At 58.7% G+C, this 109,967-nt stretch carries 125 protein-coding genes (1 of these 125 running past the window's edge); 53 read left to right on the top strand and 72 right to left on the bottom strand.

Going from position 1 to position 109,967, the window contains the following annotated elements:
• A protein-coding gene (locus K1X75_13700) for an MBL fold metallo-hydrolase (GenBank protein ID MBX7059116.1) crosses the window boundary here: on the bottom strand, nt 1-506 show its 5' portion. It extends 262 nt beyond the left edge of the window; 506 of the gene's 768 nt are visible here — the first part of the coding sequence; the start codon lies at nt 504-506; its stop codon lies off the left edge, out of view.
• A 173-nt stretch (nt 507-679) separates the two neighbouring features.
• On the opposite strand from K1X75_13700, the gene K1X75_13695 reads away from it, so the two are divergent.
• Entirely contained in the window at nt 680-1,879 is a 1,200-nt protein-coding gene (locus K1X75_13695) for an ATP-binding protein (protein ID MBX7059115.1), read from the top strand.
• 3 nt (nt 1,880-1,882) lie between these two features.
• On the opposite strand, the gene K1X75_13690 is transcribed toward K1X75_13695, so the two are convergent.
• On the bottom strand, nt 1,883-2,188 hold the full coding sequence (locus K1X75_13690) for a helix-turn-helix transcriptional regulator (GenBank protein ID MBX7059114.1): 306 nt from the start codon (nt 2,186-2,188) through the stop codon (nt 1,883-1,885).
• A gap of 53 nt (nt 2,189-2,241) precedes the next feature.
• On the opposite strand from K1X75_13690, the gene K1X75_13685 reads away from it, so the two are divergent.
• On the top strand, nt 2,242-2,664 hold the full coding sequence (locus tag K1X75_13685) for a nuclear transport factor 2 family protein (GenBank protein ID MBX7059113.1): 423 nt from the start codon (nt 2,242-2,244) through the stop codon (nt 2,662-2,664).
• Here K1X75_13685 and K1X75_13680 read toward each other — a convergent pair.
• Entirely contained in the window at nt 2,642-3,301 is a 660-nt protein-coding gene (locus K1X75_13680) for a hypothetical protein (GenBank protein ID MBX7059112.1), read from the bottom strand. The genes K1X75_13685 and K1X75_13680 overlap by 23 nt on opposite strands.
• 328 nt (nt 3,302-3,629) lie before the next feature.
• Here K1X75_13680 and K1X75_13675 point away from each other — a divergent pair, with 328 nt between their 5' ends.
• Nucleotides 3,630-4,385, top strand: coding sequence for a CPBP family intramembrane metalloprotease (locus K1X75_13675; GenBank protein ID MBX7059111.1), 756 nt, complete (start codon nt 3,630-3,632; stop codon nt 4,383-4,385).
• Between the two features lie 138 nt (nt 4,386-4,523).
• Here K1X75_13675 and K1X75_13670 read toward each other — a convergent pair whose 3' ends face one another.
• A complete protein-coding gene (locus K1X75_13670) occupies nt 4,524-5,891 on the bottom strand; it encodes a HAMP domain-containing protein (protein ID MBX7059110.1) in 1,368 nt (455 codons plus the stop codon).
• Entirely contained in the window at nt 5,891-6,631 is a 741-nt protein-coding gene (locus tag K1X75_13665) for a response regulator transcription factor (GenBank protein ID MBX7059109.1), read from the bottom strand. Before K1X75_13665 ends, K1X75_13670 begins: the two co-directional genes overlap by 1 nt.
• Nucleotides 6,632-6,824: 193 nt before the next feature.
• Between K1X75_13665 and K1X75_13660 the strand changes: the two genes are divergently transcribed.
• Nucleotides 6,825-7,283, top strand: a complete 459-nt coding sequence (locus K1X75_13660) for a Spy/CpxP family protein refolding chaperone (protein MBX7059108.1) — start codon at nt 6,825-6,827, stop codon at nt 7,281-7,283.
• A gap of 9 nt (nt 7,284-7,292) precedes the next feature.
• Here the strand turns inward: K1X75_13660 and K1X75_13655 are convergent, their stop codons facing one another.
• Nucleotides 7,293-8,327, bottom strand: coding sequence for a hypothetical protein (locus tag K1X75_13655; protein MBX7059107.1), 1,035 nt, complete (start codon nt 8,325-8,327; stop codon nt 7,293-7,295).
• Nucleotides 8,328-8,444: 117 nt separating this feature from the next.
• On the opposite strand from K1X75_13655, the gene K1X75_13650 reads away from it, so the two are divergent.
• On the top strand, nt 8,445-9,566 hold the full coding sequence (locus K1X75_13650; GenBank protein ID MBX7059106.1) for a hypothetical protein: 1,122 nt from the start codon (nt 8,445-8,447) through the stop codon (nt 9,564-9,566).
• A gap of 37 nt (nt 9,567-9,603) precedes the next feature.
• On the top strand, nt 9,604-10,356 hold the full coding sequence (locus K1X75_13645) for a M15 family metallopeptidase (GenBank protein MBX7059105.1): 753 nt from the start codon (nt 9,604-9,606) through the stop codon (nt 10,354-10,356).
• Here K1X75_13645 and K1X75_13640 read toward each other — a convergent pair.
• Both K1X75_13640 and K1X75_13635 read right to left on the bottom strand, forming a co-directional pair.
• The gene (locus tag K1X75_13640; GenBank protein ID MBX7059104.1) at nt 10,353-10,865 is read right to left on the bottom strand and encodes a hypothetical protein; all 513 of its coding nucleotides are present in this window, start codon (nt 10,863-10,865) and stop codon (nt 10,353-10,355) included. The genes K1X75_13645 and K1X75_13640 overlap by 4 nt on opposite strands.
• Nucleotides 10,862-12,760: an OmpA family protein gene (locus K1X75_13635; GenBank protein ID MBX7059103.1), complete on the bottom strand. Its 1,899-nt coding sequence runs from the start codon at nt 12,758-12,760 to the stop codon at nt 10,862-10,864. Before K1X75_13635 ends, K1X75_13640 begins: the two co-directional genes overlap by 4 nt.
• Nucleotides 12,761-12,945: 185 nt before the next feature.
• On the opposite strand from K1X75_13635, the gene K1X75_13630 reads away from it, so the two are divergent.
• The 4 genes from K1X75_13630 to K1X75_13615 all read left to right on the top strand — a co-directional run bounded on the left by K1X75_13630 (nt 12,946) and on the right by K1X75_13615 (nt 18,202).
• Complete coding sequence (locus K1X75_13630; protein ID MBX7059102.1) at nt 12,946-14,628, top strand: hypothetical protein; 1,683 nt, start codon at nt 12,946-12,948, stop codon at nt 14,626-14,628.
• Between the two features lie 59 nt (nt 14,629-14,687).
• Nucleotides 14,688-15,590 carry an Hsp33 family molecular chaperone HslO gene (locus tag K1X75_13625; GenBank protein MBX7059101.1) on the top strand — a complete coding sequence of 301 codons (903 nt, stop codon included), beginning with the start codon at nt 14,688-14,690 and terminating at the stop codon, nt 15,588-15,590.
• Between the two features lie 160 nt (nt 15,591-15,750).
• A complete protein-coding gene (locus tag K1X75_13620; GenBank protein ID MBX7059100.1) occupies nt 15,751-16,608 on the top strand; it encodes a hypothetical protein in 858 nt (285 codons plus the stop codon).
• A 76-nt stretch (nt 16,609-16,684) separates the two neighbouring features.
• Nucleotides 16,685-18,202: a glycosyltransferase family 39 protein gene (locus tag K1X75_13615; GenBank protein ID MBX7059099.1), complete on the top strand. Its 1,518-nt coding sequence runs from the start codon at nt 16,685-16,687 to the stop codon at nt 18,200-18,202.
• Here the strand turns inward: K1X75_13615 and K1X75_13610 are convergent.
• The gene (locus K1X75_13610; GenBank protein MBX7059098.1) at nt 18,199-18,843 is read right to left on the bottom strand and encodes a hypothetical protein; all 645 of its coding nucleotides are present in this window, start codon (nt 18,841-18,843) and stop codon (nt 18,199-18,201) included. The two genes, K1X75_13615 and K1X75_13610, sit on opposite strands and share 4 nt — an antisense overlap.
• Nucleotides 18,840-19,730, bottom strand: a complete 891-nt coding sequence (locus tag K1X75_13605) for an SRPBCC domain-containing protein (protein MBX7059097.1) — start codon at nt 19,728-19,730, stop codon at nt 18,840-18,842. The genes K1X75_13610 and K1X75_13605 overlap by 4 nt, the downstream gene beginning before the upstream one ends.
• Before the next feature lie 54 nt (nt 19,731-19,784).
• Between K1X75_13605 and K1X75_13600 the strand changes: the two genes are divergently transcribed.
• On the top strand, nt 19,785-20,753 hold the full coding sequence (locus K1X75_13600) for a hypothetical protein (GenBank protein ID MBX7059096.1): 969 nt from the start codon (nt 19,785-19,787) through the stop codon (nt 20,751-20,753).
• A 17-nt stretch (nt 20,754-20,770) separates the two neighbouring features.
• A complete protein-coding gene (locus K1X75_13595; GenBank protein MBX7059095.1) occupies nt 20,771-21,382 on the top strand; it encodes a riboflavin synthase in 612 nt (203 codons plus the stop codon).
• A gap of 255 nt (nt 21,383-21,637) precedes the next feature.
• On the opposite strand, the gene K1X75_13590 is transcribed toward K1X75_13595, so the two are convergent.
• From K1X75_13590 to K1X75_13570, 5 genes are all read right to left on the bottom strand, one after another.
• Entirely contained in the window at nt 21,638-21,832 is a 195-nt protein-coding gene (locus K1X75_13590) for a hypothetical protein (GenBank protein MBX7059094.1), read from the bottom strand.
• Between the two features lie 68 nt (nt 21,833-21,900).
• The gene (locus tag K1X75_13585) at nt 21,901-23,049 is read right to left on the bottom strand and encodes a hypothetical protein (protein ID MBX7059093.1); all 1,149 of its coding nucleotides are present in this window, start codon (nt 23,047-23,049) and stop codon (nt 21,901-21,903) included.
• A gap of 251 nt (nt 23,050-23,300) precedes the next feature.
• Nucleotides 23,301-24,470 carry a hypothetical protein gene (locus tag K1X75_13580; GenBank protein ID MBX7059092.1) on the bottom strand — a complete coding sequence of 390 codons (1,170 nt, stop codon included), beginning with the start codon at nt 24,468-24,470 and terminating at the stop codon, nt 23,301-23,303.
• Complete coding sequence (locus tag K1X75_13575; GenBank protein ID MBX7059091.1) at nt 24,467-26,974, bottom strand: ABC transporter permease; 2,508 nt, start codon at nt 26,972-26,974, stop codon at nt 24,467-24,469. The genes K1X75_13580 and K1X75_13575 overlap by 4 nt, the downstream gene beginning before the upstream one ends.
• Entirely contained in the window at nt 26,971-27,636 is a 666-nt protein-coding gene (locus K1X75_13570) for an ABC transporter ATP-binding protein (GenBank protein MBX7059090.1), read from the bottom strand. Before K1X75_13570 ends, K1X75_13575 begins: the two co-directional genes overlap by 4 nt.
• Nucleotides 27,637-27,726: 90 nt before the next feature.
• On the opposite strand from K1X75_13570, the gene K1X75_13565 reads away from it, so the two are divergent.
• From K1X75_13565 to K1X75_13545, 5 genes are all read left to right on the top strand, one after another.
• The gene (locus K1X75_13565) at nt 27,727-28,635 is read left to right on the top strand and encodes a metallophosphoesterase (protein ID MBX7059089.1); all 909 of its coding nucleotides are present in this window, start codon (nt 27,727-27,729) and stop codon (nt 28,633-28,635) included.
• Nucleotides 28,636-28,763: 128 nt separating this feature from the next.
• Nucleotides 28,764-29,027: a hypothetical protein gene (locus tag K1X75_13560; protein MBX7059088.1), complete on the top strand. Its 264-nt coding sequence runs from the start codon at nt 28,764-28,766 to the stop codon at nt 29,025-29,027.
• A gap of 128 nt (nt 29,028-29,155) precedes the next feature.
• Nucleotides 29,156-30,694 (top strand): DUF853 domain-containing protein, encoded by a 1,539-nt coding sequence (locus K1X75_13555; protein MBX7059087.1) that lies wholly within the window; start codon nt 29,156-29,158, stop codon nt 30,692-30,694.
• 9 nt (nt 30,695-30,703) lie between these two features.
• Entirely contained in the window at nt 30,704-31,531 is an 828-nt protein-coding gene (locus K1X75_13550; GenBank protein ID MBX7059086.1) for a hypothetical protein, read from the top strand.
• Nucleotides 31,532-31,649: 118 nt separating this feature from the next.
• Nucleotides 31,650-33,830, top strand: a complete 2,181-nt coding sequence (locus K1X75_13545; GenBank protein ID MBX7059085.1) for a hypothetical protein — start codon at nt 31,650-31,652, stop codon at nt 33,828-33,830.
• Nucleotides 33,831-33,860: 30 nt separating this feature from the next.
• Here the strand turns inward: K1X75_13545 and K1X75_13540 are convergent, their stop codons facing one another.
• The gene (locus K1X75_13540) at nt 33,861-34,481 is read right to left on the bottom strand and encodes a class I SAM-dependent methyltransferase (GenBank protein ID MBX7059084.1); all 621 of its coding nucleotides are present in this window, start codon (nt 34,479-34,481) and stop codon (nt 33,861-33,863) included.
• Between the two features lie 85 nt (nt 34,482-34,566).
• Here K1X75_13540 and K1X75_13535 point away from each other — a divergent pair, with 85 nt between their 5' ends.
• Nucleotides 34,567-35,028 carry a MarR family transcriptional regulator gene (locus tag K1X75_13535; protein MBX7059083.1) on the top strand — a complete coding sequence of 154 codons (462 nt, stop codon included), beginning with the start codon at nt 34,567-34,569 and terminating at the stop codon, nt 35,026-35,028.
• Here K1X75_13535 and K1X75_13530 read toward each other — a convergent pair.
• The 5 genes from K1X75_13530 to K1X75_13510 all read right to left on the bottom strand — a co-directional run bounded on the left by K1X75_13530 (nt 34,998) and on the right by K1X75_13510 (nt 40,732).
• The gene (locus K1X75_13530) at nt 34,998-37,403 is read right to left on the bottom strand and encodes a DNA polymerase (protein MBX7059082.1); all 2,406 of its coding nucleotides are present in this window, start codon (nt 37,401-37,403) and stop codon (nt 34,998-35,000) included. The genes K1X75_13535 and K1X75_13530 overlap by 31 nt on opposite strands.
• Complete coding sequence (locus K1X75_13525) at nt 37,390-37,671, bottom strand: hypothetical protein (protein MBX7059081.1); 282 nt, start codon at nt 37,669-37,671, stop codon at nt 37,390-37,392. Before K1X75_13525 ends, K1X75_13530 begins: the two co-directional genes overlap by 14 nt.
• Nucleotides 37,634-38,386 carry a hypothetical protein gene (locus K1X75_13520; protein ID MBX7059080.1) on the bottom strand — a complete coding sequence of 251 codons (753 nt, stop codon included), beginning with the start codon at nt 38,384-38,386 and terminating at the stop codon, nt 37,634-37,636. Before K1X75_13520 ends, K1X75_13525 begins: the two co-directional genes overlap by 38 nt.
• A 140-nt stretch (nt 38,387-38,526) precedes the next feature.
• On the bottom strand, nt 38,527-39,717 hold the full coding sequence (locus tag K1X75_13515) for an MFS transporter (GenBank protein ID MBX7059079.1): 1,191 nt from the start codon (nt 39,715-39,717) through the stop codon (nt 38,527-38,529).
• A 22-nt stretch (nt 39,718-39,739) separates the two neighbouring features.
• Entirely contained in the window at nt 39,740-40,732 is a 993-nt protein-coding gene (locus K1X75_13510) for an aldo/keto reductase (protein ID MBX7059078.1), read from the bottom strand.
• 62 nt (nt 40,733-40,794) lie between these two features.
• Between K1X75_13510 and K1X75_13505 the strand changes: the two genes are divergently transcribed.
• From K1X75_13505 to K1X75_13495, 3 genes are all read left to right on the top strand, one after another.
• The gene (locus K1X75_13505) at nt 40,795-42,138 is read left to right on the top strand and encodes an MATE family efflux transporter (protein ID MBX7059077.1); all 1,344 of its coding nucleotides are present in this window, start codon (nt 40,795-40,797) and stop codon (nt 42,136-42,138) included.
• Between the two features lie 65 nt (nt 42,139-42,203).
• Nucleotides 42,204-43,109, top strand: coding sequence for an alpha/beta fold hydrolase (locus K1X75_13500; protein ID MBX7059076.1), 906 nt, complete (start codon nt 42,204-42,206; stop codon nt 43,107-43,109).
• Nucleotides 43,106-43,717: a TetR/AcrR family transcriptional regulator gene (locus K1X75_13495; GenBank protein ID MBX7059075.1), complete on the top strand. Its 612-nt coding sequence runs from the start codon at nt 43,106-43,108 to the stop codon at nt 43,715-43,717. Before K1X75_13500 ends, K1X75_13495 begins: the two co-directional genes overlap by 4 nt.
• Here the strand turns inward: K1X75_13495 and K1X75_13490 are convergent.
• From K1X75_13490 to K1X75_13465, 6 genes are all read right to left on the bottom strand, one after another.
• Nucleotides 43,708-45,012 carry a hypothetical protein gene (locus tag K1X75_13490; protein MBX7059074.1) on the bottom strand — a complete coding sequence of 435 codons (1,305 nt, stop codon included), beginning with the start codon at nt 45,010-45,012 and terminating at the stop codon, nt 43,708-43,710. The two genes, K1X75_13495 and K1X75_13490, sit on opposite strands and share 10 nt — an antisense overlap.
• A gap of 72 nt (nt 45,013-45,084) precedes the next feature.
• Nucleotides 45,085-46,173 (bottom strand): AmmeMemoRadiSam system radical SAM enzyme, encoded by a 1,089-nt coding sequence (gene amrS / locus K1X75_13485; protein ID MBX7059073.1) that lies wholly within the window; start codon nt 46,171-46,173, stop codon nt 45,085-45,087.
• Nucleotides 46,170-46,709, bottom strand: a complete 540-nt coding sequence (amrA, locus tag K1X75_13480; protein MBX7059072.1) for an AmmeMemoRadiSam system protein A — start codon at nt 46,707-46,709, stop codon at nt 46,170-46,172. Before amrA ends, amrS begins: the two co-directional genes overlap by 4 nt.
• Nucleotides 46,706-47,524 (bottom strand): hypothetical protein, encoded by an 819-nt coding sequence (locus K1X75_13475; GenBank protein ID MBX7059071.1) that lies wholly within the window; start codon nt 47,522-47,524, stop codon nt 46,706-46,708. Before K1X75_13475 ends, amrA begins: the two co-directional genes overlap by 4 nt.
• A gap of 89 nt (nt 47,525-47,613) precedes the next feature.
• Nucleotides 47,614-48,711 carry a hypothetical protein gene (locus K1X75_13470; protein ID MBX7059070.1) on the bottom strand — a complete coding sequence of 366 codons (1,098 nt, stop codon included), beginning with the start codon at nt 48,709-48,711 and terminating at the stop codon, nt 47,614-47,616.
• Between the two features lies 1 nt (nt 48,712).
• Nucleotides 48,713-50,221 carry a right-handed parallel beta-helix repeat-containing protein gene (locus K1X75_13465; GenBank protein ID MBX7059069.1) on the bottom strand — a complete coding sequence of 503 codons (1,509 nt, stop codon included), beginning with the start codon at nt 50,219-50,221 and terminating at the stop codon, nt 48,713-48,715.
• Between the two features lie 162 nt (nt 50,222-50,383).
• On the opposite strand from K1X75_13465, the gene K1X75_13460 reads away from it, so the two are divergent.
• The 3 genes from K1X75_13460 (at nt 50,384) to K1X75_13450 (ending at nt 52,378) form a co-directional block, all read left to right on the top strand.
• Entirely contained in the window at nt 50,384-51,010 is a 627-nt protein-coding gene (locus K1X75_13460; GenBank protein ID MBX7059068.1) for a hypothetical protein, read from the top strand.
• A gap of 61 nt (nt 51,011-51,071) precedes the next feature.
• Nucleotides 51,072-51,938 (top strand): AraC family transcriptional regulator, encoded by an 867-nt coding sequence (locus K1X75_13455; protein ID MBX7059067.1) that lies wholly within the window; start codon nt 51,072-51,074, stop codon nt 51,936-51,938.
• Between the two features lie 83 nt (nt 51,939-52,021).
• Nucleotides 52,022-52,378 (top strand): hypothetical protein, encoded by a 357-nt coding sequence (locus K1X75_13450; GenBank protein MBX7059066.1) that lies wholly within the window; start codon nt 52,022-52,024, stop codon nt 52,376-52,378.
• Nucleotides 52,379-52,385: 7 nt separating this feature from the next.
• On the opposite strand, the gene K1X75_13445 is transcribed toward K1X75_13450, so the two are convergent.
• Nucleotides 52,386-53,264, bottom strand: a complete 879-nt coding sequence (locus K1X75_13445) for a CPBP family intramembrane metalloprotease (GenBank protein ID MBX7059065.1) — start codon at nt 53,262-53,264, stop codon at nt 52,386-52,388.
• Between the two features lie 176 nt (nt 53,265-53,440).
• On the opposite strand from K1X75_13445, the gene K1X75_13440 reads away from it, so the two are divergent.
• Nucleotides 53,441-53,821: a hypothetical protein gene (locus tag K1X75_13440; GenBank protein MBX7059064.1), complete on the top strand. Its 381-nt coding sequence runs from the start codon at nt 53,441-53,443 to the stop codon at nt 53,819-53,821.
• Between the two features lie 12 nt (nt 53,822-53,833).
• On the opposite strand, the gene K1X75_13435 is transcribed toward K1X75_13440, so the two are convergent.
• Both K1X75_13435 and K1X75_13430 read right to left on the bottom strand, forming a co-directional pair.
• Nucleotides 53,834-54,373, bottom strand: coding sequence for an NAD(P)H-dependent oxidoreductase (locus K1X75_13435; protein ID MBX7059063.1), 540 nt, complete (start codon nt 54,371-54,373; stop codon nt 53,834-53,836).
• A 68-nt stretch (nt 54,374-54,441) separates the two neighbouring features.
• A complete protein-coding gene (locus tag K1X75_13430) occupies nt 54,442-54,861 on the bottom strand; it encodes a DUF3995 domain-containing protein (GenBank protein MBX7059062.1) in 420 nt (139 codons plus the stop codon).
• Nucleotides 54,862-54,958: 97 nt separating this feature from the next.
• Here K1X75_13430 and K1X75_13425 point away from each other — a divergent pair, with 97 nt between their 5' ends.
• Genes K1X75_13425 through K1X75_13415 form a run of 3 tightly spaced genes read left to right on the top strand, consistent with a single transcriptional unit; the run spans nt 54,959 to nt 57,239 of the window.
• Nucleotides 54,959-55,714: a hypothetical protein gene (locus tag K1X75_13425; protein ID MBX7059061.1), complete on the top strand. Its 756-nt coding sequence runs from the start codon at nt 54,959-54,961 to the stop codon at nt 55,712-55,714.
• Nucleotides 55,711-56,265, top strand: coding sequence for a hypothetical protein (locus tag K1X75_13420; protein ID MBX7059060.1), 555 nt, complete (start codon nt 55,711-55,713; stop codon nt 56,263-56,265). Before K1X75_13425 ends, K1X75_13420 begins: the two co-directional genes overlap by 4 nt.
• Complete coding sequence (locus tag K1X75_13415) at nt 56,262-57,239, top strand: hypothetical protein (GenBank protein ID MBX7059059.1); 978 nt, start codon at nt 56,262-56,264, stop codon at nt 57,237-57,239. Before K1X75_13420 ends, K1X75_13415 begins: the two co-directional genes overlap by 4 nt.
• Here the strand turns inward: K1X75_13415 and K1X75_13410 are convergent.
• Nucleotides 57,212-58,099, bottom strand: coding sequence for a DMT family transporter (locus K1X75_13410; protein ID MBX7059058.1), 888 nt, complete (start codon nt 58,097-58,099; stop codon nt 57,212-57,214). The two genes, K1X75_13415 and K1X75_13410, sit on opposite strands and share 28 nt — an antisense overlap.
• A 99-nt stretch (nt 58,100-58,198) precedes the next feature.
• Between K1X75_13410 and K1X75_13405 the strand changes: the two genes are divergently transcribed.
• The 6 genes from K1X75_13405 to K1X75_13380 are packed head-to-tail and all read left to right on the top strand — an operon-like array spanning nt 58,199 to nt 65,560.
• Entirely contained in the window at nt 58,199-59,500 is a 1,302-nt protein-coding gene (locus K1X75_13405; GenBank protein MBX7059057.1) for a hypothetical protein, read from the top strand.
• Nucleotides 59,497-61,278, top strand: coding sequence for a hydroxymethylbilane synthase (gene hemC / locus K1X75_13400; protein ID MBX7059056.1), 1,782 nt, complete (start codon nt 59,497-59,499; stop codon nt 61,276-61,278). The genes K1X75_13405 and hemC overlap by 4 nt, the downstream gene beginning before the upstream one ends.
• 12 nt (nt 61,279-61,290) lie before the next feature.
• Entirely contained in the window at nt 61,291-62,601 is a 1,311-nt protein-coding gene (locus K1X75_13395; GenBank protein ID MBX7059055.1) for a glutamate-1-semialdehyde 2,1-aminomutase, read from the top strand.
• Nucleotides 62,602-62,615: 14 nt separating this feature from the next.
• Nucleotides 62,616-63,701: a HAMP domain-containing histidine kinase gene (locus K1X75_13390; GenBank protein ID MBX7059054.1), complete on the top strand. Its 1,086-nt coding sequence runs from the start codon at nt 62,616-62,618 to the stop codon at nt 63,699-63,701.
• Nucleotides 63,701-64,426, top strand: a complete 726-nt coding sequence (locus K1X75_13385) for a response regulator transcription factor (protein ID MBX7059053.1) — start codon at nt 63,701-63,703, stop codon at nt 64,424-64,426. Before K1X75_13390 ends, K1X75_13385 begins: the two co-directional genes overlap by 1 nt.
• A gap of 3 nt (nt 64,427-64,429) precedes the next feature.
• Nucleotides 64,430-65,560, top strand: a complete 1,131-nt coding sequence (locus tag K1X75_13380; protein ID MBX7059052.1) for a uroporphyrinogen decarboxylase — start codon at nt 64,430-64,432, stop codon at nt 65,558-65,560.
• Nucleotides 65,561-65,589: 29 nt separating this feature from the next.
• Here the strand turns inward: K1X75_13380 and K1X75_13375 are convergent, their stop codons facing one another.
• The 5 genes from K1X75_13375 to K1X75_13355 form a co-directional block, all read right to left on the bottom strand.
• A complete protein-coding gene (locus K1X75_13375; GenBank protein MBX7059051.1) occupies nt 65,590-65,814 on the bottom strand; it encodes a helix-turn-helix transcriptional regulator in 225 nt (74 codons plus the stop codon).
• A gap of 109 nt (nt 65,815-65,923) precedes the next feature.
• Nucleotides 65,924-66,592 carry an N-acetylmuramoyl-L-alanine amidase gene (locus K1X75_13370; GenBank protein ID MBX7059050.1) on the bottom strand — a complete coding sequence of 223 codons (669 nt, stop codon included), beginning with the start codon at nt 66,590-66,592 and terminating at the stop codon, nt 65,924-65,926.
• The gene (locus K1X75_13365) at nt 66,589-66,903 is read right to left on the bottom strand and encodes a hypothetical protein (GenBank protein ID MBX7059049.1); all 315 of its coding nucleotides are present in this window, start codon (nt 66,901-66,903) and stop codon (nt 66,589-66,591) included. The genes K1X75_13370 and K1X75_13365 overlap by 4 nt, the downstream gene beginning before the upstream one ends.
• Nucleotides 66,904-66,923: 20 nt before the next feature.
• Entirely contained in the window at nt 66,924-68,108 is a 1,185-nt protein-coding gene (locus K1X75_13360; GenBank protein MBX7059048.1) for a beta-lactamase family protein, read from the bottom strand.
• A gap of 115 nt (nt 68,109-68,223) precedes the next feature.
• A complete protein-coding gene (locus K1X75_13355; GenBank protein ID MBX7059047.1) occupies nt 68,224-69,186 on the bottom strand; it encodes a hypothetical protein in 963 nt (320 codons plus the stop codon).
• 187 nt (nt 69,187-69,373) lie between these two features.
• Here K1X75_13355 and K1X75_13350 point away from each other — a divergent pair, with 187 nt between their 5' ends.
• Nucleotides 69,374-72,199, top strand: coding sequence for a DEAD/DEAH box helicase family protein (locus tag K1X75_13350; protein ID MBX7059046.1), 2,826 nt, complete (start codon nt 69,374-69,376; stop codon nt 72,197-72,199).
• Between the two features lie 12 nt (nt 72,200-72,211).
• On the opposite strand, the gene K1X75_13345 is transcribed toward K1X75_13350, so the two are convergent.
• The 4 genes from K1X75_13345 to K1X75_13330 form a co-directional block, all read right to left on the bottom strand.
• Nucleotides 72,212-73,102 (bottom strand): bile acid:sodium symporter family protein, encoded by an 891-nt coding sequence (locus tag K1X75_13345; GenBank protein ID MBX7059045.1) that lies wholly within the window; start codon nt 73,100-73,102, stop codon nt 72,212-72,214.
• Between the two features lie 87 nt (nt 73,103-73,189).
• A complete protein-coding gene (locus tag K1X75_13340; GenBank protein MBX7059044.1) occupies nt 73,190-74,002 on the bottom strand; it encodes an SAM-dependent chlorinase/fluorinase in 813 nt (270 codons plus the stop codon).
• A 10-nt stretch (nt 74,003-74,012) separates the two neighbouring features.
• A complete protein-coding gene (locus K1X75_13335) occupies nt 74,013-74,678 on the bottom strand; it encodes a TetR/AcrR family transcriptional regulator (GenBank protein ID MBX7059043.1) in 666 nt (221 codons plus the stop codon).
• Nucleotides 74,679-74,710: 32 nt separating this feature from the next.
• Complete coding sequence (locus K1X75_13330) at nt 74,711-75,472, bottom strand: acyl-CoA desaturase (GenBank protein ID MBX7059042.1); 762 nt, start codon at nt 75,470-75,472, stop codon at nt 74,711-74,713.
• A gap of 206 nt (nt 75,473-75,678) precedes the next feature.
• Between K1X75_13330 and K1X75_13325 the strand changes: the two genes are divergently transcribed.
• Both K1X75_13325 and K1X75_13320 read left to right on the top strand, forming a co-directional pair.
• A complete protein-coding gene (locus K1X75_13325; protein ID MBX7059041.1) occupies nt 75,679-76,566 on the top strand; it encodes an alpha/beta hydrolase in 888 nt (295 codons plus the stop codon).
• Between the two features lie 40 nt (nt 76,567-76,606).
• A complete protein-coding gene (locus tag K1X75_13320; protein MBX7059040.1) occupies nt 76,607-77,770 on the top strand; it encodes an FAD-dependent monooxygenase in 1,164 nt (387 codons plus the stop codon).
• Nucleotides 77,771-77,783: 13 nt separating this feature from the next.
• On the opposite strand, the gene K1X75_13315 is transcribed toward K1X75_13320, so the two are convergent.
• On the bottom strand, nt 77,784-78,344 hold the full coding sequence (locus tag K1X75_13315; protein ID MBX7059039.1) for a hypothetical protein: 561 nt from the start codon (nt 78,342-78,344) through the stop codon (nt 77,784-77,786).
• Between the two features lie 115 nt (nt 78,345-78,459).
• On the opposite strand from K1X75_13315, the gene K1X75_13310 reads away from it, so the two are divergent.
• From K1X75_13310 to K1X75_13300, 3 genes are read left to right on the top strand one after another with little or no spacing between them, the layout of a single operon-like run.
• Entirely contained in the window at nt 78,460-78,774 is a 315-nt protein-coding gene (locus K1X75_13310) for a multidrug efflux SMR transporter (protein MBX7059038.1), read from the top strand.
• Nucleotides 78,775-78,783: 9 nt separating this feature from the next.
• Nucleotides 78,784-79,200: a hypothetical protein gene (locus K1X75_13305; protein ID MBX7059037.1), complete on the top strand. Its 417-nt coding sequence runs from the start codon at nt 78,784-78,786 to the stop codon at nt 79,198-79,200.
• The gene (locus K1X75_13300; GenBank protein MBX7059036.1) at nt 79,172-79,711 is read left to right on the top strand and encodes a TetR/AcrR family transcriptional regulator; all 540 of its coding nucleotides are present in this window, start codon (nt 79,172-79,174) and stop codon (nt 79,709-79,711) included. The genes K1X75_13305 and K1X75_13300 overlap by 29 nt, the downstream gene beginning before the upstream one ends.
• Nucleotides 79,712-79,716: 5 nt before the next feature.
• Here K1X75_13300 and K1X75_13295 read toward each other — a convergent pair whose 3' ends face one another.
• Nucleotides 79,717-79,983 carry a DUF1905 domain-containing protein gene (locus K1X75_13295; protein MBX7059035.1) on the bottom strand — a complete coding sequence of 89 codons (267 nt, stop codon included), beginning with the start codon at nt 79,981-79,983 and terminating at the stop codon, nt 79,717-79,719.
• A gap of 447 nt (nt 79,984-80,430) precedes the next feature.
• Here K1X75_13295 and K1X75_13290 point away from each other — a divergent pair, with 447 nt between their 5' ends.
• Entirely contained in the window at nt 80,431-80,742 is a 312-nt protein-coding gene (locus K1X75_13290; GenBank protein ID MBX7059034.1) for a hypothetical protein, read from the top strand.
• A gap of 59 nt (nt 80,743-80,801) precedes the next feature.
• On the opposite strand, the gene K1X75_13285 is transcribed toward K1X75_13290, so the two are convergent.
• From K1X75_13285 to K1X75_13250, 8 genes are all read right to left on the bottom strand, one after another.
• Nucleotides 80,802-81,146 carry a hypothetical protein gene (locus K1X75_13285; protein MBX7059033.1) on the bottom strand — a complete coding sequence of 115 codons (345 nt, stop codon included), beginning with the start codon at nt 81,144-81,146 and terminating at the stop codon, nt 80,802-80,804.
• A gap of 197 nt (nt 81,147-81,343) precedes the next feature.
• Nucleotides 81,344-81,556: a hypothetical protein gene (locus K1X75_13280; protein MBX7059032.1), complete on the bottom strand. Its 213-nt coding sequence runs from the start codon at nt 81,554-81,556 to the stop codon at nt 81,344-81,346.
• A 4-nt stretch (nt 81,557-81,560) separates the two neighbouring features.
• Nucleotides 81,561-82,238, bottom strand: a complete 678-nt coding sequence (locus K1X75_13275) for an HAD family hydrolase (protein MBX7059031.1) — start codon at nt 82,236-82,238, stop codon at nt 81,561-81,563.
• Nucleotides 82,239-82,263: 25 nt separating this feature from the next.
• Nucleotides 82,264-82,686 carry a hypothetical protein gene (locus tag K1X75_13270; protein MBX7059030.1) on the bottom strand — a complete coding sequence of 141 codons (423 nt, stop codon included), beginning with the start codon at nt 82,684-82,686 and terminating at the stop codon, nt 82,264-82,266.
• 275 nt (nt 82,687-82,961) lie between these two features.
• A complete protein-coding gene (locus K1X75_13265) occupies nt 82,962-83,333 on the bottom strand; it encodes an STAS/SEC14 domain-containing protein (protein MBX7059029.1) in 372 nt (123 codons plus the stop codon).
• Nucleotides 83,334-83,582: 249 nt separating this feature from the next.
• A complete protein-coding gene (locus tag K1X75_13260) occupies nt 83,583-83,834 on the bottom strand; it encodes a hypothetical protein (GenBank protein MBX7059028.1) in 252 nt (83 codons plus the stop codon).
• A gap of 26 nt (nt 83,835-83,860) precedes the next feature.
• A complete protein-coding gene (locus tag K1X75_13255; GenBank protein MBX7059027.1) occupies nt 83,861-84,748 on the bottom strand; it encodes a M23 family metallopeptidase in 888 nt (295 codons plus the stop codon).
• 137 nt (nt 84,749-84,885) lie between these two features.
• Nucleotides 84,886-85,296, bottom strand: a complete 411-nt coding sequence (locus K1X75_13250; protein ID MBX7059026.1) for a hypothetical protein — start codon at nt 85,294-85,296, stop codon at nt 84,886-84,888.
• A gap of 486 nt (nt 85,297-85,782) precedes the next feature.
• Between K1X75_13250 and K1X75_13245 the strand changes: the two genes are divergently transcribed.
• Nucleotides 85,783-86,391, top strand: a complete 609-nt coding sequence (locus tag K1X75_13245) for a glutathione S-transferase (GenBank protein ID MBX7059025.1) — start codon at nt 85,783-85,785, stop codon at nt 86,389-86,391.
• A gap of 33 nt (nt 86,392-86,424) precedes the next feature.
• Here K1X75_13245 and K1X75_13240 read toward each other — a convergent pair whose 3' ends face one another.
• From K1X75_13240 to K1X75_13230, 3 genes are all read right to left on the bottom strand, one after another.
• Nucleotides 86,425-86,919 carry an SRPBCC family protein gene (locus K1X75_13240; GenBank protein ID MBX7059024.1) on the bottom strand — a complete coding sequence of 165 codons (495 nt, stop codon included), beginning with the start codon at nt 86,917-86,919 and terminating at the stop codon, nt 86,425-86,427.
• Between the two features lie 267 nt (nt 86,920-87,186).
• Nucleotides 87,187-88,323 carry a lactonase family protein gene (locus K1X75_13235; protein ID MBX7059023.1) on the bottom strand — a complete coding sequence of 379 codons (1,137 nt, stop codon included), beginning with the start codon at nt 88,321-88,323 and terminating at the stop codon, nt 87,187-87,189.
• Between the two features lie 123 nt (nt 88,324-88,446).
• The gene (locus K1X75_13230) at nt 88,447-88,965 is read right to left on the bottom strand and encodes a DinB family protein (protein ID MBX7059022.1); all 519 of its coding nucleotides are present in this window, start codon (nt 88,963-88,965) and stop codon (nt 88,447-88,449) included.
• A 195-nt stretch (nt 88,966-89,160) separates the two neighbouring features.
• Here K1X75_13230 and K1X75_13225 point away from each other — a divergent pair, with 195 nt between their 5' ends.
• From K1X75_13225 to K1X75_13215, 3 genes are read left to right on the top strand one after another with little or no spacing between them, the layout of a single operon-like run.
• The gene (locus K1X75_13225) at nt 89,161-89,631 is read left to right on the top strand and encodes an MAPEG family protein (protein ID MBX7059021.1); all 471 of its coding nucleotides are present in this window, start codon (nt 89,161-89,163) and stop codon (nt 89,629-89,631) included.
• A 25-nt stretch (nt 89,632-89,656) separates the two neighbouring features.
• Entirely contained in the window at nt 89,657-90,244 is a 588-nt protein-coding gene (locus K1X75_13220; protein ID MBX7059020.1) for a hypothetical protein, read from the top strand.
• Nucleotides 90,234-90,560 (top strand): hypothetical protein, encoded by a 327-nt coding sequence (locus tag K1X75_13215; protein ID MBX7059019.1) that lies wholly within the window; start codon nt 90,234-90,236, stop codon nt 90,558-90,560. Before K1X75_13220 ends, K1X75_13215 begins: the two co-directional genes overlap by 11 nt.
• Nucleotides 90,561-90,652: 92 nt before the next feature.
• Here K1X75_13215 and K1X75_13210 read toward each other — a convergent pair whose 3' ends face one another.
• On the bottom strand, nt 90,653-91,303 hold the full coding sequence (locus K1X75_13210) for a dihydrofolate reductase family protein (GenBank protein MBX7059018.1): 651 nt from the start codon (nt 91,301-91,303) through the stop codon (nt 90,653-90,655).
• Nucleotides 91,304-91,481: 178 nt separating this feature from the next.
• Between K1X75_13210 and K1X75_13205 the strand changes: the two genes are divergently transcribed.
• Entirely contained in the window at nt 91,482-91,820 is a 339-nt protein-coding gene (locus K1X75_13205) for a hypothetical protein (protein MBX7059017.1), read from the top strand.
• Between the two features lie 122 nt (nt 91,821-91,942).
• On the opposite strand, the gene K1X75_13200 is transcribed toward K1X75_13205, so the two are convergent.
• The 5 genes from K1X75_13200 to K1X75_13180 form a co-directional block, all read right to left on the bottom strand.
• Nucleotides 91,943-92,575, bottom strand: a complete 633-nt coding sequence (locus K1X75_13200) for a hypothetical protein (GenBank protein ID MBX7059016.1) — start codon at nt 92,573-92,575, stop codon at nt 91,943-91,945.
• Between the two features lie 188 nt (nt 92,576-92,763).
• Nucleotides 92,764-92,943 (bottom strand): hypothetical protein, encoded by a 180-nt coding sequence (locus K1X75_13195; GenBank protein ID MBX7059015.1) that lies wholly within the window; start codon nt 92,941-92,943, stop codon nt 92,764-92,766.
• Between the two features lie 503 nt (nt 92,944-93,446).
• Nucleotides 93,447-94,208: an SDR family NAD(P)-dependent oxidoreductase gene (locus tag K1X75_13190; GenBank protein MBX7059014.1), complete on the bottom strand. Its 762-nt coding sequence runs from the start codon at nt 94,206-94,208 to the stop codon at nt 93,447-93,449.
• Nucleotides 94,209-94,230: 22 nt separating this feature from the next.
• Nucleotides 94,231-94,410 (bottom strand): hypothetical protein, encoded by a 180-nt coding sequence (locus K1X75_13185; GenBank protein ID MBX7059013.1) that lies wholly within the window; start codon nt 94,408-94,410, stop codon nt 94,231-94,233.
• Entirely contained in the window at nt 94,407-94,844 is a 438-nt protein-coding gene (locus K1X75_13180) for a MarR family transcriptional regulator (protein ID MBX7059012.1), read from the bottom strand. The genes K1X75_13185 and K1X75_13180 overlap by 4 nt, the downstream gene beginning before the upstream one ends.
• Nucleotides 94,845-94,947: 103 nt before the next feature.
• Here K1X75_13180 and K1X75_13175 point away from each other — a divergent pair, with 103 nt between their 5' ends.
• A complete protein-coding gene (locus K1X75_13175) occupies nt 94,948-95,403 on the top strand; it encodes a DoxX family protein (GenBank protein MBX7059011.1) in 456 nt (151 codons plus the stop codon).
• A 419-nt stretch (nt 95,404-95,822) separates the two neighbouring features.
• Here K1X75_13175 and K1X75_13170 read toward each other — a convergent pair whose 3' ends face one another.
• On the bottom strand, nt 95,823-96,122 hold the full coding sequence (locus K1X75_13170; protein ID MBX7059010.1) for an antibiotic biosynthesis monooxygenase: 300 nt from the start codon (nt 96,120-96,122) through the stop codon (nt 95,823-95,825).
• A 183-nt stretch (nt 96,123-96,305) separates the two neighbouring features.
• Nucleotides 96,306-96,536, bottom strand: a complete 231-nt coding sequence (locus tag K1X75_13165; protein MBX7059009.1) for a hypothetical protein — start codon at nt 96,534-96,536, stop codon at nt 96,306-96,308.
• 54 nt (nt 96,537-96,590) lie between these two features.
• Here K1X75_13165 and K1X75_13160 point away from each other — a divergent pair, with 54 nt between their 5' ends.
• Both K1X75_13160 and K1X75_13155 read left to right on the top strand, forming a co-directional pair.
• Nucleotides 96,591-96,782 (top strand): transposase, encoded by a 192-nt coding sequence (locus K1X75_13160; protein ID MBX7059008.1) that lies wholly within the window; start codon nt 96,591-96,593, stop codon nt 96,780-96,782.
• Between the two features lie 227 nt (nt 96,783-97,009).
• Nucleotides 97,010-97,672, top strand: coding sequence for an IS3 family transposase (locus tag K1X75_13155; protein MBX7059007.1), 663 nt, complete (start codon nt 97,010-97,012; stop codon nt 97,670-97,672).
• A 98-nt stretch (nt 97,673-97,770) separates the two neighbouring features.
• Here K1X75_13155 and K1X75_13150 read toward each other — a convergent pair whose 3' ends face one another.
• From K1X75_13150 to K1X75_13115, 8 genes are all read right to left on the bottom strand, one after another.
• Nucleotides 97,771-98,175: a putative toxin-antitoxin system toxin component, PIN family gene (locus tag K1X75_13150; GenBank protein ID MBX7059006.1), complete on the bottom strand. Its 405-nt coding sequence runs from the start codon at nt 98,173-98,175 to the stop codon at nt 97,771-97,773.
• The gene (locus K1X75_13145) at nt 98,172-98,390 is read right to left on the bottom strand and encodes a ribbon-helix-helix protein, CopG family (protein MBX7059005.1); all 219 of its coding nucleotides are present in this window, start codon (nt 98,388-98,390) and stop codon (nt 98,172-98,174) included. Before K1X75_13145 ends, K1X75_13150 begins: the two co-directional genes overlap by 4 nt.
• Before the next feature lie 884 nt (nt 98,391-99,274).
• On the bottom strand, nt 99,275-99,751 hold the full coding sequence (locus K1X75_13140; GenBank protein ID MBX7059004.1) for a hypothetical protein: 477 nt from the start codon (nt 99,749-99,751) through the stop codon (nt 99,275-99,277).
• Nucleotides 99,752-100,472: 721 nt separating this feature from the next.
• Nucleotides 100,473-101,192, bottom strand: a complete 720-nt coding sequence (locus K1X75_13135; GenBank protein MBX7059003.1) for a glycoside hydrolase family 25 protein — start codon at nt 101,190-101,192, stop codon at nt 100,473-100,475.
• Between the two features lie 243 nt (nt 101,193-101,435).
• Complete coding sequence (locus K1X75_13130; protein ID MBX7059002.1) at nt 101,436-101,930, bottom strand: hypothetical protein; 495 nt, start codon at nt 101,928-101,930, stop codon at nt 101,436-101,438.
• A gap of 391 nt (nt 101,931-102,321) precedes the next feature.
• A complete protein-coding gene (locus K1X75_13125) occupies nt 102,322-102,915 on the bottom strand; it encodes a hypothetical protein (GenBank protein MBX7059001.1) in 594 nt (197 codons plus the stop codon).
• Between the two features lie 223 nt (nt 102,916-103,138).
• The gene (locus tag K1X75_13120) at nt 103,139-103,459 is read right to left on the bottom strand and encodes a BrnA antitoxin family protein (GenBank protein ID MBX7059000.1); all 321 of its coding nucleotides are present in this window, start codon (nt 103,457-103,459) and stop codon (nt 103,139-103,141) included.
• The gene (locus K1X75_13115) at nt 103,428-103,742 is read right to left on the bottom strand and encodes a BrnT family toxin (GenBank protein MBX7058999.1); all 315 of its coding nucleotides are present in this window, start codon (nt 103,740-103,742) and stop codon (nt 103,428-103,430) included. Before K1X75_13115 ends, K1X75_13120 begins: the two co-directional genes overlap by 32 nt.
• Before the next feature lie 425 nt (nt 103,743-104,167).
• Here K1X75_13115 and K1X75_13110 point away from each other — a divergent pair, with 425 nt between their 5' ends.
• Together K1X75_13110 and K1X75_13105 are read left to right on the top strand one after the other, a co-directional pair.
• Entirely contained in the window at nt 104,168-104,782 is a 615-nt protein-coding gene (locus K1X75_13110; GenBank protein MBX7058998.1) for a transposase, read from the top strand.
• The gene (locus K1X75_13105; protein ID MBX7058997.1) at nt 104,779-105,585 is read left to right on the top strand and encodes a transposase; all 807 of its coding nucleotides are present in this window, start codon (nt 104,779-104,781) and stop codon (nt 105,583-105,585) included. Before K1X75_13110 ends, K1X75_13105 begins: the two co-directional genes overlap by 4 nt.
• A gap of 177 nt (nt 105,586-105,762) precedes the next feature.
• Here the strand turns inward: K1X75_13105 and K1X75_13100 are convergent, their stop codons facing one another.
• Together K1X75_13100 and K1X75_13095 are read right to left on the bottom strand one after the other, a co-directional pair.
• Nucleotides 105,763-106,878 carry a hypothetical protein gene (locus tag K1X75_13100; protein ID MBX7058996.1) on the bottom strand — a complete coding sequence of 372 codons (1,116 nt, stop codon included), beginning with the start codon at nt 106,876-106,878 and terminating at the stop codon, nt 105,763-105,765.
• A 413-nt stretch (nt 106,879-107,291) separates the two neighbouring features.
• Nucleotides 107,292-108,065, bottom strand: a complete 774-nt coding sequence (locus K1X75_13095) for a hypothetical protein (protein ID MBX7058995.1) — start codon at nt 108,063-108,065, stop codon at nt 107,292-107,294.
• A 285-nt stretch (nt 108,066-108,350) separates the two neighbouring features.
• Between K1X75_13095 and K1X75_13090 the strand changes: the two genes are divergently transcribed.
• On the top strand, nt 108,351-108,560 hold the full coding sequence (locus K1X75_13090) for a type II toxin-antitoxin system VapB family antitoxin (GenBank protein ID MBX7058994.1): 210 nt from the start codon (nt 108,351-108,353) through the stop codon (nt 108,558-108,560).
• Entirely contained in the window at nt 108,557-108,967 is a 411-nt protein-coding gene (locus K1X75_13085; GenBank protein MBX7058993.1) for a PIN domain-containing protein, read from the top strand. The genes K1X75_13090 and K1X75_13085 overlap by 4 nt, the downstream gene beginning before the upstream one ends.
• A gap of 289 nt (nt 108,968-109,256) precedes the next feature.
• Here the strand turns inward: K1X75_13085 and K1X75_13080 are convergent, their stop codons facing one another.
• The gene (locus K1X75_13080) at nt 109,257-109,694 is read right to left on the bottom strand and encodes a hypothetical protein (GenBank protein MBX7058992.1); all 438 of its coding nucleotides are present in this window, start codon (nt 109,692-109,694) and stop codon (nt 109,257-109,259) included.
• Nucleotides 109,695-109,967 lie beyond the last annotated feature (273 nt).

The following is a 109,967-nucleotide window of genomic DNA, read 5'->3' as shown; positions in this document are numbered from 1 at the left end:
TGCTGCACCGGCGGCGCCCAGACGCTGTCGCCCACAATGTAGAGCGAATCGTTGCCGTTTTGGAGGACATAGCCGGAGGCGGGGCCAAGCAATCGGCGGAATACGGCGCCGCCATGGTAGCAGGCGGTGCGCGTTATCCTGATGCCTTCCCAGTCCAGCTGCATTTGAATTGGCAGGATTTTGACAAAGCCGGCCTTCTTCATCAGCGCGACGTCTTCCGGCTGGCAGAGCACAGGCAGCTGAAGCGGCAGGCGCTGGCCCTTCAAGTCGTCAAAGTGATCGATGTGCGTATGTGTCACCAGGATAGCATCGATGCTGGAAAGTAGCCCTTTCAGTTCGACCTCGTCAAAGGGCAACTCCACGATCGGATTGCGTCGTCCCCGGCCTTCCCTTTTGGTCGGGAAGCCGGGACGCTCGCCGGCCGGCCCCAGTACCGGATCGAGCAGCAGTCGTTTTCCGGAAAATTCGATGATCGCCGTAGCATGTCTGAACAGTTGTATTTTCACAGGCAATGTCCTCTGGGAGCGCTGAGCCAGGGGTCAATCCTGCCCAGTACTATTTGGCTGAGAGCGCGCCTCTGGCCGGGAAGCGGTCGATGGACGTCCTTTGCCGTCCGCAGCAGGGTCATCAGCGGCAGATCGTCTGATAAGTCCAAATTGCTGATTTTTTCCTTGCAATTATGGAGCATCGATCCAATATTTCAAAGATGATTTCTCGCCGGTTGGAGGGGGAGCTTGAGGCCTCGCTGAGCGAAGTCCCGGTCGTCGCATTGCTTGGTCCGCGGCAGGTCGGCAAGACAACGCTGGCGCTTCAGATAGCCGCCAGGCGACGGTCCGTTTATTTGGACCTCGAGTCTCCCGCTGACCGGGCAAAACTTTCAGATCCAGAACTCTACCTGTCGCAGCATGAAGAGAGTTTGGTCATCCTCGATGAGATCCAGCGTCTGCCCGGTCTGTTTGCAATTCTGCGCGGACTGGCGGACGCGGGCCGAAGGCGCGGACGTCGATCAGGTCGATTCTTAATTCTTGGTTCTGCGTCGATCGAACTGCTGAAACAATCAAGCGAGTCTCTGGCGGGCCGCATACGCTATGTAGAACTTTCAACTATCGATGCGGGCGAAATAGCTCAGGACTCTCTGGATGCGCTCTGGCTTCGCGGCGGATTTCCGGACAGTCTGCTGGCGCTCGATGATGCAGCCAGTTTGCGCTGGCGAAACGACTTCATTCGAACCTACCTTGAGCGCGATATCCCCCAGCTTGGTCCGCGCATCGCTGCAGAAACGCTGCGCAGGTTCTGGACGATGCTTGCACACCAACAGGGCGGTTTGCTGAATGCTGCGTCCCTCGCCCGGTCGCTTTCGGTCGATGGCAAGACGATTGCTTCCTATATTGATCTGTTAGTTGATCTCTTGCTTGTGCGCCGCCTGAGTCCCTGGCACGGAAATGTTCGCAAGCGACTGGTGAAAGCGCCAAAGGTCTACGTACGCGACTGCGGTTTGCTGCATGCGCTGCTTGGCATTGCCGACTTTGAGTCGCTGCAGGGTCATCCAGTAGTTGGCGTCAGCTGGGAAACTTTTGTGCTCGAATCCTTGCTGGCTGCAGCGCCAGTATCCAGCAAGGCGCATTTTTTCCGCAGTGCGGGAGGAGCTGAACTGGACCTGCTGTTGCAGCCTCCCGGAAGCAAGAAGCCCTGGGCCGTTGAAATCAAGCGCAGCCTCAGTCCGACGCTGGCCAGAGGCTTCTACGCGGCCTGTGAAACAGTGCGCCCGCAGCGAAAAATCGTCGTCTATGCGGGCGAGGAACGCTTTGCACTGCAGCGCGGAATTGAGGCGGTCCCGCTGCAGCAGCTCTGCGCTGAACTCAGCGCCATCGGCGGCTGACATTCAACGTCGAGTTTGCTTTGCGGCAAAATCATTCAGGGCGCCCAGGATCTGCAGCAACTCCAGACCAGTTGGCGTCAGTGCATAGCCATCGGCCTGCACTGCCAGGTAGCCGGCGGCGCGCAGCTCCTTGAGGCGAACATTGAGAACGCTGGGCGAGAGGTCGTCGCAGCGCTGCTGCAGGTCGCGAAAGCTGCAGGCCTGTCCATCGCGCAGCTCCCAGAAGATCCGCAGCATCCAGCGCTTGCCCAAGAGATCCAGCAGCTCCATGATGGGCCGTCGCAGGTTCTGTCTTTTCTTGCTTGCCATAGTCCTGCGCTACTGTTTTAGTAGCAAAGAAAGTTCCGCCGGGGGTGCAGGCAGTGATTCAAGAAAACAAGCAACTTGTAAAGGATTTGTTCGAGGATCTGAACCAGGGCGACGTAGCGCGCGCCTTGGCGCGCGTGGCTGAGGACATCGACTGGTGGGTGATTGGCCGCGCTAAGGTCTCCGGTCATAAGGACAAGCGCCTGGTCGGCGTTACGCTGAAGAGCATCTTTCGCTCCTTTCGCAGTTTTCGATTTGTTCTCCACGACATTACCGCCGAGGACAATCGCGTTGCGGTAACCGCCGAATCCATCGGGCGGCACAAAAGCCAGCGCGACTACAACAACCACTACCACTTTCTCTTTTTCCTGCGCAACGGTCAAATCGAGCGCGTGAAGGAGTACTTTGATACGGACCACGCCATCTGGATCGAAACGCCGCCAGCGGCGGAGGCCCTTAGCGCCGATCCAGGTGCTTGAGAAACCAGTCGGCAGCCAGTCTGGCTACGTTGTCGAGCGCGCCGTTCTCGCTGAACAGGTGCGACGCGCCTTCGACGATCTCCAGCGACTTCTCACAGCGCAAGGCTTCCAGGGCCTTGCGGTTGACCGGCAGTGCAGGAATGTCCAGGGCGCCGACCAGCAGCAGCGTTGGCGCAGTAACGCGCGTCAGGCGCGGTCCGGCCAGGTCGGGCCGTCCGCCCCGTGAAACGATGGCGCCCAGCCTTCCATCGCCATCTGCGGCGGCAAACATGGCGGCTGCAGCGCCCGTTCCGGCGGCAAAGTAGCCAATGCGCAAGCTTTCCAGTTCTGCCTGCTTGCGCGCCCAATCATGGGCGCAATTCAGGCGCTCCGAAAGCATCAGAATATCAAAACGAAAGCGCGCCGTTGCCTGATCTTCCTGCTCCTCTTCTGCACTGAGCATATCAAACTGGAAGGTGGCCAGACCGCGTTGCTGCAAGAGTTGAGCAAGCAGCATGTTGCGCCGACGCTGTTGCGAGGGGCCGCTGCCGGCGGCGAAGATTACCAGTGCCCGCGGATTTTCCGGCGCGCGCAGCTGCGCCTGGAGGCTAACGTCGTGGCATCGCAATTCCAGATCGACACTGTGTGTGAGATTCATGTCGTCTTGCGCTTCGCTGGCGGCCCTGTGCGGCCAGCAAATGATTCTGTCGGATAGTTGAATATTGATTCGCGCCGTCAACAGTTTGCGCAAATTTGCACTAAGTAATATTCGTATAATATTAAAATGACCTCACTAATTTCTAGCAAATGTTGGTTATTCATGGCGTTCGCCGCTATCGACTTTGCGGCCCTGCGGGACGTCCCCCGGCGGGCCCGCCTGCCGCTGCCCGGCCTGGCCTGTCCGGCAAAAGGGCGGTCCCTGGCCTGCGATCAGGCGATTGTTTCGCCTTGACTGAGAGCGCCGGGCTGCCCCACTTCCGGCAATCATGGACTCACTGGCCTACCTACTTACCGACTACCTGCCGCGCATATTGCCGGGGCTGTTGTTGATTGGCCTGACACTGTCTCTCGTCCCTCTGCGCTACTGGCGCTTTCATCTGGCGCTGCACATTGTGCTATTTATTCTCATTCGCGATTCTATGACGCCCGCTGGCTTCTGGTCCCTGGGCCGCGAAGGCGGTTTCTGGCTGCGCCTGGATGCCGGTCCGCTGGCGCTGATTGCGCTGGGCCTGGGCGCGGTAGGCCTGACGCTGGCCAGCAATCGGCTGGAAGCGCCGATGCGCGAACGCCTCGTATATTTGCGCGGCAATCGCGTCCTGGCCCTGGCGATTGGTCTGGGCGGCGCTGCGCTCATAGTTTCACCCTTTCTGTTCTTGTATTCCGGAGTCGCCCCGGAGGCGCGCGGCGGCGCTGTTTCGCTGGAGCGACTGCCCTATTTGTTTTTCTTTGCATTGTGCGGCGCTTTTTATGAAGAGACCCTCTTTCGCGGTTACCTGCAGGGCTGGATCGAGGTCGACTTGAGTCCGCTGCGTGGCGTCGCTGTGTCCACCGTCACCTTTGCAATCGCCCACCTCTTCCTCGCTTACACCGTGACCGACGTGGGCTGGCCGGTCGTCCTCTTTGGGCTTTTTGAAGGCGCGGTTTGCGCCGTGGTTCGCTGGCGCTCTGGCCTGTTGGCTTCGACGCTCAGCCATGGCCTTGCGACCTTTCTTCTGTCTTTCGGCTTGTTCTCGCTCAGCTAAGAGGGCTCACAGAAAGCGTTCGAATTCGCTCTGCAATGCGGCGCGTGGCAGCGCGCCCATCACACGGTGCACCTCGCGACCGCCCTTGAAGTGGACGTCGCATCGCAAAGGCGGTAGCTAAAATCTGGCAGTCGCAATCTAAACGGCCTGGGCAGCGGACTGAAGATTGGGCTCTTGTGGCAGCCAGAGCGCTACGCGCAAACGTCCCTGGGCCCATTGCAGACGCAACCAGCCATGGTGGACGCGCGCCACATTGTCGACGATGGCCAGACCCAGACCGGCGCCCTCGGTGCGTCGCGCCGCCGATTCTCCGCGCCGAAAGGGTCGCGCCAGTTCGGAAAGTTCGGATTCCGCAAGGATTGCAGCGTTCTCCGTTTCCAGCAGCCAACCATCCTCCACAGCGCGCAGTGAAAAGTTCAGTCGATCGCCGTCCGGCGCATAGCGCAGCGCATTCTGACAGAGATTCTGAATTGCAGCCTCAATCCAGCGACGATCGCCGCGCACCACCGCCGAATGTGGCGCCTGGATTTCCAGCTGCAATCTTTCGGCTGATTCGAACTCGCTGCTGCGCGACAGGGCGTCGCGCAGCGCTGCCGCCAGATTGATCGACTCCACCGCCGGCGCTGTTCCGCCGCTTTGTGAGAGAATCAAAATGCGACCGACCAGATCGTCCAGTCGTTCGATTTCAGAGAGTACCGGCGCCACGCGCGCTTCGATCGTTTCATGGGCCAGAGCGGTCGGATTGCGCTCGGCGTCGTCGCGCAAGAGTTCGATGGCCACGCGCATCCGCGCCAGAGGCGAGCGCAACTCATGGGACACGTGGGCATTCAATTCTCGCGCCGAGGATAGCAGTCGCTCGATACGGTCTGCCATGTCATTGAAGGAACGGGCCAGATCGCCCAGGCCGTCGCGCCGCTGAATTTGTACGCGATGCTGCAGGTCGCCGGCCGCAAGGCGCGTGGCCGCTTCGCGCAAACGCGCCAGCGGACGACCAAGCAAACAGGAAAGCGGAAAAAGCAGGATCAGAAAGACCAGCAGCATCGCTGCCACAAACAGCAGACCGCCGCCTTCCGTGTAGGGATGCGCCAGCGGCGCGCGCACCAGCGCTCGGCGACCATCGTGCAGGGTCGTTTCGACCATCCACGTTTCTTGATCGTGGCCAAAGCGCGAAGGGCCGGCGACGCGATTTTCTTCGGCAAAAGGCGGCGGCGGCGCGTCGCTGGATGCTCCCAGCAAACGACCCTGGCCGTCAAAAATCCAGGCCTGACCGCCGGTCCAGCCAGCCAGTCGCAGTGCGGCAGTACGCTCGTCGCCGCCGCTGCGCATTTCATTTTGCAGAACGTATTCTACCAGCGCCGCCACCGAGCGCGAGCGATCCTCCAGAAATCCGCGAAAGCGACGCTCCAGGCGGTACTCGCTGAACAGAAAAGCAATGCCGCCAATCACCAGCGCCGCCAGGGCTACGCTGGCGGCAAAGGCCAGGTACAGTTTGAGGTAGAGACGCACTACGGACCTTCCGACTGAAACAGGTAGCCCTGTCCCCAGACGGTACGGATGCGATCGCGTCCGGCGCCAATCGATTCCAGGCGCTGGCGCAATTTGGAAATCTGGACATCAATGCTGCGCTCGAAACCCATGAAATCGCGGCCGCGCGTGGCGTTCATGATTTCATCGCGGCTCAATGCCTTGTCGGGCCGTTCCATCAGCGTTTCCAGCAGACGCGCTTCCGCTGTAGAAAGCTCAATCTGACTTTCGCCGCAACTCAGCACTCGCTTGATGCGATGCAGGCGCAGACCGCCGACCTCGATGCCCACGCCTGTTGCGCGATTTTCCGTTTGCTGCTGGCTTTTCTGCCATTCCTCGCGACGCAGGATGGCGCGCAGCCGGGCATCCAGTTCGCGCGGGTTGAAGGGCTTGGGCAGATAGTCGTCCGCGCCCAGTTCCAGTCCGACGATACGATCCGCTTCGTCGCCGCGCGCCGTCAACATCACCACCGGCGTGCGCGAGCGCGCGCGAATATCGCGCAACGCCTCCAATCCATCGCGCCCCGGCATCATGATGTCCAGCACCACCAGATCCGGTTCGAGGGCCAGCACGCGCTCGGCTGCGCCATCGCCGCTCAGGTGGCTTTCTACTTCATATCCGCGTCCGCCAAGATACTCGCGCAGCAATGACTGCAGGCGTTGGTCATCATCAATGATCAGTACGCGATGCGAGCTCTGTTTCCCTGTTGCAACTTGCGTCATCCTGTTTCAGACAGCGGTCCGCGCCTTCGCCGGGCAAGCGCGGAATTGTGCTGACTGCCGCCGTCGACATCCAGTTTACAATTTTTTACCGGCAGCGCCCGCTTCGTAAGGTCGCGCACACATTCTTTTTCCAGCCAGGCGAGAATCGGTCGGTCGATGCCCTTAGCTTGCTGCTATCACCCTGGAGGGTAGTATGTTGAAACAACGTATCTGGAAATTCTCAAGGCTGGCCGCTGCGGCCTTTGCCGCCATCGGTTTGATGGCGCTGGGCGCCTGCCGTCCCAATCTGGGCCGCGACCACAGCGACCGCATTCTGCACCATCTCGATCACAGGGTTCATTCCCTGGACCTGAGCCCCGAGCAGGAGCAGAAATATCAGACCTTGCGCGCCAAAATTGGCGACGAGTTGCACAAGAACTACCAGGCGCGGGTAGCGGCGCTCATGCAGGCAAAGACTGAGTTCAACAAAGAAGAGCCGGACGTCCGCGCCCTCGCTCAGTTCGTACGCCAGCAGCTGCAAAGCCGGCAAAATTTTATTCTGCAGACGCCGGATTACTTTGTGGAGTTCTACAGTATTCTGAATGCCGAGCAGCGCCGCACGGTCCGCGATTGGGTTCGCGATCACCTGGAAGATTTCGAACCGGAGCAGTAACAGGCGCCTCTACAATCCGCGCGGCGCGTCCAGCAGGGCCGCCGCGCCGGGTTCTGCGGCGCGCGCCGCTATGCGGTGCAAACGGGCCCCGGCGCGTTTCAGCGCCGCCGGCAATTTCTCTGGCAACAGTCCCTGCATTGCCGGCTTACTCAAGAGCGCTTCGCGACAGGCGCGATTGATCAGATAACTGCCCGGCGGACGATAGCCAAGAAAGCGAGCGCTGGAGGGATCGTGCAGCGCCGCCATTGCCAGCGCCGCCTGCGGCCGTTCGCTGCGCAGCTCCGCCAGCATGCTCGCATACAGCGGAAAGACTTCGTCGACGCATAGCCAGGCGTCGCCATCGAGCATCAAGGCATCCGCATCAGAAAAAGCCGCCGCGCTGTGCAGCGCCGCGGCCGGCGAGACGCTGCGCCAGTGACGCACCACGATCAAGAGATTGGCTTCGTCCAGCTGCGCTGCTTCGTGCGCCGGCGCGGCATCATCGACGCCATTTTCCACCAGTATCAGCTGCACGCTTTCTTGTAATGCGTAGGAATAAATTAAACTGCGCCAGTGTTGCATGCGCAGCGCTCGCTCCGCAGCCGGTAGAAGCAGGGCAATCTGAATCTTGCGACCGGAGAGCGCCCGCCCGCCGCTGCGCATGGCCTTGCGTAAGATGGCCAGGCGGCGTTTGCGCACGCTGGCATCGGCCACGCCCAGTCGACCTGGCGTTGTCCAGCTCTCCAGTCGCATGCCCATCGATCCGGCGGCGCGATCCAGCTCATCGGAGGGCGCCGCACGATCGGCCCAATCCATCACTGCAACGCCGCCGCTGGCAATGGGCTCGAGAAGTTCGATCAGTTCGCGCGCCGACTGTGGCGCGTCTTCGGCGGCAACAAAGGCGGCGTCGATGCTGCCAGTAGCCGCGCCGCTCAGCAGCGTCGCTTCCTGATAGCGCGACCAGGGTTCAAAGTCGCGAAAGGGCGCGCTGAGCGATAAGCCAATGCGCACGGTCCAGGCGGGCATTACAGCTTCCAGAATCTGGCGGATGACCGGCGAATCCATGTTCACGTTTTTCAGCGTCGACGCGGACGCTGCAGGGTCATTGGGGGGAGAAAGGGCCCTCCTGGGGCACTCTTTTTTGCTGGCGGAATCGGCCGGCGCCAGCGATAGCAATAGAGGATGACCTTTAAGCGCCTGAGAGTTGCCGGCCTTTGCGCCCTGCTGCTGATCTTTCCAGCCTTGCTGGCGGCAGAGACCATTATCCTGCGCAACGGACAAAACCTGGAGGGTCGCATCCTATCCCAGGACCGTCAGCAGGTCGTGATTCAAACGGCGCAGGGTCCGCGCGTAATCCGCAAGACTGAAATTGCACGCATCGTTTATGGCCGATCTAACGCCGAGGAAGAGGCGGAGCGCAAGAAGGAAGAAGAGCTGAAGCGCGCCGAACTGGCCCGCCAGGCCGAAGAAGAACGTCGTCGTGCCGACGAGGCGCGACGTCTGGCCGAGGAGCAAGCAGCGCGCGCCCGCGCTGAAGAGGTGGCGCGCGCCCAGGCGGAGCGCGCCGCATTTGAGGCGCAGCAAGCGGAGTACCAGAGTGCGCTGGCGTCCGCGCAGCAGCCGAACTCCGAAACTACGCAACAGACCGAGCAACAAGAGCAGGTCGTCGAACAAGCGGCGCCGGAGGTCAGCGAACCGCAGGGATCCTGGGGCGCCTTCTGGCGCGCCGCCGTCCTGCCCGGCTGGGGACACTTCTACGCAAATGATTCTGTCAGCGGCAGCGTCTATGCTGCAGCCTTTGCGGCGGCGGCCTACAATGCCTACGCCTACACCAATCTGGCCAATGATGCCCGCCAGCGTTACCAGACCTTCTCCGACCAGGCCTTCGTGCTGGCCTTTGCCCCCGGCAACGGTCCGGCTTCCGTTCCCTATTTTTCCTTTGAAACTACGCGCTATCGCGAGAACTATTCGCGCAATGCCAATCGCCAGCAGACGGCAATCGGATTGCTTGGCGGCATCTATTTGATCCAGCTGGGTCACGCCTTCTTTCTCAATGGCGGACCGTGGGATCTGCTGATGGCCGCTGACGATTCTGTTCCGCAGGAAAAGGGCTATGCCATTCAGTTGCAAGCGATGCCGGCTGCTGCTGGACCGGCGCAGGCATTCAATCCGCCGCCGCTGCCTTCCTCGGCTGCATTGTCCGCTGCACGCTACGAAGCGGACCTGACCGTTTTTTCGCCCGCGCGCCAGGTCGAGCAGGCGCCGGAAGAACAACTCGGTCTTTCGCTGCAGCTCTACTTTTAGCTGTTCGAGGGGATTCTCTCTGCCAGACTGGTCGTCAATGTTGCGAGGACGATGGTTGCCTTTTCTGTTGCTGCTGCTCAACTTTCCGCAGTTGCTTTGCGCCGAGCCGGCAGCCGCCAGCGAACTCTACGGCCCCACGGCCGCGCGCGAGTATCTGCTGGGCCGCTTTGAACCAGCGCGCCATCCACTGTTTGTTGAACTTGGCGCCTTTGGCCTGCCGACACGCGGTCGCACTATCTATCTGCGTCGCGAGGCGGCCGAGGCCTTGAAGCGCCTCTATACCGACATGCATCGCCAGCTGCCGCGCGCCGAATTCTGGGTGGTCAGCGGCGTGCGCAGCTTTGACAACCAGCGTACAATCTGGGAAAACAAGTGGAGCGGTCGCGTGGGAGGCTACTCGCGCATTGCCGATCCGCAGGCGCGGGCGCGGGGCATTCTGACTTACTCCAGTATGCCGGGCACCTCCCGCCATCACTGGGGATCGGACCTCGATATCAACGTACTGCAGAACGACTACTATCGATCCGGCGCGGGACGCGAACTCTTTGCCTGGCTGGATCAGCATGCTGCGGACTATGGCTTCTGCCAGCCCTATACCGCCGGGCGCAACGCCGGCTATAACGAGGAGCGCTGGCACTGGTCCTTTTTGCCGCTGTCGCGGCGCTTCCTGGCAGAATGGAATCGACTGATCAAAGCGGAGTTCCCCGCCGGCGGCCGCTTTTCCGGCGCCGATCGGGCGGCCGGACTGGCCGATACTTATGTAAACACTATCAATCCAGACTGTCGCTAGGGCTGCGGCTGCAGCCGCCCGGCGCCCCAGTTTGTGATCATGCGATTTTCGCCGCGCGAATTGCGCGAAAGCTGGAAGAAATAGCGATTGCTATTGTAACGAAAGGCGAGGTGTCCGTTCTCGGCCAGATAACGATCGGCGCGCACGGTTTCGGCAATGCGTTCGGAATGACCGCCAACGCTTCCTTGAAAATGCAGCGCCAGGTAGAGACTGTATTGGTCCTGGCGCAACAGTCGCAGGCTCAGTCGACCTTCCACTGCGGCCGGTACGATGGCAAAGGAGAGCGCCAGACGTTGCGCACTGATCGATTGCAGCTCGCCAGATCCGATTTGTAGGCCCGTTGCGCCTGAACTGGCGGCCTGAATGGAATGAATGGAAAAGCGTCGGGCGCCGCCCAGAGCAATCAGGCGCTGAAAATTCAGCGAGCTGTCTTGCGCTTCAACGGACGGCAAGGCGAAAAGCAGCGCGAAAAACAGCGCAAGAAGCCAGGAGTAACGACGCATAATCATTCGAAAGACGGATTGAGCTGCGGCCTCAGCAACAGACGCGCTTCGATGCGATCGTTCTGGTAGTTTGAAAACGGATCGCGCCCCGGCATCATCGCCTCGCTTTCTCCAAATCCGCGAAATTCGATCTGCTCGCGCTCGACGCCATGTCTGCGCAAATACTCGAACATCGCCCGCGACCGCGTTTCGCTGAGTCGCAGATTGGACTCCTCGCGGCCGGGCAGGGCGGTATGACTCTCCAGAGAGAGCCGGTAACGCGGGTAGCGATCGATGCGTGCAATCAGTCGATCCAGCGCGCTGCGACCGCGAGCGGTGAGCTCGTTATCCTGATCAAAGAGTCCAAATGCCGGAATTCTCGCGGCAAGTTCCGGCGCACCCTCCTTCAGGGGACGAAAGATTATATCGCTTTCAATTTCCGGTCCGCGCACCGTTGCGGTATTTCCCGCTGAGTCGGAGAGCGTCGCCTCGACAACGAAGCGCTCAAGGCTCTCCGAAGGAATGCCGCTGTCCGACGCGCCATTCCAGACGATTGGCTCCGGCGCGGCCCAGCCCTGGTAGCTGCGAAAGGGTTGCTGCAGCGGGTCTCGCTCCGCTCCCACCGGTTTCAGTCGAATTTGAATCTGCCAGGAATCAAGGGCAATATTGTCCGTTGGCGACATACTCAATTCAACCCAACCGGGCTGATCGGGCCGCTCCGGTCTCAGGACGGAAGGGGAAAGACTGAAGCTGGCGCGCGGCGGACTCAGATCCACGGCCAGCATACGAGCGGGAGTGCTCCACTGTTGACCGGCTACGGGGCCGCGCAGTTGAATCTGATACAGCCCTTCGCTTACAATCTGTCCGCCCTTGTTGCGGCCATCCCAGTGTACGGTTTCCGGCGGCGTTCCAGCGCCTTCTTCGCTGAAGACTACATCGTTTGCAGGAAAGGAACGAACCTCAACGCGCCAGCCGTGCATCTGACGCAGCAGCGTGCGCGCTCGCTCCTGGCCGCGATCATCCACGGGCCACAGATCAGCGCGGAAGGAATCGCGCACGCCATCGCCATTGGGCGAAAACAAATAACGATCGGCGCGCAAATCCAGCGCATAACGTTGATCGCGGTAGCCAAAATTCTGGGTCAGAGCGCGCGCCTGATTGCCGGCACGATCGCGTACAATCAATTCATAGCTGTAGTCGCCGTAACGCTGCGTCTCGGGAATGTTGACTTCATCCCAGTAAACGTAGATGGCGGCGGGCGCCGAACTATCCCAGCGACGCTCCTGCAGTGCGCCGCGCGTCAGGCTGAGCAATCTTCCAAAGGCCAGGCTTTCGCGCGGCGAACGAATTGTCTGTCGTAGTTCGAGGCGTTCAGTGTCGGAGCGGCCGGGCGGCGGAGCGCCAGGCGAATGAACAAACCAGCTGGCGACAGGGCGTACTTCGATGGTCGGACGCGAGCGACTGACCAGCAATTCGGCGGCCGTCGCATTCACATGGATGTCGCCAGGACCAGGCTGCACGCCGGTTTCCACGCGGTAGACGCCATCGGCGACAATGGCGCCCTCTGTATTGCGACCATCCCACAGAATTTGCTCGAAGAGCCGCACCGCTTCGATGGTATCGCGTCCGGGCAGCCAGAGGTTGGTTGGTCCGCGTTCCGGTCTGCGCAAGCGGCGGTCGGCGACAAAGCTACGTACAATACGACCGTTGCTATCAACGATGCGACAGTACCAGTCGGCGGGTTCGCGCAAGTCTTCCGGAACGTTCTCCAGGCGGATCAAGGCGATGTCCTGGATGCCATCAGAGTCAGGCGAAATTGCAGGCGGATCGACTCGCAGGCGAAAGACCCGATTGTCGCTTTGGGCCTGTCCGGCGGCGTGGTGCAGCAGCCCCAGCAGGGCCAGGGCCCACAGAGCAAGCATTCGTCGCAGCCCGGTCCTGCATTCCGGCCACGACCTGTCATTTGGCGCCGGTCCCAGAACCGGCTCTGCGCGACAGGAGCTCGCGCCACTCGCAAAGCGAATGGGATGCACTCTTGGTTTCAAACAACGACTTCGCTTCACGCTGACCCAGCAACTGCAGAGAAGGGTCTGGCCGGGCAAGTAGAATGTCCAATGTCAATGCGCCCGGCGCCGACAATCAGGGGGTGACCAGATCCAGGTATTTTCGCCCGATCCTTCCGGCATGGGCCCTGCGTCCTCTTGCTGCAAGGCGGCAAGCCGGCGGGAAATGCCTGGGCCTGCTGCTTTGCCTGGCGCTTGCGCCGGCAGTCGAGCTGCGCGCCAATGAGCCTCAGCGGCGGCCAGCCCTGCCGGGCGCCCCGGCCCAGTCGCCCTCCGACCTCGATCGATTGTACCAGTCGATTGTGCGCCCCGCCGGCGGCGTCAGTCCTGATCGCTACATCCGCAATTTGCCACAATCCGATTCTGAATCCGATCTGCAACGCAGCGTACAGGGGCCGCTGCCTGTACTCTCCAGAGAATCAAGTTCAGGCGAAGCCCCGTCGCAGCGGCCGCCGGCGCGCGAAATGCCCCGTCCTGTAGATTCTGGAACGCCGCAGCCTGAGATTCCATCGCCGCGCGCCGCAAGTCTTGAAGCGCCGACGCCACAGAGCGAGCTTCGTCGTTCGCGACTGCTGGATGAGGACCCTGTGTTGCCGGCGCCCCGCCAGCCAGGGTCAGAGAACGCCGGTCAAACCGCGCCTCCGCCCCGGCGAATTGCCACGCCAGCGCCGGAACCGCAGGTCTCGCGTCCGCGACAGGGCGTAGAGCGACCGGAGCAGACGCCTGTGCCGCGGGCGCGCAGTAGACCAGCCGCGGCGCGATCGACCGCGCCGCTGCCGCGGCCCGCCGCCGGCGCCCCGACGCGCACCGCAGTCGAGGAGGCGCCCGCCGTGAGCGCCGCTATATCCATTCCTGGACTGCCCTCGAGTCTGGCGCCCACCGAGCGCGTTGATTTTCACACTGCGGCCCCGCGCTACTATCGCGGCATCTATCTGACTGCTGGAACGGCCGGCTTGCGGCGACGCTACACAGTCTTGCTGGAAAAAGCGGCGCATGCCGGCATCAACACACTGGTGGTAGATGTGCAGCCGCGACCGCCGTCGCCGGACTTCCTGCAACTTGCACGTTCCCATGGCCTCTATCTGGTGGCGCGCGTGGTGGTCTTTGATGGCGGACTGCGCGAGTATCCGCCGCCGCAGAGTCATCTGCAGCGCGTATTGCAGTCGGCGGAGAGCGCCGCTCGATTGGGCTTCTCCGAGGTACAGCTGGACTACATTCGATTTGCTGATCGATTGCCCATGCGCTTGAGTCAGCGCGAGCGTTACAATACAATTGCCGGCATTTTGAAGCTGGCTACAGAGCGACTGCGTCCCTATCATGTGCGCGTTGGCGCCGATACCTTTGGCCGCATCTCCTTCAATCGAAATGATATGATTGGCCAGAAGATCGAGGTCTTCTCGCCGCATCTGGATACGCTCTATCCGATGCTCTATCCCTCGCACTTCTACGGCGATCCGGATCGTCGCCGCAATCCATACAAGACCATCCTCGATGGCGTGGTCAATACCATGCGCCGCGCCAGCGAGCAGACGCGGGTGGTCGCCTACATCCAGAGTTTCATGATGCGACATCAAGAAAGCGGTCTGAGCTACGAAGCCTATATCCGCAAACAGCTGGACGCGGCGCGCACGGCCGGCGGCGGCGGCTTTGTCGCCTGGAACCCGCGCAATGATTATACTGTATTCTTCCGTGCGCTGGAGCAGCACGATCGCACGGCGGCGCAGTAGCGCAAGGCGGCGCTGTCCGATCGCCGGCATCCGGGGAGATTGAGGCGATGAGGAAGATTGTGAAAGCGGAAACGCAAGGCGCCAAACTGGATCCGTCGCAGAACTTCTTTACGATCGGGTTGATTCCGGATCTGGACTTCCGCTTTATCCTGGCGCGTAATTCGTCGGTCTGTCGCGAAGTAGGCCAGCGGCTGCAGGCCAGTCCGCAGGCCACGGCGCTGCTGGGCGAGGCGATGCTGGGGGCCTTCTTTCTGTGTACCCACAGCGCCAAACAGAGTAACACGGTGAGTCTGCATCTGGAGTGCGAGGGGCCCTTGCATCGCCTGATCGCTTTCAGCGACCGCGAGGGCGGCATGCGCGCCACGCTGGCGAGGCCCGATGTGCGCTGGACGGGCGCGCTGCACACGGGCCACGGTCCAGGCGTGCTGCGCGTCAACCGCTGGCTGGAGGGCGCCCGTCCGGTCTACAGTTCGGCGGTGGAAATGCGCGGGCAGGATCTGGATCGCAACCTCGAGGAGTATTGCGGACGTTCCGATCAAATCCAGACCTTTCTGCGAATGGAATCGGAGTTCGAGGACGCCGAGCTTCGGCATGTTTCTGGCTACATGTTTCAGGCGCTGCCAGGCGCCCGCGCCGACCAGATCGATGCAGCACTGGACATGCTTGCCGAGCGCACGGCGGGCGCACTGGCAACAGCCGCGCTGGCCGGCGACGATTTTGGCGGCCGCAACCGGCCGCTGGACGGAATGAAGCATCCGATCAGTATTTTGCGCAGCGGCGCATTCCATTCCTACTGCGATTGCAGTCGGCAAAAGGTGGAATCGATGCTTTTGGCCCTTGGCCGCGAGGAGATCGAGTCGACGCTGGCAGAGCATCCTGAGGTGGAGGTATTTTGCGAATTCTGTCGTCGACGCTTTGCCTTCAGTCCGGATCAGGCGCGGCGTCTGTTTGAGTCCGCCTGAATCCAGCAGCGCCGCTTGTTTCCGCTTGATTCCAATAGCCTCCGCTTATCCCCTGTCGTCAAATAGGACGAGGGATGCGCCCCTGGACTATATACCAATAAATACAGTCGATGACATTGATCCTCGTAAGATCAGCATCCGCGATATTAATAAGCGCTACGTGGACCGCGAGGGCAATCGCTATGCAACGCGCTTCAACTTGCAGACGCGCCAGGTCGAGGTCGTTCGCCTGGCGCGCAACCGGGTAGAAGCTCAACGGTTGCGTGAGCAGATTGTCCGCGAGCGTGCGGCGGAGCGCGAGTCCCGTTCCACCGGCGCCTCGTCATCTGGCGCTTTCATATCCGCCGCCATTGGCAGCGACAACGCTGACGAGATGGACCTCATGGATTTTTCGGAGATGGATGACATCGACATGGACGATGCTGGCGCCGCAGCCGCCGGCGTCTCCGCGCCGCGCAAACCAGCCGGACCGCCTCCTTCCGCCGGCGGATTCTATGAACAGAAGTTTCTCGATGATATCGTCGCCGATCTTGGCAAACATCGCGAGCGCCTGACGGTCATACTCAATCACCTGCGTACCACGCGGCATTTTGATTCCAACGGAGATTTTCAGGACCTGTTGCGGCGCGTCGACATCGACTGCTGGCAAAAATCGGAGCAGGCCATTGGCTACTACAAGGAACTCTTTGGCTATCCAAGATCCTTGAGCCACTATACCCCGCGCCTTTCCGCGGAGGAACGGACGCGCCTGGAAAAGGCCTCCAGCGATGAGGCGCGACTGGAACTCATCCGCCGCTGGGAATCACGCCGAGCCTTCGAGGATTGTCTGCAGAGCATCGCCAGAATCACCGAAGAAATACAGCGCATTGTGGCCGCTGTGCCTGAGGCTGCCCTGCGCATGTTGCCCGCCGCCCATCAACAGCTGGTAAGCGATTCGACCACGTCGATTGAAGTCATCCTGGCTGAGGCCTACGGTCGTATTCAAGAAATTGCTGATTGGCGCAATCGCCTGCCGTAGACCGCCGCTGACATCCAGCCTGCGGCGGCGCAAATATTTACTTCCCGGTCCTGCTTGTCGCCAGTGCGCTGCGTCCGTGGCAGCAATACGAACGCTTGGAATCCGGAGATGTTTGCTTCCGGCGCTCCTTGCCCTCGCCTACTTCCTTATGCAGTACGGCGCCAACGCCTTTCACGGATTTGGTTATTTCGTCGACGAGTTGTACTATCTCGCCTGTGCCGCTCGGCCCGCAGCGGGATACGTAGACCATCCGCCGCTGTCGATCCTCCTGCTCACAATAACCACAGGTCTCCTTGGCGATTCACTTGTGGCGATCCGCTTCATTCCTGCTGCTGCGGGTGCGGGGGCGGTGTTCGTCACTGGAATGATTGCCAGAAGGCTTGGCGGAGGACCCTCGGCTGTACTGCTTTCCGGTCTGGCGGTTATGGGCGCCCCTGTGCTTCTCGTCCTTTTTGGCTTCTACTCGATGAACAGCCTGGAGGTTCTTATTTGGAATGCAATAGTTTGGATCGTTATTGTTCTTCTCCAGGAGGAGAAACCGAAGCTATGGATCGCGGTTGGCATTCTCGGGGGGCTTGGCGTTGAAAACAAGCACACCTTTGGCGTGTTCATCGGCGCCCTGCTGATTGGGCTTGCGCTCTCAGGGCAGCTTTACCGCTTGCGCAGTCCCTATCCCTGGATCGGCGGCCTTGCCGCCCTGCTTCTTCTGATTCCGAACCTGGTCTGGCAACAGACTCATGGTTGGGCATCGATTGAATTCTACCGCAACGCTACTCTTCTGAAGAATCTGCAGGCGCCGCCATGGAAAGTTCTTTTTGACCAGATACTGGCTGCAAATCCAGGATCGCTTGCACTTTGGTGTGGCGGCCTCTTTTTCTTTCTGCGGAGGCCGGAAACAAGAAAGTTGAGAGCCTTCGGCTGGCTGTTCCTCCTGCTGCTGGCCGGTCTTATCGCGACGCAGTCCAGCAGACCTGACCGCATTGCGGCAGCCTATCCCGCGCTCTTTGCGGGCGGCGCCTGCTTTTTCGAGCGGATCGGGCGGCGCTGGATTATGCCTGCAGCGCTGTCAGTGGTCCTCTTAACCGGCATTGTCTTTCTGCCCGCCGGCCTGCCGATCCTTCCACCCGCCGCGCTGGCTCGATATGCTGCTGCGATCGGGGTCATTCCTCAAATCGAAAGAGGCCAGGCTGCCGCTTTGCCACAGTGGTTCGCCAATCGCTTCGACTGGGACGTAATGTATGAATCCGTCAAGGGGGCCTACGACGCACTGCCAGACGATGAGCGCAAGGAAGCGGTAGTACTTGGCGCCTTTTACGGTCACGCCGGCGCCCTGGAGCGTTTCGGTCGAGGCTCGATCCCGGTCATCAGCGGTCACAACAGCTACCACACGTGGGGCTACGGCAACGCCAGCGGACAGATTGTAATCGCCGTTGGCTTTCGGAAGGAGGATCTACTGACGGAGTTTGAAGAAGTCAAACAAGTTGGCAGCTACTCACGACGATACTCGGTAGATGCCAATGTTCCGATCTACCTGTGCCGTCGCCTGAAATCCCCGCTTCCAGAGGCCTGGAAACGTTTGCGTTTCTTCGTCTAGTCTAGCTGCGCGCTTTGAGTGATGGCCCTGTCCGGCGCCGAAGCCGTTGTGATGCGTGCAGCAATGCGTTGCGCCAGCTCGGCCGGCACTACGCCTTCCTGGTACTGAATGTAAAAGGCGTCCTCTGCCCAGCCAGTATCGGTGGTGAGAATGACGGCGCTCCAGACGCTAACGCCTTCCGCCGCCAGCGAGCGCGTCACATGGTACAACAGACCGGTCCGATCCGCAACATGGATAGCCAGTCTTGTCATATGCTTTAGAGGCACATCGGTAAACTCCAGCCGCGAGCGTTCATCGAAAAGATGGTCAGTGCGCGGTTCCGGCGTTCCGTACTGGCGCAAAATTTCCGATGGATCGCGCGTATCATCAAGCAGCGCTTCCATCAGGCCGCCAAGTTTGCCGGTTGTTTCGTAGATGCTGTATTCGTTCTCCGGGGCATTGGCCAATCGCAGCACGAAATTGTCCTGCGCGCAGACGCCGCCTTCGTCATGCGTGGTCATGACATTTCCGGAGACTATGTCGAGGCCGAATACATAGATGGCGGCGCACATGCGGTGCAATACGCCCACGCGCGTCAGCGGCGTGCGAACCTGAACTTGAAAGCGATCGTCTCCCAGCAAAGACCAGGAAAAACGAATCATCCCTTCTCCCGCGCCGAGCGCACCAGGTCCTGGACCCAGTGGATCCAGAGTTCCGGCTTCAAAGCAGATGCGGGCACCTTGTCGGCGCTTTTCTCTGGATGAACATCGATATCCTGTTCGGCGGCCAGGCGCTGGGCGAAATCCGGCAGTTCTACGGTGACCAACTTTTCCAGCTCTTTCCAGTGCAGGGTTAGGGCGCCAAACATGCTCACGCCAAAAACCTTGCGTCCGGCATAGCGCAGCTCGAACTCCTTTTCATTGTCTTTGAGGTACCAACTGCCCAGTCCATCCAGTCCAATGCAAACCTTCCAGATCATATTGGAAATCGTTCGCCGGTCCATACGATCGCGATTGTCCGGCTCAATCTTTTCTACGAAGGATTTGAGCGAGGTCAGCCGCACCAGTTTGAAAGAGCCGCGCGCGCTGTCCGCTTCCCACCATGGGCGGACATCTTTTCCCTGCAGCAGCGATTCCAGCGTCGGCAGCGCGTTTTTCCAGATGCGCTCCATGCGATCGCGCTCGCCGGCGTCGCTCCAGCCATCGTGTGTAATCTCCAGCATCAGACCTTCGCCGGTCTGGCGACGCGAGGCGCCCAGGTCATTGATCTGAAAGGTGATTGTTGTCGGCGGCGCCTCCGGCGGCCAGTCCACGCCGCGCCAGCTGTAGCGGACCAGACGATTCTTGTCGGCCTGCATCAGCTTCATTTCCACCAGGCGATCATCTTCCTGGCAGACCTGATTGCGTGACATGATGACTCGCGGCGCCCACCAGCGGCGCAGTTCGTTCTGCGATGTGAGCATGCGGAAGACTTGTTGCGGAGTAGAAGTCACTCGCAAAGCGGCATCGATGGGTCCGGTGGGGTTTTTGGGCTTCCTGGCTGCGGGCATAGTAGTATTCAAAAACTGTTTTGCAATTTATCTGACGGCTCTTTCCTTTAGCACATGTACCTGAGAAAGTCTCCGGCGCTGAAAATGACGGCGTCGAAAAACGGCAGCCGCCAGCTGCTGCTGGTCGCCGCACTGTTTCTTGCCGCCTGCTCGCCCGCCGCCCAGACGTCGAAGCGCTTCACTTTTCCATGGCTGCAGACTGTCGACTGGAACGGCAAGGCGGAAATTGCCGTCTATCGCGGGCAGGTGCGGCGCTACGGCCAGTTTCGCGAGGCCCGCCTGGACCTGATCACCGTGACCGAACCGTGGAATCTCCGGCAGATGGTAAAATCGGAGAGCGGCCAAACGGCTGATTATGCCCTCAAGCAGAATCAGGTGATCACCTTCCAGACTGGCGTTTACCCCTACCGGCAGATGAACAGCATGTTCTGGAATCTGGCCAGCGGCCAGCTCTGGAAGGCCGTCATGAGTTCTCAGGAATGGTGCGGCACGAGCTTCAAGGAATTGCGCACAGTGGGCGACGGCTTTGATTTTCAGTTCAGTTCCTACTGGGAAGACGAGAGTATCGGGCACAGACACGTGCATCGGCCGTTGCCGGCTGAGTCTCCGGCGGCGATCCTTTTTGACGAGCTGCCCTTGCTGGTGCGCACGCCAGAGTTTGCCGACCTGGCTGATTTGCAAGTCTTCCCTCTGTTGATGTCCTCTCAGGTGGATCGTCCCGACTTCGACATTGGCGAGCCGCGTCGCGAGCCGGCCTTTGCGGCGGCGCGCGTGGAACAGCGTCAGGTCAGTCTGCGCATCGGCTCGCGCAATTTTCCCCGCGTAATCCGCTACGAGGTGCGCAGTGCGGGCCCTGCCGGGGAGCGCGTGGATCGCTTCTATGTGGATCAGGAAAGCGTCAATCGCACCCTGTTGCGCTGGGAGCGGCATGATGGCGGAGAATTTACGCTGAGCGAGCTCTACTACGCACCCTACTGGCAAATGCACGCCGTGGGCGATCATTTCAGCGGCAACCGGCTATAGCGTATAGGAGTCTTGCGATGTTTACCGGCATCATTGAGGCAACGGCCGAGCTGCGAACAATGCGCCACAGCGATGCAAATTTGATCCTCAGCCTGTACAGCGAAATCGCCGATTCCTTTCGAGTCGACGAAAGCGTTTGCCACAATGGCGTCTGTCTGACCGTTGAAAATGTCGACTTTGCAACAAGGCTCTATCAGGCGACTGCAATTGAAGAGACCCTGCAACGCAGCATGCTGGGCGATCTGAAAATTGGCGATCGCTTGAATCTGGAGCGTTCGCTGCGCGTCGATGCCCGGCTGGACGGGCATTTTGTGCAGGGGCATGTGGACGCTGTCGGCGTTGTGCGCCAGGTTGCAGATCGTCGCGGTAGTTTTGAGATCTGGATCGAGTATCCGCGACAATATCAGGAGCTGGTCGTAGAAAAGGGCTCGATTGCGATCAACGGCGTCAGTCTAACTATCGCCCATCTGGACGATGACGAAGCGCGACTGGCGGTCGACATTATCCCGCACACCTGGCAGAAAACCAACGCTGCTTCGTGGCAAGCGGGGCGTAGAGTTAATCTGGAGTTTGACGTACTGGGGAAGTATGCAGCCCGCCAGATTCGCGTAGCATCAGCTCGCGTCTGAGACTGGCGCCCAGCTGGCGCATACAGCGCGGGCAGCGCAAATCCTGAGGAATCCGATCCGGCTGCAGCCAGAGTTCCAGCGGCCGATTGCAGCCATTGCAGATCAATGTTAGCGCAAAGGCCTCGCCCTTTTCGCAGGCAGTGGTTTGCGCTGTGTCGATCGTTTCCTGATGTGCCGCCACCGTCGACCTCCGCGCTGCCAGAGCAGCGCTTACTCTAAAGATCGGCGGCGACGGCGGAAGCTAAAGCCCGGGATTCAGGCCGATTTCAGTTCACGACCCTCTTCATCCTGTACGATGAAGCGGTCCTCGCTGTCCGGTTCGAGTTGTTTCAGGCGATCGGTGAAGCTGCGCGCGCGATCGAAGGCGCGCTGACGGCTGCTGATTGCGCCCAGGGTGCTGAGCGGAAACTTTTCGCCGCCAGGTCCAATTCGCCAGATTGTGTAGCGCATGGTGTCAGGTTTTTGTGCGCCGCACTAGGGTCAAGTCGATTTTATCATATTGGCCGCAAGGGATCCGCTCAGTCCAGCAGGCGCGCGCCTGGATCGCTGCGGACCGCAAACCAGCGGACGCCGGCATCATCCAGGGCCTGGCCCAGTTCCTTCTGATTGCCCGGAGCGTAGCAAAAGAGTGCGCCGCCGCCGCCCGAGCCATTGATCTTGCCGCCCAGGGCGCCGTGGGCATTGCTCAGGGCCTGCAATTGATCGATGCGCGCCGTCGATGTTTGAAGCGTCTGCGAAAGGATGCGATGTTCTTCATTGAGCATTGCGCCCAGTTCGTTGGCATCCGGGCGGGCGCTGAGCATTTGCAATCCGCGCTGGCATAAATCGCGATTGCGCAAGTGATCAAGGACTACCTTTCGCGCCTCCTCTGACATCGCCGGGGCCGCCGCTTCAAATTCGGCGACCGATGTTTGGCGCAAATCAAAAGAGGGCATTGCCCGCTGAGCGGCGGCAAGGGAGCGGCGCGCACGATCGCTGGCGCTGCCCAGTATACCCTGGGTATCCTTGGGAACGCCAGAATCAATCAGCACGAATCCTTCAATCTGAAGCGGCAACGAAAGCGCTCCGTAGGGGATAGGCCGATCTTTGCGCAATGCTCCGCTGCGATCAATGCCTGGCGCATCGGGATAATCCTCTGGAAATACATAGATTAAGCCGCCCAGATAGCAGGAATACTGATCCATCATGCCGCCGGCGCCGTTGAACTTCTCCTTTTCGCCGAGATAGGCCAGATAAGCGCACAGTTCGCGATCGGCAATGTACTCGGCGCGCCGCGGATGCTCGCCAATTTCCAGCAGCAGACGCAGCCACGCCGAACACATTGCCGAGGAGGAGCTGCAGCCGGCGCGAATTGGAATGGTAGATCGAAATAGCAGTCGTCCGCCGCGCGGAAGCCGGAAGCCTTCTTCCAGTAAAACGCGGGCAATGCCCCAGCAAAAGTCAGTTTCGTCGCGCGGCGCAGAGGCGTGGATGTCAAATTGCTGCACTGGCGCGCCTGGCAGGTCCGGCGTTTCGACGGTGAAATGCGGATCGTTGTTTGGCCAGTATTCAATTTGAAAAATCCGGTCGATGGCCATGGCCAGCACCGGAAGGCCGAGGTAGTCCTGGTGTTCGCCAAAAAGACAGATGCGCCCAGGCGCCACGGCGCGAAGAAGTGCGGAGCCCATGGCCGGCAGTTCTCGGCCGGCGGGGGCATCGGCAAGGCCTTTCCACGCGGGGGCGCGCTGGCTTAGAGCCGGTCCCAGGACCGGCTCTAAGCGACAGGAGGTCGCGTCATTCGCAAAGCGAATGTGAGGAACGGTTGAAAAATTCATGCGAATTCTCTGGGGAATTCGCCATTGCCGGAGGCAATGTAGTGAATTTTGAAAACCGTTCCGTTTGTCCCAAAACTCCACGGATGGGGTTTTGGGACGCCCTCTTAGAGTCGCCTGCTGATGTCGCCAGCATAGCCGGTCAGTTCCAAATAGCCATCGCCGTTTGCGGGCCGCCCTCCGCATTGGCCGCGAACGACGATGGCGCCTTCCCAGTAAGTCAAACCGCTTTGCGCGCCAGAAAATTCCTGATTCTCAAACCATGGTTCTACATTCAATTGACAGTCTTCAATTTTCAATCGCCAGTACAAGGGGTAAGTCGCGCCGCTTTGCGGCGACTGCCAGCTTCGCGTCGCCTGCCAGCGCATGTCCGCCGGATCAATCGGGTGCGCCTGGTCCGCGTCAAGCCAGGCGCCGCTGTGAAAATCGTCGCCGCTTCGCGATCGCACGCGAAACATCATCAGCCGCCGACCATCGTTCAACCTCAGGTGCAGCCAGTCCCAGCCGCTCTGCTCGGGACTCAAGGGTTGGCTGCTGAATTCATGGTCCATCCACAGTCGTGTCCGTACCCTGGATGACTGCAATGCCTCGCCGCGAGCGCTGAGGCGCAGACGACCCTCGCCGACAAGTTCTGGTATCGAATAGTAGTGCGAGGCGCGCCCTGGCCTGCGATCCTTGGGGCTGTAGCCCTGCTGGCCCTGCAGCGCCGGCGGCGATTGCGCCTGCATTAGCAAATGCAAACCCCACGGCGGCCCGTCCGCCGCCAGGCGATGCTCATTGCCATGGATTTGCAGATAATTGAGTCCAACAAACCATGTATCGTTTTGTGAATCAAAGCCGGCCATGCCCGGGAAATCGCGCTGGATTTCCTCCAGGCTTTGCAGGCGCTGGCCTTGAAGATCGCTGAGGGCGGCATGGATCATGAAGCCGCGCGTCCCCGCCGGCTGCGCTGCTACAGTCGGCGCCATTTCGATCTTGAAGATCGTAAATTGCAGTCCAAAGCGCCGATCATCTTCGGTCTGCAATTGGCCCGTGTAGTACCACCATTCGCTGCGAAAACCATAGTGCGGCCAGTGGTCCTGTGGAAAGCGCAGTCGCCGCAGCGGATCGGCGTGCAGGAAGCCTGATCCATCCAGGCTTTCAGACGCTCCGGCAAATGCGTCAGCGCCGGGGCCGGGCGGCGATTGTGGCGAGCAGAGGCAGAGGCTCAGATGCCCGCCAAGGATCAGTGTGCAAGCCACGCGCCGCATGCCGCCTGATGGAGCGCGATGCTTCACCAGAGCCTCTTGCTGCTGGCGCCGGCGCCAAGACTCAGTCGTACGGGAGCGATGGCCGCCAGAGCCGCCAGCAAGAGCGTAAGCAGGGCCGTCCACAGCAGCTCGCTCCACGGTATGGATGCGTCAATCGTCCAGCCAAAGGAGACCTTATTGACTACGGCGATCAAGAGCCAGCTGAGCGCCGCGCAGATTGGCGCCGCCAGGGCCAGAGCCGAAAGGACGATGGCCAGCGCCTCCAGTAACACTGCTGCGGCAAGCATGCGCCAGCGAGCGCCCAGTGCATCGAGCAGGGCAAAGTCGCGCCTTCGTTCAATGGCCACGCCGCTCAGCGTGCTGAACAAAGACAGGGCGGCGACCAGGGCGGCAATCCACTGCAAGAGGCGCGTCAGGGCAAAGGTTCGATCGAAAATGCGCAGGGCCCGTCGACGCACTTCCGCCGAATAGTTAAATGTTAAAGCATATCCAGCGACGGCGGCGCGAACCGACTGCAGCGCCGCGGCTGCATCGACGCCCGGTCGCAGAAACAGCGCTGCGCCGTCGGCGGCGGCCGCCGCCCGCTCGCCAAACAACTGGCGATAGAGACTCAGATCGATCAGAACAACGCCGCGTTCCGAAGAGTAGCTGCGATAGACGGCGGCGATGCGAATTGGCCGACCAAAGAGCTCCAGCTGATCGCCGGGACCTTTGCCAGTACGCGTAGCAAAGCTTTCACTGACGATGGCGCCGTCGCTTTGTGCAGCCTGCAGTGCAGCATTGGCGTCGCCTTCGGCAAAGGTGAAGACGCCGCGACGAACGGCCAGTTCCAGCTCGTCGGCGGCCAGAAGGATGCTTTGCCCGCGGTAGTCCAGAGTCGTACTGCGAATGGTCAGCACCTCTTGCAGCGCGGCGCTGGCGCGCAGGGCGTCAATGGCGGCGGCTGGAATCTGGCCGGCAAGCGCATCGGGAGGCGCCTCCGCTTTGACATAGATGTCGGCGGCAATTGCCGTTTGCAGCCAGCGGTCCACAGTGTAGCGAAAGGAATGAACCATCACGGCAACAGCGCCTGCTACGCCCAGTGCAATGGCCAGCGCAGCGGCAGCGATGGCGGCGCGCATCTGATGCTGCAGCAGCGAAGCCGCCGCCAGCTGCGCTGGCGCACTGCCGGAAGCGCAAAGCATTGCAGCCAGGCGGGTAAGCGGCGCTGCGAGGGCGAGCGCGGCGACAAGCAGCGCAGCAACAGCGGCCATAGCGATTGCTGGCGAATTCAATCGCAAGGAAAACCAGGCGCAGAAACCGACGGCAAGCAGCAGCAGCGCCGCAAGAGTCAGCGAGGGACCGGTCGATACCAGTTGCAATTGACTGCGGTCGCTTTTGCGCGCCAGCGCCGCCGCCGTCCGCGAGCATTCGCGCGCCGGAAACCAGGCGGCCAGCGCCGCAAAGAAAATGGAAAGCAGTACAACTCCGGGCAATACAGCCAGGCTGCGCCAATCGCTGCGCCCCAGGCTCAATCGAAAGACGCTTTCGATGGCGGCCGAGCTTTGTTCCAGCGCCAGATCGCCCAGCAGCGCTGCCAGCAGCGCCCCTGGCAAGGCGCCGGCCGCTCCCAGCAAGGCCCCTTCCAGCAGGACGGTTGTTTCCAGCAGGCGCGGCGAAGCGCCCATTGCAAAAAGTTGTCCCAGCGCCGCGCGCCGCTCCAGCGCGGCCAGACTGACCGTATTGTAGACCAGAAAAGCGCTTACTGCCAGCGATACCAGCGCCAGGGCGCTGAGGTTCATGCGGAAGGCAGAGAGCATCTCCTCCCCGTCGGCCTTGCGCTCGGCGACGCTGGAAATGGCGGCCTGCGGGAACAGTCGATGCAGCTCCGCGCGCAGCTGCAGCTCTGTTCCGGGCGCTGCGGCAAATTCTGCGCCATCAACGCGTTGCGCGCCAGGCGTCAGCTGACCAAGATCCGCAAAAATTGTCTGTCGCGGCGGCAAGAATCCATCCATGGCCCGGATGCGCGCCGCGATGGGCAACGCGACGCTTTGCCCATCGATCTGCAAACGAAGCGGCGACGGCGCGGCAAGCAGCGGCGAGTCTTCGGGGACAGAAAGCCCGAGGATCGGTCCCGTTGCTTCTGCCTCAGCGCCGTCGGCAAGCGATGCCAGCTGAAACCGTCGCAGCTCTGCATTCCAGAAGTCCAGTCCATAGAGTTCATACAGGCCGCCGTTGACGACAACGCGGCGATGCAGATAGGGCGACCAGCTGGCCCATCTCCAGAGCGGTCGAAGGCGTTCCAGTTCCGCGGGGGCAAATCCGCCTGGACGGGTCATCCGCAATGTCGAACGCCCGGCAACGCTGCTGATCGAGTTTTGAAATCCGTCCAGTATGCGCTCATTGACCAGTCGGATGGAACCAGCGGCGGCGCTGCCTATGGCAACGCCCGCTATGCATAACAACAGACGCAGCGGCCGCTTTCTATAATAAACAAGGCTATAGCTTTCCAGCGCGGCGTACAAGGCCTGCCAGCGGACCGCAAGCATCATGCTACAATCCTGCCGTCGCTCAAACGCAGGATACGGTCGGCGACGGCGGCGGCGCGATCGGAATGAGTAGCCATGACGATGGTCAATCCAAGCTCGCGATTCAATTGCTGCAGCAATGTAAGCGCAGCGCGGGCGTTGGAGCTGTCCAGTGCGCCGGTGGGCTCATCGGCGGCAAGGATGCGCGGGTGCAGCGCCAATGCGCGTACAATTGCAACGCGCTGTTGTTCGCCGCCAGAGAGTTCCTCGGGCAACCGGGCTTCTTTGCCGGCCAGACCGACGCGCGCGAAAAGTTGGAGTAACCGGGCGCGTTGCGGCCTTTCGCCGCGCAAGCGCAATGGCAGGCTGGCGTTTTGTTCGGCGCTCAGCGCCGGCAGCAGTCCTGAATCTTGAAACACAACGGCGCTGACGCGACGCCGAAAGGAAGCAAGCTGTGCGGCGTTGTAGCTTGCCGGTTCTTCGCCGGCCACGCGCAACAAGCCGTCGTCACAGCGATCCAGACCGGCGATCAGATTGAGCAAGGTAGTCTTGCCGCTGCCCGATTCGCCCATCAAGGCTACAAATTCGCCCTCCGCAATCTGCAAGTCGACGCCGCTGAGCGCTGCCATTTGGCCGTAGCGTCGGGCCACGCCGCGCGCCACAATGATTGCAGATTCCTCATTCATCGTAAGCATCGCCTGCGGACGGACTGCCGGCTCAAGGCGCCGCTGGCAAACCACTTGTCGCCAGGCGAGCGCCTGGCGTAATTGTTCGACATGATGCGACTGGCGGTGATTGGCGACATACACAAGTCGTGGGATGCCGAGGACACCGATTTTTTTAACAGCGCGGACTACGCGGCGATCCTGATTGTCGGCGACTTGCCTGGCCGAACCAACAGCGGCTGGTCGCGCGTGGTGCAACTGCTGTCGCGCCTGCGCCGGCCGGCCTTTCTGATTCCCGGCAATCACGATGGCGTTTCGGTGATGCAGAAGCTGGCTGAACTCAAGCAGGATCAAGATTGGATTCAATCCAGCTCAACCGGGCAACGGGCGCGCTGTGCAGAGATGGAGCGCGACATTGCGCCGGTGCAGCTTTGCGGCTACAGCATTCATACGATCGTCGCCGGCGAAGAAGCTCTGGATCTGGTGGCGGCGCGCCCGCACAGCATGGGCGGTCCGACGCTTGCTTACGCTCCCTATCTGGCTCAGCAATTTGGCGTTCACAGCATCGAGGAGTCCGCGCAACGAATCGTAGAGCTATTGGAACAGTGTCGACGCGACGCCTTGATTCTTGCCCACAATGGCCCAAGCGGTCTTGGCGACCGGGCCGAGGATATCTGGGGCTGTGATTTTCGCCCCGAGCAGGGAGACTTTGGCGATCCGGATCTGGAGCTTGCGATCCAGCGCCGTCCGTCTGGCCTGCGTCTGCTGGGGGTTGCTGCAGGGCACATGCATCTTGGCCTGCGCGGCAAGCGCGGTCTGCGCACCAGCGCCGTCTTCAAGGAGGGCCTCTGCTACCTCAATGCGGCTCGTGTGCCGCGCATCTACCGCGACGAAGCGGGACGGATCTGCCGCCATCATCTACATCTTGAAATCGACAACGGCCAGTTGCATGCTTTTGAGGCTCGCGTTTGCGGCGGAGTGATGGAACTTGCCGCTCTGAAGGCGAATGCCGCTAAGTGAGAATCGTATTGATTTTGCAATTTGCAATGCACAACTGCGGCGTTGCAGCGCATCAGTCATTCAACTCAATTGAATTGTGCAGATCATTTTGGCTTGCTGATTCCCGGGAGGCGCTTACGATCTGGTCCATGAAAAAGACTCTGGTGCTGTTGATATCGGCAGGTCTGATGATGGGCTTTGCCGCATGCAAAAAATCGGGAAGCGGCGGCGAAGGCGCGTCGGGAGATGGATGCGAAGGCATTGGCGCCATGGAAGCGCGGATGAAGTGCGAGAACAATGCCGTCATGTTCTGTTCTTCCTTTACCAGCTACAAATGGCAGCAGCAAAATGCCTGCGCTGAAGGCACAAATTGCTACATCGCCGAAGATGGAAAATCTGGCGGCTGCCGTTAAGAAACCCGAATCTAAACTGTATTTGATCAGCAGCGCCGGCGCAATCGCGTCCGGCGTTCGCTTTTTCCGACGGCGGCAGGCGACTCGCTTGCGCTTGACCCGCGGCAACGGCGTCTTCCCCCTGTCGCATGGCAAAACGCAAAGGCGGCGACTTTGCCGCTCTCATCCAGAACTCCTATCAATGGCAGGGTTCCAGCATCGCCCTGGGCGCGGCCATGCTTGATGGCGCCGCAATCGAAGGCGCATGCGTTTCGCTGCCCTTGAAAACACTCAACCGACATGGCCTGATTGCGGGCGCCACCGGAACTGGCAAGACCAAGACCCTGCAGCACATCGTAGGCGAACTTTCGCGCAACGGAGTGCCAGGCCTGGTGATGGATATCAAGGGCGATCTTTCCGGCATAGCCGCCGCCGGCGAGGCCAGCGAAGTCGCTTTGAAACGTGCGGCGGCTATGGGCTCCAGCTACAAGGCCGAGGCCTTCCCTGTTGAATTTCTAAGTCTGAGCGACGAAACTGGCGCGCGACTGCGCGCTACGGTCAGCGAATTTGGTCCGCTGCTGATGGCCCGCTTGCTGGATCTCAACGAGACGCAAACCGGAGTGCTGGCAGCGATTTTCAAGTTTTGCGACGACAAAGGCTTGTTGTTGCTTGATCTCAAAGATCTGAAAAAGACCCTGGATTTTGCCTCTGGCGAAGGCAAAGCACAGTTTGCTGGCGATTACGGGCAGGTCAGCACGTCCTCGGCTTCCACCATATTGCGAAAGATCGTCGCCCTGGAACAGCAGGGTGCAGAAATCTTCTTTGGCGAGCCAAGCTTCGACGTGCAGGACTTACTGCGCAAGGATGGCAAGGGACGAGGCATCGTTTCTGTGGTGCGCCTTGTCGACCTCCAGAACAAGCCGGATCTGTTCAGCACTTTCATGCTGCAGGTTCTGGCGGAAGTATACTCCTCCTTTCCAGAAGTCGGCGATCTGGAAAAGCCAAAGCTGGCCATCTTCATCGACGAAGCTCACCTTGTCTTTGAGTCTGCATCCAAAGCTTTGCTTGAACAACTGGAGATGATAGTCCGGCTGATTCGCTCCAAGGGCGTGGCCGTAGTTTTTTGTACGCAGAGCCCGACGGACGTGCCGCCTTCGATACTGGCGCAGCTGGGATTTAAGGTGCAGCATGCGCTGCGCGCCTTCACCGCACGCGATCGCAAGGCAATCAAGGCTGCATCCGAGAACTTTCCGGAAACAGAATACTACCAGGTCGATCGTCTGCTCAATGAGCTTGGCGTGGGCGAGGCCCTGGTAACTGCGCTCAGCGAAAAGGGCAAGCCTACGCCTCTGGCCCAGGTTTACCTGGCCGCGCCGGCTTCGCGTATGGGTCCGCTGACTCCCGCTGAGCTGCAGACTTTCGCTGCCGCTTCGCCGCTGGTCAAGAAATACGCCGCTGCGGCCGATCGCGAAAGCGCCTACGAACTCTTGAGCAAGAAGGCCCAGGAATTTGGCAAGACGGATGCCAGAGAAAAGCCCGCATCGCGCGGCGGGCGCAAAGTCGAGGAAAAGTCGACGCTGGAACGCGTGGCCAGCAGTCCCATTGTGCGCGAGGTGGGACGAACCGTCGCGCGTGAATTGACTCGCGGCGTGCTTGGCGTATTTGGACTGGGCAAGCGAAGGCGCTGAGGTCGCGGCATGACGGATTCTTACACTTTCAGGACCATCTCTTTTGCAGCGCTGGCGCTGTGCCTGGTCGCCTTGCCGCTGTCGGCGCACGACAATCCACAGCCGACAGGGATGGAAACCGAATCCACCCGCCAGCCATTGCAACCCGATGAATGCGAGGAGTTGCTATTTATTCCGTCGGAGGGGATTACCGTCGTCTCTCTCGGGCAGGAATCCGCTCTACGTCGCGTGACCGCAGCAAGGACGCCGGAGTTGGCCGACGCAAGTTCACAAGCAGCCAGCGAATACGCTCAGGGACGACCGGCCGAGGCGGCAAGATTGCTGTTCCCTTTTTTGGCTTCCAATCGAGAGGATTTGGAGCTGCTCAATCAATATGCACGCAGCCTCTATACGCAATTCATTGAAGATGTCACGGCCAGAATCCTGCACGTCTTTCCGCTCTACTATCGACTGGTAGCAGCGCTGGATGAACGCATTGTCGCGGAACTGGGAGACCAGCTCGCGCCGGGTCGGCCAGTGGCTATTGTCGATTTTGGCGAGGCCTACTGGAAGTTAAGCACGCTTTACCTGGACCTGCAACAGTACGACAAGGCAGAGTACGAATTGGCGCGCGCCATGGCCGCCATCCTGCCGGTCGTGTCCCTCGAAGCTAACACGCGGCTGGTCGAGCAAATGTACGCCTATATGATGGAGGCGACCTTCTTCACCAAACACGCGGAGGCAAACGCTTTCTACGCCTGTCGGCTGCGCAAAGTTTCCCCCGACTTTCGAGATGCGGATCGCTTTCGCCTGCCATATCCAGAGGAGCTCAATCCTCGTCCCGCCGGCGCACAATAAGCCGGCGTCAAAATCGCCGCCGCTGGATTTTGCACAGACTGGTCGCCGATAGGGAATAACGCTACTCTTAGCATGCCTCCCTGGCTTGCCAATTGCAGGTCGGGGATACAGAATTGAGATGCAAAGCGCCCCAGAACAGGAGCAAGACCAGGAACAAGTCGGAGGCGACGAGCCGGACCTGTTCCATGCCGGCGATCGCAGCAGCGCGTCCGGCAGCGGCCTTGCCGAGCCGGGCGACGCCGCGGCCGCCGTCGCAGCGGACGAAGTAGAAGAGCCATTGCCGGTTGAGGCCGACCTGCTGGGCGAGGCGGAGTTGAAGGCCTTGATGGCGCAATTCAATCCGCTGGCGGCGCGCGATCTGGTCTTGATTGAGAAGGGCGTCGAAAACTTTTTCCGATTCAATCAATCAGCCTACGCCCTTACGCGCAGCGAGCAGTTGCAACATCTGGGCGCACCCGAACTGAAATTTCTCGCCGACCGCCGGGCGCTGATCCCATTCTGCTACTTCAATACCAGCGAGACGCACGATCGACTGAGCCTTGTGAATGTACTGATCAGACCGGCCTCGCTCAAGGGCGAGCAGGCAGCGCGCGTGAAGCAGGGATGCATACGCGCCAGTGCGCTGGCCATTATCCAGTACGTTGTGCATCGCGATCGCACCATTCGCGAACTGGTTCAAAACGGCCAGCTGGGCGCCTGGATATCGCGGCGGCTGCTGGGCGACGCACAGGAGATCAGCCAGGCGCGCGATCTCAAGCGTCTGCTCCCTGAACTGCGGCGCTACTCGGTGGAGCGCTTGCTGGAAGAGCAGACCAATGCCCCCGCCGAATTGATCATTGGCGTAATGCACCTCCTTTCCATGCCCGCCGACAAGCTGGCCGGCGACCTGACGCTCTATGGGCAATGGCCGCTGGAGGCGCAGAATGCACTTGCGGAACGAGGACCGCGCTCGCTTTTAGCCCCGCTTTCTCGCGATTTTCACATTTTCCAGCCGCCGGCGCGCGACTTGATTGAGATGCCTGACTCGCGCATCAAAGAGAACCGCAGCGAGCTTGAATGGCTGCAGCTGCTGTACACGCAAATTGCCAGGCGCATTCTATTGAGTCTGTTGCCGCCGGAGGAAACCGGTTGGATTCAGCCCAAGAGCGCGGGGCAGGACGCTCGCTACATCGAAGAGCTGAAGAAACATCCTGGCTTCGCCCTGGGACAGGAGTGGCCTGATGGCGATTTGTTTCTGGAGTGTTACGAAGCGCTGACTCGCCGCGGCGAAACGGTGCGCGCCATGCGACGCGAATACGTGGTGGAGCTGGTGCTGCGCGAGTCATTGAAGTCTCTGGATATGCAATTCGAACCGGTGCGCATCAGCATCGACGAATTTACGCTGCCCGATCCGGCCATTGAGAACTACATTCCGCGCGAAGAGGTCTTTCGTCTGGTCACAGAGCGCATGAAGTCGCTGCCCGATTTATTGCATATGTCGGAGCGACGGACTTCCGTTTCGGGACAGCGGGCGGCAGCGGAAGAGCGCGGAGTCTATTTCATTTATCGGGCCAATATGCCGCGAGCCTTTGTTCGCAATGTCCAGCGGCGATCGATGCTGCACCTTTTCTGCAAGGCAAACGGCATGGCCCGCGGCATCTATGATTGTTTGGTCGATGTTTCTCGTCCCGATGCGCCCGCGCAACTGGTGGATGATCAGCTGGCTCTTGGCCGCGCCATTCGCGATTGGGAAGCGGAGCAGGAGCGAGAGCGCATCAAGCGCGAGCGGGCGGCGATGGGCTTCTTTGCGCGCCTGATCCTCTGGCTTAAGTCGCTGTTTGGCGCAGGAGACGCTCCAAAGCGACGCAGCGAAGATGCCCGCGAAGCGGACTCGGCGGCAGAAGCCGCCGCGAGCGGAGGAAGCGGCGGAGTCGGCGAAGGCGCCGGCGAGCGCGGCCGACCCCGGAAACGCAGTCAGGCCCCGCGCAGCAAGCGGCGGCCGGTGCCGGCGCGCGTGCAGCAGGTTGTGGACTATGTCGAGCGAAACTTCAAAGGGATCATCTGGATCGACGAAGTCCTGGCATCGCTTAACTCGGTGAAATTCAATGAGGATGTGATTGGCGACCTCCTGTTCTACGATAGCGAACAACGTTACGTTGAGATCAAGGCGTTACGCGATGTGCGTCGCGCCTACTTGCGCGCGGCCAATGAAGATGATCCGACCTGGGTAGGATCGACCATTGACTATCTTGAGAATATGGCCAATCCCCGAGAAGAACACCGCCTGCTTGCCGCCTATCTGCGCAACTTTCGATCTTGAACTTCCTTCGCCGAAGAGCACAAAGATCGGCTACTCAAAGACAATTGCAGCGCAGGGAATGGGCCGAAGCGGCAGAGTATGGACCTGCACATGCTCAAATCCCGCGGCCCGGCCGATCGCGGCAAACGCCTTGGCAAAGACCTCCGAGTTTCCGGAAGTCGCCCCGCGATGGCGGGCGAGATAGTTCGTTACAATTTTACCGCCGGGACGCAACGCGCGGCGCAGCTTCTTCGCCACCGCCTCCGGATTTTCCCAGAATTGTGCAACATTGGAACTGTAGATCCGGTCCAGACTTTGCGGCAGGAGAGTCGCTTGCTCGATGTCTTCCATACGAAAACTCAATTGGTCAGCGCTTGTCAGCGCCGTGAGCTCTCTGCGAAGGCAATCGATAACCAGTTGCGAATGATCGAGAAGCTCGAAGCTTGCCGGGCGGCAGCGGCCGAGGATCTCGCGCGCGGCCAATCCTGGACCTGGACCTATCTCCAGAATGTTCAGGCCATCCTGCAAATCCAGCAATTGAACTGCCCAGAGATTGCGTTCCCGATTGGAGGACCGACTGGCCATGATCCAGTTGGCGAGGCGTCCGCCAACGCCGCTCGGACGGTAGAACTGGCGGCGCAGCGAGCGTATCAAGTTACTTGCAATGTTCATATGACAACCATATTGACAAATCTGGTTCTTGTCAACTATGTTGTCAAATATTTGACAGCGGCGGAGGTTGGGGCAATTCCAGTCCATGGATTCTCGATCTGAATTGCTGGGCTCCATTTTCAGGGATATTCGACGCCTCTTCCATCAGCTGGCGTTGAGCGGCGAGGCCTTGCACGGAATCGCCGCAGTCACCATGGCGCAGCGCGCCTTGCTGGAGGATCTGGCGGGAGGCGCAAGAAAGACCATTGCGGAACTGGCCGCTGGTCGGGCTGTATCTCGCCAGCAGATTCAGAAAAATCTTCAGGAGCTGGAGGCGGCGGGTCTGGTGGTCTTTCATGAGAATCCGGAACACAAGCGGGCTTTCTTGAGCGAGCTCACGGTTAAGGGCGAGCGCCTGTTTTCCAGCATGCAGCGAAAGGAAGCCGAGTTTCTGGCGGACTTTGCAGCACGTTTTGGGCGCGCGGATTTGCAGGTTGTCGCTCGCACTCTGATTGAACTGCGTAGCGCCCTGAACGCCTATCTTGAATCTGGCGTACTTTCGAGCTGAGCAGCGAACAGTCGCAGCTGGTCATCGGGCGGCGCTTGAAATTCCTCTGCAGGCGCAAAGTATTCGAAAATCTCGCGATAGGACTCCCACAACATTTTTCTGTAGAAGCGCTGGTCATACCGAATTTCGGCGTCCTGCATCAGTTGCGCACGTTCCTCCGAGAGGTAGCGCCCCGCTCCGCGGCCAACGCTCAGCGCCAGGAAACGCACCTTTTCGCCCGGCTGCGTCTCCACGCCCAGATTGCGCAGCTCGGCAAGGGTCTGTCGCGATCCATTGTTGACTGTATAACTGTCCAGGTCCTGTGAAATGGTGCGACGCAGCAGCAAAGTCTGCCACGGAACCTTACGCTGGCGCAACTGTTCGTCCAGTTCGCGGTAGATGGCGCGCAACTGCGGGGCCATGGCGCGCAGGGCGGCGATACTGTCAGCCTCGCTCATACACTGCAGCATCCGCAACTGGCCCTCGCGAATGAAGGCCGGCGTATCCTTGCGCCGTGCGAAGATGCCGCGAAACTTCAACTCGCCATTCTGAAAACGACCAAAGTAGCGATTGACCACCGGCAGGTCCGGATCGACTCGCGAAGGAGCGAAGACCACCCAACTGTAAACGCCGTCCATGCCCATTTCGATGCCGCAGGCCTGGCCGATCTCCGTACAGAGCTCCTGCAGCTTTTGCTCATCCAGCGGCGCGCCCTGTTGATCGATGAATATGCAGTCGGTGATGGCATGCAGCAAACGGTATCCGCGATCTTCTGCGATCTCTTTGGCCGTCAGCAGTTTCTCGCGCCCAAAGGCGGTGACGCTCTCGTGGCTTTCGATGCGGCCAAATTTGGCATTGCGATAGCCCAGATAGCCAAAGGAGGTAACCAGCATCCACTTCAGACTGCTCTGGCGGCTCTCGTAAAGTTCCAGCTCCTCCTGCAAGCGCTGCAGCTCGACGTCAGCCGGCGATGGCTGGGCCTGTGCTGCGGATACAGTAGAGGCCGCGCCGGCGCCGCGTAACAGATCGCGTTTGGCCTTCAGTTCCTTTACTTTAGATTTATAGAATTTTCTGCGCGCCAGTACGCGTTCCAGGGAAATGGAGACGACGCCGCGCCGCCTCCGACAGATGACATAGCCGACTTCCGGAACGCGCGGGGCCTGTGGATCGTTGCGGCAGCAGCGGCAATTGACGGTTTCCGGACTGATATTGTGGATCGCCATGATGCTGGGATACATCTGGCTGAAGTCCAGTTGCGCCGTATTTTCGTAGACCTGCGCCTCGCGCGTGTCAGGAACGTATACCAGCGCGCCCTTATCGGCGGTAAGCAAATCAAGCGCCGACTTCTCGTCTTCGGCGGCGCTTTTTTGCCAGGGCGCAAGATAGTTTAACTTTAAAGCGACATGCATCTCGATGGCGGTTAGCGCTGCACCGGTAGAGGAACGCGCCAGGCGTTGCACCGGCAGTCGGCTGAGTCGCGCCAACTCCAGAACCCCGTGCAGTTCGGACTCCTTATAGACGAAGGAGTTGGCGCGGTCAATGTGCCAGCGTCCAAAGAGCGGATAAGAAGGCGCCATGTAGATCCAGCTGCCGTAGGTGTTGTAGCTGGAACCCTGACGCAGAATACGGCGCTGGTTGGGAATGGGATCGCGATCCAGAGCCAGTTCCAGCTGCTGCTGCTGAGCGCACTGAAACAGCGCCGGCAAGATTGCCGGGTCGCCATAGGCGCTGAGGATCACATCGGGATCGTTTTTTGTGAGAAACTCGTGCAAGGCGCGCACGGTGTCGCTCATGTTTGTGTAGCTCAGGGTGCAAGTCTGACCGCGGTATTCGGCGACGATGGCATTGTGCAGAGAGATGGGCAAGCGATGGCTGTGTTCCAACTGTAGATGCATGGTGCGCAGCGGGGGCGAACGGTAGTCGACCTCTTCCGATTCGTTGGCCGGGCGGATGCTCAGCAAGCGCTCGGGTCGGGCAGGGTCGAGGACGACACGTACCGGACAGAGCGGATAGATATCGTGTGCATACATATAGCTGGTAGGCGTTTCGATATCGGCATGGTAAATATCCATGCGGCGGTAGAAGGCGTAGAGCTTTTGCTTGATCTTGCGCATCACCGAGGGGCGGGAGATGACCATTTCCAGAGCCGGAATCATGCGGTTCTGATAGAAGTGGCGGCGCTTAACCATACGCGGCTCGCGCGCCAGGGCCTGCAGTTCGTAGAGTCTGGCGCAGAGTCTGCTCAGCAGTTGCGACGGTCCGGCGGCATAAATCACCGGCTGGTATGCGTCGCGCAGTCGCAGCATACGACCGTCGGCAAGGCGAATCCAGACGTGGATCTCGTCTTCGAAGTTGTAGACATCGAAGAGACAGCCCTCGATCTCAGGTTCGCTCATCCTTGTTTGAGGCCTCAGGCGCCAGACGTTTCATTTCCTGCTGTAGAAAGCCAATCTGCCGTTGCAGCTCGATCAACATGCTCAGCGCCATCGAATCAAAGGGGTTGGGGCTGGCGGCCAGTACGCCAGCCTGCAACTGTTTGCGTGCATAGCGAAAGAGTTGATCAAAGAGCAGTTGGTCCTCGCGTCGCAGTGTGCGGCGGAATTTTCCAAAGCGCTCTTCAATCAGATCAATCTGTATGGAATAGGGTTGTAGCGTGCGGCCCATGGGAATCTCCGGCAAAGGCGGATTGCACTGCGCCCAGAAACATGCGCTGTTCCTTGCGGCCAGTCTGACGCAAGGAAAGCGCGTAGGCCGGCTGCTTCAGCGCTGCCGGCGAAAGCTCCCAGACAAAACCGGCCAGCCCCTGCAGCTGTTGTTTTACATTTATAAAGGATTCATGCTGGTAGCGTCTTCGTTCGACAATCACCAGCGGCGCGCCGCTTTGTTCCAGCTCGCGAAACAAGGCAAACAGCCGACCCAGCAGCCAGGCGCCCTCTTCGGCGGAAACATCGCCGTCAAAGAATTGTTTGCAGGGCGCCAGGACGAAATAGATAGCGCGGGCGTCCGGCGCGCTCTTTGCCTTTTGCAGCGCTTGATGGATTACGTCCAGAATCTGGTAAGGCGTAAAGGCGCGACGGATGCGGATCTCCGCCAGCAAGGCCTCCGGCTTGATATCAATGCGCAGCGCCTCGTCCGCGAGATTGAAAACGTTAAAGCAAAGCGAACAATCTATATTATGCAAACGATAGCCGCGCAACCAGAGGTGCGCCTGCCAGCTGAGGGCAATGGGGAAAACCAGGCCCGGTCCGCTGATCAAACCGATGCGCCGCCGGTCCCAGCGATCCAGAAACTGAAAAAGCGGCGCTTCCGCCCATCCCGGGGCCAGCGGGCGACGCTGCATGCGCCACGATTCGCCAGGCCTTTGCTCTGCAAGAGCCACAGTCATCTGGCTTGACTATCAAGATCACGTCATTTGTAAAGCAAATAGAAGATAAGTATGTATGCTGGCGGGATGGATAAGTCGTGGATAAGGCGCGAAAAGGTGATCCAGTCGCCGCTTGGGCGACAGAATCCAGATAACTAGCCAGAATGCCGCAGTTCTTCCGCCGTTTGCAGCGAAGGCGCCAGAAAAAGCAGATAGAGCATCGCCGCCAGGGCCCCCGCGGCGCTCCAGAGCAGACTCCATTCGGCGCCAAAGAAGCGCCAGATCGCCGCCGCCGTGGCGCTGGCCGCAATTGCCAGCAAACTCTGCAGGGCATTGGCGCTGCCGATGGCCGTGGCGCTTTCCGTGGCCGGAACCAATCGACTGATCCAGGCCTTGGCCAGGCCCTCGGTGGAGGCGGCGTAAATGCCATAGACCAGCATCAGCGCCGCAAAATGCCAGAGCTCAAAGGCCAGCGGCATGGCCCCATAACAGCAGGCAAAAAGAACAAGGCCAAAACAAAAAACGCCGCGAAAACCAAAGCGATCAGCCGCCAGCCCTGCCGGAAATGCCGCAAGGGAGAAAATCACATTGTAGCCGATGTAAGCCCAGAGCGTTTCTGTGTCGCTCAGTCCGCGCGTTTTCATAAACAGCAGCAGCAGCGCATCGGAGCTGTTGAAGGCCGCAAAGAGCAGCAATCCAGTCAGCAGACGACGATAGGCGGTCGGCGCCTGTCGCAGATAGCGCAGGAAGTCCGCCAGGCCCGGACGCTTCCGGGACGGCGCGCGTCGCTCGCCAATGAACAGGGTCAGCGCCACGGCAGCCAGGCCGGGAACAAAAGCGATCAAAAAGAGCAAACGATACTGTCCGGCGAGGCGCTGCAACAAGAGCAGCGCCAGCAGCGGCCCGAGCACGGCGCCCGCTGTATCCAGCGAGCGATGAAAACCAAAAACTGTGGCGCGCGTCTCGGGCGAAGAGTAGTCGCTGAGCAGTGCGTCGCGCGCCGCCGTGCGCAGACCCTTGCCAATGCGATCCGTCGAACGCGCCAGAAAAATCCAGCCTGCCGCTGCCGACAACGCCAGCATTGGCTTGGAGATTGCACTCAAGGCGTAGCCAAGGCGTACAAAGGGCGTACGGCGACCGACTGCATCCGACACGGCGCCAAAATATCCCTTCGAAATTCCAGCAATTGCTTCGGCAAAACCCTCCAGAACGCCAATGAACAGTACGCTGTAGCCAACCGCTCCCAGGTAAAGCGGCATGACAGGATAGAGCATCTCGCTGGCTACATCGGTAAAGAAACTGACCAGCGAAAGAATCAAGATGGGACGGGAAATGGCTGCAAACATCCGCAAAGGCATGGCTTACTGGTCAAGCATTGACAGTATGCATCAGATGTTCCGGATAACGCAGGCCGGCAACGGCCTGTAGCGGAAAGGCCTCATTGATCTGCTTGAGATCGGCGGCGCTCAATGAGAATTGCAGCGCCGCCGCGTTTTCTTCCAGGTGATTGCGGCGCTTGGCCCCGGGGATGGGAATGACATCGGCGCCCTGCGCCAGGGTCCAGGCGAGGGCCAATTGCGCCGCAGTACATCCGCGCTTGCTGGCCAGCTCGCGCACGATATCGACCAGCTTGAGGTTTTTCGCAAAGTTCTCGCCCTGGAATCGGGGCGAGTGCCGGCGATAATCTTCGGCCGCAAAATCCTCGGGCGAACGGATGGCGCCGGTCAGAAAGCCGCGTCCCAGCGGGCTGTAGGCAACCAGCGCCGCGCCAACCTTACGACAGGCTGCCAGTACGCCGCTTTCCAGAGGATCGCGCGTCCAGAGCGAAAATTCGGTCTGGACCGCGGCAATGGGATGGATACACGCCGCGCGTTCGATAGTCGCTGCTGAGGCTTCGCTGAGTCCAATCCAGCGCACCTTTCCAGCCTGAACCAGCTCGGCCATGGCGCCGATCGTATCCTCAATGGGCGTCTTCGGGTCGACGCGGTGCTGGTAGTAGAGATCGATATGGTCGGTCCCCAGACGCTTTAAGCTTGCATCACAGCAGGCGCGCACATAAGCCGGACTGCTGTCCAGGCCGCGGTCCATCGGATTCGATGACTTGCGCACGATGCCAAACTTGGTAGCCAGAAAGAAGCGCTCGCGCCGCCCCTTCATCGCACGCCCCAGCAGCTCTTCGTTGGTATGAGGGCCGTACATGTCGGCGGTATCGAAGAGGGTGACGCCCAGTTCCAGGGCGCGATCGATTGTCGCCAGCGATTCGACGTCGTCGCGCTGGCCATAGAAGTCGGTCATGCCCATGCAGCCAAGGCCAAGGGCCGAGACCTTTGCGCCGCTTGTTCCCAGTGATCTCAGTTCCATCGTCGTCTCTCTCCTGATTTTCGAAGCGACCGCCGACCGCAGCGGCGACATGCTGGTCAGCTATGTCGTCGCGCATCACGCACGCCAGCATATTCAAAGAAGCCTGGCCGATCATTCTGGCCAGCGCCTCGACGCCGCTCCTGGGATTTGTGGACGTTGCCGTCATAGGACGTACGGGGGACGCCGTCGCGCTGGGGGCCATCGCTCTGGGCGCGCTGCTGTTTGCCTTTCTCTTCTGGGGATTTGGCTTCTTGCGCATGGGCGTCACCGGATTTGTTGCCCAGGCCCATGGCGCCGGACGCCACGCAGAACTGCGCGCTGCCGTTTTCAGGGCGCTGCTGTTGGCCCTGTTTTTTGGCATCGTCCTGCTGGCGATGCAACTTGCGATTGGCGCGATTGCTTTTCGTCTCTTTCACGCCTCCAGCGGCGTGGAGGCAGTGGCGCTGCGCTACTTCCAGATGCGCATCTGGAGCGCGCCGGCTGCGCTTGGCGGCTTTGTGGTAATGGGCGTCTTCATCGCACTGGGTCGTAGCGCGCTGGTGTTGCTGGTGCAGCTTTCGCTCAATGTGATCAACGCCCTTCTGGATATCTACTTTGCCGGCCTACTGCAGCAAGGCGCCGCCGGTGTAGCGCTGGGTACGGCGATTGCCGAGTGGACTGCTTTTCTGCTTGGGCTTGTCCTGCTCTGGCGCCTTTTAAAACGCATCGACGCGGCCCCTTTCTGGCCCCTGGACTGGAAGGCGATTCTGGAAAAGCGCGCTCTGTTGCGCACGCTCAGCGCCAACGGCGATATCATGCTGCGCACACTGGCCTTGATTGGCGGCTTTGCCTGGTTCGCCGATCGCAGCGCCGCCGCCGGCGATGCTGTGCTGGCGGCCAATCATCTGCTATTGCAATTTCTGGGCTTCAGCGCCTTCTTTCTGGACGGCTTTGCCTATGTGGCCGAGGCCCACGTCGGCGCCGCCATCGGCGCGGGCGACCGCCTTCGATTTCAACTGGCAGTACAGCGCAGTTCAGAGCTGGCAGCGGCCAGTGCAGCCTTGCTGGCAGCGGGGATCTTCTTTGGGGGCGATTCGATCATCGCCTGGCTGAGCGCCAATGGCGAGATACGGCGCGTTGCCGGCGCTTCGCTGCCGCTGGCCGCGCTCTACGTCTTGCTGGCATTTGCGGCCTTCCAGCTGGATGGCATCTTCATCGGCTCCTCGCGGACCAGGCAGATGCGCAACGCATCGCTGGCTTCGGTTAGCCTGTTCATTCTGCTGAGCCTGTGGTCCCTGCCACACTATGGCAATCGCGGCCTGTGGGCGGCCTTCATCGGCTACGTCCTTTTGCGAGCTGCGACGCTGCTATTCTACTACCCGGCCGTCTGGCGCCTTTTGCAGTCGCCCGCCGGTCGCGAGCGCTAGTTTTTTTGTTGCCAAACTGACCGCACAGTCATTTAAGTATTTCGTAAATGACCCAACAGTCAGTTATGAAAATTTCAGTTCGCCGGGCGGGTCTGGCGCTGCTGCTGGCTGCAGGCCTGAGCTGTTCCTCGACGCCCGATGCGGCGGAGGACGCTATGCCTGCTACCATTGAGAGCGCTTTTCAGATTATTGAACTGCCCACAGCGCGTCTGGCCTACGCCAGTTTCGGCGAGGGTCCGCCCATCGTCTTGCTGCACGCCGCCGGCCACGATCGACACGACTATGATGCCATCATCCCCGAGCTGGCGCGCAAGCATCGCGTGCTGGCGCTCGATTGGCCAGGCTGGGGCGATTCTCCGGCCCTGACCGCGCCCGAAGAGAGCAGCGCCATGCTTTATGCACGACTGCTGGCCGAGTTTGTCGCAGCGCTCGATCTGCCGCCAGCGATCTTCATCGGCAATTCGGTGGGCGGCTATGCAGCTGTGCGCCTGGCGCTGGATCATCCGCCGCGAGTACGCGCGCTGGCGTTGGTCAACAGCGGCGGCTTCTCGGATACCGGCTTGTTTGCTCGCAATTTCGTGCGATTGCGTGGTCGGGAATGGTTCAACAGCGCTACATGGAATCTATTTCCCGGCTACTACACCACAAGCCGCAATGCTCAGAGCCTTGCCATGCTGTCGCGTCTGCGCGATTCCGAGACGGAGTCGCGTGTTGCGGCGCTTGCTGCTATCTGGCGCAGCTTCAATGAGGCTGAACACGATCTACGCCAACGAGCGACGGCCGTGCATACGCCGACTCTGCTCTTGTGGGGCGAACGAGATCCAGTCATTGGCATTGATGCCGCAGAGGCGGCGGCCGCTGCCATCCCTGGCGCGCGCCTCGAATTATTGCCCACCGGTCACGTCGTCTTTGTAGAAGCGCCGCAACTTTTCCTGGACCGACTTCGTCCCTTTCTCGATTCTTTGCCATGAGTCGAACCAGCGGTCCGGCAACGCGCAGCGCACTGATCCAGGCGGGGCTGCGTCTGCTGGAGAAAGGCGGGCTGGCAAAATTGAGCGTCGATGAAATTGCCCGTCGCGCCGGCGTTGCCAAGGGCACATTCTATGTGCATTTCTCGGACCGCACCAGCTACCTGCTTGGAATCCATCGCGACTTTCACGAGCAGCTGAAATCGAGAATTCTCCAGGAAATTTCCGCGCTGCTGCCGGGACGCGAACGATTGTTGCGCGGCGCCACAGTGTATCTGGATGCCTGCCTCGAAGGTCGAGCCGTCAAGGCGCTGCTCTTTGAAGCGCGCAGCTCTCCGGAGTTGCGCGCCGAGGTGGAACGACGCAACGCCAGTTTTACGCAGCTGGCGGCGACGGACTTTTCGGCCATAAATTCGCTGAATCTGGACGCCGCTGGCGGCGAGGCCTGCGCTCGTCTCTTTGTAGCGATGTGTGCTGAGACTGCGCTGGCCGAATTGAACGCCGGGCGACCATTGCCCGAATTACGCGCCGCGCTGGAATTGCTGACGCCGTTGGCGCCGGCATTGCGCCCTTCGCAATCAACCGGAGGACGAGTTCGTAATCAGCGATAGCGCACAAACGCCGTCGGCAGTTCGCCGAGGTTATCTCCCAGCTGTGTTATATTTTCATAGCCAAGCTGGCCGACGCCTGCGGCGCCCCAGCACTGAACGCTGGAATCGATAAGCATCACACAAGTAAAAAAGCCGCCAGTCGCGATCTGGTAGACCGCGCCGCTGACGGGTGTGGCGGCCGGCGGCACATCGCCTGGCGCCCCGCCGTGGTTGACAGCATCGCCGCGTCCCAGTTGTCCGTTGGAATTGAAGCCCCAGCACGTCAGGTTGCCGCTGCGCATCGCTGCACACATAAAAGCGCTGACGCCGGAACTTCCAAGGAAGGAGGCTGCGCCGCCAAGATTTACATCGGCCGGCGGCATCTCGCCGGGATTATCGCCAATGCTATTGATGTTGCCATAGCCAAGGGCGCCATTTACGCCATCGCCCCAGCATTTGACAGCGCCGGTTTGCAGAATTGCACAGTTGCTGCCCTGACTGACCGCCAGCTGGGCGACAGCGCCGCCAAGGTTTATGGACGGAGGCGGCATTTCACCGGGATTGTCGCCCAGATTGGTTATATTGCCCTGGCCAAGCTGTCCTGCCGAATTCTGGCCCCAGCATTTTACTGACCCGCTTGCAAGCAGAGCACAGGTATGACCTCCTCCGCCGCCAATGGCAACGGCCGCCTCGCCCAGCGGAACATCGGGGGGCGGCATCTGTCCGGGGGCCACGCCAATATCAGTCGTCGAGCCCTGGCCAAGCTGTCCCTGGGCAGCATCGCCCCAGCACTTTACGGCGCCGCCCAGCATCAAGGCGCAACTATGCGAGGCGCCCAGGCTCAGCTGGATGGCGATGCCGCCAAGCGGCGTGATGGCCGGCGGCATTTCACCGGCATTGTCCCCAATGGTGGCTATGGCGCCCACGCCCAACTGGCCTTGATCATTCAATCCCCAGCAGCGTACCGTTCCATCGACCATGATGACGCAAGTATGGAAGTTGCCGGCGGCAATCTGGCGAACCGCTCCGCCCAGCGGCAGCGGCGGCGGAGGCATCGTTCCTGCTGCAGCGCCGATATCTGCCAGGGCGCCGTTTGCGGCGTTCAAGGCCTGACCCCAGCAGCGTACAATGCCGCTGCTTTGCAATGCACAGGTGTGGCCGCCGCCTGCAGTCAGCCTGTACTGGATGGGCGCGTAGGCCAGAAGCACGGCAGGATTGCATTCCAGATCGGAGGCGTTGCAGTCGGGATCGCCAAATAGCGATGGCAGGCAGGCGCTCAGGACGAATAGCGGCAGGAAGGCGACGATGCGCGACACAGCGTCATGTCAAGGCGGGGGCATTGGCCGGGTAGTAAAAAATCACAAACTACAAATAAGTGATGCGGCTGTTCAGCTTCCAATGAGTACAGGCAGGCGGCGAGCGCCCCAGTCGCCGGCTTTGTTTTCGAATCGTCCGGGGATCTTGCACCCACAGCTGTTGCAAGCTCCGTCGAGAATCCTGTAAGAAAGAATTCGGTAGCGGTCTCGCTGAATGACCGTGGAAGCACATTGCGGGCAGCAGGTCGCATCGCCTTCGAAATCAGAAACATTGCCTGTGTATACAAAGCGTAAGCCTTGATCGATTGCAATGCGGCGCGCTCGACGCAAGGTCGCCAGCGGCGTCGGCGGAAAATCCCTCATTTTGAAGTCTGGATGAAATGCAGTGAAATGCAGCGGGATTTCTCGCCCCAGATTGCGTTCGATCCAGGCCGTCATCTGTTGCAGTTCGCTGTCACTGTCATTGAGGCCGGGAATCAGCAACGTGGTAATTTCCAGCCAGGTCTTGCCGCCATGGGCAATATGGCCAAGGGTATCCAGCACTGGATGCAGCGCAGCAAGCGAGTACTGTCGATAGAACGTTTCTGAGAAACCTTTGAGATCAATATTGGCCGCATCAAAGCTGTCAAAAAATTCGGCGCGAGCCGTTGGACTGATGTAGCCAGCGCTGACCGCAACCGAGGCCAGGCCCCGCTGCCGACAGGCTTCCGCCACATCCATGGCGTACTCGGCAAAGATTACTGGATCGTTGTAGGTGCAGGCGACGCTGCGGGCGCCATGGTAGGCGGCGTAGCGAGCGATCTGCTCAGGAGCGGCGTGATCGAGCAGCCTTTCTTGTTCGCGCACCTTGCTGATATCCCAGTTCTGACAGAACTGGCAGCCCAGATTGCAGCCCACCGTGCCAAAGGAAAGTACTGAAGTGCCGGGCAGGAAATGGTTGAGGGGCTTCTTCTCAATGGGATCCAGGCAGAAGCCGCTGGAGCGGCCGTAGCTATTGAGCGTCATGCCATCCGGGCCTGCTTCACGTACGACGCAGAAGCCCTGCTGTCCGGGCCGCAGCGTGCAGGCCCGCGGACAGAGTTCGCAAAGCAGACGGCCGTCAGCCTGTTTCGACCACCAGCGCGCCGGTCGCCGCCCTTCGGTCTGTCGCCCGGCGCTCATTGCGCGGCCTCGCATTTATGTGCGGCAAATCGAAACAGGCGATACTCGCTGTCTGGCGCAATGCCGGCCTTATTCAGAACGATGCGCAGTTGTTCGGCCGGGTCATTCAGACCTTCAATTTCGGGCAGCAGCACGCCGCGACGCGAAGCCTGTTCCACGATAACGCCAAAACGCAAGGGATCAAGATCGCCGAAACGACAGGCCTGTGGTTGCTCCAGCAACGAAATCTCCAGCTCCAGAGATGGCAGCTCCTCGCTTTGCAGGGCTGGAAAGCGAGGGTCCGAGAACGCGGCTTTGATTGCAGTGCGCTCGGCGGCGGCGCCCAGGTCTCCCTTGATTCCGCCCAGTTCGCCAATGCAGCCGCGCAGCTGGCCGCTCTTGCGCAGCGTGACGAAAATACCATAGATGTCTGAAGCTTCAATGCCGCTGCGCTTATGCACAGCGCTCGTTTCTTTCTGCAGCGCTCCCTCAATTGCCTGCCGCGCAAGAGCAAGCAACCTGGACTTTTGCGCCGGTGACAGCTGCACTGCGCTCATTTGCCAGCTGCCGCCGTCTTCAAAATGGCAATCAAGTAGCCGACTCCAAAGGGACCCTCGTAGGACAGTACGCGTCCCTCCTGCATGGCGTCGCAGGCGCCCAGCGCAACAGTAAGTGAATCTATAACATCTTCGCCGGCCAGTTGTCGAAGTTGCGCATCGACATGGACCGCGCCGGATAGATCTCCGCGTTCCAGAGCCCGGCAAACAGCAAGATCAAATTGTTCCGCTTGCGGATCGAAACCGGCCGGCGCGCCAGGCTTCAAGCGATGGCTCATATCGCCGGAGGCGATGAGGCAAAGCGGCTGATTCAATTCCTCTTGCAAGCGACGCAGGGTTCGGCCCAATTCCAGCAGTTCTTCGGCAACGGCATGCATTCGCAAGCCCAGGATCAATGTCGGACCGCTCCAGCCTGCTTCACAGAGAAAATGCAGGGGCACCAGGGCGCCATGATCCATCTTGCTGCTGCCCAGATTGCGCACCGGCAGCGAATCTCGCGCGGCAAGCCGCGTCAGACGCATTGCTGCTTCAGGCGCTCCGGCCGTCTTTACTCGTAGCTGCGGAAAACCAAAGGCTGCAAAATCTCCGGCGCAGGCCGTTTCGCCAAGCAGGGCAAAGGCATCCGGCAGGCGCGGCGTGTGTGGTGAAACGATGATGCAGAGCTGCGGCGAAGCTGCTATCATTGCCCGCGCCGCCTGCCGCATGGCGCTGGTCGTCGCCGCCACCTGGCCGGCGCGATCGCCGGCAATTTCCGGGGCCACGATCGGCGCGTGGCACATCAGGCAGGACACAAGTCTGGCAGCGGAGGCGTCCATGGGAACAGCCAGATCCTATTGGACGGCGCCGATTTGCGCAAGTCGTACACTTTACAGTTTTTTTACGGCGGAATGGCAGGAACCGGCGTCTACGGACAGTTGCGTTCGGGCATCGCTTGAATCCAGCGTGCAATCAGCGCAACCGCCTCGCGGTGTACCAGGGCGCGACCCAGTTGTGGCATCATTGCCCCGGGTTGGTCTGTCGCCATGCGGTAGTGCAGAATTGACAGCTCCGGATGTCCGGGTACGATGTCGTAGGTCAATCCGCCGCCGCCCTTGCCGGCCGAGCCAGGCGTTTTGCAAAGCCCCAGCCGCGAGGCGTCATTTTCACTGTGGCTAAGAATCAACTTTGAATTCAGGCCTGCAGCGGCGTTGTCGCGATGGCAGTGAGCGCAATTGGCGTCCAGGTAATCGCGTGCGCGCTCAGCAACGGGCTGTGACTCGTCGGCGTAGTTGCTTGCTGCCGGAATCCCAAACCAGGGCAAGCCGACCAGCAGCTGCAAACGTTTGAGCCGCTGCAGCGTGTTTTCGACGCCCTCCGCATAGGCAAAGTCGCGATTGATATTGCGGGCGCGCACGCCGATCGGTACAATGATCTGGCGGCGTCCTTCGTATATTTGATGGCAGGAACCGCACTGATTGCGGCTGGGGACCGAATAGTTGAAATGTACTTTGTTTCCGTCGGCGTCGATAAAATCGATCGGCGTTGTCAGGCCGCCGGCAGCCTGTGTAGCATCGCTTTGATCGGCGTTCCAGACATAGGGAACGGCAACCCAGCCCGTTGGCTGGCGAATGAGCAACCGTGTTTCGATGCGCCGAACGCGCTCCTGTGGCCGACGAAAATCAGCCGGAAACGAAAAGGTCTTTGTGATGATCGTGCCAACGGGCATCGCAAAAATAGTATCATCCGCGTACTGCATTTGAGCGCCGGCCGGGATATGCAGCGTCCGATATTTGAGCGCGTAGTCGGAAAAAAGCGGCGTGTTCAAATCGTAAGCGACGGCCGTGGAAACCGGCTGCAGAACGCCGCGTTCCGCCTTTTGAAACAGCCCGTACTCCGACAAGCGTTGGTGCAGGGGGGTGGGCTGCGGGTCCGGATTGGGCCGGGCGGCTGGCGTGCAGCTCAGGCCGGGCAACAAAAACAGCGATAGCGCAAGCAACGCCGCAAGCGCGGGACGGCGGTCCATTTCAGGGACCCGGCGCATTTACTGCAACGCCGCTGGCAACAAAGCCCTCGCACTGAAAACCGGCCGGCGCCTGGCCGCCATAGAGTTCCGCCGCTGCCGCCGTCCCCTCGTAGTAGATCACCTCCCCTTTTCGGATTGCATTGCTGATGGTTGCATCCGTCGGCGACTCAGAGTTCTGCAGCAGAGCTGGAAAATTCATATCAATCAGCGAAGGAGTCTGTCCGCTATTGTTGCGCAGACAGATCCCGTTTTCGTTGCCCGGATGGTTCCCAAAATAAGTGGTCATCGTCAGAATGGTGCGGCCGTCATCTACGCCATCGTAAAGGACATTGGCCATGGGCAGCGCCGCCTTGCCGGCTTCTGCTCGCTGCCGATTGAGTTCGGACAGCAAGAGCGCCGTTAGCAATCCAAGCGGGCGATTGGCCTCGTCCGTGCGGCCATTGTCGACCGAGGTTCCCGAGCCGCCTTTGAAGACGTTGTCATGGATATAGATGTCGTGTGCGCGCCAGTTGTTCATCGGCCACTGACTGAAGTCCGGCGTCTCGGAAACCAGTCCATTGACAATGGCAAGGTCCGTGGTGTTGTTGTTTGCAAAACTGTTGGCATATACTTCCACCTCGCGCGTAGCAGTAAGGATCAGGCCGACGCCAGCCGGAACCGATTTTACAATTCCGGCGCTGCCAAAATTGTCGTTGTTGTTGTTCTCGATCGTATTATGATGCATGCGAATGTTTCGAGAGACGATGGTATTCTTGTTCAAGTCATAGGACAGCATTCCGCCGGTGTTATTGCGAACTGTATTTTCATAGACATCGGCGTTCACGGTATTTTCTATTTCCAGGCCCATTACATTGTGTTCGGCGCGATTGCGTCGGACAATTGCATTGATGCATTGACCAACATAAAGCCCGGCGTCGGAGGCGTAATAACTTTCGGTATTCTGCAGCAGGACGTTGACCACGTTCACCGGATAGACGCCATAAGCGCCGTTGTTGCTGCGCGCCGCACCCTGTGTAGCGGACCAGGTGACGCGGACATTGTCGATCACAAGGTTCTCAGAAAGCCGCACCTCCAGTCCGTTCTTGGGGCTATCGAGTATCGTCAGGTCGCGGATTGTAAAAGAACTGGCCGCTTCCACATCGACGCCGTTGACATTGCCAGCGCCGACGAAGCGCAGCGTGGTTGCGGTCTTGCCAGCGCCCTTCAGCATTACGCCGTCGACGCCATTGATGGTGAGCGCATTGTTCAGCACAAACGTTCCAGCGCCCAGTTCGATGGTGGTGCATTCATTCAATGAGTTCAAGGCAGTTTGCAGCTGCTGGATCTGAGATGCGGCGAAACGCAGTCGCGTTGTCTGTTTGCCGACGCAATAGGCGGCCGTATCGGTGAAACGTTCTGGATAAACAGCCTCCGTTGATTTTTCGCCGCGGCTCAAGTAGAAGCCGATGGCTACAAAGATTGGGATATCGATCAGGATCGCCAGTAGAATGATTCGCTTGCGCTGCGCCATGAATCCCCCCGAAGGCCTTTGCCAATTTCAGTCCGAATCTGGCGGGGGTCAACGGGCAGGGCAAGCGATGCTAAGATTGCCGCCAAAAAAAAGGCAAGGACTTGCAAGGGAGCTATGCCTGAGCGACGACGGCGATGCATCCTGAAATCAGAGGGAAAGCAGATGACCCCGTCTCCCACCGCTCAATCGCCGATTGCTCGCGACCCCTTCAGCGGAGCGCAGATCCGTATTGGCGTGATGGGTTCGGCTGGCGGCGAGTTTGAGGACGAGGTGCGCCATCGTTGCCGGGCGCTGGGTCGCAGTATCGCAAAGCATGGCTGCTGCTTATTGACCGGCGCCTGTCCTGGATTGCCCCATGAGACTGCCCTCGGCGCACACAGCGTTGGCGGCCGGATTCTGGGCATCAGTCCAGCCAAGCATCTTCGTGAACACGTCGAACGCTATCACAGTCCCTACCGCGAGTACGACACTCTGATCTATACCGGTCTGGGATCGATGGGACGCGAACTGATCAATATTCGCAGCAGCGACATTGTGCTAATTGTTTCCGGTCGTTCGGGCACGCTGGGCGAGTTTGCCATCGCTTTTGAAGAAGGTAAACTAATCGGCGTACTGCCAGACAGCGGCGGCATTGCTGATATCCTTCCCGAAATCGAGCAGCGCCTGATGAAAGATACCGGCGCCCAGGTCGTCTATGACGCTGATCCGGCAATGCTGGTGGAGCGGGTTCTGCAGCGCTATCTGGCAAACGGCTATACACATCCCCAGAATCCTCGCGACTCCGGTTGAAAGATGGCCTGCGTTTGAAAAAGAGCTGTGACCGCTGCGATCGAACGCATTCCAAAGAGGCGTGCGCGCCCTCCATTCTCTGAAGCCTGCCGCCGAATCTGCGCCAGCCGCTTCGATGCCGGAGATTGCCTGTCTGCCCTTCGACGCTGCGGCCCTTGCTTGCCTGCAGCGCGATCGCTACTATCGCATTTTACTTCTACAAAGCGGCGACCTGGAGGCGGTCTGCAACTCGGGTCGTGCAAAGGTTCGTGCGCCGGCCTTGCTTTGCCTGTCGCCGTATCAATTTTTTGAGTTTCGAAAACTTCGAGAGCCTGGCGGCCTGGAGCTGCGCTTTCTCCCCGATTTTTACTGCATTGAAATGCACCACAATCGCATTTCTTGCAGCGGTATACTCTTCAACTCGCCTCTGGCCCCTCCCGAGTTGCGACTGAACGCCGATGAGGCCGCGCAATTCGCGGCGCTCTTTGACGAGCTTCGCGCCGAAGCAGAGCGCGGCGGCGAAAGCCAGGCGGCCATGCTGCTTTCCTATCTCAAGATTATCATCATCCGGGCGACGCGCATGAAAAGCAATTCGGCGGCCGCCTGGAGTCTGCGCCAGCCGGACCACCTGATCATCGAACGATTTCGACAATTGCTGGAAGAGAGCTACTGCCTGCCGCATTCCGAGAGTCGCTTTGCCGCACAGTTGCAAATGCCGGCGACAGGCTTTCGTCGCTTTCTGCAGCGGCATTTTGGCCGCACCCTTGCTCAGTTACGGCGGGAGAGGGTGATGCTTGAGGCGCGGCGCAAACTTGTGCTCAGCGACCTGCGCGTGCAGGATGTCGCCCAGGCTCTGGGCTTTGAGGATCCCTTCTATTTCAGCAGAGCGTTCAAGAAGCATGCCGGAATGGCCCCGGAGGATTTTCGCCGCCGCTACCTGAATGGCTGAAAAGTCCATGCATTGGTTGGAACAGTCCATTCCGTTTCGCCGCCCTTCAAGCTAAGCTTTTGCCATTACCCAGGAGGAATGGGATGAGCAAATTTGCTGTGGTGCTGATGAGCGATACCGAGGGCGGCGAAGCGCTGGGACGCGCTGTAAATGCAATCAAGGCCGTCGAGGAGATGGTCAAGGCTGGCGCGGAAGTGCAGTTGATTTTCACCGGCGCGGGCACGAAGTGGATCCCGGAACTGCAGAAGTCCGACCACCTTTTGCACTCTGCCTTTATGAATGTGCGCGGAACAGTGAAAGGCGCCTGCGCCTTTTGTGCGCGTGCGTTCAATATGGAGGAGCATGCCACGAAGTCCGGTATTCAGCTACTGGCTGAATTCGAGCAGAACATGAGCTACTTGAAGTTGGCCAAGGCCGGATTTACAATCCTGACTTTTTGAACAAGCCTCAGGCCTGGAGTTCCGCTTCTTCTGTCGGACTCCGGGCCTTTCGCCGGCGATAGATCAGCCAGGCAAGGACCGCAAAAATTGCGCCGCACAGTGCGCTTTCGTTGGTGGGCGAAGCCAGAAACGCCATAGGTTGCAACAGGCGCAGGTAGCCATCAAGATAGAGCGGCAGGCTCAAGGCGTTGACCATGTTGTGCAACACAAAGACCGGCCAGACGGATCCGGTCCAGAGGCGCAGTTCGCCAAAAAACGCCGCAGTCGGGATCAGCACCAACATGCCGTTGAAAAGAAAGGCAGGCAGGCTGAGATGAATCGTATTCAACACCGCCCGCATCTGATCGCGATCGAGGATCTCGTAGTAATAGGGCAGATGCCAGCTCATCCAGATCAAAGCAGTGAGCAAGTGGTTCAGCCAGGTCGGCGCACCGGCTGCTTGCAAGCGCGGAGTAAAGTAGCCGCGCCAGGCAAATTCTTCAAAGAGGTTCTTGAAGCTGACTGCAAGAAACATCGCAGCACAGCTTTGCAAGAAAAGCCAAAGCCCGCGCTCGCTGAAGACGACGGGGTCCAGGAGCCCCAACGCGATTCCGCCCAGCAGCAGCGCGCCGAAGATGATGGGATAGCTGAAGAGCGCCAGCACGTAGGCCGGCCATGTTGCTCGCAGCCGCAGCTGAAAACCGGCGTCCTTCCAGCCATCGCCGCCAAAAGCGCGCAGCAAGAGCCCGGCGCCGGCCGGGGCAGCCAGCCAGAGCAGCGCCGCCGGGCTATTGGCCACAGGGCCATTTCCGTCGGCCAGGTGAAACAGCGCCAGCGCCAGCCAGCCTCCGCCGGCGGAGGCGACGGCAACAATGCAAAGGTTGCGAAGGCTTCGATTGATTGGCATGGCGTTGCCGATTTTGCTCGGCCGAGGTCAGCGCTCTGCAGTCGACAGCTGCAGGCAAGCAAAGCGCGCTTGCTACACCCAGGTTCCATTTGCTAAAGCGGCTTGCCGGTCGAAGGCGCTTCTGGCAATTCGACCGCAGCGGTCGCCACAGCGGCGTTTCGCAAGGCGGCAGCTTGATGAGAAAGTTCCTGGCAGTGCTTCTGGCAAGCGTATGGATCAGCATCTCTGAATTTGTGCGCAATGAATTCTTGCTAAAATCCTACTGGCTGGATCACTACGGAGCGCTCGGCGTTGTTTTTCCATCTGCGCCGATCAATGGGGCGGTCTGGGGATTGTGGTCGCTCTGTTTGGCCATCGCCATTTACTTTGTATCTCGTAAGTTTTCGCTGCGTCCGGCCGCCTTACTGTCCTGGTTCTTCGCCTTCGTCATGATGTGGCTGGTCGCCGGCAATCTCGGCGTCTTGCCGGCGACGATCTTGCCTTTTGCGATTCCGCTGAGCCTGCTGGAGAGCTACGTCGCCTGCTGGATCGTACTGCGAGTAGCGCCGGCGGCTTGAGCGCAGGCAAGTCTAGTTGGCCGCAGCGACGGCAGACTGGCCCTCGCGCAAGAACTGCTGCAGCAGTTTCAAGTCCTGGGCAATTGCATCGGCGATGGTCTCGGATAGCAGCTCCCCGTTTTCGTTGAAGTTGGGGCGGGCCAGCTGGATCGAGCGATCGTGGACGATGCGTGCGCCGATGATCTTCAGCGTTGGCAGCAAGGCGAGGCGCGCTTGCTGAGCGCCGGAGGGCGAAGCCATCCAGACCAGCGTTGGTTTGTCGGTGAATTCGCCGGAGGATACGATCCAGTCCAGGGCGTTTTTGAAAGCCCCCGGAACGCCATGGGCGTATTCCGGGCAGGAGACGATAACGCCATCGGCCCTGCCAATTCTGGCCCGCAGTGCAGCGACTGCCGGCGGCGGAGTGGCGCCCATGCCATCGAGATCTGGCGAAAATGCCGGCAGCGCTGCTATTTCCTGGGCGCAAACATCGAATTGAAACTCGGAACTCATCCCTGCAGCGGCGCGCAACAGCGCTCCGTTTGTAGATTCGGTGCGGATACTTCCGCTCATTCCAAGAATATTCCAGATTGATTTCAACTTAATATTCCTCGGCTATGTGTGGCGTTTCAGGGTCTTCGTCAGGGAAGACTCCCGACGATTGCCAGCAAGGAGATCATTGCGCAAAGCGGCGAATAAAAAAGCGTATCGTTGCGCGCAAAGCGCGTGTGACGCACCTTCTTGAAGAAGCCCAGCATCCGAAAATCGCCAATTGCTCGCAAGAGGAAGACCAGCGCTACGGCGCGCAGGCCCCAGAGCGAGACGCTGCGAAACTCTGCAACGAAGCCAGCGGCGGCGGCCGCGCAAAACGCCGCCGCCAGCAGCGCCGCCGCGACCAGCAGGGTGGCGCCGCGTCCGGGATTCATTGTGGGCCGGCCCTCGAACTCGGGGACGACGCCGCTAAAGTCGCCTGCTCCGCGGATTGCCCAGAAGATATGAATCCCGGACAGCAGCAACAGTATGGCCGAGCAAATCAGTGCAGCAACTACATTGTAAGGCACCTTGCCAGCGCCGCGATTCGGCCCTGGACGGTCATGCAAATTTTCTATTGCAGTTTGCCCTGGCAGCAGTTATAGAAGATCCGTCGCCGGCTTCATCATGCCATCGCCTCCTGATCAAGAAGCGCTGCAGCGCTGGTTTTCCGATCTGCTCGGCCCGCTCGATTCCCAATGGATTGCCAGACTTGTCTTCTGGTCTGATGCACGCGCCTGCTACGGCTGGCAGCTATGTGCCAGCGGCATTGTGCTCGCCTCGCCAGACCCAGAAGAACGTCTGAACGATTCCAGTGCGGGCCGTCTTACACTGGAAGTTCAGCTGGCGGCGGCAGAGTGCAATGCGCTGTCAGCGGCGGCAGACGCGCTGCATGCAATTGCTCCGCTGCAGCGTATTGACGTCGATCATCGGCCCTCGCCGGGCAAGGGCTTGTTACTGCTGGAGTTTTTTGGCGGCAGCAGCCATTTGCTGGATGCCTATGCCCTCGAACAATTTTTTCCTGAAGAGCGGCGCGGCGCGCTGCTTGATTTCTTTTTTGATGTAGAACGTCGCTTTTTTCCGGAGTTGGGCGCTCAACTTCACGCGCTGAGTTCTCCGCTGGCGGCGCTGTCGATCGATGAACTGGCGGGCTTGCTTGCCGATCAAACCGATGGCGCAGTGGCCTTCCTGTATCGGCATCTTCCAGCTCGAAATCTACGCCGCTACCTGGACGGTCTGCCCGAATCGCAAGCGCGTGTGGTGCTGGAGCGCGCCGCCAGCCTGGCCAGGCCGGACCCGGATTCGCCAGTGTTGCGGGCGATGGAACGCGCCCTGCTCAATCGGCGCAGTCGCGGCGCCAGAGTAGAAGGAGGACGCCGATGAACATGCAGCGCTGGGGCGGCATTCTATTGCTTTGCATCGCAATTGGCGGCAATCTCATTTTTCGAAGCGTGCAGAATATGATCTGGATCTGTCATCTTTCGGCGCTGCTTTGCGGTCTGGGACTGCTCGTTCGCCACAATCTGGCTGCTCAGGTTGGCGGGTTGTGGCTGACAATTGGCCTCGGCGGATGGCTGGCGGACGCGATCAGCCATCCGCAGGCCTACGACAGCGTCTCGTGGATTATGCATTTCAGCTACCTGACTGGCGCGGCAATTGCGCTGCTGCGCCTGCCGGTCCGACGCAGTATGTGGCTGGGGGCCATTGGCTGGTATTTGTTCGCCCAGGCCCTGGCGCGTCTTTTTGGCGACGCTTCCGAAAATGTCAATTTCGCCTTTGCGATCTGGCCCTCCTGGCGCAGCAGTTTTGAACGCTATTTGTCCTTCTGGTTGTTTTTTCTGGCCGCAGCGGCGGCAATTGCCCTGGCTTCCAATCTTCTGCTGTTGGCGCTGCAGAGTCTCGGATTTCCCTCCTGGAGAGAAAAAGTACGATGAATGCCTCGAAACTATATTTCACGTTACTGTTATTGCTTCTCATGTTTATGACGGCCCCCATCAGCTGCGCCTTTCGCCGGGCGCGATTGCCAATTACCGATCGCGAGCAGTGGAGAACGCTGGAACACGGCAACCGCCAACGGCGCTTCCTGCTGCATCTTCCTTCTGGCGCCCCGCCCGCCGACGGTCGACCCTTGCTCTTTGTGCTGCATGGCGGCGGCGGCACGGCCGAGCACACCCGCACGCTTACCCGCGGTCGCTTTGAAACTCTGGCCGACGCTGGCGGCGGGATCATTGTCTATCCGGAAGGAGTCGAAAAGGGATGGAACGACGGACGCGTTGATGTACGGGCACTGGCCCATCGCGAGAACATCGATGATGTCGGCTTCTTCCAGGCAATGATTGAAGTTTTAAGCGTCGAATTCCCCGTCGACCGTCATCGTATCTATGCCACGGGCATTTCCAACGGCGGCTTCATGAGTGTGCGTCTGGCCTGTCAGGCGCCGCAGTTTCGCGGGGCCTTTGCGGTAGCAGCGCAGCTTTCGGCGGATCTGGCGCCCAACTGTCATCCACGACCGGCGCTTGACATTGGCATCTATGTTGGCATGGACGATCCGTTGGTGCCGTATCGAGGCGGCCAGGTGCGCGTCTTCGGCACGGAGCGCGGCGTTGCTTTGCCCGCCGAAGAGAGCTTCCAGTTTTTTCTGCGCAGCAGCGGATGCAGCGCCGGTGCGCCGGAAACGCCAATCCCTGACGCCGATCCTGAAGATAGTACTACTGCCTTCGTACGACGCGGCGAAGGCTGCAGCGGCGGCGCAGTTGTAGAGCTCATTCGCGTCGTTGGCGGCGGTCATACGTGGCCGGGAGCGATGACCTACTTGCCGGAGATGATCGTCGGCCGCACCAGCCGGGACTTCAGCCTGTCCGATCGCATCTGGGCGATCATTCAGCGATCGCGAACGTCGACGGAATGAAGAGTGCGTCGAAAGGCTGCCGCTTCGGACAGCAGCACGCCGCAGAATACTGTAACCGCACCAAGTAATTCTCGACTGCCAGGACGCTCCAGACCAAGGGCGGCGGCATAGAGCAGCGTAAACACCGGTTCCATTGCAAAAATGACGCTGGCTCTGGCTGGCGTCGAAAGCGGCTGGTAGCGCATTTGTAAGTAGACAACAATCAGCGCGCCCGGTACGGCCAGATAGAAGATGGATAACAGCAGCGCTGGCGAGGCTTCGAAGTTCGCGTTCTCCAGCAGCGCCAGCGGCGCCGCCAGCAGGCCAACCGATGCGCTCTGGACAGCCGCCAGTGCGCCCTGCGTCTCTGGCGCGCTCCAACGATCCACGCCAACAATATAGAAGCTGAAGGCCAGGGCGCAGCCAAGAGTCAGCCAGTCGCCACGGTTCCAGCCAGGCGCATCGCCCGGCGCCGTTAGCAGATAGAGGCCGGCAACTACAACCAGGATGCCAGCTAAAGTCGTCCAGGCCGGGCGTTTGCCAAGCAGCACAAGCGACAGAAAAGGAGTGAAGATGATCAGGGCATAAGTAAGGTAAGCGGAGCGCGAAACGCTTGTGTACTGCAGACCGAGGGTTTGCAGCCCAAAGCCGATACAGAGCGCCAGACCCAGCGCAAAGCCGCGCCGCACTACAAGCAGATTGGCCGCAGCGAGCTGTCGCCAGAAGATCAGGCCAAAGAGCGCTGCGGCGACGCCAAAACGGAGCGCCACCAGGAGCCAGGGGCTGCAGTACGGCAGCGCAAATTTTACCGCCAGGAAGGTTCCGCCCCAGATGACCGTGCAAAGAAGGAGCATGAGCTCCGCTGTGAGATTGAATCTCATTTAAGTCCTGAGCTGTGCGCTCTGACAAGTACCTGACACCTTTGTGTGCAGGCCATGTTTAAATAAGATGTCGAGTTGTGACTCGACGCGATCTGTGCGATGAATCACTTCGGGGCCATTGTTCTCAGTTTTGAAGAGGTGGGCGACCTGGGCGAGCTTTCGCCCTGGAAGGAAGCGGATGCGGCACAGCTCTGTGGCCGGCTGCGCGCCCTGGCCCCGCTCAGCGGCTTTGTTTTCCTTTCTACCTGCAATCGCGTTGAGGCAATCTATACCCTCGACGATCCGGGCGCGCACACTCATTTTGCCTTTGAGTTTCTGGCGCAGATGCCGCCGCTGCGCGCTGGCCTTCGTCCGCAGTTTCTGCACGGTCAGCAGGCCGTTCGCCACCTGATTCGGCTCGCTGCCGGCCTTGAGTCGATGGCCCTCGGCGAGACCGAGATCCGCGCCCAATTGAAGTCGGCCTTTGAGCAAGCGCCGGCTCTCGACAAGCGTCTGCGTTTGCTCTTCCAGCGCGTCTTTCGCGAATCGCGACGCATCCGCGCCTCGATTCCACTTGGGCAGCTTCCCGTATCGATTGCGGCGCTGGCCGCGCGTCGTTTGCACGAACTGATGGGCGATGACGCCAGCGGAGCGCGTCGCGCCGCAGTGGTGGGCTCGGGGCCAATGAGTCGCCAGTCGGCCCGTTACCTGGCCAAGCAGGGCTATCGTATTCTGCTGATCAACCGCAGTAAAGAAAAGGTCGCCGACCTGTTGCGCGATCTGTCGGCGGAGTATCTCAGCTTTGATGACTTTTACGCCGATCCAGGGCGCGCCGGCGCTCTCAGCGCTCTGGTGACGGCAACCTCGCGCGAAGATGCGTGGCTGGATCGCGCCCTTGCCGAGCGCATGTTACAGGCCCGTCGTCCCGCCCTGACCGGCGCCGCTTCGGGAAACGCTCCTGGTCCGGACGGCGCGGGCCTCTGCCTGGTCGATCTGGCGGTGCCGCGCGACGTCGATCCGGGCGTGGAGCAACTGGAAGAAATTCGCGTCATCCACATGGACGGCATGCGCGCAGAACTGGAACACAATCGCAGTCGGCGGCGGCAGGCGGCCGAGGCCGCCGATCGCATGATCGACAAGAATCTGCTGTTGATGGAAGGACAGATGATTGCGGCCCTGGCGGCGCCGGTGATGAGCTCGCTGCAATCGCAGGTGCGCGAACGCTCGCGTGCCCATCTGGACGACTTGCTGGAAGGCAGACTGAAGCACCTGAGCGCTCGCGATCGCCGCCTGCTCTATAGCTGGGCGATCCAGGCCAACCGCGATCTCAATCGACTGCACGGCGACGGATTGGCGGCAATCTTGCGTCACTACTATGGCGCAGCGGGCGCTGCGGAGAACGACGGCGAGTCGCTGAATTGAAGCTGGTACTGGGTACGCGCGGCTCCGATCTGGCGCTGGCGCAATCGCGGCGCGTTGCCGCCCTGCTGAGCGCCTTGCCGGAAGCCCCGGAAGTTGAAATTCGCATCATTCAGACCAGCGGCGACCGCATCATTGACCGCTCGCTGGCCGCCGCCGCCGAAATGATCGGCGGCGATGCCAAGGGGCTGTTCACCAAAGAGCTGGAGGATGCGCTGCTGTCCGGCGCAATTGATTTTGCTGTTCACTCTTACAAAGACATGCCATCGCTGCAGCCGCCCGGATTGTCGATTCGCTCCGTGCCTGAGCGCAGCTATTGCGAGGACGTCATAGTATTTCTGGCTTCGAAGGCGGCGCGTGGTGTCGCTCCCTTTGTTGCAGCCGGGGCGACTCTGGGAAGCTCCAGTGCGCGGCGCCGCGCGCTGGTGCAGAGTTACTTCCCCGATCTGAAGCTTGTTGATCTGCGTGGAAACGTCCCGACGCGCATCAAGAAGCTGACGCACGCCGACGGACCGGACGCCATTTTGCTGGCGCGCGCCGGTCTGGAACGGCTGCGCGCTGTCGGCCTGTTTGAACGCGATCCAGAATTACAGGATATCTTTCAACAATTGCGTATTGAATCGCTTGATCCGCGCGCCATGCCGCCGGCGCCAGCGCAGGGTGCGCTGGCCATCGAATGCCGCAGCGCAGATCGATCCACACAGTCCTGGCTGGATCGCATCCACAACGCCGCCGCGCTGCAAAGCGTGGAGCTGGAGCGCGCCCTGCTGGCCAGGCTGGAGGGCGGCTGCCACCTGCCGCTTGGAGCACACGCGCGCATCGATGGCGGGAGTTCCGTGCAGCCGCTGCAACTCTTTGCCTTTCTGGGCGCCGAGGCCGCCGACAATCGCTTGCGTCGTTCGCGCTGGATCAATCGCGGCGGCCGTCATGCGACGGACCTGGCGACTGCGGTCGCTGCCGAATTTCGCGAGACGCGGCCGCTGCTGCTTACAGGGAAGCGTCAGCGCATCGCCGAGATTCAAGCGGCGAGGCCCGGCGCTTCGATTCTCGCTTTGCCCTTGCTGGAGACTGCGCCGCTACGCGAAAACTTTCGCCCCTTGCAAACAGAGCTGTCGGACTGGCTGAGCGCAATCGGCGGCGAAGGAATGCTGGCAGCCTTCAGCGCAAGCGGCGTCGAGGCCTTTGCTGAATTCTGTTCTACAATCGACGCAGCAAGCCTTGCCGCCCTGCCGCAACGCTGGGCGGTGGTGGGCGCGCATACCGAAGCGGCAGTCGCCCAGCGCTTTCCAAAAGCGCACATTGTTGTGCGCAGTCCCGATGGCAGCGGTCGGGCCCTGGCCAGCGAACTTCTGAAATCAGGCCTTCCGCCGTCCGTACTGGCTCTCTCCGCTGAACGCGGACGCGAGGATTTCTACCAGTTGCTGCAAGACAAGACGCAGATGCTTCGACTGCGTCTCTACGAGACGCGATCGGTTGAGGCGCCGGAGCATTTTTTCCAATCGCTTCCGGAACAGCTGCACGTCCTCTTTGGCAGTCCGTCGGCAGTGAAGGCCTACTTCGAGGCGGAGGAGAGGCAGGCCGCTGCTGAGGGGCGCAGCGATTGGCTCCAGGCCTATCTGCGACAGCATCGCACCTGCAATGCAATTGGTCCGACTACGGCGGCGGCCCTGCGGGAACGCGGACTGCCTTGCTATGCTCAGGCCGCCGAAGCCGACTACGCGATGCTCTGCGATGAGTTGTCGGGAGCGCTGGACTCCCGGCCAGTGTCTTTTGAGGATTAAGTTCAAGAAGCAATGCAGAACCAGGAATTTGAAATCGACGAGTCGCTGCGGCCAGAATCGAGGCGACTGTTTGAGCGCGCCTTGCGTGTGATACCAGGCGGGGTGAACAGTCCGGTGCGCGCCTTCCGCTCGGTAGGCGGAACGCCAGTTTACATGCACAGCGGCGCCGGCTGTCGGCTGCGCGACGTTGACGGCAACGAGTACATTGATTTTTGCAACAGCTGGGGACCGCTGCTTGTGGGCCATCGTCATCCAGGGATACTGCATGCGCTGCAGGATCAGCTGGACCGCGCGCTCAGTTTTGGCACGCCCTGCGAAGAAGAAGCGCTGCTGGCCGAGCTGGCAGTCAGTCGCTTGCATCCGCGCGTTCCAGGCGTGGAGCGCATACGTTTTACCAGCTCAGGCACGGAAGCGGTGATGAGCGCGCTGCGTCTGGCGCGAGGCTTCACCGGGCGCAATAAGATTGTCAAATTTGCCGGCTGCTACCACGGCCACGTCGACAGCATGCTGGTCAAGGCCGGCTCCGGTCTGGCGACGCTCGGCACGCCGGACAGCGCCGGCGTGCCGGCCGCCTTCAGCGGCGAGACCATTGTTCTGCCGCTGGATGATGAAGAGGCTCTGGATTCCGCTTTTCTCAGTCACGGCGACGATATCGCGGCCATAATCATCGAGCCTGTTCCGGCCAACAACGGTTTGCTCTTGCAACGTCCAGAGTTCCTGCAGCGATTGCGAACGCTCAGCGAGCGCGCCGGGGCGCTTCTGATTTTCGATGAGGTGATCAGCGGCTTTCGCATTGGTTTTGGCGGCGCCGCCGAACGCTATGGTATTACTCCAGATCTGGCGACCTATGGCAAGATCATCGGCGGCGGCATGCCGGTTGGCGCCTTTGCCGGTCGCGCGGATATTTTTCAACTACTGGCGCCGGATGGACCGGTCTACCAGGCGGGGACGCTCTCTGGAAATCCCGTGGCCATGTCCGCCGGTCTGGCGCAACTGCGTCTGCTCACTCCCGACGTCTATGATCGGCTGGAGTCCCTGGGCGCACAATTGCAGGAAGGCTTTGAATCGCTGGCGCTGCCCTGGCACATGAGCCGCATCGATTCAATCTTCTGGCTATATCGCGGAAACGAGGCGCCGCGCCGCGCCGATCAAATCGATCGCGATGCAATGAAGGTCTACGCGCACCTGTTTCACTTCATGCTGGCGCGCGGAATCTACCTGGCGCCCTCAGGATACGAAGTCGGTTTTCTTTCGACTCCGATGGCTGAAGCGGAAATCGACCGCCTGCTGGACAGCCTGCGCGAATTCTTCCAGAGGAATTGAGGGGATCGTCGCAGATGATCGGAAAGGGCCCCGCCGGTCTGCGCTCCGCCGCCCGCCGCGCTCCGCTGGGCGCAGCCAGCGCCATTTCGGCAGCTCTCTTTCTACTGCTGGCGGCGCAGCTTGGCTGGTGGCTGATCTTCTTCCAGCGCAACCAGCTTGAATTTCAAATGCTCTACCAGCAGCTGGATACATGGATGTTACGCGCCGCCAACGGCGAAGCGATCAACGGCGATGCGCTTCCCGAGTTGCGGCGCCGCGGCCCGCGCTTTGAGTTGAATCCTTTGCAGCAGCAACGTCGTCAGGAGGAGTTTGATCGAAAACTGACAATGATGGTATCGGAAACCGGATTTGTTTTTCTGGTCTTCAGTTTTGGCGCCCTGCGCGTGGTTCTGGCTGTGCGGCGCGAGCGTCGATTGCAAGAGGAACGACAGGTATTTCTGGATACGCTGACCCATGAACTGAAAACGCCGCTGGCCGCCATGCTGCTCAACCTGCAGACAATTGAGCGCAGAGCATTGCCGGAGGAGCAGCGCCGCGAGCTGCTACAGGAATGTCAGCAGCAGATCTGGCGCCTGGAGGAACAACTGAACAATATTTTGCTCAGTCGCCGCATCGACCGCGATCCATCCCTGGGCTCGGAGAGCCTCAGCCTGCGCTCCGAAATTGAAGACTACTGCCAGCAACACCGGCGCTTGCTTGAAGAGGGCCTCGCTGAGCTGCAGCTGGAAGTCGCCGCCGATCTAGTTGTGCGCATGGACCGCGAGGCCTTGCGTTCCATTCTGGGAAACGCAATCCAGAACGCGTTGCGCTACGCGGGCCCACAGGCGACGCTTGCCATTGTCGCCCGCCGCAACCGCCGCCACATTGAGCTGCACTTCAGCGACAATGGCCCTGGCGTTCCCGATGCGGAGCGCGAACGAATCTTCGAAGCCTTTCATCGATTGCCAGATACGGATCATCCGGTTCAGGGCGCCGGACTGGGTCTGCATCTGGTGCGCCAGCTGGCTGAAGCCGCCGGCGGAACGGCCTACGCCCCGGCCGCGGCGCAGGGCTTTACGCTTGCCTTGCGGCTGCCGGCCGCCAGCGACGGGGCGGCGTGATGGCCCTGATACTACTGGTGGAAGACGAACCCAGTCTGCGCCGCGGCATCCGCTTGAACCTGGAGGCCGAGGGCCATCGTATCGAGGAATATGTCAGCGGCGACCAGGCGGCGGCTGAGTTGCAATCGCGGCGTTCTCCGCTGGAACTGGGCATCCTGGACGTGACCATGCCAGGCCGGCTGGACGGTCTGGCGCTCTGTCGTCGTTTGCGTGAACTTGATTATCAGTTTCCAATTATCTTTTTGACAGCGCGCGGCGCGCTGAAGGATAAGCTGCGCGGCTTTGAAGCAGGCGGCGATGACTACCTGACCAAGCCCTTTGAACTGGAAGAGCTTCTGGCGCGAGTCCGGGCCGGCTTGCGGCGCAACAGCCCGTCGCCGCCGGCCGGCGAGCGATCCGATTTGCGCGCGACCGACCCGCAAGTGGTCATCGGCCGCTGGCGGCTGGATGCGGCCGCCGGCGTAGCCCGCAGCAGCGATGGAGAAATATTTCGCTTCAACGAACGCGAGCTTGCAATTCTGAATTTGCTGTCGGCAGCGCGCGGCCGTCAGGTCCATCGCGATACAATCCTCGATCAGGTCTGGGGTCAGAATGAATACCCGACCAATCGCGCCATCGATAATTACATCGTTAAATTTCGAAAAGTTTTTGAGGACGATCCACAAAATCCGCGCTGGTTTATCACACGACATGGAGTCGGCTACGAGCTGGCGCCAGAGGAATAGTCCGTGAACGCACTGGATACATCTCCGCTGCTGCTGCGCGCTCTGCGCGGCGAACGAACCGAACAGGTTCCCATCTGGTTTATGCGTCAGGCTGGCCGCTACCTTCCGGAGTACCTGGCAACGCGGCAGAAGATGCCGTTTACCGACTTTATGCGCGATGTGGATCGAGCGGTCCGCGTTTCGTTGCAGCCCTATTTGCGCTTTGGCGTGGATGGCGTGATTCTATTCAGCGATATTTTGACGCCCTTGAGCGGCGCCGGCATTGCCCTGCATTTCGAAGAGAAGCGCGGCCCAGTGCTGGAACAGACGATTGAGTCCGATGCCGATCTGTCGCGTCTGGATCGCTTTGACCCGGCGCGCGATTGCGCTTACGTTGGCGAAATACTTGGGCGGCTGCGTACGGCCATCGAGAGCGCTGCTGGCGCCGACTTTGAAACGGTCGCCGGCGCAGGCGTCGATTCCTGGCAAACATCGCGCAAGGGTCGCGGCCGACCTGGCTTGCTTGGTTTTGCCGGCGCACCCTTCACCCTGGCCAGCTATTTGATCGAGGGCGGAACTTCTCGGAAATTTGAGAAAACGAAAGAGGCCTGTTTTCAGCGCAGCGCCTTCTTTAGCCGTCTGTGTACGCGCCTCAGCGATCTGGTTGCAGATCATCTACAGTACCAGATCAAAGCTGGCGCCGAGGCGGTACAGATTTTTGATAGCTGGGCGGGTCAGCTGTCCGCCGCCGACTATCGCGAGTTTGCCGCGCCCTACAGCGCGCGTATCATTGATCGCTTGCGGACGATGTCGCCGCAAACGCCGGTCATTCTGTTTGTTGGCGGAGGTCAGCATCTGCTCACCGAGATGTGCGCCCAGAATCCATCGGCGCTCAGTCTCGATTGGCGCGCCTCGATTGCGGAGGCCCTGCGCGTGGCGCCAGAATCGATGGCGCTGCAGGGCAACCTCGATCCCTTGCTCTTGCACGGCGACGCCGCTCGCCTGCAGGCCGCGATCGAGCAAACGCTGCGCCTCTTCGATGCACATCCCGGCTACGTCTTCAATCTGGGTCATGGCATCCATCCCGGCGCCAGCCTGGACAATGTGTCTTTGATGGTGCGCACGGTTCAAGGGGCGCGGCGCACTCTCCCTTGAGGCGCTGCGGCGCGGCGGCAGGGCCGCGATCAATCCTTTTCTTCTTCGAATAGTTCCGCCGGTTGAATGTGAAAGACCTCGCACAGCGCGCAGATTACGCGATGCGATACATTGTCCGAGCGCTCCAGTTGTTCAACGCGCTGGTGAGTGAAGCCGGAGAAATGCCCGGTAGCAGCAATGCGCCGCGCCAGCTCCCTGGTCGTCCAGGAGCGGGATTCGCGCAACTGTCGGATGGCGGCGCCTTTGAAGCGCATAGCAGTACCAGACGGCGCAAGGGCCGGTCCTGAAGCTGGTCCCCTTCCGGCCTTGGGTCAAGATAAAATTTAGCTTTCGCGAGGCCAATGCCCGCCCCGGCTAAACTTTCTACGGGGCGTTGTTTCGCAGGCGTTCGGCGACCAGTCGGCGTAGCTCAACCATATCGACGTATTTGCCCGGGCAACCGGTCTGTTGAACCTCGCGATGGCCGACAATCCGATCGGGCGGAATATCGTATTCGCGCGCCAGTCGCGCCAGCAAGCCCACGGCGGCGTCCAGTTGTCTGGCCGGAGGCGGGCGGCGATCAAAATTACCTACCATCACAACGGCGATGCCAAAATAGTTCATGTACCAGATGCGCGTAGAATGATTGGGGGCCCGCTCTTTCCAGAGATTGCTCTCTTCAATCTCGCCCATCGAAGTATTGTAGGTCCCGTTGTTGACTACGAAGTGATAGGCGATGTCGGACCAGTGTCGCTCTTCCATATGAATGCGACGGAAATAGGCAAGGTTGCCAGAAACGCCCACCGTATGATGTACAACGATATAGCGAAAGCGAAGTTCACGCCAGTAGTAGCGAGCGCCAATGGCGGCAAAAGCGACCAGACCCAGCGTCGCCAGGATCCATGGCGCCCTGCGAGTCCAGCGTGAAAGCAAGGCTTCGCGTTCGTGGCGCAATCCAGCCGGCGCCAGCGACGACTCGGACTGCAGGAGGGGCGGCTGCCGCGATCGCTCTGTCGACTTCGCCGAGCGACGGCGCGGCGCGTAGTCTTTCACTCCAGCCGGCAGCCAGTGCGCTCGCCGCTGTAGCGGGCGACGGCCTGGCGGCCCATGCCCTGGACGATGACCCGCCGGCCGTCTTTGTCCAGTTCAAAGCTGTCAATTTTCAGCCACTGACGGGCAAAATCGTGGCAGGCCGCTTCGCTGCGCTCCATCACAAAATAGCAGGAACAATACTCTTTGGCATAAAATGAAGGAAGGATTGATGGAAAGGCGCTGAGATGGCGCCAGTTGGCGCCAATCCAGAGCGCCACCAGGAGCGCTGTAATCGAAAGAAGGGTTAACGATATTTTCTTAAATGTTTCCATGGTAATTACTGGCGCCAGGCTCAACGCCGTACCGCCTCCTTGAGCAAGCGCATCATCTGATTGAGATCAAAGTTGCCATCGCGGTCGTCGCCAAGCCGCACCAGCACAATATCCAGCGAAGGGATTATGGCAACTACCTGACCCCAGTGACCCTTGGCCATGAAGGCGTCCTCCGGCGCATCGGGATACTTGCTCGGTATGCCAGTCGGCGGATAGCCGACCAGCAGATGGAATTGCGCTCCGTAAACTGCATTCTCCAGTTCATCGTAGGGCCTCGTGGTGGCATAGCCGGGGGCCGGCGTACGGCTGAAATCCACCCAGCCCTCCGGCAGCAGGCGCTTGCCCTCCCAGACCCCGTCATTCAAATAGAGGAAGCCAAACTTGGCATAGTCGCGGGCCGTCATGTAAAGATAAGAAGATCCAATAAAAGTCCCGACTTGATCTGTCTCCCACACCGCCTGGATGCCAAGCGGATTAAAAAGTTCGTCCCAGGGTAAGGAAGCATACTGCTGGTCGTTGAGCCCGCTGTGCAGTGCGGCCATCACAACGTTGGTATCGCCGCTGGAATAATAGACGTATTCGCCGGGCGTGGCGCGCATCTCCTGCTCGCCGGTGAAGCGCGCCATATCGTGATGACCGCTGGTATAAAGCATGGCCACCACAGTGGATTTAAGCGGCGCGAATTCGTACTCCTCCTGAAAGGAGAGTCCGGAACTCATGTTCAATAGATGACGCAGTTTGATTTCCCGTTTCCCGGGAGTGTTGAGCGGCGGGTAATAGCGCCACGCTGGCTGATCAATATCGATGCGACCCTGGAGTTGCGCACGGCCGGCCAGCGCGTTAACGAAGGACTTTGCTACGCTCCAGCTATTGTGTCGAGAGCTGGCGTTGAAATCGCGAGCGTATTGTTCGTAGACAAGTTTGCCGTTGCGAATCAAGACAACGGCGTCGGTGCGAATTCCCGCGCGATTCTGCTCGTCGCCGCTACGGGTGAACAGATAGTCGCTCAGCTTCTTCAGCGCAGCCGGATCGATGCCCTCGGTTTCAGGGGCGCTTATTTGCCAGTCGCGGGTGGGCCAGTAGCTGCGCGGCGGCGGCGATAGCGGAAAGAGCTGGGGGGCCTGGGCGTCGCCGCCGGGACCGCAAGCCGTCCAGAAGCAAAGGCCGGCGACGCCGGCGCAGAGCAGCATTGCAATTTGTCTCATCGAGCGCCTTCCAAAAAAAGAATACACTGGCCTCAGCCTTGCCGCCGGTCGCGACGGCCTACAAGCAGATTTTCCTGTTCCACACCGTGCATACTGCAGTATCAATTTTGAAATCTTACTGAAGGTAGCGCCATTCGTCGCTCAAAGAATGAACGCCGTCGCCCTGGTCTACTCCGTACCAGGCGCGCAGCAGGTAGCGTCGATCTGCTGCAGACTCATGTCTTTCCAGCAAGGATTTGAGATCGACGCGATAATCCAGCCGCAGGCGCGCCAGTCCTTCTTGCAGCGTAGCCTCACGATCGCGGCCTGCGCCAGCACAGCGCGCGGCATTGGCCAGCGCTCTTTGCGCTTCTCCCAGTTGAAGCCGCGCCTCAATGGCGAGTGCGCAAAGTCGCGGTTCGCTACTGCCCAGATCCATGGCGCGCTCCAGTAGCGGAGCGGCGCGAGCATAGTCGCGCGCACGATAGCGAATCCACGCCAGGCCAAAGGGCGCCTCCGCGTGTTGCGGCGCCACGCTCAACAAGCGATCCAGCTGCTGCTCGGCGTAAGCATAATCTTCGTTGGCCAGTGCATCGCCGATCAGCTGCAGCCCTGCGGCTGTGGAGCGCCCCTGCATCCATATCCTCTCCAGCAGAATGCGCCGCTCCAGGGCCTGGTCGGGCTGCACACAATCGCGCGCCATCTGTAAATAGGCGGCCTCCTGGGCGCTCTGGCTCTGGCCTGCTATGCCCTGGTCTGCAACCTCGGCAATTGCCGCGGAATCTTCCAGGATTGAAAATAGCCGCAATCGATTCCAGAGGGCTTCGAGCGAACCGGCTCTCTGCGCCGCCTGCCAATCTTTTTCTGCCAGGCGTGCGTCGCCGATACGAAGCTGTAACAATCCTCGATCATTGAGTTCACAGGCTGATTGGGCGGCGCTGAGCTGCTGCAGCGCCGAAGACACTTCCGCTTCGCGCAAGCCGGCATTGCAATAGCGATAGCGCGGATCGTTTTCGCTGCGTTCGGAATTGCGCAAGGCGCCCTGGCAGGCGGGGACTGAAAGGAATGCAAGAAGGACAATCGTCCGCAGCAGCGACACAGGGAAGCGCCGCCCGCCGCCTTTCCGGCGTCAATCAGAGCCCGCGTCCGCGCCTGGGCGCTCCGGAGTTGGCCGGCGTTCCCGAAAAATGAAGTGCGGCCGCAGCGGCCGGACGCCAGAAAGTTCCTGGCCGTGGGAGACATAATCCTCCAGATTGCCCGGCTGCGGCGCTTTGCTCAACCGTTTCATGGAACAGGACCTATTGCCCTTTCAGCGTGCGGCCTTCGCGCCGCCCGCCAGCGCCGTTCGCCGGCCAGCCGATCTTGAACTGGGCGAGCTGTGCGGCGCTCAGAGCGCGGAGGACCTGGATTTTGCCTTTGGCGTACTCGATGCCCATCGTATCAAGCTCTCCCATCTCTACGATAAGCTATCCAGTCTGTCCAATTCTCGTACGCGTTTGCTGCCGCATCAGATCGAAGCGACGCACATCGTCGCCAACGCGCTGCGACCGCGCTACCTGCTGGCGGACGAGGTAGGGCTGGGCAAGACCGTCGAAGCCGGACTGATCTTGAAGGAATTGCTTTTTCGCAAGGGCTATTCTCGCGTGCTGGTCGCGGCGCCGGCGCCGCTGACGATTCAGTGGCAGCAAGAGCTGAAAAACAAATTCAACGAGGACTACGAAATACTAGAGCGGCGCAACTTTTATGAATTTGCCGCCGCCTGGTCCCGGCATCCGCGCATCCTGACTTCTATCGATTTTATAAAGAATCCGCGCTATGCTGATGAGCTGCTCAAGGCGCGCTGGGATGTCGTGGTTTTCGATGAGGCCCATCGCCTGCGTCGCGACTATTCCAAAGTGACTCACGCCTACGCCTTTGCGGAGCGTATTGCCGAGCGTTGCGAGGCGCTGCTTTTGCTATCAGCCACGCCCTTTCGCGGGAAGTTGGAAGAGCTATACTATCTGGTGCGTTTGCTTGATCCCCATCTGCTTGGGCCGCATCAGTCCTTCCTGCAAGAGTATGTTCTGGGCATGGACGATGCGCCGGACTCTCGGCGTCTGGCGGAACTGCGCAGCAAGGTCGCCAGGGTGATGCTGCGGCGTCGCAAGGTGGAGGTGGGCGGATTTACCAAGCGCCATGCGCGAACGGTGCGCTTTGAGCTGGGCCCGGAGGAACGCGCCTTTTACGATGAGACTACGGACTATGTGCGTCGGGAATACAATCTGGCAATGCGCGAAAAGAACCGTGCCGTCAGCTTCATCATGATTGTATTCCAGAAGCTGCTGGACAGCTCGACGCGCGCATTGCTGCGCGCTCTGGAAAAGCGCAAGGCCAATCTGGAACAGAGCCTGACCGGACTGCGCGCTGCGCTGGGCGCCGAATTCAATCTGGAGGACAGGCTGGAGGAGCTGGAAGACAGCGACGATCCGGAAACGGAACTGGACTCTCTGGAGCGCAGTCCGCAGCGAACCTTTAAGGAGATGCGCAAGGAAGCCATGACCCTGGGCTTTCTGATCCGCATGGGACGGTCCATCCGCGGCGATCGCAAATTTACCAAGATGGTCGAGACCATGGAGCGGATGCGACGCGAGGGCCACTCCAAGTTCGTAATTTTCACTCAGTTTCGCACCACGCAGGACTATCTGGAAGAAGGCCTCAGCGCGGCCGGCTTTCGCGTCGTTTCCTTTCATGGCTCGCTGAGCTTGCAGGCCAAGGAGGAGGCCATTCAGCAATTTCGAGCGCAGGGCGATGTCTTGATTTGCACTGAAGCTGGCGGCGAAGGCCGCAATCTGCAGTTCGCTTCCATCTTAATCAACTATGATCTGCCCTGGTCGCCTCTGAAAATTGAACAGCGTATCGGCCGCATCCATCGCTTTGGGCAGACGCGCGACGTCTACATCGTCAACTTTGCCACCCGCGACACGGTCGCGGAACGCGTACTGGAAGTGCTGGAGAAGAAGATCAAACTATTCGAGGAAACGATCGGTCCGCCGGATATCCTGCTCGGCGTGCTGGAGGATGAGTTTGATTTTCAGAACAGTTTGATGGGCTTTATTACCGGTCAGAAGAGTCGCGCCGAACTGGAGCAGGAATTGGAAGCCAAGCTGCGCATCGCCGATAGCGGTTATCGCAAGCTGAACGATCTGGTAACGCCGCACTGCCTGGATTTCAATCTGAGCGACTACTACGATCATACTCGTTCGCGTCGTCGCCTGGACAATGACGAGATCGAACGGCTCTGCCAGCGCTACAGCGCTCTATCGACGAATGCGCGCTTCCAGCTGCGAAAGGCGCCTCCGGCATTGCTCAGCGCTGGCGCGCAGGCGACGCCGGCCTTTGCCTCGGCCCCCGCCGCCGACTATCTGCTCTACGACGAGCAGCGGCGCAGCGAACGCCCGGCCACCTTTCGTTCGGAGCTGGCTCTGGAGCAGGAGAGCGTAGAATTTCTGGCTGTCGGTCATGCCTTTGTCGACGAGGCGCTGCGCTATTTTCTGGAACATTCCGGGCGCAAGACTATCCGCCGCTTGCGCGGCGTCGGCAAGCGCGGCCTCTATTTTGTTTTTCTCTGCCACTACCAGAATGGAATGAGTCGTGTGGAATTACAGGGGGCGCTGGCCAGCGGTCCGAATTACGAGCGCGTCGGCGCCCTGGATGAGCCGCTGTTTCCGCCAGGCGTGCGCGGCAGCGCTTACCAGAGTCTGCCGCTGCCCGCCAATGATGAGTTGCTGGCAATGCTGAAGGCGCCAGCGGCCGCTGCACTGCAGGTCATTTTGAAAGATGCCGAAGGGCGGGCCGAAAAATTGAAAGATGCCTTGCATCCGGTCTTCAAGCGCGAAGAGTACAAGCTGGAGATCAGCTACGGGAAGAAAATCCGCCAGCTGGAGGAACGATTGGATCGCGCGCGCTTGAAGCTGCGCCAGAATCAGGCCGTCGCCCAGCGCTCGCAGGTTACGCGGCTGGAAAATGAGCTGCTGCGCGCACGTCAGGAGCGCGAGCGTCGCGTGCTCCGCGTGCGGCGCGACAGCCGCGTCGACGCAGAGCTTGAACTATTGCAAGTATATGTACTGGAATAAGCATCGAAGGCGTCAGTGGCCTTCGGCATGCAGTCCTGGCGCAACCGGCGCTGGCCTTTTGGACCAGAAGAAGGCCAGGGTCAATCCGGTGATGTACATCCACAGACTGAAGATTGCCGCTGGCATGGCCACCGTGGCGTTGAAGTATTGCAGGGCGATGGCCAGACCGAGCGTCGTATTCTGCACGGCAACTTCGATGGCAATGGTGCGGGACTGCGCCACGGGCACGCGCAGGAGGCGCGGCGTAAAGTAGCCAAGCAGCAGCGCCAGGCTATTGTGCAGGACCACGGCAACGCCCACGGCGCCGACGATATCCAGGAATTGTTCGCGGTTCTTAAAGATTACCAGCGCAATGAGGCCAAGCAGCAACAAGATGCCGAAAATCTTGAACGGCTTCTCGATGGCGCCGGCAACCTTGCCGGCATATTTGCGCAACAGCATGCCCAGCAGCACCGGAATCACGATGATCACCGCGACAAATTTTACCATGTCGATCATCGATACGTCAACTTCGACCTGACCGGCGCCCACATAGCCTCCAAGAAATTTGACAATCAAGGGCGTGAAAAGCGGACAGAGTAGAGTGGAAAGGGCGGTAATGATTACGGCCAGGGCAACGTCGGTTTTAGCCAGAAAGTTGAGCAGATTGGAAGTGGCGCCGCTAGGGCAGGAGGCCACAATGATTACGCCCACAGCAAGTTCCGGCGGCAGCTTTAAGATCAAAACGACGGCCAGGGCGGCGATGGGCATCAATACAAAGTGGCCTACCGAACCGATCAGCACCTGCCACGGCGTCTGGCCAACGCGTCGAAAATCGCGAAAGGTCAGACCGAGGCCCATGCCAAACATGACCACTGCCAGCATGACCCCAAGCATGGCTTGCGAGTTCTGATCTATTTGCATGGGCCAGACGCCAGCTCACGGAATCGGGAAGGCAATCAAAAAGTGACGCGTCCAAAACGAAAATGCGGTTGTCGCACCGTCCCCGGATCACTCGGGGATGCGAATCTCAACCGGATCGCCGGCGCGCAGCTGCAGCATCTGGGCTGCGTCGCCCAGATTTACGGCGATCTCAAAGAGCCCGGCTGAGCCGCGATAGAAAAGCAACTCTCCAGGACGCTGGGAGGAATAGCCAAGCACGCAACCCTGAATCACTGCGCTGCCGGCGCGCAGCAAGAGCGCTGAATCCGCCGCCCTGGGGAATTTTGCTCCAAATTCTTCACAGTCGATGTTAGTAATCAGATTTCCGAAACGGTCGACGTAGATGATTGCTCCATGAGCCCCCTCGCGCCGCCAGGCGACGGCCGGCCAGTCCAGTCGCGCCCAATCATCGAGGCGCGGTCCGCATTCTTTGAGCGGAGCGCCGCCGGCCAGTCGCGCCGCGACCGGAGCAAAGATATCACGGCCATGAAAGGTCGCCGAGGGCTTGCTGGAAAGCCAGTCGGGATTTTCCACGGAGTGCACGTCTGCAGAATCGTTCAGAATGTGCGTCAACAGACCATTGTCCGGCGCCACAAAAAAACGGCCGTTGCAGCGCGCGGCCAGGGCGCGCCGATTGGAACCAACGCCAGGGTCCACGACGCAACAGAATACGGTCCCGGCCGGATAGTACTGCACGCTGGCCCGCAGCATGAAAGCGCCCTCGCGGACGTCGCCGCGACGAACATCGTGGCAAAGGTCCAGCACCGCAGTCTGCGGCGCTCGCTCCGCCAGAACCCCGCGCATTACGCCAACAAACCAGTCGCGCGTAGAAAAATCCGTAAGCAGTACAATGGGTCCCACCAGCACAGCGAGCGGACGCACGCGGGTCAGGTCAAGCCTTCGATTCTGAATCGAAGGCTTCGCCGCGGCGCAGTAAAATATGAAACAGGGCAATTCCCTCTTCGACCGGATCGGAGGCCTTGCGCGCTCGCAGCAGATCATTCATCTCCAGAACAATCAGCCCGTACATCCACGACCACATTGTGCGGGCGATGGCAGGATAGCTGCGCCGCGAAAAGCGAATGGCCCCGCTCTGGATGCCGCGACGAATCGTTTCCAGAAAGACGCGGTAGCTCGTGGGCAGCGCCGGCAGGGCCTGGCGGTAAAGCTTTCCGCCTCCGGAATTAAACATCAATTTGTGCAACTCGCGATTGCGCGATGAGAAACTCCAGTAAGCATGGGCAATGGCGTTGAGCTGCAGATAAACATCGGGCGAACTGACCTGGGCCTGTCGCAATTCAGCGGTCAATTGGCGTTCGCCGGCGGCAATCAGCTCGCGAATGATCTCTTCGCGGCTGGTAAAGTGCGCATAGGGGCTGGCCACGCTGCATTTGAGCCGCTCTGCAATGCGGCGCATGCTCAGCGCCTCGACCTGCTCTTCCATCAGAATGGCCAGCGAGGCTTCCAGAATCTCCTGACGACTGAGCGATCCGCGCGTGCGGCGCGCCGGCCGCTCTGAACGGCGGGCGCGGGCGGCGGGTTTTCGTGCAGGCGCCATCGCGTTCATGGCGCCTGCGGTCCCTGGATCTGTCAACTCGCCGCCGCCAGCGTTTCCTGCTTTGTGAAGCGGATTACGCCAAGGGCGTTCAGCAGACGCGTGATCTGGTAGCCCGGATCGATCTCAAACCAGCGCGCCGCAAAATTGGGCGATGTCGCTCGACCGTGGTGGTTGTTCTGAAAGAGTTCGCCCAGCACCAGAAAGTCCACCGGCAGAGTATTGCGCGATTCATCCTTCGTTTTGGGAAAGTTTACATAGCCATACTTGTGGCCGCCCCAGTTCACAATGGCGCCGTGGATTGGTCCCATCAGCCAGTGCATCGGCAGTAGCAGGTACCAGCCCCATTGACCTTCGGGGACTACAGCGATATAGAAAAGGGCGTAGAGCGCGCCAAAGGCGATGCGAAAGATCCACGATTGCCCGAGGCGCTCAAGCATCGGCCATTGTGGCGCGCCCTGAGCGAATTCGCGCGGCGGCGTGACGCGCCGGTAGCAGTAGTCGTCGTAGCGTTGCTTGGTTTTCCACATCATGTCAAAGAAGTTCGCAGAATGATGCGGACTGTGCGGGTCCTTTTCGGTGTCGCTGTAGGCGTGGTGCATGCGATGCAGAACTGCGTAGCCATAGGGGTTTAGATAGGACGGCCCCTGGGCCAGCAATGTGAAGAGGTGCCAGAATCGCTCCCAGGCCTTGCTCATCGTAAACATCTTATGCGAGGCATAGCGATGCAGAAAGAAGGTCTGGGCAAAGGCCGAAAGGAACCAGTGGGCCGTGAAAAACGCCAGGATAGCGATCATAGGATAAGTCTCCCCGTTCCGACTTGCGCCGGGTCGATTGTCTAACATCGTTAGATATTGGATGCGCCATGGCTAACTTTGTTAGTTATTTCCGCCACTATAATTAACGTCGTTAGTTTTGACAAGCAGTATTCGCTTGAGGGCCCGGGGCCGGGCTGTGGCCCCTGCGGGGCTTCCTTTTGGTTGACGGCGCCAGTCTCGGGCTCGTGCTCAGTCGTCCTATGGAACGCAGCCTGAGCATTGACGGGCTTCGCCTGCAGCTTTTTGAGTACGGCGCCGGCTCGCCCTGCTTGATGTTGCACGGTTATCCGCAAGACCACCGTTGCTGGCGCAAGGTCATACCGTTTCTTGAGGGCAAGCGGCGTATTCTGGCGCCCGACTGGTTTGGCTGGGGGGCCTCTGAGCGCTCGCTCACGGCCAGTTTGCGTTATGAGGACGAGTTTCCACGGGTTGGCAAGTTGCTCGATCTTCTTGGAATTCAACAGGTCGATTTGATTGGCCATGACTATGGCGGCCTGATGGCGCTGGCTTATGCGGCGCAGAATCCGCAGCGCGTACGTACGCTGGCCTTGATCAATACCCGGGCCCACGGGGCGATCGCTTTTGCAACCAGACTGCTGCTTAACGGGATGGTGGCATTGGCGCAAACGCCGGCAACCCGGGTTTTGATTTCGCTCTTACCGCTCAAAATCATTCATCAATCGATGTTTGCTCCATTTGTAGCCAACGGCTGCTTTTCTTCCAGCGAGCTTGATGATTACCTTTCTTTTCTGGATTCGCCGCACGGCCGGAAGTGGTTTGCTCACTTTTATCGCCACTTTCGCACCACGCCGCGCCGCGAACTTGGCGAACGGGCGCGCCGCTTTTCTTTTCCAGTTGCTATCATCTGGGGCGACGAGGACCGCTATTTCCCGTTTGCGATTGGCAAGGACCTTGCCGCTCGATTGCAGCAATGCACGGTGACGCAGCTGCGCGGCGCTGGACATTTTTCGCCAGAGGAAAGGCCGCGCGAAGTAGCCGAGGCGCTCATCGCCTTGCTGGATCTTGCGGATTCTGGCAAATTGCCGCGTAACAAAAGCGATTCGACTTCTTAAAGACGCGTGGAAAGTCATCCCAATCCGGGAGCAATGACTGATGCAAGCGAACGCAGCCAGAGAAGATTCAGCAATCATTGTCGGCGGAGGCATTGGCGGCCTGTGTGCGGCGATTGCACTGCGTGCAGCAGACATAGATACCGTCGTCTATGAACGTGTTGCCAATCCCGGTGATGTGGGCGCTGGCTTGATCGTCGCGGCCAACGCCATGCGCTCGTTGCGTAGACTGAACCTCGCCGATGCAGTGATCCGGCAAGGATCGATTGTGCAACAGATTCAGATTCGCAAAGCGGACGGCAAGCTCCTCTCGTCGACGGATGCGTCGACCTTCAAGGAGCAGTACGGCGAACCAAGCGTCGCGATCCACCGCGCCGCATTGCACAGGATATTGCTTGAAGCATTGCCGCCCTCAAGCGTCAAACTGGGTTGCAGCTGCGCCAGTATCGAACAAAGCGAAGGCGAAGTTGTGGCGCACTTTGTCGGCGGCGAGCAGGCGCGCGCAAAGATGCTGATTGGCGCTGACGGCATACGCTCCATGGTTCGCCAGCATCTTTTTCCGGAGACCAGGCTGCGTTATTCCGGCTACAGCGCGTGGCGCGGCGTGGTCCAGGCGCGCCATGAAACGACAGGCGTCGCTTGCTCCGAGTCCTGGGGAAGAGGTCGTCGTTTCGGAATCATACCGCTCGACAGCAAGCGGATCTACTGGTTTGCCACCGGCAACGCGCCTGCTGGTCGGGAGGATGCCGCTGCGAAGCAGAAGGAAACGCTGCTGCAGATGTTTGGCGACTGGCACAAGCCCATAGCCGAGCTGATTGCAGATACGCCAGCTGAGGCAATTTTGCACAATGATATCTATGACTTTGCGCCAATGAGACGATGGCGTCAGGGTCGCATCACCTTGCTTGGCGATGCAGCGCACGCCACGACGCCCAATCTCGGGCAGGGGGCCTGTATGGCCATTGAATCGGCGGATGCGCTGGCGCAGAGTATTTCTGGCAACGAAGCTCTGAGCCAGTCGTTTGAGAACTACGAAGCGCGACGCAGGCCGCGTACTGCCTTCATTACCAATCAATCCTGGCGTCTGGGTCGCATGGCGCAGATGGAGAATGCAGTGGCCTGTGCCGTCCGCAACCTGATGGTGCGGCTTACGCCAGCGGCGGCCATGCAGCGGCAGCTGGCGAAAGTACTGGGCGACGATAGCTGATTTGCTCCCTCAACTATTCGTGATTTGCTACTGAATAATACAAAAATGGCCCAAGACCGGCGCCGCAGCATAGATACAGGGCCGGCAGCCAGAGAGGAATTCCCAGAAAATCCGCCGGATGATGGCGCAGCAGTCCAAGCTGCACCAGTGCAATTTCCGCCAGCGGACCCAGCAGCGCGCCAATCAAGCCAACAGCGAGGGCCGCGCGCGACCAGCGCGATAGAAACCAGAGCGCGACCCAGGCCAGTAGCAACAGGATGGCCTTGAACCAGGTGGAAAGTGGCGCAAAGCCGGTCATGGCGTAAAGTGCGCCAAAGATGATCAGTGCGCCAAAAATTGCGCCACGCGAAGGCGCTGCTTCGTTTCGGACCAATGCCGCAAATACCATGGCGATCAGGACATAGACCAGGGCAAAGATCAGCGGAGTCCACCAGGCGGCGCGCAGCAACAGGGCGCCGGGATAGCTCGTAACTCCGCCAAAGGTGTGAAAGCCATCCATGAAGCTTCCAAGAAGGGCGCCAGTTACAGCCCAAAAGCCCAGGCGGCGCGAAAGATGAGGGTTGTTGCGTGGCATGCCGTTAGCGGCGGCCTTTGCCCCTTGTCAGTCAAGCAAAGGGCCCTGGCATTTTTAGGGGCTGCCCTCCGAAATGTAATTGATACTGTACCGGCTGGACGGTAAAGTATAAAAGATGATCGGCTGGCTATTTCTGGGTGCAGCGATTCTCAGCGAGATCGGCGGGACTGTACTTCTCAAGCAAAGCGCAGGGATGACGCGCTGGACGGCGGCTGTCGCCGCCCTGGGACTTTACGGCCTTGCCTTTGCGTTTCTGGCGCAGTCGTTGAATCGGCTGCCGCTGGCGATGGCATACGCAATCTGGTCGGGAATTGGAACGGCGGGGGCCAGCGTGGCGGGCGTGCTCCTCTTTAATGAGACTCTGTCGTGGCCGATGCTGGCGGGCATTGCGCTCATCGTTGTCGGCGTCTTGTGGTTGAAGCTGATCTGAGGAGAGTGTATGAGAAGAGCAACATTGAGTTTTCTGGGCCTGACCGCCCTTGGCATCCTTGCATACTGGGGGGCGGTGGCAACTCGCCTGGTAGAGATGCAGGAGCTCGTTCCAGGCTTCTTGCCGTGGTTCTATTCCTTTCCGCTGGCCGACCTGTGGATTGCCGCGGCCAGCATGCTGGCGATTTTCAGTCTGCGTACGAAAAGAGTGCAAAGCATCGTCTGGCTGGCGGCTGCCGGTTCGGGACTGTTGTTTCTTGCGCTAAACGCCTTGCTCTTTGGGCACAATACTGGATTGTTGTATCAACAGAGCGTTGACGAGTACATCGAGATTGCAATCAAAGTGTACTCCATATCTGTGGGCGCATTCTTCTTGTGGCGCGCATTGGTGATCGCTGGTGAGTCCCGCAAACAAGTCGCGACCTAACGCCAGAGCGAAAATTCTGCAGGCCGCTGAGGAGGCGATTCTTCGCTACGGCGGCCTGGGGCTGACCCTGGAACGTACGGCAGAATTGGCTGGCGTGAGCAAGGGCGGCCTGCTCTATCATTTTCCGGACAAGGATTCCTTGATGCTGGCCCTGATCGAAGGGATGATCGATCGATTCGACGGGGTGATCGAGGCGGAGATGAAGAATGGCAAAAGCTTTGTGGAGGCCTACCTTCTGGCTTCCACAAAGGATCGATCGGCAAAGGCCGGGCGAGCCTTGATCGCCGTCGTGGCTCACAACGAGGAGCTGTTGCAACCCTTGCGCAAGCGCTACAGAGTCTGGCAGGAGCGACTGGAAGCGGAGCGCGATCCGACCCTGGCTACATTAATTCGCTACGTGATCGACGGCGCCTGGTTTTCGGCCATTCTGGGGCTGGGCCAACCGGGGCCGCAGGTCACTCGCAAGCTGAACCGGAAATTGCTGGAGCTGGTCAGGGGTAGAGAGCAGTAATTGGTCTAGCGATCATAGCTGAGCGTAAGCTTGACCAGCTCTCCCGCCTTGCGCTTTCCGCGCACCTTTGCCGGAATGGGCAGGAGAATTCTGCCGGAACGCTCCGTCCAGACGCTTGTATCCCATTCCTTTCCGTCCAATCCGGCCCGCGCCGGCGTGCGTCCCCAGGACAGCTTGTAAGGCGGCGCGCATTCCGGGGGTACCGTTGCAAAGGTCCAACCGCCGGCGCCGGGATGCCGAAAGAGTTTGCACTGGAAGGAAAGTTTCTTCATGGCGAAGGAGGTTCAAGTCCGGATTGGCGACAGGAAGCTCAGTCGTCAGGCAGTGCGTTGAATTCGGCGCGGCGCAAAGCCGTCCATTGCTCTATTCCCTGAGCTTGAGCCATTATCGAACGCATCGTCTTCATTGCCAGATATCCTTTCTTTCAAGATTCGTAACGAAACAAATCAAGCCGCGATCGAAGCGCTCGAAAAATCCAGAATGCCAGCAACCGGGCGATGCCGCCAGCAAGAAATCCGGCGGCAGCTCCCGCATCGCCTCCGGTCGCCAGGAGCTAAGCCGCAAATGGCGAAGGCCGGTCGGGGATCCGGCGATTCGTCGGAATTGGATTTCACGGATTCGATCTGGCCTGCGGGCTGAAAAGAAGGTAGAGATTTGCCATGCAATGTGCTTGCCAACTACTGAGAGATCCTTTCGATTTCTGAATACGGGCTAAGTCTATGACAGTTGATTCCAATTCATTGCACGCACAATGCAGCATCTGCAGTCAGCTGGCAGATCGCGAGTATGCCATGCAAAAGTACGGCTGGCCTGATGACGATACGTCCTTGCCCGATGCTGCCGGCAAGCTTGAAACGATTCGCGATCTGGCCCCGGGCGGCAGCCGCAGCAAACTGCTCAAGCGTTGCCCACAGTGTGGAACATGCTACCTCTACCAGACGGACTATGAGTTTCTGGCCGGCGGATCGGAGGATGAGCAGTTCCTGACGCGACTGACGCCGGAGCAGGCCAACGAGCGTCTCGAGCGATAGAGTTAGATCTCTGGCGCCCATTGTGGAATAGCGCCCGCAGCGGTGAGGCGAAGGATGGGCTATGTGGGCTGAGGTTGCGCGTCAGCCGCGGCCATTTTTTGTAAGTTTTCAAGCACTTCCGGGGTGACGTCTTTGCCGCCTGTCAAATTGACAATGAGGCTTCCAATGGTATAGATTGGACCCCAAGGAAATCCCCACCAGCCGAAGAGCAGCGAGATCAGGGTGTAGATCAGACCTGGAACAACGCGGCTTTCGCCGGCCTTTATGAAGTGTAGCTTTGATGGGTTCTTGAAACTCATTACGATTACTGAAATGGCATACTCGTACAGAACGAACTTGGCCCCCTTTTGCAGTTCATAGTGAATTCGCTCGTCACTGAGCCCTTCCAACCCTTTGATGCTCATATACGTTCCATGAAATTTGGTAGAATCAGGCGTATTTCGTTCTGCCTGCGCTGCATTGCAATTGGCTTTTCAAGTCCGAGAGTCGAGGATGTTTCGCATTGGTTCGCTGTCAGCCGCCTCAGGAGACGCGACGAAATGTTCCTATGACTTGCGGGGCGGTAATACCGTTGTGTATTGATTGGCAAATAGGGCCCGCGTTATCCTTCTGCTTCGATGAAGCGGAGCAAATCGGCCAGACTGGCGCCAATGCCATCCGGCGTTGCGCTTAACTCCTCGCTGGGCGCGCCTGCTCGGTTCGTCCAGTAGGTGGGATAGCCAAACCATTTTGCGCCGGCCGCCGTCCAGGAATGAAAGGAACGTCGACTGAGTTGCATTGGCCTGCTTTGCTTATTGGGGAGGCGAAGCTTCATTCAATTACTCCATCTGAGACGCGTCGCTCTGGCCCCTGTTCATGAGGGCTTCCAGTTCCTGAAAGCTCTGAACATAGGCAATGGAGTGCTGCTGGAATCCGGCCAGTTCTCGCGGACCGTGAGCCATTCCAATAAACTGCAGGCCAAAACCAGTGGATGCTACAAAATCATAGCGTGCGTCGCCCACATAAAGTATGTTCTCCGGAAGGATGCCAAGCTGTTTGAAGCGGGCGCAGATCGGTTCAAAGACCAGCGGATCAGGCTTATGGGCGCTGGAATCTTCGGCGGTCTGGATGGCGACAAATTGTTCGAAGCTCAGGCCAAGCGCGGATAGTTCTGGATCGACTCGTTTTCGGCTGGATGAAGTTACAATGCCAAACTTGAATCGTCCGCCGAACTCCCTTAGAAAGTCCTCAGCGCCAGCGTGAAATTGATTGGGGTCCGAGCTGCAATAGTCATTGTAGGTAGTCCACAGGCGCTGCATATCGCCGCCGGCGTACTGTCCAAACAGCTTCAAGAGGAACACGTCGCCTGGCGTTCCCCAAGCGGCGTCTATTTCACTGTCAGATATCGAGAAGCGAAAGGCGTCACGCGCCATCTTCTTGATTGTGCCGTAGCGAATCTCTCGCGTGCGCACCAGAGTGTCGTCATAGTCAAAGAGGATCGCATGGACCGGTTTCATCCACGGACAGGCGACTGCATGGCGACTATTTGTCTATCCCGGATTTCAGAAAATGGGGAAGCGTCAAAGCGGCGCCGACGGCGTACAGGGAAAAGCCAACCATGGCCAGATACCAGAACATAACGCCCGGTCCCTGCGATGTTCCGCCGCCGCGAAGCCCGGCGTTGAGCGCATCGACAAGCAATTGGGCGCCGTGCACACAAACGCCCATGATGACGATCGACCACCAAGCCCACCATTCGCGCCGGCGAAAGGGAATCTCAGTAATCAGAAAAAAGAAAATCGTCAGTCCCAGGTAAAAGCTCAATCCAGTCAAACTGTGGAATTGAGCGTGCGGCGGCCAGGATTCATACATGAAGTGCTTTCGGGTGCCATTGATTTCGGCCAGCGCAAAAGCCAGGGCTACTGTGCGCGGGATCCAGCGACCTATGTTGACGCTCAATTTCACGATTCTCCTCCTGCCAGTTGCGGCGAACGGCCGCCGGACTTGAATCTCGCATGTCAGGGCGCAAATGTCGTCCGGAATCCTGATTTCGGACGTAGATCGCCTGTTGCCGATGCAATTTCCTGCCGGCCGTATTCGCTGACGCGGAGAGCGCCGCGATTTCAAAGCATACCAGTATGGCTCAGCAGCATTGGTAATTCGTAAGATGGATAGCGCAATGCGTTCATGCCTGAAATTGGAAACTGTGCGGTGCGAATTTGCAACGTCTCCCGGTCCGCTCAGTCTTTAAGCCACGCCAGAGCGGCGCTGCGATCGCTGAAAAGGCGGACATTATAGCCGCGATTCATTGCAGCGGTCTCGTAAAATGAGATGTATTGCGCCATAGTTGAGGCCGGATCAAAGACAATCGCCTCTTTCATTTGGTGGCTGATCTTTGCTTCGTCGAGGGAGTGAACGGTGGAAAACAGGTCGGTGACTGAGTGACCGCCCTCCATCAAGCTGCAATCCGCCAGAAATTTTTCCGTGCCGTGTTCCTGGGCCAGAGCCGCAGCCTGGTAAAGTGCGGCCTCCAGATCAGCGGGGCTCACCTCGCCCTCGTAGGCGATCTGGACGACCTGCCATTCGTTCAAGTAGGTTACTGTGTAGGGCATAGTCGGTCTTGAATTGTCCAATGTCGGAAGCGACCGTGACTTTGAAAGTTCCGCCGAGGCAGCGGCCAGTCAGTAATAGGATGTTCGATGCTGGCCAGAAGTCAAGATGATTGCATAGCGAAGGCCCGCAGCAATGCCCCGCTGCACGGTCACAGCTTTGAACGGGCAGCCAAAAAAATAGCTGTATTCATCAATTTGTGACATTTCATGTGGAGCGCATCTCGGCTGGCGAAACAGCTCAGCGGCCTGCTAATCCAGCCGGGCGAGAAAGGCCCCTGGCGCCTGCCGGCAATCTTCCGATCCCTCTACCTCTTCCCAGAGCGTTCTTGAACCATGGAAGCCGCCGGTATAGGGAGTGAATTGGCTTACGTATTTGCGGTCCATGCGTCGAGTGTGATCAATGACAGAGCAACAGAAAGCCTTCGGCTTATGGACAGCGTAGAGGTCAGCCGTTATGGGAAGCTCGTCTCGCGAAGGTAATTCGATTGTTTTGTAGTGCATATTGAATTTAGAAGCCGCATCCTATACTATTGGCCCGTCGCGTTGCTGCGCTCTGGACCAAGCAGGGCTGGCTGTCCAACTGGAGCGGAGGTGCGTGTACGCCAGTCAAAATTTTCAGGATCGATTGCCTCTGTCTGCGGATGGTAGGGGTTGTTGAAAGGCGAAGGTGTATTGGTCCATATAGCAAATTCGAGTTCGCCGGCGATAAATGGCCAGTGAGAGGATGTGCCTGAAACGCCAACTACGGTTCCCGGCCGCACTTCATCGCCGCTTCGTACAAAGATCCTGCTGAGCGGCAGATATCCGCTTACCAGGCCGTCGCCGTGGTGGATCATAACAAAGCCGCCATACGGCCCCCGATTCTGCGCACGGACGACAACGCCTGCCGCCACCGCGCCGACTGGAGAAGCTTCGCTGACTGCCAGTCCAACTGCCAGATGTGATATGCTTCGATGATCTGCTGCGGCGCGAATGTGTACATTGTGCGATAATTGCTCGCGAATCGCCGGCGAGATTTTGCGCAGTCGGATCCCCCGCGGTAGAGCGCTACCGCCGGGCGCAAGTTGATCGCTGATTATAGCGATTGTTTCAGTGTCGACGATGCGCAAGAGAAGACGCTGCGATCCATCCGGTGCGGCGAGCCGGTAGGTTCCCGCGCCGGCCGATTCGAGTCTGAGATTATAGTTCCAAATATCGGCAATAAAAGCGTTCACCCCGACAAGGTAGAAATCTGGTTCGCCAAGAAATCGAAAAACAAATGGCGGCAAATCGTCGCCCAAAAGCGCAGAAAAATCAAAAGCGCCGCTATCAGATAGCGGAACCCAGCCGCCATCGAGCAGGATGCGGACCTGGGCAACGGGAACCTCTGGCGATGGCGGTTGCACGGTGCAACCAAGGCGGAGCACTGTCAGCATCAGTAAAACTGGCAAAGATCGAGCTCTTCTAAGCCAATCGTTCATGTCGTGCCGAAGTTCCCCGTCGATTCCGAACATCAACGCAGACCGCTTGCTGGCAAAGCAAAAGGCGGCCCGCGTGACGATCCGAGCCTAGATCAGGGCGACGAACAAGTGATGGTTGATACTCCTGACGTACAGGTGTAGCTGCCGTTTAAGACAAAGTTGTAGGGGCCGGTAGTGCAGCTGCCGCCGGACGTGTATTGGATAGAAAAGTTGCCGGCAGCTCCAATGCTGCGATATGCCGTGGTGACGCCGTTGGCTACCGGGTTATCAGGAAAAGTAAATACCGTTCCGGCGCAAGGATACGATCGAATTGCGTAACTCTCCGAGCCGCCGGAGTTATTGACAAATCGAACCACCGGCTTTGGCGCCAGAAGTATATATGCAAATAACAGCGTAAGGAAGTTCTCGCTGTCTTGAGCTTCCTGTTCTTCTTGAGAAGGGCCGCAACTGAATATGCTTACGCTGAAGATGGCTATAAGCATAAGAGAAGTGAATTTATTCATGTTTCCACAAGTATAGATACTGGTGGAGATGTCAATACAACTGAGAAACCTAACACGGCCGGCAGAACCAACGCTGCCTGAGGGGACAAAATGAAACGCCCCGCCGCTTACCGGAATTGTTTTCTTGACTTGGATGGCAGGGTCTAACGTGAGCTTTCGCTTGAACTCTGCCTGTCCATGCGCTGAAAGTTTCGGCGGCGCGCGAAGACAGTCTATCGTCCCAAGTGAGACGATTGCGCAATCGGGAAGTTCGCCAAAAATAGAGGGACCGTGTTCGTTTTCCCGATGCGAGCTACGGTATACTACCGGCCGTCGGCCCTCGCCAATGGCGGTCGGAACAACCGGGCATGGCGCGGAAATGCCATGGAAGGCCGCTGTCTCACGGGAGGAGGGAGATTACGATGCGCGCCGCTGACGCCTTGCTCCTCCGCTTAAGCGACGAAAAGGACTGGCCAGTCCCGCCGTCGCCGTTCTTCTTTTCAGGGAATGTCCAACATCGAGCTCTACGAATTTCCGATCTCCGGCAACTGCCACAAGGTCAGGATGCTTCTCTCCTTTCTCAAACTGCAATACCGCAGCCGCATTGTGAACGGGGCTGCCGGCGAGCAGAAGAGCCCGCAATTTCTCGCAATGAATCCCTTTGGCCAGGTTCCGCTTCTAGTTGAGGATGGACTGGCAGTGCGCGATAGTCAGGCAATCCTGGTCTATCTGGCGATGAAGTACAGCCGCGGCGTCTGGCTGGCGGAAGATCCGGCGGGGGTTGCTCAGACGGCAGCCTGGCTCTCAACGGCCGCAAACGAAATCACACGCGGACCGGCGGCGATGCGTGCGCACTACAAGTTCGGCCGGGCGCTGGATCTGGAAGCGGCGGAGAAGATGGCGGCCAGCGTTTGCTCCGTCGTGGATGGACAACTGTCAAAAGCAGAATGGTTGGTCGGCGCTGCGCCTACCATCGCCGACCTTGCCGTGTATCCCTATCTGGCGCTGGCGCACGAGGGAAAATTTGATCTTTCGCCTTACCCGGCAATTCTGGCCTGGATGCGTCGGATTCGGGCCATGCCCGGTTTTGTGAGCATGCCTGGAATTGAGGCCTAGTCGAGCGCGCCTGCCATCAAGCAAGCGAAGCATCTACTGCAAAGAGCGCTGCAAATCATCGACGAATCCGCGCATGGTTGCCTGGTGTCCGATGATCAAACGAGAGATCAGTCGAAAGACCGGATTGTAGACCTCCCCCTCTTCGGTGATCTCAAGTTCAGTTGTACCGCCGCGCTCCTTGAGTTCCATGGTCCAGGCGCCGCCGAAGTTCTTGTTGTCGACGATCCGGCGTCGCATTCGCTGCGGCGGCAGAGACTCCTCGGTCAGATAGTCGACCGCGCCGTGGGCGGAGGTTTCGCGCCACAACGGCAAGCCGTTGCGATCTTCGAGACGTTCTACGCTTTGAATCCCTGTGCGCCAGGCAGGGTATTTTGAAAAATCGCTGAGTCGATCCCAGACCTTGCCAGCCGGCGCCTGAAGCGTAACATGTACTTGCGCCGTGTGCCTTACGGGCAGCAGAGTTCCAGCCAGGTAGATTGCCAGAACCAGCAAGACCAGGATGAGGAGGACAATCAAGACTACCTTCATGCTCAAAAGCTAGTTGATTCCGGCCGCCTTGCAAGGACCTTTCGGCTAACCGAAACGATTATGGATCTGACGGCGCCGGCAGCCGGGAAAGGATCGTGATCTGCCGGGATCGAGGTCTTGATCACGATGGAACGAATCAGCGTACAACTGTCAGCTTCCTGATTGTGGCGGCTGGACATTTGCATGACCACCGCCAGAACCGCAAGCAGCACTCTGCTGATCCAGTGCAATGCCATGGAGTTCAGCCATCGCAAAAAAACGCGAGCGCTACAGAGAATAGTGGCTACCCAGCAGCACCCCCGAAGGCCCAGTGCCAGTGAGTTTCGAGTCAATTTGCGTGAGCGCTCCGCTGCTGCGATTGCGCAAGAATGTGCGCAAGGACATCGTCGTCTGTTCCGCTGAGAAGACGAATTCGCCAGAAGCGGAAATTGCGAGACCGGAGTGCACGCCGGAAGAATAGCTGGCGCCTGTGCCCAGCGCCCCGGTCGCAGGATCGATTGGCATGACCGACAATCCTGCGCCGCCTGCAATCAAGAATAAACTATCGGGCGTGATGGCACAGTAGGAAGGTCCGGCGACCGGCGTCGTAAATACGCCGATGCTGACCAGGGCGCCATTGGACTGGATAGCGTAGGCGGCGATCGTCGTTCCGGCCGGATTGGTGGCATAAAGCCAGCGATCGAGCGGATCAATACAGATATAGCCGGCGCCGGTCGCTGGAACTGCCGGGCCTAGCGGCGCCAGGGCGCCGCTGACGGAATCAATGGCGAACTGCGAGACATTGTTGCTTCCCTGGTTTGCAGTATAGAGATAACGGCCGCGTCGATCTATAAAGCTGCCCTGCGTAGCGGCAGCGCCGGTATTGGTCGCAGTACTGCGCAGCGACACAGCTCCTGTGATCGTATTGTAGGCGTAGACGTTGATCGTGGTAGTCCCGTTGTTTGAGCCATAGGCGAATCTGCCGCCGGGCTCCACTACAAAAGGATTCGCGTTGCCGCCGCTGCTGGTCGTTGCAGTTTGCGTCAGCAGGCCAGAGCTGCGGTCTACGGCGTAGGTGAAAACGCTGGCGCCAAGATCGTCGGCAAAGGCAAAGCGACCGGCGGGATCGAAAGTCATGTAGCTTCCCGAATTACAGCAAGCTATGGACGGCGGATTCAACGGATCGATCGCGCCCGACACTCGATTTACGGAATACATCGATATCGTGCCCGCCGCATTTTGATTCAAAACATATACAAACTTTGGAACAAAGCTACCGGCATAGGACAGAACGGCCAGGAGTCCGCAGTTGGCATCGCCTTCGGCGCAGGCGGCCGTCCCTGCAGAGCAGCGAGTCAGAAGCAGGCCGGCGGCAGCGAGGAATACGGCGCCAGAACTGCGTTTTAGAAGCGCGTTAATGTTCAAAGTTCGCCGCCGGCAAGTCGGCCGAATCTTAGAACGCCCAATTTGCCGTCCAATCAATTTCGGCTCCTCTTTCAAAACTGGTTGGCGGAGCGGCGGCGGTAATCCTTGTCCACAATTGTTTGTTTAGATCGCCTGCCAAACATCAAATTGGGGCATGAACGGAATGTCTGTAGGCCCAATATCCAGACCAAGCTGAGTCAGCAGAGTTGTAATCTGACCTCGATGATGCGTCTGGTGGTTGAACATGTGAACAACCAGAATCCATTTCTGGACAGTTCTGAGTTTTCCGTCTACCTTGCTGCGATAGCTGAGGGTTTCACTGAGCCACTCGTTCGTAAGCGACTTAGCCCAGGCGCGGATCCGCGCATCAAGCCGGCGCCTTGCTTCGGCCAGATCGGAAAAATTGGAAAAGAGTTCTGCGTTGAGATCGGGAACCTCTTGCGGGTCGCCGGTGAAGCGCGACATGAAGGCAAGGTCGCCGTAGACAATATGATTCAGGGTGGAATAGATGGATTTGAAAAAGGCGCCGCGATCCAGACGGAGTTCGGAATCGCTGAGTCCGCCGCACAGATCGTACAGACGCTGGTTCATCCATTGATTGTAGTCCGCCATCAGCAAACAATAATCGAAGTTGATCCTCATTCGACGCAGGGTGAGTTGAGCGACTGCCCCGTCACCAGGATTCTTGGCCCGGCGCCTCTCATCCGGCCCCGCTGCCGGAAGGCCAGGGCAAATCGCCAGTCGCTGCCGAATTTGAATTTCAACAAGAACAAACGGGCTTTACGCTGCGGGCGGCCCCGGTGCGCACTGACTGGTTGAGAAATCTTCGAGGAACCTATGAGTCCATTTCGAGAATACGCGCAGCTATTCACGCTGCCCATCCTGGCCACCGTAGTTTACTTCTTGCTTTACTATAGTTTCATCTTGATTCACTTGAAGGTGAAGCAGGCGGCCAAGCTCAAAGCGCAGCAGAAGATTGTGGAGGGAGCGCCGGCGGAGTTGTATTCGCATGCACGCAACGCGCCTGGCGTCGCGGGCGATCTGAATTTTATTCGAGCTGATCGCACGGTGCTGAATATGCTGGAGCAGATGCCGGCCTTCCTTTGCAGCTTGTGGCTCTTCAGCTTATTTGTAAGTCCGCTGTGGGGCGGCCTTCTGGGCTTTGCCTATATTTTTGGCCGCATCTTCTATTATCCTCTGTACTACCGCGTACGTCTGCTGAGTTTGCTCGTTACCTATCCCAACTACGCCATTGTCTGGGTTTTATTGGGCGGAACAGCGTTGAGCCTGCTGGGCGGCGCAGGATAGCAGGCAGTCAGGAGGGGGGCGGCTTATGAAATTGAACGAGCACCAAACTCTGCAAAGGCTCGCGGACCGGGGCTTTCGCGAAAAGCGCATTGTTTCCGCCCTGAAAAAATGCCGGAAGAAGCTTTCCGCAAAGTCCGCAGCAGACCTGAATCATCTGGCCGACCTGGCTTATGAGCTATTCTTGTGCGGTTACGATCAGGAGGCGCTGGCGGCCACTGGCGTCCTCGACGGCGCAAAATTTGCGGGCGATTTCAATATCTGGACGCCTATCGAAAAGTGTCTGCTGCTGCAGGCCTGGCTCCACGAGCAGTCCGGCAAGCCTGCACTGGCGGCCGCAACAATTCAGAAGATCAGCGAGCCCATGGCACAACATGAAGAGGCCTTGAGCCGCCGCCTTTCCCTTGACTGGCTGCATGAGGCCGATATCCAGCGCTACGAAAGCAAAGGGGACAGCAAGGCCGCCAATGAAACGCGGCGCAGCGATCTGGGCGATTTGCTTTTCATCTGGGCGCTGGGAGAAGGCAGATCCGATCTCAATGGAAATGCGCCGCCGATTGCCATAGCGATTCAACGCTTTGGAGAGTATGTTGCGCTGTTGAAAAATGCCAAATAGTTTGATTCCACTATGGATCCTCGGCGCCCTGCGCGGCAGGTCGAGTACGCTCAGAGAAATCATCGCGCGCGCCGACTATTTGAATCATGCTATCCTGACTTACGAGGAATTCAACAATGCTGCGGATATGCTGCGCAGCCGAGGTCTGGCCAGAAGGAGCGCCATGCGCTTTGAACTTTGCGGCGTAGACGACTCGCTGAGCGACGAGGACCTGCTACGCCAGATTGCAAACACGCCGGCGAGCGACAGCGAAGCGCCGCCTATGTTTTCACGGGCGGAATTTCAAAAAGCGGTGAGCGAGTACCTGGAACGATGAATATCGTTTCCAGGCTTTTATAAAGAAACTGTGCGGAACGCCGGGAATGCCGCGAGGCGCGGTTGGAAATGGCCAGCGGTCGGGCGCTGCACTCAATCCTTGCGGAGAATCATATGCAGCGCGCCTTCGCCCTGCTTTTGCTCCACAATCTTGAAGCCCAGTTCTGGAAGATCAAGATCGACCAGCAAATTCTCTCCGCGACCAAGATAAACTGGCGAATGCGCAAAGTGCATTTCATCGATTAGACCCTTCTGTAAGTACTGTCGAATGGTCTGCACGCCGCCGCCGATGCGCACGTCTTTGCTCTTTGCGGCGGCTTTTGCCCGGTCAAGCGCGGCATCGATGCCCTCCGTAACAAAGTAAAATGTGGTCCCGCCTTCCATCTGCAGCGGATCGCGCGCATGATGGGTGAGCACAAAAACCGGCATGTGGTAAGGCGGATTGTCGCCCCACCAGCCCTTCCAGGACTGGTCGCCCCAGTCGCCGCGAATTGGGCCAAACATGTTGCGTCCCAGAATCCAGGCGCCGACATTTTCGAAGGATCGCAGCGCAAACTCATTGTCAATGCCCGTTGACCCATCGCCGCCGCCATCGCCGTGCATCTGCTGAAAGAAGCGCGTGTGGAAGACCCAATTCATAATCTCCGGACCGCGCTCGCCAAGCGGGTGATCGAGGCTCTGGTTTGGCCCGGCGCCGAAACCGTCGAGGGAAATGCCAAACGCAGCAACGCGCACTTTGCTCATCGTAGCTCCATTTTGGGAAACGGTATCGCTTCGCGCTATTCTGAAAAAACTCAATCGTCCGTGCAAATAGCTGTGCGGTATATTGCGGCATACTACTACGTATCAATTGTTGGCGCGCCGCTCAGACTCAAGACATGTCCTTGACACTGCGAAGCGGCCTGGCTGTTATCAATTACCTATGAAAACAGGCCCCTTCATTGTTGCAGTCGTATTCTGCTGGTTCATGGGGGTCACAGCAATATCGGTCGGCCTGGGCGCAGCCTTTCCGGCAATCAATCAAGTTGCCAGGCCATTCGTTTGCCCCGATGGAACAATGCAGCAGGAATCGCGCGTCTTCCGGCCTTATCCCGGTAAAACGGTGACCAGCCAGACCTGGTATTGCATTGGCGAAGGCGGCCAATCAAAATCGCAGCTCAGTATGTTTCCGATTGCAATAATCTCCGGAAGCATATACGGCGGGATCCTATTCTGTCTGCTGTTCATTCTGAAGTTAAGGCGAAAAAAGATGGCTGGCTAGTCATCGCCTCCCGGATGCGCAGGACCCCGGGAGAAAGTGTGTTGCGGCCGCATGATGGCCGCGCCGCATCGTGCGAACGCGCAGGCGACTTTGCCTGGAATTGATCGGGTCCTCTTTGTGCATCAGGAGCGAAACACCTGGAAGTAGAGAATGGCGAAGATACTCGCCGCCCAGAACAGCGAAAGAAAGACCGTCAACCCAAGAAAGCGAGTCAGATTGTGAACGCGTGCCGAGCGCAACGCAGCTGCGCTCATATTTGGTTCAATCTTGCGAATCACCGATAGCAGCAAGAACAATGCCCCCACGGCCGCCGCGACAAACCAGAGAAACCACGGTTGCAATCCGAAGGAAGCTAGCCAGAGGTTGTCAGGCGGTTGATTTCCGATATAGGAGCGCAGCGATTCTTCGCCAAGCGATCCAAAGAGCCACGCATCAGATTCGTTCAGAACTGGGATCAGGCGATCTGTATGAAGGAAGATATTGTCTTTGACGATGATTCTGGACCCGCCGCCGCTGGCTGTCCACCGCGTAGTCGCGTATTCCGAGCTGACTTCGCGCACCTCGATCCAGCGAAAAGTCTCGGACGTGGACTTGAAGAGAGTTCGTCGATGCAATGAACACTGACCGCTGTTTGGTTCACAGCTCAGGCGCGCGCCCTTGGCGCTGAACGCGAGGATGATCCAGGCGGTCAGTATCAGGCCCAGCGCGACAATGATCTGCTTGCGGCCGCGAGGGTCTTCTTTCAATTCCGACATTATTCAATCATCCAGAGAAATCTTCCGTCCATCGTGTTCCGGAGACCTCGCGGCATTGGCTTGATTGCGCAGCGTCGGAATGCAAGCATTCTTCCAGAAGTTCGCAAATTTGTCGGGATCGCGCGATTGCCTGATTGTGTCAGGAAATGAAACAATACCGGGCGGGCTTCAGGCTGGCGGCCATTGCCTCACATCAACTGTGCCTTCTGCTCCAGGGCCTGTGTCATTTCAATCAGGCTCTTACGGAGGGTCAGTTCTTGCCTGGAAGGGAGACTCATGACTGCAATTGGAGCCCGAACTGCATCCAGTGTGCGCGCCACGAAAAGGAAGTTTTGATCGACCGGCTGGCCTCGATCGATGGCCGCCACGATCCGTTCTGCCGACGATCGGCGCTGAATTAAGTTTATAATCAACTCTATAGTTTATGTAATATTCATGTGCTAAAGATATAAGCGGCGTCGGAAAAGCAATTGGGAACTCGCCGTAGGCTTAGGCAACGTTGGGCGCTGCGCCGCTCGACAGAAGGCGTTCCCTGGAAGCCGAGATGTTATAGATGAGACGTATGTAGTAGAAACCAGATATTGAAAGAAATAGGGCCGAGGCCGCTGTAGATGTCAGTCCGACGAGCCCGATTACGCTCCACGCAAAGAACCGCGGTCGCGCGGAGACCGGGGCGGATTGCCACGTGAGATGATATGGATTTCTTACTTCTGTGTCATTCATAGCTTCCTCAACTTTTCCTGATCGGATTCAATCGCGGCGCAGACATCATTAGGGCATCGCGGTTTGAGCGATGGCCGGCGAAGATGAAAGCGTTCGCGCCCATCTTCCTGAGAATGATCTCTGAGCTAAGCCTCCTTAATAACGAAGTCTAATGTCTTGCGGGCCGAAGCATATTCCCCATTATGCTGCTTCTTCTTTCAGGTGAAAGCATTGAAGTAAGGCTGAGGAAAAGTCGGTTGGAAAAGCCTGGAACGACACAGAGCTTCTTGCCCAGCTTTGCAAGCGAGCAAGATGCAATTGTTTCGGGCGATAAGGCGCCGCGCGCTGCAGGCCGATCTGGCCTCTGGATGCGACCCGGGCAGAGCGATTGCACGGCTATGCCGCGGTCCTTAGATTCGTACCAGAGGCTCTGGGCCAGAATGTCGTTGAAGGCTTTCGAGGCGGCATAGGCGGCCATGAAGGGAACGCCCTGCTTGGCCTGTACGGAACTTACAAAAATAAGTCCGCGAGTTGAACGCGGGACTCCAAGCTCAAGAAACTGGTGCGCCAGTTCCACCGATGACATGCAGTTGAGAGCGACCGTCCGTCTATGGTCCTCAATCTGGATCTGTTCGAAAGAACCGAAGGGAAAAATTCCGGCATTGAGGATAAGCAGTCCAATCTCGCCCGTACTGTTCAAACGGGATAGAAGCTGGGGATGCTTTTCGGCCTCGAGCAAATCGCAGACGGTACTGCTTGTTTGTACTGCAAAGTCCTTCTTGATCTCTGCTTCCAGAACGGCCAGCTTTTGGCTGGAGCGGGCAATCAAATGGAGATTGAATCCCCGTGATGCCAGTTGCATGCAAAAGGCGCGTCCCAGTAATCCAGTCGCACCCGTAATGGCGGCCCAGGGACCGTATAGCCTGTGCACATGATTTTCCATAATCTATCTCTCAATGGAAGTCATTGTCTGCGGCCGTCGTCTCTTGCCGGAGACGCAATGCAATGCGAGCTTCCAGCGCGCCGCCATAGTCTGAGAAGGGGCGATGATTTCCGGTCCGGTCAGGGCTAACCTGGCTGTTTGCAATCGAAGTGGAATGGCCATGCACATCCGGACTATGGCATCGATTCATTTCTGCAATCGTAATGTCAATGCAACGAATGCAGTTTGCAGCGAAGTTAAATCGTCCCGCTCCAGGTCAAAGTACTTCAAGATACAGGATCGATAGACCGGCCAGGCCTCCTTCAGACGTTGCCGTCCCAGCTCGCTAATGACTGCATAGTTGGAGCGGCGATCCTCAGAATCGGTTTCTCGCCGAAGGAGGCGCTCCTTTTGCAGAACATCCAGGGTTCGGGAAATGCCGCTCTTGGTGAGAATGCAGGCTTGCGCCAGGCTATTCTGCTTCAATCGCCCTGCAGGCGCCCTTTCCAGTTCGATCAAAATATCATACCAGGCAAGCGAGATCTGACCGCTTTCACGCAGCTCAGTCTCTATGCGTGCGATGACCGAGGAGTGAAAGGCCAGGAACGCCTTCCAGGCCGGCAGCAACATTTGGATCCGTTTCATTCCCAGAGCCCATCTTTTTTAGTTGACAGGTCAACCAAATTTGACTTCCCTCCCGAAGAGCAGATGGTTGAGTAGTCAACTAACTGGACAGGGGAGGAAAAGTGTGAACGATCTGGCTGTTAGTATTTTAAGGACCGATGCGGGATGGGCTGGGCCGATCCTGCGATTGGCGCTGGGAATCATGTTGCTGCCACACGGCGCTCAGAAGCTGCTGGGCTGGTTTGGCGGGTACGGCTTCTCGGGAACGATGGGCTATTTCACCGCAACGATGCGGATGCCATGGATTCTGGCGCTGATCGTCATTTTGACCGAATTCTTCGGCAGTCTCTTCTTGATCGCCGGCGCGGGCGTGAGATTCTGGAGCCTGTTGATTGCAATCATAATGAGTGCAGCAGCCATTCTGGCGCACCGCCAGCACGGCTTCTTTATGAACTGGTTTGGCAATCAAAGCGGAGAGGGAGTGGAGTTCTTCATTCTGGCTGTAGGTATTGCGCTGACGCTACTTGTCGGAGGCGCCGGCCGCGTTTCGGTCGATGCGCTCTTCGTCCATCGGAATTGAATCGACCCCAAAAGGGTTCAGGCGCGTCAGGGCGCAGCTATGATTGTTCAGGCTGCGCTCCGGCGCGGGTCGCTGTGGCAGCAGGCCACAGCGCAACTTCAATCGGGAGCGCTATCTCAGCAAATCAATAAGCTTTTGGTGATCGACATCTACGGCAAACCAGGACGAGGGATGCGTGCGTTCCGGTTTTGGATTCCAGGCTACTACAAAATGTAGTGAAAGCTCCACATGTTTCGGGACAAATGCAATGCCTACCGTCAATGCGTCGCACTGGTATTGAATCGCATTGGCTTCAATGCCGATGTCTCGATGCATAAGCGCCAAGCCGGAGCGAACAACTCCCGCTCGCAGGATCAAAGCGATGACCGTCGAGTGAGGTGAAAAATTGGACCGGACCGAGGGGCGTCGCGATGCTATGTTCAGTTCGAGAGTCCAATTTCTTCAAAATGCTCTACGATCGGAAAAGGATCGTAGAAGTGATGCAACAGGGCTTTCCATTCAAGATAAGCGGCGGAGCCCCGGAAGCCCACCGTGTGCGCTTCCAGCGTTTCCCAGTTGACCAGGAGAATGTATTTGTTTGGGTCCTCGATGCATCGGCGGAGAGAGTGATTGAGGTAACCTGCAGCTGATGAAATGATCCTTGAGGCTGCCGCAAAGTTCGCCTCGAACTCTTCGGACCTGCCCGGTATGACATTCAGCATCGCTACTTCCAGGATCATGCTGCAGCAGATGTAAGAGTTCCCCAATGTGAATAGCGCTTTTGACCTGTCCTGTTGGAAGATTCTAGGCGAAATGGTCGTCCGAACAGCGGCAATCAGCACGCTCTCTATCAAATACAGGTGCGGGCGTCTGCGAAAACCGGGAACGTGCAGGGCGGCGAAGCGGCCTCTTTCTGTCTGACGCTATTCGGGAGGCTGCTCCTCAAAGAGTTCTGAAAGAAAGCGCTGAAAATCGATCCGCTCGGCCGCCGAACGGAGTATTCCCAGTCCCGTCACGCCTGAGTTTGCCGCGGGGTCGCCAACGAAGATTGCAAAGAATAGAAGAGCCGATGCAAGGCGGTACTTGACTCGCTGCCAGGCGTTGTCAGGGAGAGGAAAGACCGCCGGCGGCGCATAAGGGTTCGGTTCGATCATGCACCTTCCCCGTTTTCATAGACACCCCAATTTGGATCAGTCAGAGGGTAAACCATGGCAGAGAAACAAGAAAAGAGGTATGTCGAGCAGTTCCAGCGGGACGCCGTTACTCACTGGATCAAGAGCGGCAAGTCGGCCGCCCAGGTGGCGAGCGATCTGGGCATTTCCGGCTACAGCCTGGCGCGCTGGCGCGAGAAGTACGTAGCCGAAGAAGGCGGGCCGCAACCGGAAGCTTTGAAGAACTAGGTAGATCGGCTGCGCCGGGAGAATCTGTATCTTTGCCAGGAGCGTGATATCTTAAAAAAGTCCGTGGCCATCTTCTTGAAACCGCAGAAGTGAAGTTTTTCTGGATCGAGGAGAACAGTTCTGTATATCCAGCGAAGAAGATGTGTCAGGTTCTGAATGTGTCACGGAGCGATTACTATCACTGGCTGTAGCGGCCGCCGTCGGCCCGCTCACAGGAAGACGCGGAGTTGCTTACGTCGATTCGGCAGATTCACCAGGAGTCGCACGGCGCCTGTGGTACGCCGCGCATTCTGGAAGTTCTGCGAAAAAAGCGGCGACGGGCGGGGAAAAATCGCATCGATCGGTTGAAGCGTCATGCCGCTATATTTGCCTGGAAATTCCGGCGTTATCGCGTAGCGACGACCGACTCGAAGCACGATCAACGGATCTCGCCGAACCTGCTGAACCAGGATTTTGAGGCGTTGCGGCCCAACCAGGTGTGGCTCTCCGACATTACTTATATTCGTCTGGCGACCGGCGCCTCTGTATATCCCTGTGTGACGCTCGATCTAATCAGTCGCCAGATCGCAGGCGGGAATCTGGCCAGCCATATGCGAACGGAGCTCGTCCTCGGCGCGCTGAATCAGGCGGTCTGTCGCCGCCGCCCGTCTTCCGGGCTGATCTTTCACTCCGATCGCGGCGTACAGTATGCAAGTAAGGACTTCCGAAAAGAACTCAAGCGCGGCAGATTTCGACAGAGCATGAGCCGAAAGGGCAATTGCTACAACAACGCGCCGATGGAGTCATTCTTCGCAATGCTCAAGATTGAGGAGATCTACCGGACTTCGTATGAGTCGCTCGCCGCGGCAAAAAGAAAATTGTTTGACTATATTAAAGTATTCTACAATTGACAGAGAAGACATTCAGCGCTGGGCTGCCTGGCGCCGAAGAAGTTCAGCCGCAAACAGGAGGCGGCATGAGCGTGTCCACGAAAGCGGAGGAAGTCCAACTACGGAAGACTTGGATTTTGAGCGCGAAAAGTCCGCATATCGACGATGATGGTCTGCCCAAATTTCTCCAGAACAAGAAGGTCCTTGTCCCCCGTAATGATAAAGTCCGCACTCACGAAGTCTGCCAATTGGAGTATGAGATTATCTTTGGGATCTCGGCAGATTTCTGGCGGACTGTTGTCGGAGGAGACGACAAAGAATCCTGATCGAAGATGCTTCGCATATTGAGTCGTTGCTGCTTTCGGGACTTTGAGCTTCTTCTGGACAATCCGGGTGAACTCCTTAAGGATTTCTTCCGTGAGGTACACTTCGTGCTTACGAACAGCTTCTTCGAAAATATCAGCGGCGACACCCGAAAAAACGAGGGCAGATACGAGAATATTCGTGTCCAGGACGAGCTTCAACTGAGTTTAGAAAGAAGCTCTTCCTCGGAAAATATGCCGGCCTTCTCTGCATAAGGGCGTAGTTGCCCTCGAATGCGTGCAGTTTCTTGGAGGAAGACGTACTGACGAACCGCCTCTTGAACGATGTCGCTCCTCGTGGCGTGCTTTTGCTTTGCAAGCCGGTTGAGCTTGCGGACGAGGTCATCGCCCATGCTGATTGAAACCACCTGCCTCATTGTATTACAATGTAATAAATCATCCACTTGACGTCAAGCTTCGATTTTCAAAGAGTCTACCCCCTGCGCGGGGGCACGTCAAGGGTAACCGACGTTGGCGCGGAGCGCCAATGTGGTTGAGTGCGGTCCGGTGCGCGCCATATTTTCAGCCCAAAGGGCGGCGCGCATTCGGACGGAGCAGAAAAGGCGAACATGTGAGCCGTTCTGCGGAGAGGGGCGAAACCCGAGCACCGCAGGGCTATGCCCGAGGAGCGGAGCGTTTACCCGAAGTTATGCGAGCGTTTGCGCGCGCTGGACCGGGTTGAGTTGTTTCAACGGCTGTCCGGAATACCTTGATGAGCTTGAAAACGTTGCTGCGCAAAAGCGTGTAGTGGGCGGTCAGAGCCAAGGCGATGGGGATGGCCTCAAGGAGAGCGGGCAGAGTTTGCGTGAGGGCGGCGCCCAAGCCTGTCAAGGCAAGCAAAACCACGCCTGCCCCGCAAATGACTTTTTCAAAGGTGCGTAGGGAGTAGTGAATCACCAACGGACTTCCCGTGCCGGTCATTTTGCCGGAACCGACGATAGTTACGTACGGCAGGATCGAGAAGTAGGAGAAATACCGGAACGTAAAGGTGTCGTTCGTGGCTAGGCCCGTTGAGCTCGCCCAATTGCGCATAACGTATGAAGCTAACAGAAGTTGCGAGCGAAGCGAGCAAATTGTCCGCAGCACGGCGCGGCGCCTGCGCTTTTTGATATTCCTGAATCCGCACGCGCCCGCGCGAGCAAAAAAAAGGAACTTGTGAGCCGTTTGCTGAGAGTGCCAGGACCGAGTACCGTAGCGGAACGTAGTGTAGCGGAGGCGCGGAGCTGTTTGCGAGAGTAATGCGCAGTACCCTGCGGGGGGGTTACCAAAAAATGCGAACGATGCAATCATCTCCGATCGGAGCGTGAGCGATCTCCACAACCGATGCGATTAGCCTAGCCTTTTCGTAGCGGATTCCCTTTGCGGAGATACTTTTAGAATCCAGCTGACGCACCGGATCTGGAACAGTAGAAAAAGTTCCGACAAATTGAGGGAACAATGACGTGATTTGCTTCAGTAGAATTGGAACGGAGAACAGCAAATACTCTCCGCGTTTTTGTCCGGGATTAACCAGGAAAGCTTCAAAATTTGCATAGAGACCAATAGGCGAGTTGTGCTTAGCTGCCGCGCCTAGAATTTCTTGTATGTCTTTGTCGGGTAGGGGATCATAATCATGTTGAAATGAATAGGATTCTTTTCGAACGGCAGCAGGTTGATGCTCAGAGTAGATTTTCTGAATGGCGTCACGAACGGTCTGTGGCTCGTGCTCTAGTTCATAAACCCCGATTTTCCAAGACATGGTTTCCTCCCGACAGGGTATTTCGCCTAACGTATCAAGCTAGCCGACGTGCGGTCGCAGCGAGCATGTGCCCGAGTTCCGGTGCGGAACGCGCCTTCTTTTCTCCTCCCCGGCGCGTTTCCGCACGAGGGAAAAAAATGAGGGCAAAGCCCGAATGTTTCCCGAGAGGAACGAGCGGCCGAGCACCGGAGCGTAGCGGAGGCGCGCAGCGGCCAGCGGGAGTTATGCGACGTTCCCGCCCGTCAATACCGTAGCAGGACCGAGGGACCCGATTTGATCAGAAACAAGGACAGCTTCTCAACGAACGACCGGGTATCGCTTCGGCCGGGAAAAGTTGCGAGGATCCGGAGCAGCAACCCCCGGGCCAGGGACAACGAGTCGCGTAGCGCGGCTCTTTCGTCAAGATCAGCCTGTTTGTAGACTGGCAGTAGAACACGAACGCTAATCAGGGCGAGGAACTCCTTGCGCCATTCTGGCCGAAGATCAAGAACGTGATGCGGGTGCGTAAGGCGACACTTAAGTGAGAGGGCCTTCTCTGGATGGAGACCAAAGAGTGCTGAGAGCCACCTACACTCCGACTCAACATCCACTGCCGAGAGCACGGCTACGGCAAGATCAGGTTGCAACTTGGACAGACGCGTGGCAGAGTCAATATCAGACAACCGATGGAGTGACTCTGCAGCCTTTGCAACGTCCGAGTTACCGAAATCCGAATAGCCTTTCATCGGTTCCACGGGCGGGAAAGTTCAGCGAGACTACCCGCGTACACGTTCAGGTCCACAAAGCCGGGTACTCCACTGATTGAGCCCCGGTTGGAGTACTGCCAAAAGGCCCAGCGGAGCCCCGCGCGCGGCCGGGTAAAGATGTCGCGAATCCACAGGCGCTTCAAGTATTTGGAGATCGGGTACTGGTCCAGAAACTCGTAGGTCGTGTAGACCACGGGCTCTTGACCGTAGTGGTCTTTTACCATAGTATAGAAGACTTCAATGTCACGTCGAAAGTCAAGGCTGGCAGGGCGGAGCCGAAAGTTTCCCGTGAATTCAAGGTCAATGGCGGGAGGCAGGGAATCAGGAACTCTTGGAACCGTTGCGATAAAGTTGCGGGCTTGGTCAGCACCAGAGCGGCATAGGGTATAAAAAAGGTATGCTCCGGTAAGAATGCCATGCTGTCTGGACGAGCTCCAGTTCTTCCGGAAGCGCTTGTCAACGAAGTCTGCACCTTCGGTTGCTTTGATAAAGGCGAAGGAAATTCCGGCTCCGCGCACCTCCCTCCAGTCAATCGCTCCCTGGTGATTGGATACGTCGATACCTCGGGCGGGGAATTCATTGATTGAAGGGTCGTTGAACCATATGATGCCGAAGAAGAACAGACCCAAGATAGCTAGCGTTGCTCCAAGAATGACGGCAACAATGAAGTAGAGATTGCGGCGAGTCACTGTCATCCCCTCTGCGCCATTTCAGATAACGTTGAAGCTAGCCGACGTTGGCGCGCCCGCGCCAATGTGGTTGAAGCGCGGTCCGGCACGCGCCGTTTGTTCCGCCCAAAGGGCGGCGCGTGTCCGGACGGAGCGGAACGAGGCGAACTGGTGAGCCGGTTCCGCGTAGAGCGCGAAATCCGAGGACCGCAGGCCCTTGGCCGAGGACCGGAGCGGCCAGCCGTAAGTTATGCGCCGTTCCGCATGTGACTACTTGGAATGGAGATCCAATGATTTAGGTTTGAGGAGCGCCTTGAGTGCCATGACATGACAAACGAGCATAAGCGGAACGCAGACGGCCGGGACAAACCATTGTCCATGGAGGTAGCGGGCTGCATGAATGCTAGCCGCATGCGGAAGGGCGATGAGCAGATCGAGCAAACCGAACAAGGTGCATGCCCAAGCAAAACCGATTGAGAAGCGGATCCGGTGATGCAAAAGCAGGATCGCCACGAGGGAGAGCAATGCTGTTAATGAATCTCCGATTGCCGTTGGAAGTGCGAAGGATTGTGGTAGTGCTGGAGCGAGATTTTCCACGGTCAACCCGAGTCCTAACACGCGGAAGAGCTGGGGAGTCAGCCAGACTTTGAGCTGGGTTGTACGCTCAGAATCGCGGATTGCCGGGGCAAGCCAAACAAGAACGACAACCGTCCAAACGATCGAAAACCAAAAGAATTGACTCACAAAAGCAATAATCGGATTCATCGATACACTCTCCGGGTACTAGGATATTGACTAAAAAAAGAAAATTTCGCTGTGACGAACATGTTGGCTCGATCGACCCCATGCGGAATGGCGCATAACGTACCGCCAGTATTCGACGGTTTCGTGCGCCGTTATTTCGGAGAAAGCCGAAGGCTTTCGACCTTACGGCGCGCGAAACTGTGGGCGAGCGGCGGTGCGACGCGCGCATTCATTCTTCACCTATGCGCGCGTCCGCACGAGCCGGAAGGAGCGGCGCATATTTTGCGGAATCACGAAGTGATTTCCGCTTTCTTCGTGCCGCGACTCCGGCGAGAGCGCGAGGTCCGAGCACCGGAGGCAAAGCCGAGGAGCGGAGCGGTTACGCGAAGTTATATGCCGTTCCGCGAAAGGGTCAGGAGGGCGCCGCGGGCCACGCGATTTTCCCGGGGATCCACTGATAGAAGTCCCATTGAACTCCAAAAGGGTGTTCGATAGGATCGTTGAAGTCCGCGTAGTTTTCGCGAATCCAGAGTTCCAAGTATTTCTCACCGAGCAAACGTCCGAGATTGGCGGCGGCTCTTCCGGGATGGGCACCGGGTACAATGGCGGAGGCGTTCCGGCTCTTTTCGTCACGGAGACGCTGGATGTGCTCGGCGTAGACATGAGGATATGCGGCCTCAAGGGACAATAGGCGAACTGTCGTTTGTTCGGGGTCATACTTTGAAGCGAGATTGGAAATCAAAGCCCTGCGAATGTCCTCGGCAATGACGAACAGATACCCGTGAGCATCGTGGGAGTGGAAGTGTGGGATCAACGCTTGATACTCTGGTATCTTTGGGCAGTGGCGGATCGCAATGACGGTGTGCAGAAGGCGTAGGTAATCAAGTTCGACCGAACGTGATTTTGCGCCTTTCAGATTCAGCGGGGACTTTGCCATCCCCAGTATGTGAGTTTTTGGATGCATATGAGCGTGCCAGCCGTCTGCGTGATCGTCCAAGAATATCAACGGTGTTCTCCTTTCGCGCAATTGCGCATAACGTGGTGAGTTACCAGAAGTGCGCGAAGCGCATTTGTCCGCAGCACGGCGCAGTGCGCGCGCTTCTAATATTACGAAATTCGCGCGCAACCGCGCGAGACAAAAAGGCGAACCAGTGAGCCGTTTGTCGAGAGTGCAAGGACCGAGCACCGCAGGCGGCCTGACCGCCGAGGAGCGGAGCGGCTACATGGAGTTATGCGAAGTTTTTCCGCGTGCCGCTTCGCGGGTGTTCCCTTGAGGATGAGCGTTTGGTTTCCGTCTCCACCCGTTCGGCGAGGAACAGCTTAATCAGAGACTGATACGGGACGTCTCTTTTGTTGGCCAGGGCTCGAAGCCGGTCCATGAGCGGGACAGGTAAACGTATTGAAATACTGCGCGTGGTTGGACGCAGCTCCGCGAAGGATACCTTCTCGGAAGTCTCAAAGTTTACATAGTCTGCGGCATCGTGCGAGGCCCAGAACTCGCGCTCAGCGTCTTCGGACTTAAAGTGGGGAATCTTTTTTAAGTTTTTCATATATGCGATCTTCGTTCTGATTCATGTCTCGGGCTGAAATCACGCGGATCAGATTTTTTCGGACAGTGAAGACAACGAATAGATGCCTTACCACGTTGGTTTGTCCGAGGACATAGTACCGACCCTCCGCTTTGGAGGAATGTGGGCCATCCGACCGAACCAGGATAGGCTCATTGAAGAACACTTCTTCTGATTCACCGTTGGTCACCTGGTGCAGCGTCCAATTCTTCTCGGAATTACCCGAATCCCATTGAAAACCAGTCAGAGACGAGAGATCAATCACTGTATATACAGGATATATACGGGCGACCGGGAGGCAAGCAGAAAAAGCCGCTTTTGGTGGACATTTTCCCACGCGGAAAAATTTCGCATAACGTTCTAGGGTTTGCGAAGTTGGCCCGAAGGGCCAATTTGGTTGAGCGCGTTCCGGCGGGCGCGCATCTTATCTTCCAAATATCGCGCCCGTCCGGATGGAGCGCAGCAAGGCGAACCGGTGAGCCGGCTGCGCGGAGAGCGCGAAACCCGAGGAGCGAGCGAAGCGAGTGACGCAGCGCAAAGCCGAAGTTGAGTTTGTCGAAAAAGCCCGCTTTTGGAAAAGAAGCGCCAAAAATTGACGCAACTTGCCGTCATGCCTCTGAAGTTTCGGAAGGAGAGCGCAGATGGCCCGCTACAAACGCCATGATCGCACACAATGCCGCATGATCGTCGTTGATTTCGATAGACATTATTGATCGGCGTTTTCGCTTTAGCAGTCTGGATACGCGCTGCAGGAACGACGAAACCGGCGCTCCAGCATTCGACCCGCGTACTTTGCTTAAGATCATTCTGTATGCCTATTCGCGCGGCCTGTATTCCTCGCGGGCGATTGAGGAGGCGTGCCCCACAAATGTAACCTTCATGGCGCTCTCCGGCTGCGCGATGCCGGACTGTACAACGATTGCAGCCTTTGTCGCCTCCCTTGGTGACGAGGTTGCCGACCTCTTCGCCGACGCGCTTGCGGTGTGTCTGCGGCTGGGTCTGGTGGGCGGACGAATACTGGCGATCGACGGTTGTAAACTGGCCTCGAATGCCAGCCGCGAATGGAGCGGAACATTCAGCGATCTACGAAAGAAACGCGACAAGCTCAAAGCTCAAGTACAGCTCGTAATGCGCAGCCACAGGCAGAACGACCGTAAAGCCAGCCGGGTTGCGAAGCTTCGCCATCAAAGCGCATCGAGAAATTTTTGCGCGAGAATGAGCCGCGTCGCGGTCAGCGGAACAATGAAATCCAGAGCAACGTTACGGACAACGAAAGCGCGAAGATCAAGTCCTCACGCGGCATGATTCAGGGCTACAACGGAATCGCGCTGGTGGATGCCAGACATCAGATTGTGCTCTCGGCTGGCGCGCACGGCCGCGGCCCGGAACACGAACTGTTGCGACCGACACTGGAAAATCTGGACATAAATCTTAAGCGCCGTCATCGTCATGGATTTGATATCCGGCGCACGATCTTGCTGGGAGACACAGGCTACTTCTCGGAAGATAATCTGGCCTATCTTGCAAGGCGACAGATTGAGGCAGTGATTCCAGACCAGGGCTACCGCCGGCGCGATGATCGATTTGTAACCGCTCGCCGGTACAAAGATCGCATCCAGGGGCGACAGCGACGCAAGCCGACGACGCCGAAGTTCACTGTCGACGATTTCCGATTCAACAAACAGAGCAACACCTACTCCTGCCCGGCGAGCAAGACGCTGCGTCAGACAACGGCTTCGATGTGGATTCATGATACGAATTTTCGCCGCTATGCGGCCAGGGCTTCGGACTGCTCAGCGTGCCAGCTGCGAAAGCGCTGTCTCGGAACAGACACAGCCAGGCGGCGAAATTTACACATCATCAACAATCGCGGCGAAGCGACGCACGCCACCCGCATGAAGGCAAAGATCGACACCCTTCGAGGTCGCCGGCTCTATTCAAAACGCATGGGCATCGTGGAGCCCGTGTTTGCGAACATTACCTTCCAGAAAGGGCTCAATCGTTTCACGCTGCGTGGTCAACAAAAAGTAAACGCCCAATGGCTGCTCTATTGCATGGTCCACAACATCGAAAAGATCGCCAACGCTGCTGATCTCCGGCGTTTGTGATCGCGCAATCCGTGCGCCCGGGCCGCCATTCGCGCACCGCCCTGCGAAAAACGTCGAATCGGCTGGCTCCGATCCAAAAAGTTCGCCTCGATCTGTCCGAAGGGGCAGGCGAGGACAGGCAGCTTCAAATTCTGTACTTATTCGTCAGTCTGGTTAGGCGAGGGAGGCCGGGCCTATCTAGAGGCACTTCAGGCAGAATTCGATGGATTTTCTTTCGCGGAGCCCAGGGTTAGATTCGGCCGCGAACTCCATGACGGCCTTCTTGATCTCGGTCTTTGCAACCTGAGTGAAACTAAACTTCAACGGATGCCGCTGGATGAACTCGCGTACTGCTGGGACAAGTCCGAGTTTTTCCGGGCGCTGTCCACGACTCATTAGGTATTCAATGGTCTCCAGAGCCACGAAGGAATAGGGGCGACCTTTTTTCAAAAGGGAACGAAGTTCAGAAGGCGTTGGATGACTATATGCCAAAGCGAGAACCCAGTCACCGGGTCGTACTGGGTCCGAGATTAGCAATTCAATTGATTCAGACAGGGAAGTAGCGCCGGATAGCGCCAGAGCCTGTGAAGAGGTGCCTGGCTTTTTGCACGATGGGTGCTTGAGAAAGTCCAGAGCGAGCGCGGCCGTCTTGTCGGCCGAGTTTGATTCTCTTGTCGCAGACACGAGATGGACGAAAGTATCCGCATTGAATATATCTTCATAACGCGTCCACAGACGCAGGACTGGGTGTGATCCGGCGACAGAAGGAGCCTCCTTTGATGGCCAGCTTACACGATTCGGGGATTCATGATATTGCTTTGAGACGGTCTCATATGCGTAATCAACAGTTCCCAGAAACTCTGAGAGTCCGGCGTCGAGCACTGCAAATACGTATATCGGCGGGCTTTCGTCAGAAAGTGCACGGTCTGTGACATCAATCTTTTCTCCCCGTAGGGCAAAAAGGTAGTCTTCGCTTTCCCCTCGGAATTCAGTTATTGCTCCCTTTGAGAATATCGCAAAGGCAGATCCGATGTCATCATCGAACCAGCAGAGGCATGTTTCCGTAACCTTTGAACAGACAGCAGCAAGGAAGAGGTCAAGGCATATTTGTCCGTCCAGTTGCGATGGGCAAGGGACCGATTGTGGCTTTGGAATACGGCCGCGCGACGAAATACGGAAAACGCCGAATTCTTTTACCTTACCGGACAGGTTGGCACCCGAGAGACTGAATTCAACATTCGGAAAAGTTTCTGTGAGTGCGCGATACAGTGCCTCGAGTTCAAGCTTTGACTTTTGAATGAATAGATGTTCCATAGTAGTCTAGTTTTGTAGCCCGGCCTCTTTCGCATAACGTATTAGTTGCCCGAAGTTGACCGGCCGAGCGAAGCGCAGAGCCGGGCAGCGAGCTGAATTCAGAGAAAGCCCGCCTTAACTTTTGCTTCTTCTATCTAAAGGCATTTCGAGCGGAGCGAGGTATTCCTAAAATCCCGTATCAACATATAAATGTTGTACTACGCATGACTTGCGAGACTGTCCGGCGTGCCGGTCAATTTGTCCGCAGCACGACGCGGTGCGCGCACTTCTAATATTCCTAAACCTGCGCGCATCCGCGCGAGCGGAACAAATGAAATGGTTCCGCGAGAGTGCCAGGACCGAGCACCGGAGCGAAACGAAGTGCGGCGTAGGGCGGAGCGGGCAACGGAAGTTATGCGAAGTTGTGCGCGATTTTAATGCTGGCATTTCAGTTCCGATTCAAGCGGGAATAATGCAGCGACAGATTTGCGAGTCTCTACCGGGAACTGACAGACGTAACGACCGAACACATCTGTCCGGCTGTAGGAATATTGGCGAGCCATCGCCACAACGACGGTGTCGTTCAGGAACACTGCAAAATTGGCGGGTGCGTTCTGGCACTTCCAGTGTGACCAGAGAATGAAACGGTTGAATTGCGTCGGTGAGCCGCGGACATAGATGGTGACAGGTCGGAAGAATGAAAGGGCGTATTGAGGTTTGCACTTGGTTTCCCATTCAAGCATTGTCTGCTTGGAGGGCACAGGAGGCATATTCTCTGCATCCTCTTTGGGGGCAAGTGACTCATAAGGGACCCCTTGCGGCAGACAGGAACCGTACTTAGTGGACGGGGACAGTATATCCTCCCGGGCAAAAAAAGGGCCACGCTGAACAATGAGAGAAGCGTGGGATTGACGCACGGTGAGCTCAGTTTCTCTCCAAGTCTGGACAGCCCATTCGTGAATAAGGAATACGGAAGGCACGGCAAGGAGGAAAGCCCAAGGTAAGATCCAAAGGATTCGCCATCCGACAATCAGTTTGCGTCTTGCGAACAAGATAACTCCAGATGCAAAGCCAGTGAATGAATATCCGTACAGGAAAAGAAGGATCGTGTACCCTTCATCATTCCTGCAAAACGATGCTTCGTGAGAATGGATCGCCAAGAGCGCCCAAACACAGCCGAGCGGTATTATTATTAAGAGTGGTTTCAAAGTTGGTAGAGCGCACAATTTCGCATAACGGACAGGACAACCGAAGGACGAGCGGAGCGAGTCTTTGGTCAAGCCTGATCCGGCACGCGCCATTTATTCAGCCCAACGGGCGGCGCGTGACCGGACGGAGCGCAACAAGGCGAACGTGTGAGCCGGTTGCGCGGAGAAGGCGCAGACCCAAGGAGCCCCGACAGGGGCGACGCCGCGGTTGTCCGGAAGTTAGGCGAAGTCAGCGGGCCGTTTTTCGGAATTGACACACAGTACAATGTGTGCCATGTTGTGTAAATGGCCACAAACCTGTCAATAAATGAACGCCTGCTGACGGAGGCAAAGAAACTGGGGCATTTCAAGACCAAGCGGGAGACCGTGAATTCTGCGTTGGAAGAGTTCATTCAAAGGCGCCGGCAGGTTGAGATCAAGAAGCTTTTCAACAGCATAGAGTATGATCCGGGCTATGATTACAAGAAGACGCGCATGAAACGGCAACCGCGATGACGAGGGTGCTTATAGATACGAGCGTTTGGTCGGAAGTCCTGCGGCGCAAACCCGAGCATTCTCCCGGAGTCCGGGAAACGCTGATAGAGCTCGTGGATGCGCACCGTGCTGTTTTGATGGGCTTGGTGCGACAGGAGCTGTTGTCCGGGATAAGGAAAGAAGAGGATTTCAAAGAATTGCGGGCCAAGTTACGGGCCTTTCCCGATGAAGAGATCCGGACCGAGGATTACGAAACGGCTGCAGAGTATTTCAACAGGTGCCGAGCCAAAGGAGTGCAGGGATCGTTTACGGACTTTCTGATCTGTGCGGTAGCGGTGAACCATGAGTTGGCAATCTTCACGATGGACAAGGACTTTGTTCAATATAGCAAGATCCTACCGATAGACTTGCATTCCCCGGCCCGCTGATTTCGCCTAACGAAAGAGGGTAACCGAAGTCGTGAGCGAAGCGAACGATTTGCCCGAAGGCCCGCTCCGGCACGCGCCATTTATTCTGCCGTAAGGCGGCGCGTGTCCGGACGTAGCCCAAAGAGGCGGAGCCGTTTGGGCGGAGAGGGCCGAGCGGCCGAGCCCGAGCCTGTCGAGGGCGCAGCGGTTACCCGGAAGTTAGCCGATCGTCCGCAAGGGGTCGGGAGCCCACGGATGGGCGACTCGGGGAAACACTTGAATGGCCCACTGCTGGGTGAAGACCCATTGATCAAGCGTCCAAGTCCCATGAGTCGCGAATTCGATGATGCCGTTTCAATTCACGAACGAGAATCTGCTTAATGTACGGGTGCTCGACAATCCATCCCTCTTTCATCCCGTCGGGCAGGTTGCGACCGATCGTGTACTTGTCCGCATCAGGGTATTCGCGGTCAAGAGCGTCGTCTGAACTGTATAGAGGGGACAATGTCAGCTGGTTTTCATAGAAGCCCGGGCGAGCCATGATCTTCTCGGCCTCAGATTGAAGATCCGTTTTCGAGTAAACGGGGGGTGGCAAAAGGCCGTTTTCACGCATGCGCATCTGCTGATCGGCGAGCGCTTCCTCGCGACGGCGACGGAAAATGCGGCGCAATGGCGCGAACAAAAGAATTCCGACGAGACTGACAATGATAAGAAAGATGATGAGGCTGACGTACTCTGATCCTGTCATACACTGTTTTCCCAGCGAACCGCTGGTTTTGACGATGACAAAATTGCCGGCCAGGACGGCCGGCTTAAGCTTTTGCGGATGTCGGCTAACGTTCTAGCTACGCGACGTTGCCGCGAAGCGGCAATGTGCCAGAAGGCCGTCGCGGTAGGCGCCCTGCCATATTCCAGAATAGCGCCTGTCCGCGCGAGCGCAGCGAGAGGCCGAGGGCCGAGCACCGCAGGCGAAGCCGAGGAGCGCAGCGCGTAGCGGGAGTTAAACGATTGGCCCTCGCTC

This window comes from Leptospirales bacterium (assembly GCA_019694655.1).
GTDB lineage: Bacteria > Spirochaetota > Leptospiria > Leptospirales > Leptonemataceae > SSF53.
This window is presented reverse-complemented; position numbering and strand designations above follow the sequence as displayed.

Excerpts from the sequence above, each read along its gene's own strand:
- K1X75_13105 (MBX7058997.1), top strand. The coding sequence starts at position 104,779 with ATGATTCAGGGCTACAACGGAATCGCGCTGGTGGATGCCAGACATCAG.
- K1X75_13365 (MBX7059049.1), bottom strand. The coding sequence starts at position 66,903 with ATGGAAACATTTAAGAAAATATCGTTAACCCTTCTTTCGATTACAGCG.
- K1X75_13575 (MBX7059091.1), bottom strand. The coding sequence starts at position 26,974 with ATGATGCTTGCGGTCCGCTGGCAGGCCTTGTACGCCGCGCTGGAAAGC.
- K1X75_13660 (MBX7059108.1), top strand. The coding sequence starts at position 6,825 with ATGTTGAAACAACGTATCTGGAAATTCTCAAGGCTGGCCGCTGCGGCC.
- K1X75_13680 (MBX7059112.1), bottom strand. The coding sequence starts at position 3,301 with ATGAATCTCACACACAGTGTCGATCTGGAATTGCGATGCCACGACGTT.
- K1X75_13545 (MBX7059085.1), top strand. The coding sequence starts at position 31,650 with ATGCAAAGCGCCCCAGAACAGGAGCAAGACCAGGAACAAGTCGGAGGC.
- K1X75_13550 (MBX7059086.1), top strand. The coding sequence starts at position 30,704 with ATGACGGATTCTTACACTTTCAGGACCATCTCTTTTGCAGCGCTGGCG.
- K1X75_13220 (MBX7059020.1), top strand. The coding sequence starts at position 89,657 with ATGAAATTGAACGAGCACCAAACTCTGCAAAGGCTCGCGGACCGGGGC.
- K1X75_13535 (MBX7059083.1), top strand. The coding sequence starts at position 34,567 with ATGGATTCTCGATCTGAATTGCTGGGCTCCATTTTCAGGGATATTCGA.
- K1X75_13385 (MBX7059053.1), top strand. The coding sequence starts at position 63,701 with ATGGCCCTGATACTACTGGTGGAAGACGAACCCAGTCTGCGCCGCGGC.
- K1X75_13310 (MBX7059038.1), top strand. The coding sequence starts at position 78,460 with ATGATCGGCTGGCTATTTCTGGGTGCAGCGATTCTCAGCGAGATCGGC.
- K1X75_13130 (MBX7059002.1), bottom strand. The coding sequence starts at position 101,930 with ATGAATCCGATTATTGCTTTTGTGAGTCAATTCTTTTGGTTTTCGATC.
- K1X75_13460 (MBX7059068.1), top strand. The coding sequence starts at position 50,384 with ATGACCCCGTCTCCCACCGCTCAATCGCCGATTGCTCGCGACCCCTTC.
- K1X75_13350 (MBX7059046.1), top strand. The coding sequence starts at position 69,374 with ATGGAACAGGACCTATTGCCCTTTCAGCGTGCGGCCTTCGCGCCGCCC.
- K1X75_13085 (MBX7058993.1), top strand. The coding sequence starts at position 108,557 with ATGACGAGGGTGCTTATAGATACGAGCGTTTGGTCGGAAGTCCTGCGG.
- amrS (MBX7059073.1), bottom strand. The coding sequence starts at position 46,173 with ATGAGCGCCGGGCGACAGACCGAAGGGCGGCGACCGGCGCGCTGGTGG.
- K1X75_13240 (MBX7059024.1), bottom strand. The coding sequence starts at position 86,919 with ATGAAGGTAGTCTTGATTGTCCTCCTCATCCTGGTCTTGCTGGTTCTG.
- K1X75_13255 (MBX7059027.1), bottom strand. The coding sequence starts at position 84,748 with ATGCTGACAGTGCTCCGCCTTGGTTGCACCGTGCAACCGCCATCGCCA.
- K1X75_13450 (MBX7059066.1), top strand. The coding sequence starts at position 52,022 with ATGAGCAAATTTGCTGTGGTGCTGATGAGCGATACCGAGGGCGGCGAA.
- K1X75_13695 (MBX7059115.1), top strand. The coding sequence starts at position 680 with ATGGAGCATCGATCCAATATTTCAAAGATGATTTCTCGCCGGTTGGAG.
- K1X75_13605 (MBX7059097.1), bottom strand. The coding sequence starts at position 19,730 with ATGCCCGCAGCCAGGAAGCCCAAAAACCCCACCGGACCCATCGATGCC.
- K1X75_13525 (MBX7059081.1), bottom strand. The coding sequence starts at position 37,671 with ATGGGCCGCACGCTACAACCCTATTCCATACAGATTGATCTGATTGAA.
- K1X75_13090 (MBX7058994.1), top strand. The coding sequence starts at position 108,351 with ATGGCCACAAACCTGTCAATAAATGAACGCCTGCTGACGGAGGCAAAG.
- K1X75_13590 (MBX7059094.1), bottom strand. The coding sequence starts at position 21,832 with ATGCGCTACACAATCTGGCGAATTGGACCTGGCGGCGAAAAGTTTCCG.
- K1X75_13180 (MBX7059012.1), bottom strand. The coding sequence starts at position 94,844 with ATGAAACGGATCCAAATGTTGCTGCCGGCCTGGAAGGCGTTCCTGGCC.
- K1X75_13635 (MBX7059103.1), bottom strand. The coding sequence starts at position 12,760 with ATGCTTGCTCTGTGGGCCCTGGCCCTGCTGGGGCTGCTGCACCACGCC.
- K1X75_13120 (MBX7059000.1), bottom strand. The coding sequence starts at position 103,459 with ATGAAAAACTTAAAAAAGATTCCCCACTTTAAGTCCGAAGACGCTGAG.
- K1X75_13135 (MBX7059003.1), bottom strand. The coding sequence starts at position 101,192 with ATGACAGTGACTCGCCGCAATCTCTACTTCATTGTTGCCGTCATTCTT.
- K1X75_13540 (MBX7059084.1), bottom strand. The coding sequence starts at position 34,481 with ATGAACATTGCAAGTAACTTGATACGCTCGCTGCGCCGCCAGTTCTAC.
- K1X75_13470 (MBX7059070.1), bottom strand. The coding sequence starts at position 48,711 with ATGGACCGCCGTCCCGCGCTTGCGGCGTTGCTTGCGCTATCGCTGTTT.
- K1X75_13675 (MBX7059111.1), top strand. The coding sequence starts at position 3,630 with ATGGACTCACTGGCCTACCTACTTACCGACTACCTGCCGCGCATATTG.
- K1X75_13280 (MBX7059032.1), bottom strand. The coding sequence starts at position 81,556 with ATGAAGCTTCGCCTCCCCAATAAGCAAAGCAGGCCAATGCAACTCAGT.
- K1X75_13375 (MBX7059051.1), bottom strand. The coding sequence starts at position 65,814 with ATGCGCTTCAAAGGCGCCGCCATCCGACAGTTGCGCGAATCCCGCTCC.
- K1X75_13420 (MBX7059060.1), top strand. The coding sequence starts at position 55,711 with ATGAACATGCAGCGCTGGGGCGGCATTCTATTGCTTTGCATCGCAATT.
- K1X75_13245 (MBX7059025.1), top strand. The coding sequence starts at position 85,783 with ATGTCCAACATCGAGCTCTACGAATTTCCGATCTCCGGCAACTGCCAC.
- K1X75_13435 (MBX7059063.1), bottom strand. The coding sequence starts at position 54,373 with ATGAGCGGAAGTATCCGCACCGAATCTACAAACGGAGCGCTGTTGCGC.
- K1X75_13530 (MBX7059082.1), bottom strand. The coding sequence starts at position 37,403 with ATGAGCGAACCTGAGATCGAGGGCTGTCTCTTCGATGTCTACAACTTC.
- K1X75_13630 (MBX7059102.1), top strand. The coding sequence starts at position 12,946 with ATGTCCAATGTCAATGCGCCCGGCGCCGACAATCAGGGGGTGACCAGA.
- K1X75_13290 (MBX7059034.1), top strand. The coding sequence starts at position 80,431 with ATGACAGTTGATTCCAATTCATTGCACGCACAATGCAGCATCTGCAGT.
- K1X75_13645 (MBX7059105.1), top strand. The coding sequence starts at position 9,604 with ATGTTGCGAGGACGATGGTTGCCTTTTCTGTTGCTGCTGCTCAACTTT.
- K1X75_13425 (MBX7059061.1), top strand. The coding sequence starts at position 54,959 with ATGCCATCGCCTCCTGATCAAGAAGCGCTGCAGCGCTGGTTTTCCGAT.
- K1X75_13140 (MBX7059004.1), bottom strand. The coding sequence starts at position 99,751 with ATGTCTTGGAAAATCGGGGTTTATGAACTAGAGCACGAGCCACAGACC.
- K1X75_13080 (MBX7058992.1), bottom strand. The coding sequence starts at position 109,694 with ATGACAGGATCAGAGTACGTCAGCCTCATCATCTTTCTTATCATTGTC.
- K1X75_13185 (MBX7059013.1), bottom strand. The coding sequence starts at position 94,410 with ATGAATCGATGCCATAGTCCGGATGTGCATGGCCATTCCACTTCGATT.
- K1X75_13205 (MBX7059017.1), top strand. The coding sequence starts at position 91,482 with ATGAAAACAGGCCCCTTCATTGTTGCAGTCGTATTCTGCTGGTTCATG.
- K1X75_13475 (MBX7059071.1), bottom strand. The coding sequence starts at position 47,524 with ATGGACGCCTCCGCTGCCAGACTTGTGTCCTGCCTGATGTGCCACGCG.
- K1X75_13295 (MBX7059035.1), bottom strand. The coding sequence starts at position 79,983 with ATGAAGAAACTTTCCTTCCAGTGCAAACTCTTTCGGCATCCCGGCGCC.
- K1X75_13165 (MBX7059009.1), bottom strand. The coding sequence starts at position 96,536 with ATGATCGAACCGAACCCTTATGCGCCGCCGGCGGTCTTTCCTCTCCCT.
- K1X75_13390 (MBX7059054.1), top strand. The coding sequence starts at position 62,616 with ATGATCGGAAAGGGCCCCGCCGGTCTGCGCTCCGCCGCCCGCCGCGCT.
- K1X75_13265 (MBX7059029.1), bottom strand. The coding sequence starts at position 83,333 with ATGCCCTACACAGTAACCTACTTGAACGAATGGCAGGTCGTCCAGATC.
- K1X75_13315 (MBX7059039.1), bottom strand. The coding sequence starts at position 78,344 with ATGCCACGCAACAACCCTCATCTTTCGCGCCGCCTGGGCTTTTGGGCT.
- K1X75_13655 (MBX7059107.1), bottom strand. The coding sequence starts at position 8,327 with ATGGATTCGCCGGTCATCCGCCAGATTCTGGAAGCTGTAATGCCCGCC.
- K1X75_13330 (MBX7059042.1), bottom strand. The coding sequence starts at position 75,472 with ATGATCGCTATCCTGGCGTTTTTCACGGCCCACTGGTTCCTTTCGGCC.
- K1X75_13100 (MBX7058996.1), bottom strand. The coding sequence starts at position 106,878 with ATGGAACATCTATTCATTCAAAAGTCAAAGCTTGAACTCGAGGCACTG.
- K1X75_13565 (MBX7059089.1), top strand. The coding sequence starts at position 27,727 with ATGATGCGACTGGCGGTGATTGGCGACATACACAAGTCGTGGGATGCC.
- K1X75_13510 (MBX7059078.1), bottom strand. The coding sequence starts at position 40,732 with ATGGAACTGAGATCACTGGGAACAAGCGGCGCAAAGGTCTCGGCCCTT.
- K1X75_13600 (MBX7059096.1), top strand. The coding sequence starts at position 19,785 with ATGTACCTGAGAAAGTCTCCGGCGCTGAAAATGACGGCGTCGAAAAAC.
- K1X75_13610 (MBX7059098.1), bottom strand. The coding sequence starts at position 18,843 with ATGATTCGTTTTTCCTGGTCTTTGCTGGGAGACGATCGCTTTCAAGTT.
- K1X75_13285 (MBX7059033.1), bottom strand. The coding sequence starts at position 81,146 with ATGAGCATCAAAGGGTTGGAAGGGCTCAGTGACGAGCGAATTCACTAT.
- K1X75_13335 (MBX7059043.1), bottom strand. The coding sequence starts at position 74,678 with ATGGCGCCTGCACGAAAACCCGCCGCCCGCGCCCGCCGTTCAGAGCGG.
- K1X75_13595 (MBX7059095.1), top strand. The coding sequence starts at position 20,771 with ATGTTTACCGGCATCATTGAGGCAACGGCCGAGCTGCGAACAATGCGC.
- K1X75_13665 (MBX7059109.1), bottom strand. The coding sequence starts at position 6,631 with ATGACGCAAGTTGCAACAGGGAAACAGAGCTCGCATCGCGTACTGATC.
- K1X75_13250 (MBX7059026.1), bottom strand. The coding sequence starts at position 85,296 with ATGAATAAATTCACTTCTCTTATGCTTATAGCCATCTTCAGCGTAAGC.
- K1X75_13225 (MBX7059021.1), top strand. The coding sequence starts at position 89,161 with ATGAGTCCATTTCGAGAATACGCGCAGCTATTCACGCTGCCCATCCTG.
- K1X75_13260 (MBX7059028.1), bottom strand. The coding sequence starts at position 83,834 with ATGCACTACAAAACAATCGAATTACCTTCGCGAGACGAGCTTCCCATA.
- K1X75_13555 (MBX7059087.1), top strand. The coding sequence starts at position 29,156 with ATGGCAAAACGCAAAGGCGGCGACTTTGCCGCTCTCATCCAGAACTCC.
- K1X75_13320 (MBX7059040.1), top strand. The coding sequence starts at position 76,607 with ATGCAAGCGAACGCAGCCAGAGAAGATTCAGCAATCATTGTCGGCGGA.
- K1X75_13200 (MBX7059016.1), bottom strand. The coding sequence starts at position 92,575 with ATGTCGGAATTGAAAGAAGACCCTCGCGGCCGCAAGCAGATCATTGTC.
- K1X75_13560 (MBX7059088.1), top strand. The coding sequence starts at position 28,764 with ATGAAAAAGACTCTGGTGCTGTTGATATCGGCAGGTCTGATGATGGGC.
- K1X75_13210 (MBX7059018.1), bottom strand. The coding sequence starts at position 91,303 with ATGAGCAAAGTGCGCGTTGCTGCGTTTGGCATTTCCCTCGACGGTTTC.
- K1X75_13360 (MBX7059048.1), bottom strand. The coding sequence starts at position 68,108 with ATGAGACAAATTGCAATGCTGCTCTGCGCCGGCGTCGCCGGCCTTTGC.
- K1X75_13445 (MBX7059065.1), bottom strand. The coding sequence starts at position 53,264 with ATGCCAATCAATCGAAGCCTTCGCAACCTTTGCATTGTTGCCGTCGCC.
- K1X75_13505 (MBX7059077.1), top strand. The coding sequence starts at position 40,795 with ATGTCGTCGCGCATCACGCACGCCAGCATATTCAAAGAAGCCTGGCCG.
- amrA (MBX7059072.1), bottom strand. The coding sequence starts at position 46,709 with ATGAGCGCAGTGCAGCTGTCACCGGCGCAAAAGTCCAGGTTGCTTGCT.
- K1X75_13395 (MBX7059055.1), top strand. The coding sequence starts at position 61,291 with ATGCAGAACCAGGAATTTGAAATCGACGAGTCGCTGCGGCCAGAATCG.
- K1X75_13465 (MBX7059069.1), bottom strand. The coding sequence starts at position 50,221 with ATGGCGCAGCGCAAGCGAATCATTCTACTGGCGATCCTGATCGATATC.
- K1X75_13650 (MBX7059106.1), top strand. The coding sequence starts at position 8,445 with ATGACCTTTAAGCGCCTGAGAGTTGCCGGCCTTTGCGCCCTGCTGCTG.
- K1X75_13500 (MBX7059076.1), top strand. The coding sequence starts at position 42,204 with ATGAAAATTTCAGTTCGCCGGGCGGGTCTGGCGCTGCTGCTGGCTGCA.
- K1X75_13585 (MBX7059093.1), bottom strand. The coding sequence starts at position 23,049 with ATGGGCTCCGCACTTCTTCGCGCCGTGGCGCCTGGGCGCATCTGTCTT.
- K1X75_13410 (MBX7059058.1), bottom strand. The coding sequence starts at position 58,099 with ATGAGATTCAATCTCACAGCGGAGCTCATGCTCCTTCTTTGCACGGTC.
- K1X75_13415 (MBX7059059.1), top strand. The coding sequence starts at position 56,262 with ATGAATGCCTCGAAACTATATTTCACGTTACTGTTATTGCTTCTCATG.
- K1X75_13570 (MBX7059090.1), bottom strand. The coding sequence starts at position 27,636 with ATGAATGAGGAATCTGCAATCATTGTGGCGCGCGGCGTGGCCCGACGC.
- K1X75_13215 (MBX7059019.1), top strand. The coding sequence starts at position 90,234 with ATGCCAAATAGTTTGATTCCACTATGGATCCTCGGCGCCCTGCGCGGC.
- K1X75_13515 (MBX7059079.1), bottom strand. The coding sequence starts at position 39,717 with ATGTTTGCAGCCATTTCCCGTCCCATCTTGATTCTTTCGCTGGTCAGT.
- K1X75_13345 (MBX7059045.1), bottom strand. The coding sequence starts at position 73,102 with ATGCAAATAGATCAGAACTCGCAAGCCATGCTTGGGGTCATGCTGGCA.
- K1X75_13160 (MBX7059008.1), top strand. The coding sequence starts at position 96,591 with ATGGCAGAGAAACAAGAAAAGAGGTATGTCGAGCAGTTCCAGCGGGAC.
- K1X75_13440 (MBX7059064.1), top strand. The coding sequence starts at position 53,441 with ATGAGAAAGTTCCTGGCAGTGCTTCTGGCAAGCGTATGGATCAGCATC.
- K1X75_13690 (MBX7059114.1), bottom strand. The coding sequence starts at position 2,188 with ATGGCAAGCAAGAAAAGACAGAACCTGCGACGGCCCATCATGGAGCTG.
- K1X75_13230 (MBX7059022.1), bottom strand. The coding sequence starts at position 88,965 with ATGAGGATCAACTTCGATTATTGTTTGCTGATGGCGGACTACAATCAA.
- K1X75_13405 (MBX7059057.1), top strand. The coding sequence starts at position 58,199 with ATGAATCACTTCGGGGCCATTGTTCTCAGTTTTGAAGAGGTGGGCGAC.
- K1X75_13305 (MBX7059037.1), top strand. The coding sequence starts at position 78,784 with ATGAGAAGAGCAACATTGAGTTTTCTGGGCCTGACCGCCCTTGGCATC.
- K1X75_13495 (MBX7059075.1), top strand. The coding sequence starts at position 43,106 with ATGAGTCGAACCAGCGGTCCGGCAACGCGCAGCGCACTGATCCAGGCG.
- K1X75_13640 (MBX7059104.1), bottom strand. The coding sequence starts at position 10,865 with ATGATTATGCGTCGTTACTCCTGGCTTCTTGCGCTGTTTTTCGCGCTG.
- K1X75_13145 (MBX7059005.1), bottom strand. The coding sequence starts at position 98,390 with ATGAGGCAGGTGGTTTCAATCAGCATGGGCGATGACCTCGTCCGCAAG.
- K1X75_13275 (MBX7059031.1), bottom strand. The coding sequence starts at position 82,238 with ATGAAACCGGTCCATGCGATCCTCTTTGACTATGACGACACTCTGGTG.
- K1X75_13170 (MBX7059010.1), bottom strand. The coding sequence starts at position 96,122 with ATGATCCTGGAAGTAGCGATGCTGAATGTCATACCGGGCAGGTCCGAA.